Here is a 100,292-nt window from a genome sequence, read left to right on the forward strand (position 1 = left end):
CAGCGAAGACACGCCCAAGGCGCCGTTGACGCCTTACGCGTCGGACAAACTGGCGAGCGAGTACTACTTCGACTTCTACCGTCGCCAGCACGCTCTGGAGCCGGTGGTGTTCCGCTTCTTCAACATCTTCGGTCCACGCCAGGATCCGTCGTCGCCGTACTCCGGGGTGATCAGCATTTTCAGTGAGCGGGCACAGAAAGGCCTGCCGATCACCGTGTTCGGTGACGGTGAGCAAACCCGTGACTTCGTTTACGTTGAAGACCTGGTGGACGTGCTGATTCAGGCCATCGAAGCGCCGCAGGTCGAAGAGGGCGCAGTCAACGTCGGGCTGAATCAGGCGACCACACTCAAGCAGATGCTCGAGGCATTGGCTGAGGTAGTGGGGCAGTTGCCGCCGGTGAGCTACGGCCCGGCGCGCTCGGGCGATATCCGTCATTCCCGGGCGAATAATCAACGGCTGTTGCAGCGCTTCAAATTTCCTGAGCAGACGCCGATGAGCGTTGGTCTGGCGCGGTTGCTGGGGCGATAGTGTTTTATTGAATGAAAATGGCGCCTTTCGAGGCGCCTTTTTATTGTCGTCGGACTTCAGGTCCTGGGGGGCGGGCCGACGACTTCGTGGGCAAGCCTGTTCCTACAGATGGCGCGGTGCTCTTGTAGGAGCGAGGCTTGCCCGCGATAGAGGTTGAATCAGAACTTGTAACCAACACCCACCATGTACACCCACGGGGAGACATCCACGTCGACTTTGGTCTGGCCGACACCCAGTGCAGTCGGGCCATCGACGGTGGCTTGGGTGTCGATGTCGACGTACCAGACCGAGGCGTTGAACAGCATGTGGTCGGTGATCATGTAGTCAAAGCCCAGTTGCCCGGCGATACCCACCGAGTCCTTGAGTTTCAGGTTGCTGAAACCTTCGCTTTTACGCTGACTGGTCAGGTCTTCGCCAAAGAACATGGTGTAGTTGATACCGACACCGGCATATGGCTGGAACCTGGATGAAGCGTCCAGCGGGTAGTACTGCAGCGACAGGGTCGGTGGCAGTTGCTTGATGTCGGCGAGCTTGCCGTCCAGCGCCGGACCAAGACCTTTTACACCGACTTGGTGCTTGAACGGTGTGGCAGCCAGCAGTTCGAGGCCGATGTGGTCGGTGAACATGTAGGCGAACGCCAGACCCAGTTGCGTGTCGCTGTCCAGAGTCGCTTTGGTACCGGAGATTTTCCTACCGTCGAGTTTCAGCTCGCCGCTGTCTTCGTTGGGCGCGGTGCTGGCAGCACCGGCACGGACGATGAAATCACCGGCCTGGTGGGCGTGAGCGAGTGGGGCTGCAAGCGCGAGGGCGAACAGCGAAGCGCGAAGCAAAGACTTGTGCATGGAGGCTCCAAAGGACGATTCAAGTTGGCTATGTCCAATGTTAAGGAGCGTCAAGAACGAGCCTTTGACTCAGCTCAATGGAATGGTGACAGGGGATAAAAGCGCAGAGCCTTCAGGGGGGGCGGTGCCAATCCCTGTAGCAGCAGGCTACACCAGCTACAGGGAGAGTCGTTCCTACTCCGGCAATTCGTAAACGTAGATCTTCTCGGCATCCATTTGGTAACCCGCATCGGCCAGCTCGCTGGTGGACGCTTTGACCTGCATCGCGCCCTCGATCCAGTACGGCTGATACAGCTCATCGAGCTTCACCCCCGCCTCGCTTTTGACATGGACGATCTGATTCGACGGCGGTGGCGGTACGTGGATGCAGGCGCCGAAATACGGCACCAGCAAAAACTCGGTGGTGCGGCCTTCTTCGCTGACTTCCAGTGGCACGATATAACCCGGCAAGCGGATCCGCTGCCCGTCGAGGCTCTTGACTACCGGTGCGTTGGGCAGGTCTTGCGTGGCCGCCGGTGCCGCTTCGGCGGACAGGGCGTCGCCCATCTTCGACAGATCGTGCAGCGGCGTCATGTTCGGGACTTGCGGCGCGGCGTCCGGCGGGATCATTTCCAACCAGGTCAGGTCTTTCGGTTGGGCGGCCCACAACGGCATGGCGACCAGCAACAACAGCGCAAGCAGGGCGCGGGGCATGACGTGGCTCCTCATAAACGGGATGGTCATAAACAGATACTTCATAAACGAATGGACAGGCCATCGGCCAACGATTGTCGGTAGGCGCGCCAGGCCGGCACGCTGCCCATCAGCAATGCGGCAAGCAGGATACCGCCGAGCAGCGTCCACTCATACTCGCTTGGCCAGGCCAGCGGCAGGTACAAACCATAAGTCGACTGCACATAGCCTTGCGCCAGGGCGATGCTCAGGTACAACAGCCCCAACCCGGCAATCACTCCGGACAACGCCAGGGCGAAGGCTTCGAGCACCAGTAAGGTCGCGATATGCCAGGGCCGCGCGCCGACCGACCGCAGGATAGCCATCTCCCGACGGCGTTCGTTGAGGCTGGTGAGAATGGCGGTGAGCATGCCGATCAATCCGGTCAGCACCACGAATAACGAAATCACAAACAGGGCTTTTTCAGCCGTGCCCATCATGCTCCAGAGCTCCTGCAAGGCTACGCCCGGCAGAATCGCCAGCATCGGCTCGCCACGAAACTCGTTGATCTCGCGTTGCATGGCGAAGGTCGCGATCTTGCTGTTGAGGCCCAGCATGAAGGCGGTGATGGCTTGCGGAGTGAGGTCCATGTTGCGTGCCTGATCGGCGCTGATGCGGCCATTGCCCTGGGCCGGAGCACCGTTGTGCCAATCGATGTGGATCGCTTCCATGCCGCCGAGGCTGATGTGCAGCGTGCGGTCCACCGGGGTGCCGGTGCGCTGCAAAATGCCAACCACGGTGAACGGTTTGTCGTCGTGTTTGACCAGGCTGATTACCGCCACACCGTGGGCCAGTACCAGTTTGTCGCCGAGTTTGTAATGCAGGGCATCGGCGACTTCGGCACCGAGTACCACTTCAAACGGATCGGTGGCGAAGGCGCGGCCGCTGGCCAGTTGCAGGCTTTGTTGGCGACCGTATTGGTAGTGCTGGAAGTAGGCGTCAGTGGTGCCCATTACTCGATAACCGCGATGGGAATCACCGAGGGAAATCGGAATCGCCCACTTCACTTTCGGGCTGTTTGCGAAGTGCTCGAAGCTGTCCCAACGAATGTTGTTGGTGGCGTTGCCGATACGAAATACCGAGTACAGCAGCAGATTGACCGAGCCGGAACGGGCGCCGACGATCAGGTCGGTGCCGCTGATGGTGCTGGCGAAGCTGGCGCGGGCTTCGGTGCGCACGCGCTCAACGGCCAGCAACAGGCAAACCGACAGCGCGATGGCGAAGGCGGTGAGGATCGCGGTAAAGCGGCGGTTAGCCAGGCTGGCCATGGCTAGACGAAACAAATACATCTCAAACCTCTGCGGGCACTGCGGCGCGATTGAGTTCGGCCAGCGACAGGTTGCGATCAAACAGCGGCGCCAGGCTTTGGTCATGGCTGACAAACAGCAGGCTGGCCCCGGCCTCACGGCACTCGGCGAACAACAACCGGATAAACGCCTCGCGGGCGTCATAGTCCAGGGCCGAAGTCGGCTCGTCGGCGATCACCAGTTCGGGTTGGCCGATCAACGCCCGGGCGGCGGCGACCCGTTGTTGCTGGCCAATGGACAGTGAGTCGGCGCGACGGCTGAGCAGGCTCGGATCTTTCAAACCCAAGTGGGCCAGCAACGTCGCGGCCGCCTGATCGACACTGCCGTGACGCTGGATTGCCCGGTTGGCGCGCAATTTGGAAAAGTGACAGGGCAGTTCGACGTTCTCCCGCACCGAGAGAAACGGTAGCAAGTTGAACTGCTGGAAAATGTAGCCGGTGTGGTCGACCCGGAAGCGGTCACGGGCGCCAGCCGAGAGCTCGGTCAGTTCCTGGCCGAGCAGGCGAATGCTGCCGCGATTGGGCTTCTGCACCCCGCCGAGCAAGCCCAGCAGGGTGGTCTTGCCACTGCCGCTGGGACCTTTGAGGAACAGCGTTTCGCCGGGCTCGAGGCGGAACGCCGGGATGTCCAGCAACTGCGGATGACCGGGCCAACTGAAGCCCAGGTCGGACAGTTCGATAAGTGCTTGGGTCATTGAGCCGATTTCATGTGTGTTGAGTACTTGTAGGAGCGAGGCTTGCCCGCGATTCAGGCGCTGCAGTCAATCAGACAAGCCGCGTCATCGTTCATCGCGGGCAAGCCTCGCTCCTACGAGGTCGGTGTGAATTCAAAACTTCAGGATTGCAGCCTTCGCTGTTGCTTCAACACCTTGCTGGCCACTTGGGCTGATGAGTTGTACCTGAATTTTCTGGGTGGCGGGGAAGGTCTTGAAGATTTGTGTCAGCTCCAGACTCTTCAGCGCGGTCGGCGTGGCGCAGGTGAATTGGTAGTGGGCGTGGATCTCGCTGTGTTCATGGTGATGCTCATGACCGTCGGCGTCTTTGGCGTCTGCATCATGGTCTTCATCTTCATCGTGATCATCGGCATCCGGCTTGTCGCCGAACAGCGGGCTTTCCAGTTCCTGCTTGGCAACCACGCAGCCGGCGGCTTTTGGCAGGCTGAACAGTACCAATGGTTTCTCAAGCTGGGCACGCACAGCGGTGACTTTGGCTTTGTCCTCATCAGTGCTGGCGACGTGTTCGAAACCCACCAGGTTCATCGCCGGACTTTCCAGTTCCAGCTCCAGACTCTGACCGTCCAGCGCCGCGTTCAAGCGCCCGACGCCATGTTCGTGGGCGCCGAGGCTGCCGTGTTCATGCTCATGATCATGGACCTCGGCGGCATGAGCGATGGCCAGCGGCAGCAGGGTAAACGGCAAGGCGAGAAGCAGACGGCGCATAGCAAGTCTCCGGGAAAGAAGATGAATGTTTTGTTATGTGATCTTATAACAATAGTGGCGGGAGTTTGACCGTCTGCTTGGCGTTGCGCAAGACGCGTGGGAGCATGTTCGTCAGAAACTTGAGGGAAAACCTATGGTGCGGATACGTGGAAGCATCGGCGACTGGCCGGTGGACTTGACCCTGGAACTGGACGAGGGCGATTGGGCGCAGTTAGGGGCGCAGTTGCAGGTGACCAGGCCCGAGAGCAATACCCCGCAGGCCAAACCAGTGAATCAGGACGATGCACTGTGGCAGATCGCCAAGGATCTGCTGCGCAAGGCAGGGCAAATGAGCGGGCCGGATTTGCTGGAGCAACTGGAAGGACTGACAGGAAGCGCGGCGTCGGGCAAACGCCTGTTGGTGCGCTTGCGCCATTGCGCGGATGTGAAAGTGGTGAGCGGCGGGGATACGCCGCTCTATAGCTGGGTTGACCCCGCGTAGGAGCACAGCTTGCTCGCGATGGCGATCTCAAGAATGCCATCGCCGGCAGCCGTGCTCCTGCTTAATACAACGCAGCAAACATCTTGCGGCGGTACGTGGTCACCAGCGGGTGATCGTTGCCCAGCAATTCGAACACCTGCAGCAAAGTCTTGTGCGGCAGGCCTTCGCTGTAGCTGCGGTTGCGGATGAACAACTTCAGCAACGAATCCAGCGCCGCGTCGTATTGCTGGCGAGCCAGTTGCTGAATCGCCAGTTGATAGACCGCTTCATCGTCCTGCGGGTTTTTCGCCAGGCGCGCCTTCAGGTCTGCCGCATCCGGCAAATCCTTGGCCTGGCCCAGGAACTGGATCTGCGCCTTGGCGCCGGCCAGGGCGGCCTTGTGTTCATCGGTCTTGACCGCGTCGAGCACGGTTTGCGCTTCACCCAGCTCGCCACGTTCGGTGAGGCAGCGGGCATAGAGGATCAGCGCTTTCGCATTGGTGTTGTCTTCGCCCAGCAGCACTTTGAGGATGGCTTCGGCGTCGGCAAAACGGCCTTCATCGAACAACGCCTGAGCCTGCTCGAACGGATCGGCAGCGGCCGGTGGTGGCATCTGTACATGGGGCTCAAGCAACGCGCGGACCGCAGATTCCGGTTGCGCACCGGCAAAACCGTCCACCGGTTGACCATCCTTGAACAGCACCACGGTCGGCAGGCTGCGGATACCGAAGCGCGAAACGATGTCCGGTTCGGCGTCGCAATTGACCTTGGCCAGCAACAGCTCGCCCTGATAGCTCTCGGTAATCTGCTGGAGCATCGGCATCAGCGCCTTGCACGGCGCACACCATTCGGCCCAGAAATCCACCAGCACCGGTTTGTGGAAAGAGTTCTCGATCACCGACTGGTCGAAATCGACAGTGCTGGCGTCGAAGATATACGGCGTGTCCTGACTCATGGGGCATCTCTTGAAAGCGTGAATGGGCTAACTATAAGGGCTTGAAGGCGCTTTGCGTAGCCGTTGCCTAAGGCTGCGTCCGGCAACGGCTACAGGTGGCTTCTACCGTCTTTGCGCGTGGTACAGGCTCACATGACGAAACTCTTCAGGCTCGGCCAGATCCGGCAAAGTGAAGGCTTCCAGCATTTCCAGCCGTTGATACGCCGGATGCTGGAAATTGCGCACTCTGGAGTCCGCCACCAGGGCTTCCCGGCCACGACTCAAAAACTCATCGAGCAGCGGCAGGTTGCCGCGGTCGTACAGCACATCGGCCACCAGGATCAGATCAAAGCGATCGGCTTCGGCGAAAAAGTCCGTCGAGTAGCTGAGCTGTACATCATTGAGTTCAGCATTCGCCCGGCAGGCCGCAATCGCCAGCGGATCAAGATCACAGGCCACCACTTCCAGCGCACCGGCCCTGGCCGCCGCAATACCGGCAACCCCGGAACCTGCTCCGAAATCCAGCACCCGTTTGCCTTCGACCCATTGCGGGCGTTCGGCGAGATAGCGCGCCAACGCCAGGCCGCTGGCCCAGCAGAAACTCCAGTAAGGCGGTTCATGCAGGATTCGTCGGGTTTCTTCCGGGGTGAAGGCGCGGTCCATGTTTTCGGCGTCGATCAACCAGAGCTTGAGCTCGGTCTCCGGCAATGTACAGGAGACAAGCTTTGCGTCACCGAGCAGCTCTCCCAGAGCCTCTTGCAAGTCGAGCGGTACGGTCATGGCGCTTTGAAAAACTGCAATTGACCCAGTGCCTGGGTGATCGGTTGATCAATGCGTCGCGAAGGCAAATGCAGAATCAGTTGTCCGGACTGGCTGGCGCGGCCGCGCAATTCGACGCGAGCCCCGACCGGAAAGGCTTCCGGATTGAAGCGCAGACGGAACGGCAGCACCTGGTTGTTGCCGATCAGGCTAGAGCTGGCCAGCAATTGTTGCGGCCGGCCGCGCTCGTCGATCACCAGCAGTGCCAGTTCGACTTCAGCGCCGGCCGGCACGCCTAGCAGACTACCGCTCAATTCGCGCTGAAAGGCCGGCAGCGGGCCGAGGTTGGCGGACTCCTGAGCTTTCTTCTGTGCCTGCTGTGGCGCAGGCCCTGGCGCCGGTGGCGCGGGTTTGGGCGCACTGCTGCACGCGACCAGCAAGCTGACGAGGCTGAGCAATACGAGCGGTCGTAGCGACATGTGAAGCTCCAGCAAGACTAAATTCGGTGTGTATAAATAGTAGCCGGTCTATATACCGTAAAGCCTATGGCTTGTCTTGCCAGTGGGATGCGCTACCATGGCCCTCCCTTTTTTTGTTGCCTGCCACCATGCACTGTCCCTTCTGCGGTGCCAACGACACCAAGGTCATCGACTCGCGTCTGGTCGCCGAGGGCGAGCAGGTGCGCCGCCGGCGTGAATGCCTGGCCTGCGGTGAGCGTTTCACCACCTTCGAAACCGCCGAACTGGTGTTGCCGCGCCTGATCAAAACCGACGGCAGCCGTCAGCCGTTCGACGAAGAAAAACTTCGTGCCGGTATGCAGCGCGCCCTGGAAAAACGTCCGGTGAGCGTCGAGCGCCTGGAAGCTGCGCTGGCGCACATCAAGCACAAACTGCGGGCGACCGGTGAACGAGAGGTCAAGTCACTGGTGGTCGGTGAGCTGGTGATGGCCGAGCTGCAAAAGCTCGATGAAGTCGCCTACATTCGTTTCGCCTCGGTGTATCGACGTTTTCAGGATCTCAACGAGTTCCGCGAAGAAATCGATCGCCTGGCCCGTGAGCCAGCCAAAGAATGACTACGTCCTCTGAACAAGCCGTCCTCGACGCCCACTACATGGCTCGGGCCCTGGAGCTGGCGCGCAAAGGCCTTTACACCACCCATCCCAATCCTCGAGTCGGTTGTGTGATTGTGCGTGACGGGCAGATTGTCGGTGAAGGCTGGCATGTGCGCGCCGGCGAGCCCCATGCCGAAGTCCATGCGTTGCGTGCCGCCGGTGAGAACGCCCGGGGCGCTACCGCCTACGTGACCCTCGAACCGTGCAGTCATCATGGGCGCACGCCGCCGTGCGCCGATGCGTTGGTGAGTGCCGGTGTGGCGCGGGTCGTCGCGGCGATGCAGGACCCGAATCCAGAGGTCGCTGGCCGTGGCATGCAGCGTCTGGCGCAGGCGGGCATCACAATCCACAGCGGCGTGCTTGAAGGTGAAGCGCGAGCCATCAATCAAGGCTTCCTCAAACGCATGGAACAGGGTCTGCCGTTCGTGCGGGTCAAACTGGCCATGAGTCTGGACGGTCGCACCGCCATGGCCAGTGGCGAAAGCCAATGGATCACCGGCCCGGACGCACGTTGCGCCGTGCAGCGCCTGCGCGCCCAGGCCAGCGTGGTGCTGACCGGCGCCGACACGGTATTGGCTGACGGCGCCCGGCTGACAGTGCGCGCTGACGAACTGGGGCTGGATGCCGAGCAGACTGCGCTGGCGCTTTCCCGACCACCCTTGCGCGTGCTGATCGATGGTCGTCTGCGGGTGCCTCTCGACGCACCGTTCTTCAAGGCCGGCCCGGCGCTGGTCGCCACCTGTGTCGCGGTGGAAGAACAGTATGCCAGTGGCCCGGAATGCCTGATCGTGCCCGGCTCCGATGGTCAGGTTGATCTGCGCAAGCTGCTGATCGAACTGGCTGCCCGTGGTGTCAACGAGGTGCTGGTGGAAGCCGGTCCGCGTCTGGCGGGGGCTTTCGCTCAGCAAGGCCTGGTGGACGAATATCAAATCTTCGTCGCGGGCAAGTTTCTCGGCTCATCGGCGCGGCCATTGCTGGACTGGCCGCTGGAGCTGATGAGTGAGGCGCCGTTGCTGAAAATCATTGAAATGCGCGCCGTGGGCGATGACTGGCGAGTCACTGCCATTCCTCTGCCACCAGCGAGCGTATAATTCTCGGCTTTCGCTAAGCGTCGGCCCTGTTCTCGAGGAGGACTCCATGTTTACCGGCATCATCGAATCCATCGGCAGTATCCGCGCGTTGACCCCAAAAGGCGGCGATGTGCGGGTTTATGTAGAGACTGGCAAGCTTGATCTGGCTGACGTCAAACTCGGCGACAGCATCGCGGTCAACGGCGTTTGCCTGACTGCGGTGGAGCTTTCGGGCGACGGTTTCTGGGCGGACGTCAGCCGCGAAACCCTCGACTGCACGGCGTTCAACGAGCTGAAAAGCGGCAGCCGGGTCAACCTGGAAAAGGCCCTGACTCCGACCACTCGTTTGGGCGGGCATCTGGTCAGCGGTCACGTCGACGGTGTCGGCGAAGTGATTGCCCGGGAAGAAAATGCCCGGGCCATCCAGTTCCGCATCCGTGCGCCAAAAGATCTGGCCAGGTACATCGCCCACAAAGGCTCGATCACCGTCGACGGCACCAGCCTGACGGTGAACGCGGTCAATGGTGCCGAATTCGAACTGACCATTGTCCCGCACACGCTGGCTGAAACCATCATGGCCGACTACCGGCCGGGTCGGCAGGTCAACCTTGAAGTCGACTTGCTGGCACGTTATCTGGAACGCCTGTTGCTCGGCGACAAGGCTGCAGAGCCTAGCGCTGGCAACATTACCGAAAGCTTTCTGGCCGCCAACGGCTATCTCAAATCCTGACTCAAGGGGGTGCCGCGTGGCGCTCAATAGCATCGAAGAACTGGTCGAAGACATCCGCCTAGGCAAGATGGTCATCCTGATGGATGACGAAGATCGCGAGAATGAAGGCGACCTGATCATGGCCGCCGAGTGCTGCCTGCCTGAGCACATCAACTTCATGGCCAAGCATGCCCGCGGCCTGATCTGCATGCCGATGAGCCGCGAGCGCTGCGAACTGCTCAAACTGCCGTTGATGGCGCCGCGCAACGGTTCCGGTTTTGGCACCAAGTTCACCGTCTCGATTGAAGCTGCTGAAGGCGTCACCACCGGTATTTCCGCTGCTGACCGTGCGCGCACCGTTCAAGCCGCCGCCGCCAAAGACGCCAAGGCCGAAGATATCGTCAGTCCGGGTCACATCTTCCCGCTGATGGCCCAGGCTGGCGGTACGCTGGCACGCGCCGGCCACACCGAAGCCGCCTGCGATCTGGCACGGATGGCCGGTTTTGAGCCGAGCGGAGTGATCTGCGAAGTGATGAACGACGACGGCACCATGTCCCGTCGTGCCGAGCTGGAAGCTTTTGCTGTCGAACACAACATCAAGATCGGTACCATCGCCGACCTGATTCACTACCGGATGATCCACGAACGTACCGTTCAGCGGATTGCCGAGCAGCCATTGGACAGCGAACTGGGCCAGTTCAATCTGGTGACCTATCGTGATTCGGTGGAGGGCGATGTGCACATGGCGCTGACCCTGGGCACCATTTGCGCAGAAGAACCGACCCTGGTTCGCGTCCATAACATGGACCCGCTGCGCGACCTGCTGATGGTCAAGCAACCTGGCCGCTGGAGCCTGCGCGCGGCCATGGCCGCGGTGGCCGAGGCGGGCAGCGGTGTGGTGCTGTTGCTCGGTCACCCGCTCGATGGTGATGTATTGCTGGCGCACATCCGCGAAACCGCCGACCACACTGCGGTGAAGAAACCGACCACCTACAGTATCGTCGGTGCCGGTTCGCAGATCCTGCGTGACCTCGGTGTGCGCAAAATGCGCCTGATGAGTGCGCCGATGAAATTTAATGCGATATCCGGTTTCGATCTGGAAGTTGTAGAATACGTGCCCTCCGAATAAAGACCGGCTGTTCCGGCCTTTGATTCGCGGTTCAAATATCACTAAAGAGCGCGTACCGAACGCGCTCTGGCTCTTTAAGAGATTTGTCGAATGACCCTGAAGACCATCGAAGGTACCTTCATCGCCCCCAAAGGCCGCTATGCCCTGGTGGTCGGCCGCTTCAACAGCTTCGTCGTCGAAAGCCTGGTGAGCGGTGCTGTTGATGCCCTGGTTCGCCATGGCGTGAGCGAAAGCGACATCACCATCATCCGTGCTCCTGGCGCATTCGAAATTCCGCTGGTTGCGCAGAAAGTCGCTCAACAAAGCGAGTACGCGGCGATCATCGCCCTGGGCGCGGTCATTCGTGGCGGCACTCCGCACTTCGAATACGTGGCTGGCGAATGCACCAAGGGCCTGGCCCAGGTGTCCATGGAGTTCGGCGTGCCGGTTGCCTTTGGCGTGCTGACCGTCGACTCGATCGAGCAAGCCATTGAGCGTTCCGGCACCAAAGCCGGCAACAAAGGTGCCGAAGCTGCCTTGTCCGCTCTGGAAATGGTCAGCCTGCTGGCGCAGTTGGAGGCCAAGTGATTAGCGACGAAAGCGATCGTTTCAACCCGCGCGATCCGAAACCTGCGGACGCTGGCAAGCCATCCAAGAGCGTCAAGCGTCGCGAAGCCCGTCAGCTCGCGACTCAGGCGCTGTACCAATGGCACATGGCCAAAACTTCGCTGAACGAGATCGAAGCGCAGTTCCGGGTCGATAACGATTTCAGTGATGTCGATGCCGCCTACTTCCACGACATCCTGCATGGCGTGCCGGCGCACAAGACCGAGATCGATTCTGCCCTCGCTCCGTGCCTGGACATCACTATCGATGAGCTCGATCCGGTTGAACTGGCGGTCCTGCGCCTGTCCACCTGGGAGCTGCTCAAGCGCGTCGACGTTCCGTACCGCGTTGTGATCAACGAAGGGATCGAACTGGCCAAGGTCTACGGTTCCACCGACGGTCACAAGTTCGTCAACGGCGTACTCGACAAGCTGGCCCCGCGTCTGCGTGAAGCTGAAGTGAAGGCGTTCAAGCGCTGATTCGCGCTTGCAGTGTCCTGTCTTGCCAATACGTTCCTTTTTGGCGCGAGGCTGTTGTTGCCAGACAAGGCGCCGCGACAAGTCATAGCCCGCTATGGCGAGGAGCGACAACGCAGTATGGCGACAGCAGACGCCGCCCAAAAGGAACAGTATTGGTGAGACAGGACACAACGCCATGGGCGAGTTTGAGCTGATCCGTCATTACTTCGCTGCCGCGCCTTGTGCGCAGGGCGGCGTTGGCGTTGCTTTGGGGATCGGCGATGATTGCGCCTTGCTGACTGTTCCCGCTGGGGAACAGTTGGCTATCTCCACCGACACCCTGGTTGCCGGTGTCCATTTCGCAGACCCCTGCGACCCTTTTCTGCTCGGTCAGCGTTCGCTGGCGGTGGCGGTCAGTGACCTGGCAGCCATGGGCGCAACACCCCTCGCATTTACCCTTGCCCTGACCTTGCCGACGGATGCTGCCGATTGGCTGCAAGCCTTTGCCCGTGGTTTGAACGCCATGGCGCAAAGCTGCGGTGTGCGTCTGGTGGGCGGCGACACAACGCGCGGTCCGCTGTGCCTGACCATGACCGTGTTCGGCCGTGTGCCAACGGGTTTGGCCCTGACCCGCAGTGGTGCGCAACCGGGTGATCTGCTGTGTGTTGGCGGCGAACTGGGTAACGCGGCGGGCGCTTTACCGCTGGTGCTGGGCCAGCGCACTGCGGAACCTGCGATCGCCGAGCCGTTGCTGGCGCACTACTGGTCGCCACAACCGCAGTTGGCGTTGGGTCAGGCATTGCGTGGCAAGGCGACCTCGGCGCTGGATATCTCGGACGGTCTGTTGGCCGATTGCGGGCATATTGCCGCTGCTTCAGCTGTCAGTTTGCTGATCGAAAGCGAAAAGCTGCCGCTGTCCAAGGCGCTGCTGGCGTTTCTCGGCGAGAATGACGCCCGGGCGGCAGCCCTCAGCGGTGGTGACGATTACGTGCTGGCCTTTACCTTGCCGCCCGCCGAGCTGTCGCAGTTGTTGGCGGACGGCTGGCCGGTGCATGTGGTCGGTCGCGTCGTGGTCGGGCAGGGCGTCACGCTTTTGGCTGCAGACGGACAAGACATCACCCCGGACACCCGGGGTTATCAACATTTTCGGGAGACCCCGTGACAGATCATCCCAAGCAGGTCCCGGCAGAGTCTGTGCCGCCTTCGGTCTGGCGTAATCCCTGGCATTTCCTGGCGTTCGGCTTCGGTTCGGGCACCCTGCCAAAAGCGCCCGGCACCTGGGGCTCGTTGGTTGCGCTACCCTTTATCCCGCTGTGGCAGATGTTGCCCGGCTGGGGTTACTGGCTGATGCTCGGCATCACCACGCTGTTTGGCTTTTGGCTGTGCGGCAAGGTGGCGGACGATCTGCGGGTACACGACCACGAAGGCATCGTCTGGGACGAAATGGTCGGGATGTGGATAACCCTGTGGCTGGTGCCGCAAGGTTGGTACTGGTTATTGGCGGGCTTCCTGATATTCCGCTTCTTCGACATTCTCAAGCCATGGCCGATCAGCTGGATCGACCGGCATGTGCACGGGGGCGTCGGGATCATGCTCGACGACGTTCTGGCGGGTGTGTTTGCCTGGTTGGCCATGCGAGGGCTGGTATGGTATTTCGCCTGAGGGACCAAGGATGAGTGGTCGCTGGCTGTTGATACTGCTTTGCGTATTGTCGTGCGCTGCGGTACGGGCGAGTGAATTGCCCACGATTCCCGCCCAGATTCGTCTGGCCAGTGAAGAATGGAGCGACTACACCGCCGCCGACGGCCATGGTCTGGCCTGGGATGTGCTGCGGGCAGTCTTCGAGCCGGCTGCCGTTACGCTGCAGATCCGCACGGTGCCTTACACACGCTCGGTCGGACTGGTGCAGCGCGGTGAGGTGGATGCCTGGGTCGGCTCTTACCGAGATGAAGTCGGTGGCGTGCTCTATCCCCGTTGGCACTACGACTATGACCATATTTACGCACTGGGTCTGGCCAGCAGCCCGGCGCCAACCGTGGCCACGCTGGGGAGCTCTCGCCTGCTCTGGGTACGGGGTTACCAGTATCAAAAATACTTTCCCAACATCCATAACTTCAATGAGGTCCAGCGTCGTAACGGGGTTTTGCCGATGCTGTTGCACGACCGTGCCGATTACTACATCGATGCGTTGACCGAGGTTGATTTCGTGCTCGGTGGGGCGCAGAACCCAGCGCAGTTCCGGCGAACGCATCTGGCCGAACTACCGGTTTTTCTGGGATTCGCCAACAACCCTCGGGGGCGGGCGCTGCTGGCGCTGTTCGATCAGCGCATGGGGTCGTTGGTGAAAAGTGGTCAGTTGCGACCGATCTTCGAACGCTGGAAACAACCTTACCCGTTCGAAAAAATGTAGCAGCTGGTGTTTGCTTGGCTTTACGGGGTAGAGATCAAACTTCTTGATCTTTATGGCCGATAATTCAGCCTAAGCGTCGGCAGGAACCTGCTGTTACAATGCCGCCTCTGCGAATCTCCAGTCCTCATACAGATCAGGAGCACACGGTGCCCGTCGTTTTCGTCGCTGCTTCCAAGCTGCCAACCCCTTTTGCGCAATTCACCATGCATGGCTTTCTCGATGAGGCCACTGGTCGCGAGCACGTTGTGCTCAGTCTGGGTGAGGTCGCCGATGGCTCACCGGTACTCGGCCGGTTGCACTCCGAATGCCTGACCGGCGATGCCTTGTTCAGCCAGCGTTGCGACTGCGGCTCGCAACTCGAGGCCGCCTTGCAGGCGATCGCCCGTGAAGGCCGCGGTGTGTTGCTGTATTTGCGTCAGGAAGGTCGTGGCATTGGCTTGCTGAACAAGATCCGCGCTTATGAGTTGCAGGACGGCGGCGCCGACACTGTTGAAGCCAACGAGCGTCTGGGCTTTGCTGCAGACCAGCGCGACTATGCCATCTGCCTGCCAATGCTTGAGCATCTGGGTGTGAAATCCTTGCGCCTGATGACCAACAACCCGCGCAAGGTCAAAGCACTGACCGAGATGGGCATCGTGGTCGCCGAGCGCGTCCCGCTGCACACTGGCCACAACCCGCACAACAAACTCTACCTGGCCACCAAAGCCAGCAAGCTCGACCACATGATGGGCAACGAGCACCAGGGCGAGGCTGATCGGGCGTGACCCGCGGTCAAGTACGGCGGCGATTGGCCGTCAACTGGTGGCAGTACCTGGCGCTGGCCTTGCTGCCGCTGTTGGTGATCAATGCGGTGTTCGGTCAGACCGAGGCTGTGTTACCGGTTCTGGCAATGCCGTTCTTTATCGCGGGCATGGCGTCGATGTTCGTCAGTCTGCGTTTCTTCGGTGGCTATAAACACGCCTTGATCGCCACCCAGAAAGCCCTCGATACGCCTGAAGAGCCTGCTGCCTGGATTGCTTTGGCTGCCAAACGCCGTGCAGCGTTCCTGGCCGCCGGGCTACCGGCCTGGGTCGGTGCGCTGGCGGTGTTTGTCGGCCTCGAAGCCGTGCCGTTGATTCTGCTGGCGCTGTCCACGACGGTACTGTTCTACCTCTACCGTATTCCGCGCCAGCTCGGTTGATGCGTAGGTGGCTGGCGGTTCTGCTGCTGGCCATCGGTGGCTCGGCGGCTGCCGTGGAGCGGGTGGTCAGCCTCGCACCGTCTCTCTCTGAAATTGTCGTTGAGCTGGGTTCTGCCGATCTGCTGGTCGGCGTGCTCGATGCCGGTGAGCGTCCGTCTGAGTTGAGCGCCGTGCCCTCGGTCGGGCGTTATGGTCAATTGGACATGGAGCGTCTGCTCAGTCTCAAGCCTGATTTGCTGTTGCTCTGGCCCGGCAGTGTCGGCCCGACGCAGCGTGAGCAACTCAAGCGCTTGAATATCCCCACCTACGTTGCCGATCCCCACAACCTTGAACAGCTCATCACGCAGATAGACGCGATTGCCGGGCAACTCGGTCGGCCAGAGAGTGGCCGAACGCTGGCCGCAGACTTGCGCAGACAACTGGCGAATCTGCGCCAGCGCTATCGACGGGACGAGCCGTTGCAGGTGTTCTATCAGGTCTGGGATCAGCCGCTGTACACCGTTGGTGGCGGGCAGATCATCAGCGATGCGCTGGGAGTCTGCGGTGCACACAATGTGTTTTCCAACCTGAATTTACCGGCGCCGCAGGTCAATCTGGAGTCAGTATTGCAGCGCAATCCCGAGGTTATCCTGGCCGGTAGCCAGGCGCAGCTCGATGCCTGGAAAGCCTGGCCGCAGGTGAGGGCGGTGGCGCATGGGCAATTGCTGCTGGTGACGGATAAAGGGCTGGAACGGCCGAGTGGGCAGATGATTGCGGCTACGGCCAGGTTGTGTGAATTGATAGCGCCAGATCGCTGAGACCGAGGTGTATTCATCGCGGGCAACAAAACTTTTGGCTAGATCTGCGGTGTCCAGGTCACGCCAAACATCCATGCCCGACCTTCTTCCCTATAACCATAGTTATTCCCGTCAAAGCTGTAGAGCGCACGGCTGTATGCCTTGTCCAGCAGGTTGTCGACCTTGAGCTCCAGCTGGATCTGGCGATTCAGAGCCCAACTGCTGCGCAAACCGAATAAGGCATAACCGCCTAACGGATCCTGGTTGTCCTCGTCGTCGTAGCTGCTGCTCACTGCTTGCCAGCTTGCTCCAAGGCTGAACCGATCGAATTGCCGATCCAGGTCCAGGCTCAAGGTGCGTCGGGCGCGGCGGCTCAGGGTGTGGCCGCTGTCGCGGTCTCGCGGGTCGATGATCGCCAGCCCGAGGTTGCTCAGCCAGCCGAGCAGCTCTTGTTTGAGCGCGGCTTCGAAGCCATTGATCCGTGCCGAAGCGACGTTTTCCGGGCGAGAGTTTTTGCCGAAGATGATCGCGTCTTCAAGATCGGTTCGGTAGAGCGAGGCTTCCAGGCGGCGGGTCTCGCTCAACTGGCTGCGCCATTGTAGCTCGTAGCTTTTCGAGGTCTCTGGTTTGAGGTTCGGGTTGCTGAAATCGGGGTAGTACAGGTCGTTGAGCGTCGGCGCGCGGAAGCCTTCGCTGTAGGTCAGCAGCACATCGTTGTCCGGGTTCAGCGGTAGGGTGAAGGTGCCGCTCCAGCTGTTCTGGCCGCCAAACTGCTGGTTCTGGTCGCGGCGCAGGCCCAGTTCAGTGGAGAAGCTTTCAGCCTGGAAACGGTGCTGAATAAAGGCTGCACGGTTCCAGCGGCTGTCTTCGTCGAATGCGGTGCTGCTGTTGATCCGGTCTTCGTACCAGTCTGCGCCGAGGATCAGGCTGTTGCTGTCGTCGAGCGTCAGGTCATTCTGCCAGTTGAGCGAATCGCGATAGGTGTTGAACACGCTGCGCTCGTCACTGAGTTTGTCAAAGGTCTTCTCGCGGTTTTCGCTGTGGCCCAGTTCCAGCCGAGATTCCCACAGATCATTGATGCGCGCATCAACATAACTGCTGACGCTGTTCACTGTGAAATCGCTGTAAGGCTGTTGGCTGACAGTCTGGAGTGTATTCGTGTCGAAGCGGCCAAACGGGCTGTCAAACTCGCTTTTGCCACGGTTATCCAGCAGGTTCAGGCCCACTTCGAAGTCATCGCTTAAGGAATGGCCAAGGCTCAAACTCAGGGAGTTGTTGCGATACTCGTCGTGGTCGCCGTCGCTGGGGAAGGACTCATGGGTGCGATTGATCCCGGCGGTTTCATCGAGGCTGGCACCGAGGTTGAAGCGGGTTTGTTCATCGCCGCCGGACAACCCCAGGCCGCGCTCCCAGGTCCGGTTGCTGCCAAATCCCAGGTGCAGACGCGGCTGCAGGCCCTGTTCGGCACCGCGCCGGGTGAAAATCTGAATCACCCCGCCAATGGCGTCGCTGCCGTAGATCACCGAGCGTGAACCGCGCAGGACTTCCACGCGCTCGATCTGATCGATATTCAGGTGTTGCAGATTGCTGTCACCGGAGGTCGAGCTGCCGATGCGCTGGCCGTCCACCAGCACCAGACTCTGCGCCGACTTGGTGCCGCGGATGTATATCCCCGGCAGGCTGCCACGTCCGCCTGCTTGCGCGACCTGCACGCCCGGCACACGGCTGAGCAGGTCAGTGACGCTGCTCGGTTGCAAACGGTCGATGTCTTCGCGGGTAAATACGGTATTGGCGGCGCTGCTGTCGTTGCGGGCTTCGACCTGGCGATTGGCGCTGATCAGCACGTCCGGCAGTTTCAGGGCTTGTTCACGTTCGAAGGTCTCAGCCAAAAGCTGTCCGGCAGGCCAAAGGGTCAACGTCAAGGCGAGGCGGGGGAGGTTCATGGGCAATCCATTGGCGTTTTGAAACGGATACAAATTCGAGGGGGGACGAAAAACCAATGTGGGAGCGAGCTTGCTCGCGATAGCGTTGTGTCAGTCGACGTTTATGTCGACTGTCAGTCCGCTATCGCGAGCAAGCTCGCTCCCACAGGGTTCTGCATGATTCCAGAGGTTTAGAGGCCCAGCAGCTGCAAGCGCTGACGTACGGATTCTTCGATACCCGCTTCGTCCAGGCCACACTCGGCGAGCATTTGCGCAGGTTTTGCATGCTCGACGTAAGCGTCCGGCAAGCCCAGATGCAGCATGGACTTGAGGATATTCTCTTGGGCGAGAAATTCGCTGACCGCACCACCGGCGCCGCCCATGATCGCGTTTTCTTCGATGGTCACCAGCAGCTTGTGAGTGTTGGCAATTTCCCGAACCAAGGCTTCGTCCAATGGCTTGACGAAACGCATGTCGACTACCGTCGCATCGAGTTTTTCCGCGACTTTCAGTGCTGCGGCCAGTTGCACACCGAACACCAGCAGAGCGACGTTGCTGCCCTGACGGCGGATCACGCCTTTGCCAATCTCAATCGGTTCGAGGTTTTTCTCGATGGGCGCATTCGGGCCGGTGCCGCGCGGGTAACGCACAGCGGCCGGGCCGTTGTAGAGGTGTCCGGTGCTGAGCATTTTGCGCAGTTCGTTCTCGTCGCTCGGGGTCATCACCAGCATGCCGGGGATGCAGCGCAGGAACGACAGGTCGAAACTGCCGGCGTGGGTCGGACCGTCTTCGCCGACCAGGCCCGCGCGGTCGATGGCGAACAGTACGTCGAGGTTTTGTACCGCAACATCATGCACCAGCTGGTCGTAACCGCGTTGCAGGAAGGTCGAATAGATCGCCACCACTGGTTTTGCGCCTTCGCAGGCCATACCGGCAGCGAAGGTCACGGCGTGCTGCTCGGCAATCGCCACGTCGAAATAGCGCAGCGGGAAACGCTCGCTGAAGGCCACCAGGTCGGAGCCTTCCTTCATCGCCGGCGTGATCCCGACCAGGCGCGGATCGGCGGCGGCCATGTCACACAGCCACTCACCGAACACGCTGGAATACTTCGGCCCGCCGGCTTTCTTCGGCGCAGCGGCCGGGGCATCCAGGGGGTCGAGTTTGGTGATGGCGTGATAGCCGATCGGGTCGACTTCCGCCGGGGCGAAGCCTTTGCCTTTCTTGGTGACTACGTGCAGGAACTGCGGGCCCTTGAGGTCACGCATGTTGCGCAGGGTAGCGATCAGCGTCGGCAGGTCGTGTCCGTCGATCGGGCCGATGTAGTTCCAGCCCAGCTCTTCGAAGAGTGTGCCGGGAACCAACATGCCTTTTGCGTATTCTTCGGTACGACGGGCAATCTCCCAGGCGCCGGGCAGACGCGAGAGCACTTTCTTGCTGCCTTCACGCATGCTTGCGTAAGTACGGCTGGAAAGGATCTTCGCCAGATAATTCGACAGCCCGCCAACGTTGCGCGAGATCGACATGTCGTTGTCGTTGAGGATCACCAGCATGTTGGCGTCAACTTCCGGCGCGTGGTTCAGCGCCTCGAAAGCCATGCCCGCGGTCAATGCGCCGTCGCCGATGACTGCGATAGCCTTGCGTTCGCTGTTTTGCAAACGGGCGGCAATCGCCATGCCCAGCGCTGCACTGATCGAGGTGCTGGAGTGACCGACGCCAAAGGTGTCGTACTCGCTCTCGGAACGGCGCGGGAAGGCCGCGATGCCGTCCTTCTGGCGCAGGGTGCTCATGCGCTCGCGACGGCCGGTGAGGATCTTGTGCGGATAAGCCTGATGGCCCACGTCCCACACCAGCCGGTCGTCCGGGGTGTCGAAGACATAGTGCAGCGCAACGGTCAGCTCGATGACGCCAAGGCCGGCACCGAAATGTCCGCCCGTCTGGCCGACCGTATAGAGCAGCTCCTGGCGCAACTCATCGGCCAGGGTTTCGAGCTCGGCTTCACCTAACCGGCGCAGGCCGGCCGGCGTATCGGCACGGTCGAGCAGGGGCGTGGTTGGGCGTTTGCGGGGAATCTCATGAAACGTCGTGGGCATCAGGCGAATCGTTATAGGTATAGAAAGAGGCGGCAGTTTACCTTATGCATCGCAAGCTGCCCACGCAGAGCTTGGAAGTTGGCCAATATGCAGTCAAACAACGCGGCCGATTCAGCTGCGCCGCTCGACTATATAGCGCGCCAGGTCCCGCAACGGCTCGGCCGCCGCGTCAAACGGTCGCAGGGCGTGCAAGGCTTGATCGCGAAGTTCCAGGGCATAGGCTTTGGCCGCTTCAAGGCCGAGCAGGGCCGGATAAGTCGGTTTGTCCCGGGCGATATCGGCGCCCTGGCGTTTGCCAAGTGTCGCGGTATCGCTTTCGACGTCGAGGATGTCGTCCTGCACCTGAAACGCCAAACCGATGGCCTGTGCGTACGTCTGCAAGGATTTCAGTTCGGCTTTTTCGGCACGGCCACTGGCCAATGCGCCCAGCTTGACGCTGGCTTCGATCAGCGCACCGGTCTTGTGCCGATGCATGTATTCCAGCGCCGCTTGATCGAGCTTGAGTCCGACCGAACCGAGGTCGATGGCCTGGCCGCCGACCATGCCCGCCGGGCCTGCCGCCAATGCCAGGGTGCTGACCATGCTCAAACGGGTTTCGGCATCCGAGGCGCTCAGGCGCGGGTCGAGCAACGCACTGAACGCCAGGCTTTGCAGGCCGTCACCGGCAAGAATCGCACAGGCTTCATCGAATGCTTTGTGAGTAGTGGGCTGGCCGCGACGCAGATCGTCATCGTCCATTGCCGGTAAATCGTCATGTACCAGCGAATACGCGTGAATCAATTCCACCGCACAGGCCGCGCCGTTGGCTTGCTCGGGCGCACCGCCAAGGGCTTCGCAGGCTGCGTAAGCAAGCAGCGGGCGTACACGTTTGCCGCCGTTCATCACGCTGTAGCGCATGGCTGCGTAAAGACGCGACAGCTCGGGGCCTGGAGCGACGAACAGGATTTCCAGCGCAGCATTGACGCGGGCCTGGCTGCTGGCCTGATACGCGGCAATCATTCTGGCTGTTCCGCGTCGAAGGGTTCCTCGGTCAGCTCCCCGTCGCGTTCGAGCAACACCTGAACCTTCTGCTCAGCCTGGGCCAGAGCAGCCTGGCAATCGCGGGTCAGGCCGATGCCTTGTTCGAAGGCAGTCAACGAGTCTTCCAGCGACAGCTCGCCGTTCTCCAGACGCTCGACCAGTGTTTGCAGGTCAGCGAGGGATTGTTCGAAATCTAAGGCAGCTTTTTTGCGGGCCATGGCGGCTATCCCGGTTGACGTTAAACCGGCGCGACACTAGCAGACATAGGGGGTTGGGGCAAATCTGAGGGGTGACCCCGCCGGGTCAGGTTTCAGTGTCTCCCGAGTAATTGACCTGATATCGGGTGCTGCGACCACCGCCGGGCAGACGAACCAGGCAGCCTTTGTCCAAAAGATCGGTCAGATGACGGGTGGCAGTGGCTTTGGAGACCTTTGCTACCGCTTGGTACTGGGCCGCGCTGATGCCTTCCTCAAAACCGTTCTCATCACCATCGAGCAGGCGATTGAGTACTTTGACTTGTTCTGAAGACAGGATCTGCTGTCGATGCAGCTGCCAGAAACGAGCCTTGCCAAGCACCCGACCGATACGAGCCATCGCCTGTTGAAGGCTTTTCAATAGTGAGCCGAATAGAGGGCTTATTCGGCTCATTTTGTGAGCCGTTTGTGTTGGGGGTTTAGCTCAGGGTCTAGTGTTTTGCTGCAACGCTACTCATTGAATTCCGAGGGGCGCGAACCAAAGTGCCTCGTCGGCCAACTTGGGCAGCAGGCTGCGTAATCGATGGCATTGGAGAAATTGCCAGGCAACGGCTGTTCAGATGAGTTATTCACAAATAAATCCCCTTTTCCCCTGCTTGGCGATGCGGCGTTCCAGATCCCCTTGGGCTGGCTCTCGGACAAATCTGGCGTGCGGCGTACTTTCGCTGATCATCGGGGTGTGCCTGCCGTGGCTGATGAACTACCCACTTCTGCTCTGGCCTGGTGGTTCTCGGGGCGATCGCCGGTGGGGTCTATACCCTGGCGATCATCCTGATTGGACAGGGTTTCAAGGGCGCAGACCTGGTGACGGCCAATGCCAGCGCAGGTTTTTTGTGGGGCGTGGGCAGCTTGCTCGGGCCTTTGATCAGCGGCGCGGCGATGTCTACCAGTACTCATGGTCTGCCGTTGGCGCTATCGGCTGCGGCGGCGCTGTTCAGGAGGGAGGTTCAGGTCAAAGTGCTTGACTGACAGAATGCTGCTTTTGGAATTGGGGGGCACGCCTGGGTGGCGAAAAACGTAAGACATTAAAAAGCCGGCTTGTGGCCGGCTTCTCGGGGACTGGCTTGGCTTATTTTTGGTAAGCCGCGCCAGCCTTCAAAACGTACATCCAGATCTGGCGTCTGGCTGTGGGACTTGGCGAGAAAATTATCTGCCGCGTCGGGGCGATCTGGCCGTTGGAAACGGTCGATGCGCAAATGTGGGGCGCAGCATACTGATTTTTTTGAAGAATTCCCAGTCCAAAGGGCGATCCAGGGTGATCGCGTACTCGGTTACCGGGCCAGGAGCTATTTGAAAGGTACCGGTGGGCGGCGTTTGTGGAGTGTCGACCACCAGAATACCCAGCCCAGTATCTGAATGTTTTGCGCCTCAATCTGCTCGGCGCTGAATATTTCGTCAGGGTATTCGGCGCTGTTGTGGCTGCGCAGGCGCAAGGCCCCGGCGGGGAGGCGGTGGACGTATCTCAGCCGGAGCATGCCGTCGTGTTCGAGGGCGTAGATCTCGCCATCCACTATATGGGTCAGGCCTCGGTCGATGGCGAGGATGGAGCCGTCCTGGATCTTTTCCGCCATGCTGTTGCCGATCATCGGTGCGCAGATGGCTTGGGCGGGATCAACGTCCAGGATTTCCAGGTGACGTCGCGGCAAGCGCACGCTCTGCCCGGGTATTTCAATGACCTGTGTTTCGCTGGAACCTGGAGCGGTGGACGCTTCTTTATAAAACGGGATTTCTACGTCTGCCAACTGCGCATTCACACTATAGGTGCAGTGAGTTTCCGCTGATTCAAAAGTGTTGCTTGAGGTATCGGCAAGTTGCAGGCGATTGGGGTATTTCGGACCTTCGCCGGTTCGCAGCCATTTGCTGTTGACGGATAACAACGCCGCAATCTCATCCATTCGGTAAGACGGTACTCCGCGGTTGTACCAGTTGTTCACGTGCTGCGGCTCTACGTTGCAGAACGCAGCAAATTCCGAGGATTTGATGTTCACCTCTTTAAGGAGCGCTTTAAAGCGAGAGCCGCATGTCGTTTTCATGGGTACGGAGTTTACGGATGAGCGCCACGTGTTCAAATAAACAAGTAGTTCAATTTGTGAGGGTAAAAATTGCTGAATGCAGGATGTTTTTAGCGTTGTTTAAACCTTATTAAACAGGTCTGTCTATTTGTTAAGCCGTTCGCTTGATTTGTGTTTGTCCAGACATGAAAAACCCCGGATAACCGGGGTTTTTTGAAACCGTCAGTGGCGATCAGCCAATGCCGTCTCAGCCTTTATAGGCAGCAACCGACTTCATGATCGCGGCGCGGGCGGCGTCTGCGCCGTCCCAGCCTTCGATCTTCACCCATTTGCCTTTTTCGAGATCCTTGTAGTTCGCGAAGAAGTGCTCGATCTGCTGAATCAGCAGCGGTGGCAGGTCGGTGTATTCCTTCACGTCCACGTACAGCTGGGACAGCTTGTCGTGTGGAACGGCGATGACTTTGGCATCGCCGCCGCCGTCGTCGGTCATGTTCAGGATGCCGACTGGACGCGCACGGATCACCGAGCCTGGAGCAACCGGGTAAGGGGTTACCACCAGCACGTCGAGGGGATCACCGTCGTCCGCCAGGGTGTTCGGGATGTAACCGTAGTTGGCCGGGTAGAACATTGGGGTGGCCATGAAACGGTCAACGAACAGGCAATCGCTGTCTTTGTCGATTTCGTATTTGATCGGCGCGTGGTTGGCCGGAATCTCGATCGCGACGTAGATGTCGTTCGGCAGGTCTTTGCCAGCCGGAATCTTGCTGTAGCTCATTGGGCGGTGCCCCCGTAAGTGGCCAAATGACTTGGCCGGATTGACCAAAAAGTGGCGGCGATTATAGGCATATTCCGCAATCAACGCCACGTACCAGAGGTCGCGTAGACCTTAGTCGTATGTCTGGTAAGCCGGATGTGTGGCTTGCAGTTGCTTGAGCCTGGCCAACGGGTCCTGACGGTAAAACAGCTGCAGTTGCTGATAGACCTGTGGGTAAGCCTGGTGCAGCAAATCCGGGGCGCTGAAGAAGTATTCGCTGGTGACGGCGAAAAATTCGGCCGGATTTTCCGCTGCATATGGGTCGATGACGGAGTCGGCGTGCGGGTGGCGATCCAGTTGGCGATTGAGGTCGTCGTAGGCGTGTTGCATCACCTTCGCCCAGTCACTGACGCGCATGTCGCTGTGCAGCGGCGGCAGGCCGTTGGCGTCGCCGTTGAGCATGTCGAGTTTGTGCGCCAGTTCGTGGATCACCAGATTGTAGCCTTCCCAGCCACCACTGGCCATCACGCCCGGCCAGGCCAGAATGATCGGCCCCTGTTGCCAGGCTTCACCGCTGTGCTCGCCGTCCCACTCATGGACGACGCCACTGGCATCGCGATGACGCTGCGGGCTGAGGAAGTCGTCGGGGTAAAGCACGATTTCGTGAAAACCCTGATACCAATTCAGATCGCCCAGATGCAGCAGCGGTAATTGCGCCTGTGCGGCGAGCAGCAGGCGTTGCTCTTGGTGAAGTTCAACACCCGACAACGTGGTCAGGTGCTTGTCTTGCAGGAACAACACGCTGGACTCGCGCAGCCATTGGTCTTCGGCGTCGCTCAAACCATCGAGAAAGCTCAGGTGCTGACGCACCCGCTGCCACATTTCAGGGGCAACGGGATGTTTGGCCAATGTGCGCCGCCGGCGCCAGGCGCTGAGCGACCACATGGACGTTCAGCGTGATTCGGCTTTTGAGGTCGAACGGTTGAGGCGGTTGCGTACGACACTGATGATCATCGGCAGCAGTGACAGCAAGATAATTGCGACGACCAGCAGCGAAAGGTTCTTCTTGATGAATGGCACGTTGCCGAAGAAATAGCCCAGGGTGACCAGCCCGCCGACCCACAGAATGGTGCCGGCAACGCTGAAAGAGACGAACCGCGAGTAAGGCATTTTGGCGACGCCGGCGACGAACGGAGCGAAGGTCCGAATGATCGGAAGAAAGCGCGCCAGAGTCACGGTCTTGCCGCCGTGCTTATCGTAGAAGTCGTGGGTTTGCTGCAGATAGTCGCGGCGGAAGATTTTCGAGTTCGGGTTGCTGAACAAGCGTTCGCCGGCTGTTCGACCAATCACGTAATTGGTGCTGTCACCGAGGATCGCCGCCAGCATCAGCAGTCCGCCCAGCAGCACCGGGTCCATACCGCCACCAGCGGCTACGGCACCGGCGATGAACAGCAGCGAATCGCCCGGCAGAAACGGTGTGACCACCAGACCGGTTTCGCAGAAGATCACCATAAACAGGATGGCGTATATCCATGACCCGTAGTTGGTTACCAGCAAATCGAGATAGACATCGAGATGCAGAATCAGGTCGAGCGGGTTGAAATCCATGGATGGCACCTGTGGTGATGGCCCGACTCAGCAGGCCTGTGCGAGGCTTTGGGCAATGAGACTACAGGAAGGTGTAGTTTTTCTTACGGCCCGGGAAGGTCGGCATTATACGATTTCAGATGTGAATTGCGTGTTGAGTTTGTAGCGGGGAATGTCGAGGAGGCAACACGGACTTCCGTGCATTTGACTATTTACCGTGGCGAGGGGCCTGCCGCCGCCAGTCGGTCCGCGCTCGGGCAAAGCAGTCGTAAAACCGGAACACAGGTTCTGACCGAGCGAACTCATTGCCTGACTTCAGGACCGCTTCGCGGACGAGCGCGCCCCGGTCCAGCGGGAGCAAGCTCTCATCGCCACAGGGCTTGCGTTTCAATCTTCGCTGATGGGCAGTATGTAGCTCTTGAACTCGGTGTCTTCGCGAAAACCGATGGATTCGTAGGTTTTCTGCGCCACTTCGTTGTTGCTGCTGGTGGAGACCCGCATGCGTACGGCATGGGTTTCCTTGGCCATTTTTTTTGCGGTGCGGATCAGGTTATCGGCCACCAGTTGTCGGCGGGCGTCTTCGGCGACATAAATGTCGTTGAGGATCCACACACGTTTTAGCGAGAGGGAAGAGAAGCTCGGATACAACTGACAGAAACCCAGCAACTTGCTGTTGTCTTCATCGGACAGGGCCAGGTAGATCACCGATTCCTTGCGCCGCAGACGTTTTTCGAGAAAGGCACGGGAGGAGTCGGGAAACGGTAGCGAGCCATAGAACTCGCGATATTTGACGAACAGTGGGGTCAGCAGGTCCAGATGTTCCAGGGTCGCTTGAGTAATCCGCATGATAAGCCTCAACTTCAAGTGGGTAGACGGCAAACAGGGCATTACTCGGGCAGCCGTGGTTCGATGCTGCCTAAGGCCTGTAAAAAGCGTAGTCAGGATGCCGTCAATTACACCTGTTTTGGAAGTAGGAAGTTGCCATTTGAGTGTACGGCTGCGTCCGAATCCAATGTATGAACTTGTGCTTCGTCCTTTAAATTAACCCCCGACAGCTGCCGGCGACAGGCCTCACGCATCAAATACAGCAAGCGATGGGTGGCCATTCCATAACTTAACCCTTCCAGCCGGACATTGGAGATGCAATTTCGGTAGGCGTCAGTCAGGCCGATCTTGGGATTATAGGTGAAGTACAGACCGAGACTGTCCGGCGAGCTGAGGCCCGGGCGTTCACCGATCAGAATGACCACCATTTTTGCACCCAGCAGTTCACCGATTTCATCGGCCACCGCGACCCGCCCCTGTTCCACCAGCATCACGGGAGACAACGACCAACCCTCGGCCAGGGCCTGCTCCTCCAAGCGCGCCAGAAACGGCAGGGTATGCCGATGCACGGCCAGCGCCGAGAGGCCATCAGCCACTACCACGGCCAGATCCACGCCACCGGGGTGTTCCACCGCATAATCTTGCAGCTTTTGTGCCGACTCGTTGCTCAGTCGTCGGCCGAGGTCGGGACGTTGCAGATAGCTGTTGCGATCGGTGGCGGCACTGTGGAGCAACAAGCTGTCGCGCCCACGTTCGGCCAGTTGCGTGCTGAGCCCGGCATGATCGAAGGGCAGATGCACCGCATCGCGGGCCTGGGCGTGGGCGTACTGGAAGTCCAGTTGCGCACCGGTCGGCAGGCTGGTGCCGGTGCGGCCGAGGGCGATCCGTGCCGGGGTCAGGCGACGCAGTTCCAGCCACGGATTCTGGCTATCGGTAGGCGGTTTATCCATCACTCGATCACTCATCCCAGTTGCGCCATAGCCTGGCGGAAGGCTGGCGGCAGGCTGTTGCCGAAATGCACCTTGCCATCAGCCTGAGTAAAGATGCCCATGTGCGCCAGCCATCGCTCGAATTCCGGTGCCGGCTTCAGGCCCAGGGTCTGCCGGGCATAGAGCGCGTCGTGGAACGAGGTGGTCTGGTAGTTGAGCATGATGTCGTCGGAGCCGGGGATACCCATGATGAAGTTGATCCCGGCCACGCCGAGCAAGGTCAGCAGGGTGTCCATATCGTCCTGGTCGGCTTCGGCATGGTTGGTGTAGCAGATGTCGCAACCCATTGGCACGCCCAGCAGCTTGCCGCAGAAGTGATCTTCCAGCCCAGCGCGGATGATCTGCTTACCGTTATAGAGGTATTCCGGGCCGATGAAGCCGACCACGGTGTTCACCAGAAACGGTTTGAAATGCCGTGCCACGGCATAGGCGCGGGTTTCGCAGGTTTGCTGGTCGATACCATGGTGGGCGTTGGCTGATAGGGCGCTGCCCTGGCCGGTCTCGAAATACATCAGGTTCTGTCCCAGCGTCCCGCGGTTCAGGCTCAAACCGGCGTCGTAGCCTTCCTGCAAGACATTCAGATTGATCCCGAAACTGGCGTTGGCCGCTTCGGTGCCGGCAATCGACTGGAACACCAGATCCAGCGGCACGCCACGGTTGATCGCCTCGATGGAGGTGGTGACGTGGGTCAGCACGCAGGCCTGGGTGGGGATTTCGTAACGCTGAATGATCGCGTCGAGCATTTCCAGCATGGTGCAGATCGAGGCGATGCTGTCGGTGGCCGGGTTGATGCCGATCATTGCGTCACCGTTACCGTAGAGCAGGCCGTCGAGGATGCTTGCGGCGATCCCGGCCGGCGCGTCGGTCGGGTGGTTGGGTTGCAGGCGGGTGGACAGGCGCCCGCGCAGGCCCATGGTGCCGCGAAATTGGGTCACGACGCGGATCTTCTGCGCCACCAGCACCAGATCCTGCACGCGCATGATCTTCGATACGGCGGCGGCCATTTCCGGGGTCAGGCCCGGCGCCAGGGCGCGCAGGCTGTGTTCGTCGGCCGCGTCGCTGAGCAGCCAATCGCGAAAGCCGCCGACGGTGAGGTGGCTGACCACGGCAAAAGCTGCGCTATTGTGGCTGTCGATGATCAGTCGGGTGACTTCATCGCTTTCATAAGGGATCAGCACTTCTTCGAGAAAATGCTTGAGCGGGATGTCAGCAAGGGCCATCTGCGCAGCGACCCGTTCGCCATCGTTGAGGGCGGCGACGCCGGCCAGAAAGTCCCCGGAGCGCGCCGGGCTGGCCTTGGCCATGACTTCTTTGAGGCTGTCGAAGCGGTAGGTCTGGGCGCCGACGGTATGGGCAAATGCGGCCATGGGCGGTGTCCTCCTGATTTCTGTGAAGTGTTCTCTGTAGGAGCGAGCTTGCTCGCGATTGCGGCCTGTCAGTCAACATTGATGTTGAATGTGACGGCCTCATCGCGAGCAAGCTCGCTCCTACATAGGGCATGCGCCGGGGATCCGCCCGGCGCAGGTGCATCTTAGATTCCTGTCAGCATGGCGTCAGCCGGGGCGTCGGAACGTTGTTTGGCGGTCAGCTGGAAGTAAATGAAGCCTGCCGCCATGAAACCCAGGAAGATCAAACCGATCAGCGTGTTGAACCAGGCCATCGCCACCAGACACACCACCGCCAGGAACAGCGCGATCGCCGGGACCACCGGATAGCCCGGCGCACGGAAAGTACGCTCCAGCAGCGGCTCGGTTTTACGCAGTTTGAACAGGCTGAGCATACTGATGATGTACATCACGATGGCGCCGAACACCGACATGGTGATCATCGCCGCAGTCAGGGTCATGCCTTGCAGGTTGACCAGGCCATCACTGTAGATCGCCGCGATGCCGATCACGCCGCCAGCCAGAATCGCCCGGTGGGGGGTTTGGAAGCGGTTGAGCTTAGCCAGCCCTGCGGGCAAGTAACCGGCACGGGCCAGAGCGAAGAATTGCCGCGAGTAGCCGAGGATGATGCCATGGAAACTCGCCACCAGACCGAACAGACCGATCCACACCAACATGTGCATCCAGCTGGAGTTGTTGCCGACCACGGCTTTCATTGCTTGCGGCAGCGGGTCGTTGATGTTCGACAGTTGGCGCCAATCGCCCACGCCGCCGGCCATCACCATTACGCCAATCGCCAGGAACACCAGGGTCAGAATGCCGCTGACGTAGGCCCGTGGAATGGTGCGTTTCGGGTCCTTGGCTTCTTCGGCGGCCATGGCCGCGCCTTCGATGGCCAGGAAGAACCAGATGGCGAAGGGGATCGCGGCAAAGATGCCGGGGATCGAGGCAGCACTGAATTCGCTGGAACCGGACCAGCCATTAAGCACGAAGTTGCTGAAGCTGAAGCCCGGCGCGACTACGCCCATGAACACCAGTAACTCGGCCACCGCCAGAACGGTCACCACCAGTTCGAAGGTCGCGGCAATGCTGACGCCAAGGATGTTCAGGCCCATGAACACGAAGTAGGCGCCGACCGCGGCTACTTTCGGGTCCAGATCCGGGTATTGCACGTTCAAGTAGGCGCCGATGGCCATGGCGATAGCCGGTGGCGCAAAGACGAACTCGATCAGCGTGGCGATCCCGGCGATCAATCCGCCTTTTTCGCCAAACGCCCGACGGCTATAGGCAAACGGTCCGCCAGCATGGGGAATGGCGGTGGTCAATTCGGTGAAGCTGAAGATGAAGCAGGTGTACATCGTCGCCACCATTAACGCGGTGACGAGAAAGCCCAGTGTGCCGGCCGTACCCCAGCCGTAGCTCCAGCCGAAGTACTCGCCGGAAATCACCAGACCAACGGCAATGCCCCATAAATGCAGGGTGCCGAGTGTGGGTTTGAGCTGTGTGGTAGAAGTCATAAGTCCTCTCTGTATTTTTATTGTTGATCTGTTGGACTTTCAGTAGCGGTTGTTTGAGTCAGGGGACGCTGTTCACGCAGCGGTTTATCTGTAGAACAGGCACGCAATGCCCGTGCCAGAGCGGCAGGGCGATGTTCGTTGTGTCAATGGAGGCGCCATCGCTGGCAAGCCAGGCTCCTACTGATACGACCTGATCCTGTAGGAGCGAGGCTTGCCCGCGATAGCCGTTACGCGAAGTCGCGCCAGGTTAGAAGAAGCCCAGCGGATTGATGTCGTAGCTCACCAGCAGGTTTTTGGTCTGTTGGTAGTGGTCGAGCATCATTTTGTGGGTTTCACGACCGACACCGGATTTTTTGTAGCCGCCGAACGCGGCGTGAGCCGGGTACAGGTGGTAGCAGTTGGTCCAGACGCGACCGGCTTTGATCGCCCGGCCCATGCGGTACGCGCGGTTGATGTCGCGAGTCCAGAGGCCGGCGCCAAGGCCGAACTCGGTGTCATTGGCAATCGCCAGGGCTTCGGCTTCGTCCTTGAAGGTGGTGATGCTCACCACCGGGCCAAAGATTTCTTCCTGGAACACGCGCATTTTGTTGGTGCCCTTGAGCAGGGTCGGCTGGATGTAGTAACCGCTGGCCAGATTGCCTTCGAGTTTTTCCACCTTGCCGCCGGTCAGCAGCTGGGCGCCTTCGCCCTTGGCGATTTCCAGATAGGACAGGATCTTGTCGAATTGCTGTTCGGACGCTTGAGCGCCGACCATGGTGTCGGTGTCCAGTGGGTCGCCGCGCTTGATCTGTTCGACCTTTTTCATCACTACTTTCATGAAGTCGTCGTAGATCGACTCTTGCACCAGTGCCCGAGATGGGCAGGTGCAGACTTCGCCCTGGTTGAAGAACGCCAGCACCAGGCCTTCGGCCGCTTTCTCGATGAAGGTTGGTTCGGCTTGCATGATGTCGGCGAAGAAGATGTTCGGCGACTTGCCGCCCAGTTCAACAGTCGACGGAATGATGTTTTCGGCCGCGCATTTCATGATGTGCGAGCCGACCGGGGTGGAGCCTGTGAAGGCGATCTTGGCGATGCGTTTGCTGGTGGCCAGCGCTTCGCCCGCTTCTTTGCCGAAACCTTGCACCACGTTGAGCACGCCCGGTGGTAGCAAATCGCCGATCAGCTCCATCAGCACGGTAATGCCCAGCGGGGTTTGCTCGGCAGGTTTGAGCACCACGCAGTTACCGGCAGCCAGGGCCGGGGCGAGTTTCCAGGCGGCCATCAGGATCGGGAAGTTCCACGGGATGATCTGCCCGACCACGCCCAGTGGTTCATGAATGTGATATGCCACGGTGTTGCCATCGATCTCCGCGGCGCTGCCTTCCTGAGCCCGCAGGCAACCGGCGAAGTAACGGAAGTGGTCAGCGGCCAGCGGGATGTCGGCGTTCAGGGTTTCGCGCACGGCTTTGCCGTTGTCCCAGGTTTCGGTGACGGCCAGCAGTTCGAGGTTCTGTTCGATACGGTCGGCAATTTTCAGCAGGACCAGCGAACGGGCCTGAGCCGAAGTACTGCCCCAGGCCGCAGCGGCAGCGTGGGCGGCGTCCAGCGCTTTGTCGATATCTTCGGCGGTGGAGCGCGGGAATTCTGCGATAGGTTGGCCGTTTACCGGCGAGGTATTGGTGAAGTATTGACCTTTGACAGGCGCGACGAATTCGCCACCGATGTAATTACCGTATTTGCTTTTGAACGAAACGATAGCGCCTTCAGTACCGGGGTGAGCGTAACGCATGATGGGTATCTCCTTGGCTTTTGTGCTTATAAGGGAGGACGCGCTGTTGCGCTGCATAAGCGTAGAGCAAAGGTCGGGCCAGTGCTTTGCAGGCCAGGTAAATCAAGGGGGGACGGGTTTTTCAGGGGCTGGCGGAACAAAGCTTGTGACAGAGGCGGTACAGGTCTTGTGACAGTTTGTACCGCTTGTGGCACAACCTGAGACTTGCCCGTCAGGCCGGCATTGCAATACTCGCGGCGCTGGAGGATGCTCGGCCTCACGCGATTGCCTTGCTTCGCCTTTGTAGCCGCAGCCTACGGCAGCTACTACGGGAACGAACCAGGCCCTACGGGGAGAATAATAAGAAATGCAGAACAATCATCTGAGTCGGCACGCCCAACAGGTGCTGACCGTGACTCAGGGCAAAGCCCACTTGCAGGGGCCGGGTAGCGATCCGTCCATTGCCCGTTCATGGCTGCGTTGCCTTGAGGACTATCACCTCGATCCGGCCCTGAGTATTGCGCCGACGGTGCTTGAACATGGTCGCGTTCTGGAAAGCCGCGAGCGTTTGCAGCAAGTGCTGCAGATCGCCGGCAACGAAATGACCAGCCTCCATCAGCAACTCTCCGGTGCCGGTCATGCGGTGCTGCTCACCGATTCGCGTGGGGTGATCCTCAACTGCGTCACCGCGCCCGCCGAGCGCAAGATTTTCGAGCGCGCCGGCCTATGGCTCGGTGCGGACTGGAGCGAAGCCTGCGAAGGCACCAACGGCATCGGCACCTGCCTGGTGGAGCGCCAGTCGCTGACCATCCATCAGGACGAACATTTCCGCGGTCGCCACACAGGGCTTACCTGCTCGGCGAGCCCGGTGTTCGACCCCCATGGTGAGCTGCTGGCGGTGCTCGATGTGTCGTCGGCGCGCCATGACGTTTCGCGTCAGAGCCAGTTCCACACCATGGCGCTGGTCAATCTCTCGGCGAAGATGATCGAGAGCTGTTATTTCCTGCGTTACTTCGACAACCAGTGGTTGCTGCGCTTTCACTTGCAGGCCGAGTCCGTTGGCCTGTTCAGCGAAGGGCTGCTGGCATTCGATGGGGAAGGGCGGATCAGCGCGGTCAACCAAAGTGCCTTGAATCTGCTGGGGCATGTGCGCGGCGGGCTGCTTGGCAAGCCGGTAGAAGCCTTTTTCGATTGCTCTCTGGATGAACTGCTCGGTCGTGCCAGTGTGAACGCCAACGCCAGTTGGCCGCTGCGCACCCGTGACGGGCGCGGCTTGTTCGCGGTGTTGCGTGGCCAGCCGCGTAGTGTGCCGAGCCCGGTGATACAGACTCCGCCGGTGGCCGAGCGTGCGCGACTGTCTGGTATCTGCCTGGGCGATGCAGCGTTGCAAAACGATTTCCGCAAAGCCTTGCGGGTGTTCGAGCGCGATGTACCGCTGCTGATCAACGGCGAAACCGGTTCCGGTAAAGAAGCCTTCGCCAAGGCTGTGCATCACGCCAGTCAACGGGCGGATAAAGCCTTTGTCGCGCTCAATTGCGCGGCGATCCCTGAAAGTCTGATTGAGAGCGAACTGTTCGGCTATCGCGGCGGCAGTTTCACCGGAGCGCGCAAAGAAGGTATGCGCGGCAAGTTGCAACAGGCCGATGGCGGCACCTTATTCCTCGATGAAATCGGCGACATGCCACTGGCTTTGCAGACCCGTCTGTTAAGGGTGTTGGAGGACCGGCTGGTGGTGCCCATCGGCGGCGAGCCGCAGGCGGTGAACGTTCGGGTTATCAGCGCGACCCACCGTGACTTGCTCGAGCGGGTGCAGGACGGCAGTTTTCGCGAGGACTTGTATTACCGGCTCAACGGCCTGGAGATCGGCTTGCCGGCGTTGCGCGAGCGTAGCGACAAATCGCAGTTGCTGGACTTCCTGCTGGCCGAGGAGGCCGGCGAGCACAACGTATTGCTTGACGGGCCGGCGCGACAGGCGTTGCTGGACTTCGCCTGGCCGGGCAATGTGCGGCAATTGCGTAATGTGCTGCGCACCCTGGCGGCGCTGTGCGACGACGGGCGGATTGGTCTGCAGGATTTGCCGGTGATGATCAGGCAGAGTCGGCCAGTTCTGGCGCTAACGACCGTCGAAGAGTCCTCCGGGCATCCCCTTGATGACGCCGAGCGTCTGGCATTGCTCGACGTCCTGGAACAGCAGCGTTGGCACATGACCCATACTGCCGAACAGTTGGGGGTCAGCCGCAATACCCTTTATAGAAAGCTGCGCAAGCATGGAATAGCGCGCTAGCGAAAAGATGATCGTTCCCACGCTCTGCGTGGGAATGCAGCCCGTGACGCTGCGCGTCACATTCACGAGCGGACGCAGAGCGTCCATTGAGGCATTCCCACGCGGAGCGTGGGAACGATCAAGCTCCCTCGCCACAGGGGAACGATCACTCAAACACAAGGTGCGATTTGCGGTCCTCTACGCTAACCTGCCTCGATGTTTTACGAGGTCGACTATGCACATTCATATTCTTGGTATTTGCGGCACATTCATGGGCTCGTTGGCGGTACTGGCCAAAGAGCTGGGTCATCGCGTGACCGGCTCCGATGCCAACGTTTATCCGCCGATGAGCACTCAATTGCAGGCTCAGGGCATTGAGCTGACACAGGGCTACGATCCCGCCCAACTCGATCCGGCGCCGGATCTGGTGGTGATCGGCAACGCGCTCTCGCGTGGTAACCCTGCGGTTGAGTACGTGCTGAACAAAGGCCTGCCGTATGTTTCCGGTCCGCAATGGCTGGCCGATCATGTGCTGCAAGGTCGCTGGGTGCTGGCGGTTGCAGGAACTCACGGCAAAACCACCACCAGCAGCATGCTGGCCTGGGTGTTGGAGCACGCCGGAATGAGCCCGGGCTTCCTGATCGGTGGTGTACCGCAGAACTTTGCCGTGTCGGCACGCTTGGGCGGTACGCCGTTCTTCGTGGTCGAGGCGGATGAATATGACAGTGCGTTCTTCGACAAGCGCTCCAAGTTCGTTCACTACCGCCCGCGCACGGTGATCCTGAACAACCTCGAGTTCGATCACGCTGACATCTTTCCCGATCTGCCCGCCATCGAACGTCAGTTCCACCACTTGGTGCGGACCATCCCGAGCGAAGGTCTGGTGATCTATCCGACCACTGAACCTGCGTTGCAGCGAGTGATCGAAATGGGTTGCTGGACTCCGGTGCAAACCACCGGTGTTGGTGGCCAATGGCAGGTCAAGCTGCTCAGCGAAGATGGCTCGAAGTTCGAGGTCATGTTCGACGGTGTCGCCCAAGGTGTGGTCGACTGGGGCATGACCGGCCAGCATAACGTCGCCAACGCCTTGGCCACTTTGGCGGCTGCGCGACACGTCGGTGTAGTGCCATCCATGGGCATCGCCGCGTTGAGCGCATTCAAAAGCGTCAAGCGCCGAATGGAAAAAGTCGCTGAAGTCCATGGCGTCACCATCTACGACGACTTCGCCCACCACCCGACGGCGATTGCCACCACCCTCGATGGCTTGCGCAAACGCATCGGTGACGCGCCGTTGATTGCGATCATCGAGCCGCGCTCCAACTCCATGAAACTCGGCGCGCACCGTGATGGTTTGCCGGAAAGCGTGGTCGATGCCGATCAGGTGATCTGGTACTCGCCGGCCAACCTCGGTTGGGATCTGGGCGCTACCGCAGCGTTGTGCACAGTGCCGTCGATTGTCAGCCATTCATTGGAAGGCATCATCGAACGGGTGAAAAGTCAGGCCAAACCCGGTACCCACGTGGTGATCATGAGCAACGGCGGCTTCGGTGGCCTGCACGGCAAACTGGCCGAGGCGCTGCAATGAGCAACAGCCCTGAACGCATCACACTGGCGATGACCGGTGCCTCCGGCGCGCAGTACGGCTTGCGCCTGCTCGACTGCCTGGTGCGTGAAGATCGCGAGGTGCATTTCCTGATCTCAAAGGCCGCGCAACTGGTGATGGCCACCGAGACCGATGTTTCGCTGCCGTCGAAAACCCAGATGATGCAGGCCTTCCTTACCGAATACACCGGCGCTGCCGCCGGGCAAATTCGTGTGTATGGCAAGGAAGACTGGATGTCACCTGTGGCCTCCGGTTCCGGTTCGCCAAGTGCAATGGTGGTGGTGCCGTGTTCTACCGGAACCTTGTCGGCAATCGCCATGGGCGCGTGCAACAACCTGATCGAGCGCGCCGCGGACGTCACCTTGAAGGAGCGTCGTCAGCTGATTCTGGTGCCCCGTGAAGCGCCGTATTCCAGTATCCATCTGGAGAACATGCTCAAGCTGTCGAACATGGGCGTGACCATCCTGCCTGCATCACCGGGTTTCTATCACCAGCCACAGACCATTGATGACCTCATCGATTTCGTCGTGGCGCGGATTCTCAACCTGCTGAACATCCCACAAGACATGCTGCCGCGTTGGGGCGAACACCATTTGAGCAGCGATGAATAAGCTATTGAGCATTATCCTCGCCCTGCAATTGGGTGGCTGCGCCACGGCGCGAACCCTGGATGCTGCCAAGCCGGGCGCGCCAGTGGTGTATTCGGGAACACGCCTGGATGTGTATGCGATGCAGGGCGGTTGCTGCGCCATGGACCGTTTCGGCGCCGAGGCCCCGAGCTACCCGGGCGTCGATCTGCCGGCCAGCGCCTTGCTCGACACCTTGTTGTTGCCGCTGTCGGTGTTGACGGTGATGGGGGTAGGGTTTCAGGCGACAGGTGGGTTGTAGGGGGGAGCACCGAACCCGCTTTCGTAGCAGCTGCCGCCAGGCTGCGTTCGGCCGCGAAGCGGTCGCAATCCAGGCTATTGGATCTCTACCCAGAAATGCGATATGGCATTCACGACCGCTCCGCGGCCGAACGCAGGCTTCGCCAGCTGCTACGGGATCTGTGTTGTTACTTACCCAGTTTGCGCAACTCATCCGACTCGACGATTCGAACCCCATCCTGCTCTTCCAGCGCCAGGCGCCACATGGCTCGGGCCAGTTGGCAGGCTTCGATACCGTGGTATTTACCGGGGAGCAACTTGGAAAACGGTGCTGCCAGTTGTTCCACCAGGCGCGGTTCCAGGCGATCGCCGATCAACAGGGAAGGGCGCACGATGGTCAACTGCGGCCAGTTCTGGGCCTTCAAGGCATACTCCATTTCGCCTTTGACTCTGTTGTAGAGCACCGAGGACCTCCGATCGGCGCCGATGGCGCTGATCACGATCAGATGCCGCGCACCCATCTCCCGGGCGCGTTTGGCGAAGGCCACGACCAGATCGAAGTCCACCGCCCGAAAGGCTTGCTCGGAGCCGGCCTTTTTGATGGTGGTGCCCAGGCAGCAGTAAGCGATATCGACGCGCCCACTGAGCTGTGGAAGAAAGACTTCCGGGTCACCCACCGGATTTTCCAGGTGGGGATGCTCGGCCAACGGCCGGCGTGAGGGCGCTAATACACGGTTGACTGTCGGCTCGTTGAGCAGCCGGTCGAGTAGATGTTCACCGGTCAGGCCGGTGGCTCCGGCAAGCAAGACATGCTGAGGCGTCAAGTACATAGTGTTTCCCCCTTGATACTGTTTCAGCTTAGTTGCTCTTTGTTACCTTGTTGTTCAAGGAGGCGCTTTCGAGAGCCTTTCGTGCTTGCTGTTTACGCAACAACTGCCAGCGCGCGAGGACGCCCTTGGGCGCCCAGATTTGTGGCTCCGACGCTTCGAAGCTGTCTGCCTGCTCGCGTGCGGCGACAGTCGCCTTGGCCAGGGCGAAGGCTTGCTGCAGGTCGTCGGTCTGGTTCAATGCCTGGGCGAACAGTGCGTCGCCGAAGTAGGTGAAGTCAGCTTCTTCCGAGCAGCCAAAGGACACCCTGTCAGCCCGTGAGGCCGTCATGATCAAGGTTCTCTCATCTTTGAGCGCCGGGATAAAACCGCCGGAATAACAGGCCGAGATCACAATGATCTTGTCGCGATTCTTCAGCGGTGCGAGCACTGCGGCCAACTCGTCGGCCGGCAGGTCGGCCAGCTCCAGACGCGGCTGGTCCAGCACCAGCTCGTGTTCTTGGGTGCCGTGACTGGTCAGGTAAATGAACAGCAAATCTTCCGGACCGCTGCGCTCGGCCAGAGTCAGGACCGCACGCCGCAGACTCTCTCGGGTGGCCATGGGCCGATCACCAAGGTGGTCGCGGTGGTTGACCAGGCGGATCTGGCCATAGGCGCCAAAGCGGCTGGCGAGCATGTTGCTGACGTAGTCGGCCTCACGCAGGAACACACTTTGTTTGCCGTCACCGGCCAGCGTCAGGCTGTACAACTCGACCGCCGGGGTGGACGCGGGCACGTTGGCCAAGGCTTGTTCGAGCAGGCGACCTTGAGCCAGCAAGCCGAGTTCCAGCGTGTCCGGCAATAGTTTGCCGTCGGCATCACGCACCCGTTGGCCATTGACCCAATAACCGCTTTGCACGGTGCCATCGCGCAGCACCAGCGTGCCGTTGCCCTGATAGCTGTCGCTATCGAACTGGCCAATATAGAAACTGCCATCGCTGAGGTTCAAGCGGCCCAGGCCGGTGAAGCGCCAGTCACTGAACTGCCCGATGTAATGGCTGCCGTCGACGCCGATCAGCTCCCCTTTGCCATTGAGTGCACCTTCTTTGAACTGGCCGATCCAGACATCGCCATCGGCGTTTTCGTAGCGGCCCTTGCCGTGCAACTGGTTCTGCTTGAAGCCACCGATGTACATGTCACCTTCGGCGCTACTGAAGGTGCCGTTGCCTTCCAGTTGACCATCGACGAAATGGCCTGTGAACTGGTTGCCGCTTGCATCGCCGCGCTGGCCTTCGCCATTGGGTTTGCCATGGGCGAACTGGCCCTGGTATTGACTACCGTCTTCGAGCTCCAGACGACCGAGCCCTGAATACTGGTCGGCCTTGAACTCGCCGCGGTAGGTCATGCCGTCTTCTTTGAGCGTGCCTTCACCGTCGCGACGACCCAGCTTGAAACCGCCGGTGTAACTGCTGCCACTGGTGGTCAGGGTGCCCTGGCCATCGAACAGGCCTTGCTGGAACTGCCCGCTGTAAACCTCGCCATTGCTGCCGTGCCATTCACCCTTGCCATGCCACTGACCCTTGTCGAACTGACCGGCGTACCAGCTGCCATTCGGGTAATCGACGCGGCCCTGCCCCTGCAATAAGCCGTTGACCACATCGCCGTGATAGCGCCCGCCATCTGGCAAGCGGGCATCGGGCGGCAACAGCGATTCGCCGTCGCCGCACGCGGTGAGCAACAGGGTTAAAACGAGGGGTGCAAGTGAGCGCATAGCAGGATCCGGGCAATTAGGCGACCGAGTATGCCGCAGCTATGTGTCTGATATATAGAGACGCGGTGCGAAACAGCAGGAACTGCTTCGCATCCGGGAGGGGTTAAACGAACGCCAGCGACAGCGGTTCAGCAATGTACGCCGGTTTTTCCGATCCTTCTATTTCCAGGGTGGCTGTGGCCTTGAGCAGCCATTGGCCGGGTTTCTTTTCGATGACTTCCGTCAGGTCGACCTTGAGCCGGACTTTGGAGTTGACCTTGACTGGCTGGATGAAACGCACGCTGTCCAGTCCATAGTTGACGACCATTTTCAGACCTTCAGGCAATACCAGAAGGTCTTCCATCAATTTCGGGATCAGCGACAGCGACAAAAAGCCGTGGGCGATTGTGCTGCCAAACGGCGTTTGCGCCGCCTTCACCGGATCAACGTGGATGAACTGATAATCGCCAGTGGCTTCGGCGAACAGGTTGATGCGGTCTTGATCGATCGTGAGCCATTCGGAACGTCCGAGTTCCTTGCCGACATAATCTTTGAGCTCTGCAACGGGAACATAGGGCATTGAGACTCTCCTTGGGTTCATCGGTTTTATAGTTTTTTAAATGATGGGGTTGGCCCCCTGGCAACCACTTTAGATCATCATGGCCACTTGCTCCGGTCAACCATTTATGGTTTTTGCGAATGCCGGTTCATAGGACGCGGCATGCTTATAATGCCCGGCGCGTTTTTTGCGGGAGACGATGAATGTTGTTACGCGGCCTGACCTGGCTGGTGCTGTTTCAATTGCTCGGCACGGCCATCAATCACCTGTTTTTGCCGGTTCTACCTGGGCCGATTGTGGGTCTGCTGCTGTTGCTGGCGTTTCTGATTTCGCGTGGCGAGGTCGCTGAACCGTTGAGCCTGGCGGCCAGCAGTTTGTTACGTTATTTGCCATTGCTGCTGGTACCGCCTGCGGTAGGGGTGATGGTTTATGCCGCCGACATTGCCGCGGACTTCTGGGCGATCGTCGGCGCGCTGGTGTTGTCGCTGGTGATCTCCATGGCTTTCGTCGGAGTGCTGATGAACAAGTTGGTCAAGCGCCAGGCGCGTCGGGAGGATACCCAATGACCTTCAATTGGCAGGGTGCCCTGGCGGCGGTCATTCATCACCCGTTGTTTGGCATAGGCATTACCTTGGGCGCCTACCAACTGGTGTTGGCGGCGTTCGAGAAAACCCGATGGATATTTTTGCAACCGGTGCTGGTGTCGATGCTGTTGGTGATCGGCGTACTGGTCGGTTGCGGCCTGACCTACACCGAATACCGCAAAAGTACCGAGATCCTCAGCATTCTGCTGGGGCCGGCAACGGTTGCCCTGGCGGTACCGCTCTATCTCAATCTGCGGCGGATTCGGCAGCTGTTCTGGCCGATATTTACTACGCTGGTGATAGGTGGTGTGGTGGCGACAGGCCTCGGTGTGTTTCTGGGTTGGTGGTTTGGCACCGGACACATGGTCCTGATGACCATGGCACCCAAGTCGGTGACCTCGCCAATCGCCATGTTGGTGGCTGAACAGATTGGGGGTGTCGCGGCATTGGCGGCGGTATTCGTGTTGATCACCGGGGTGATCGGGGCGATTTTCGGTCCGGGTCTTTTGACTCGTTTAGGTGTCCATAGCCCTGAAGCCCGCGGTATGGCGCTGGGCATGACGGCGCATGCGGTCGGCACCTCGGTGGCGTTGCAGGAAGGTGAAGAATGTGGCGCTTTCGCCGCGTTGGCGATGAGTTTGATGGGTGTAGCCACGGCGGTGTTCCTGCCGTTGGCAGTGTCGATGGTGGTTTAAGGAAACCTTTATGAGTCTGGCGCTATTCCCTCTGAACACGGTGTTGTTTCCAGGGTGCATCCTCGACTTGCAGATCTTCGAGGCGCGTTATCTGGACATGATCGGTCGCTGCATGAAACAGGGCGGTGGCTTTGGCGTAGTGTGCATTGTCGAAGGCGATGAAGTCGGTGTCGCCCCCGAGGGCTATGCCCGGGTCGGGTGCGAGGCGGTGATCACCGACTTCAAGCAGCAGGACAACGGCCTGCTGGGGATTCGTGTGGAAGGCCGGCGTCGGTTTCGCGTGCTGAGCGCCGAGGTCCAGCGCGATCAGCTGACCGTGGCCGAGATCGAGTGGCTGGGCGAACTGCCCGAGAAGCCCTTGCAGAATGAAGATGCCGACTTGATCGCTTTGCTCAAGGCATTGGCCGAGCACCCGATGGTCGAAGCCTTGAACATGGGCACCGAGGCAACGGGCCAGCAATCATTGGCCAATCAGCTGGCTTATCTGTTGCCCTTTTCCGAACTGGACAAGATCGACCTGCTGCAACTGGACGATCCGCAACAACGCCTGGACGCGATCCAGGCGTTGCTTGATGAGTTGCAGGGGGAGTTGTTTGCCTAGCCTTTGACCCTTCGTTCCCACGCTCCTGCGTGGGAATGCCCTACTGGACGCTCGGCGTCCGCTCTTGAATGTGACGCAGAGCGTCACAGGCTGCATTCCCACGCAGAGCGTGGGAACGATCGAACTCCACAACCAAGCGTATGGCTTCCGCTTTTTCCTCAGAGGTAACAACCCGATATCCCATGACGCTTCCTTAGGTCGACACTCCTACATCATGGTCCAAAAACATTGAGCCACAACAGCCTCGCTCCTACGGGTATTGCGCGGTCCTTGTAGGAGCGAGGCTTGCCCGCGAAGACGTCCTCATGGCTCGCATGGATTTCGATTGGAGCCCAATCCGCAAGCTCGTCTCAATACGCATACCGCGCCATCGCATAAGGCAAATGCCACAGCGCGAAGAAACCAAACAACGCCACCAGCGCCGGCAGTACCAGCCACCAGACTTTGCGCGGCATTACGCCCAAGGGGCGCTGGCGTTGGCTCAGGGCCAGGCTGGCCGCGCAGAAGCAGGCGGCGAGCATGGCGCCTGCCAGGATATCTGTCGGCCAATGGGCTCCGAGATACACCCGCGACAGTGCGATCGACGCCGCAGGCAAACAACCCAGCAGCAGCCAGGTCAGGCGCATTCGCGGTGGCTGGCCGCGTCCGGCGAGTACCGCCAGAGTCAGGAACAGGGCGAACGAACCGGAGCTGTGGCCGCTGGGCATGCTGTAGCTGGTCAGCGGATCAGTCAGCACTTCCGGGCGCATGCGGGCGAAAAACCACTTGGTCGCGGTATTGGCCAGGGCGGTGCACAGTAGCGTGGCGCCGGCGAAGGTAGCGTGTCGCCATTGCCGGGTGGCCAGCAGCAGGATCGTCACCAGAGTGCTGGCCAGCAGCATCGTGCGAAATTCGCCGAGCTGCGTCAGGGCCACCATCACCTCATCCATCGACGGGCTGCGGTGTTCTTGTACCAGCGTCATCACGCCATGATCGAGCTGAGCCAAGTACGGATAGCCGATAAACAGTCCTGCCAGAATCATCAGGCTCAGGCCTGTTATCAGCAGCGTGACCTTGCGGTGGCGGCGCAGGGTACTGTTGATACTCAGACCCACCAGCACCGCGATGCTGCCCGCGACGATCCCGGCTTGTGGCCAGAACCCTTCGGGCAACGGCAGGCGAATCGCTGCGCCAGTGGCCCAGCCCGGCAGCAAATAGGCAACCGTCCAGCCTGCTGCAGCCAGCACGCTGACGGCAATAAAACGTGGAAATGGCATGTCGAACATCCCGGCAACCATCGGCAGCATCGGTCGCAACGGGCCAATAAAGCGCCCGACCAGCAGGCTGGCGATGCCATAGCGCTGGAAATACGCCTCGGCGCCGCTGATCCACTCGGGGTGATGGCGCAGCCCCGGCAGGCGACGAATGTTCTGGTGGAAGCGTCTGCCGAGCAAATAAGACGCCGCGTCGCCAAGCAAGCCACCGAGAAAACCCATTAGCAGGGTCTCGCCCAGGGACAGCGCACCACTGCCGGCCAGCACGGTGATGGCAAATAACAATACCGTGCCCGGCACGATCAGCCCGGCAATCGCCAGGCACTCCACGCACGTCACTATGAAGACCGCCGCGGCCAGCCATTGCGGGTTTGCCGTCAACCAGCCGGTCAGGCTATCGAGCCATGGGCCCATCGATTCAACTCCATTGGATTGGTGTCATTTTGGCACTGCCTACGGCTGCGATCTTTTGATCTGGCTTTTGTACGTGCCAGAGAGAAGATCGCAGGCGTCGCCAGCCCCTACAGGTTTCAGATCAGAAAATAGTCGCAACCTTCGACCTGGCCACGGCGTAGCGGGTTTCGGGTGCAATAAGGCGCGTAGGCGGCATCGACGAAGCGGTACATCAAGTGTTCGTCGCGCCCGTGCGGAATGCCTAGACGAGTGGTTTGAATGACGTGCGCCGGTGGCGTGCCGACATCTTCGACAAACAGCAACTCATGATCGAAGCGTTTGGCATCCCAGGCGGGTACTTTCAGGCCGAGTGCCTTGCATAGCAGAGTCTGGCCGGCGCAGAGCTTCTGCGACGGGCGCGGTCGACCATTGGCGTCGGGGTTGTTCAAGAGCATTTGTGCCAGGCTCGCGGGGCCGGACAACTCGTCGACCCACGGATAGGCCGATTTGATCAGGACGGCATTACCCGGCCCGTGCGCGCTGAAGTTCAGCGAATCGCCGCCACGGGCGTAGTACATATAGATGTGGCCGCCATCCAGAAACAAAGCCTTACGTTTTTCCGTGTAGCCAAGGGAGGCATGGCTGCCTTTCTCGGCACAGTAATAGGCTTCGGTCTCAATGATTCGCGCCGAAAGCCACAGATTACCGACCCGATGGCGGATGACTTTACCCAGTAAATCGCGAGCAAGTATCTGAGCGTCCCGGTTGAAAAACTGGTCAGGCAGGGCGTTGGGCGGGTTCTCGGTGATCAGATTGGACATGATGGCCAAGGGCAATTCGGCTAAATGTGACCGAATGATAACAACTTAAGCCTTAATCGAGGCTGAACAGTGGGTATTTGCACCCCATTTCGACCATCCGCCCGTCACCGCTGTTAGTAGGAGAGCGCGACAGCTATAATCTGCCGCTTTCCTCTTTGCCAAGACCATAGAGACCATGACTGAGTCCGTTCTTGACTACATGACCCGTTTGGGTCGCGCTGCCCGCGAAGCCTCCCGCGTGATCGGCCGTGCCAGCACCGCGCAGAAAAACCGCGCGCTGCACGCTGCCGCCGCGGCTTTGGATGCCGCTCGCGCCGAGTTGACCACCGCTAATGAACTGGACCTGGCCGCTGGTCGGGCCAACGGTCTTGAGCCGGCCATGCTTGAGCGTCTGGCGCTGACTCCGGCACGGATCGACAGCATGATTGTCGGTTTGCGTCAGGTGGCCAGCCTGCCGGACCCGATTGGCGCGATCCGCGACATGAGCTATCGGCCATCGGGTATTCAAGTCGGCAAGATGCGCGTGCCGCTGGGCGTCGTGGGAATTATCTATGAGTCGCGTCCGAACGTGACCATCGACGCCGCGAGCCTGTGCCTGAAGTCGGGCAACGCAACCATCTTGCGTGGTGGCTCGGAAGCCATTCATTCCAACCGCGCAATCGCCGCGTGCATTCAGCGTGGCCTGGCCGAAGCCGGGTTGCCGGCTGCCGTGGTGCAAGTGGTTGAAGTCACTGATCGCGCAGCCGTTGGCGCGCTGATCACCATGCCCGAATACGTCGACGTGATCGTGCCCCGTGGCGGCAAGGGTCTGATCGAGCGCGTCAGCCGTGACGCCCGCGTGCCGGTGATCAAGCACCTGGACGGCATCTGCCACATTTATGTCAGTGCCCACGCCGAATTGCCCAAGGCCCAGCGCATCGCGTTCAACGCCAAGACTTATCGTTATGGTATCTGCGGCGCCATGGAAACCTTGCTGGTCGATCAGGCGGTGGCCACCGATTTCTTGCCGGCGATGGCCGAACAGTTCCGCGCCAAGGGTGTCGAGCTTCGGGGTTGCGAGCGAACTCGCGCAGTCATCGACATGGTCGCGGCAACCGAAGAAGACTGGAACACCGAATACCTGGCACCGATCCTGTCGATCCGCGTGGTCGACGGGCTGGATGAGGCCATCGAACATATCAACCATTACGGCTCCCATCACACCGACTCGATCGTTACCGAGCATCAGGGCGAGGCCCGGCGTTTTGTTGCTGAGGTCGACTCCAGTTCCGTGATGATCAACACCCCGACCTGCTTCGCCGATGGCTTCGAGTATGGATTGGGTGCGGAGATTGGCATTTCTACTGATAAGCTGCACGCCCGCGGTCCGGTGGGGCTCGAAGGTTTGACGTGCGAGAAGTACATCGTGGTCGGTGATGGCCAGTTGCGCGGTCAGGAGTCGGTCTGACTTGGCCGATAAACGCCAGTCAGCTACCGTGACCCCAAGCGAACCCCTGCCTCGACGCATTGGCGTGCTGGGCGGGACCTTCGACCCGGTACACATCGGCCATTTGCGCGGTGCACTGGAGGTTGCCGAATCGCTGGCGCTCGATGAGCTGCGTCTGACACCCAGTGCCAGGCCGCCGCATCGGGATACGCCACAGGTTTCGGCCCCCGACCGTCTGGCGATGGTCGAATGTGCGGTAGCGGGCGTTGCACCGTTGGTGGTGGACGCTCGTGAGCTGCAACGGGACAAACCGTCCTACACTATCGACACCCTGGAACTGATGCGGGCCGAGTTGGCCGCTGATGACCAGTTATTTCTACTTTTGGGCTGGGACGCATTTTGCGGCCTGCCCACTTGGCATCGCTGGGAAGAGTTGCTCCAGTATTGCCACATCCTGGTGCTGCAACGCCCGGATGCCGACAGCGAACCGCCGGATGCCCTGCGCAACCTGCTGGCAGCGCGCTCGGTGAGCGACCCGCTGGCCCTCAAGGGGCCGAGCGGACACATTGCATTCGTCTGGCAGACGCCGCTCGCGGTATCCGCCACCCAGATCCGTCAACTGCTGGCCAGCGGTAAGTCGGTACGTTTCCTGGTGCCTGACGCGGTCCTGGCCTACATCGATGCGCACGGACTTTACCGTGCGTCGAACTGAAAAGGAGCGCTTCAAGGCACGAATAAACGTGTATTGAAGCGCCCGAACATACGAGCTGAACGAGTTTTATATGACGAACAAAGTACAAATTAGCGGCGAAGAAGTAGTCAAGCTGACAGTAGCGGCTCTGGAAGACGTCAAAGCGGTAGATATCCACGTAATCGATGTGCGCGAAAAGCACAGCATCACCGATTACATGATCATCGCGACCGGTACCTCTTCTCGCCAGATCAACGCGATGCTCGACAAGGTTCGCGAAGAAGTGAAAAAACATGGCCTCAAGCCGTTGGGCGAAGAAGGCAAAGGCAACAGCGACTGGGTTCTGCTGGACCTGGACATCGTCATCGTGCACATGATGACCGCCTCTGCACGTCAGTTCTATGACCTTGAGCGTCTGTGGTCTGGCGCTGAACAGAGTCGTGCTCTGAACGCTGCTCACCACAGCCCGGAAAACTCCCACGAGCACTTCATCAAGCTCAACCGCGACCAGGAATAAGGGGCCGCTGTGCGACTGCGTCTGATCGCCGTCGGTTCCCGCATGCCCAAATGGGTGGAAGAAGGCTGGCATGAGTATGCCAAGCGTCTGCCATCCGAGCTGGCGCTGGAGCTGGTGGAAATACCGCTCAACACCCGTGGCAAGAACGCTGACGTGGCGCGCTTCATTCGCCAGGAGGGCGAAGCCATGCTGGCCAAGGTCGGCCCGAACGAGCGCGTCGTTACCCTCGAAGTGCACGGCAAGCCCTGGAGCACCGAGCAACTGGCGGTCGAGCTCGATCGCTGGCGGCTGGATTCGCGTACGGTGAATTTCATGGTCGGCGGCCCCGAGGGGTTGGCGCCTGAAGTCTGCGCGCGGGCCGATCAGCGCTGGTCGCTGTCGCCGCTGACCTTGCCGCATCCGCTGGTGCGGATTCTGATCGGTGAACAGCTGTATCGCGCCTGGACAGTGCTGTCCGGGCACCCTTACCACAAGTAGTTCAGCGCCCTCATGTCTCAGCCGATCCGCATCAAGGACCACGAGAAAGACGCCCGTCTGGTGCGTGGCCGGGTCGTGTTCGGTGCAATTGCGGTGGTAACGCTGATCGGCGTGCTGATCGCGCGGCTGTATTTCCTTCAGGTGATCCAGTACGAGTATCACTCCACGCTGTCGGAGAACAATCGCGTTCATGTGCAGCCGATTCCGCCGTCCCGCGGGATGATCTTCGACCGCAATGGCGTTGTGGTGGCCGATAATCGGCCCAGCTTCAGCCTGAGCATGACCCGCGAGCGTTCGGGTGACTGGAAGCAAGTGCTCGATGTGATCGTTGAAGTGCTGCAACTGACGCCCGAAGACCGGGTGGTCTTCGAAAAACGCATGAAGCAGGGGCGCCGACCGTTTGAGCCGGTGCCGATCCTGTTCGAGCTGACGGAAGAGCAGATCGCCCGGATTGCGGTGAATCAGTTCCGCCTGCCGGGCGTTGAAGTGGTTGCGCAGCTGGTGCGCCACTATCCGCAGGGCGCGCATTTTGCACACTCGGTCGGGTACATGGGGCGGATCAACGAGAAAGAGCTCAAGACTCTGGATCCGGTGGGTTACAGCGGCACCCATCAAATTGGCAAAACCGGCATCGAGCGCTTTTACGAGCCCGAATTGCACGGTCAGGTCGGTTACGAAGAAGTCGAGACCAATGCCCGTGGTCGCGTGTTGCGGGTACTCAAGCGTACCGATCCGATTCCCGGCAAGGACATTGTCCTGAGCCTGGACATCAAATTGCAGGAGGCCGCCGAACTCGCCCTGGGCGGTCGACGTGGCGCGGTGGTGGCTCTGGACCCGAATACCGGCGAGGTTCTGGCGATGGTCAGCCAGCCGAGTTTCGATCCGAACCTGTTTGTCACCGGCATCAGCTTCAAGGCTTACGCCGAGTTGCGCGACTCCATCGATCGCCCACTGTTCAACCGGGTCCTGCGTGGTCTGTATCCGCCGGGGTCGACGATCAAACCGGCGGTGGCGATTGCCGGGCTGGACTCTGGCGTGGTCACCGCCTCGACCCGGGTCTTCGACCCGGGTTACTACATGTTGCCCAACTACGACCACAAGTACCGGAACTGGAACCGCACCGGTGACGGCTATGTGGATCTGGATACGGCGATCATGCGTTCCAACGACACCTACTTTTATGACCTGGCGCACAAGCTGGGGATCGATCGACTGTCCTCTTACCTGGGCAAATTCGGCATCGGTCAGAAAGTTTCCCTGGACATGTTCGAAGAGTCGCCAGGGCTGATGCCAACGCGTGAATGGAAGCGGATTACCCGTCGTCAGGCCTGGTTCCCGGGCGAGACGCTGATTCTGGGTATCGGTCAGGGCTACATGCAGTCGACGCCGTTGCAATTGGCTCAGGCCACGGCATTGGTGGCCAACAAGGGCAAGTGGAATCGCCCGCATCTGGCGAAAACCATCGAAGGAGAGAAACCGGTCGATGCGAACCCGATGGCGGACATCGTCCTGCGCGATCCGTCCGACTGGATGAAGGTCAATCACGGCATGCAGCAGGTGATGCACGGTGCCCGCGGTACCGCGCGCAAGGCTGCCATCGGCTCGCCATACCGGATTGCCGGCAAAAGCGGTACGGCCCAGGTGGTGGCGATCAAACAGGGCGAGAAGTACGACCGTTCCAAGGTTCAGGAGCGTCACCGCGACCACGCCTTGTTCGTCGGTTTTGCTCCGGCCGATAACCCGAAAATCACAGTGGCGGTCATGGTCGAGAACGGCGAGTCCGGCTCCGGCGTCGCCGCACCGGTAGTGCGTCAGGTGATGGATGCCTGGCTACTGGGCCAGAACGGCCAGCTCAAGCCTGAGTTTGCCAGCCCTACAAGCGCGGAGGCTACGGCCCGTGAAGAGTAATTTTGATCGCATCCTCTCCAGTGAGGATGTGATGCGTCGCCGCGCGACGCTATTGCAACGCATGCACATTGATGGCCCCTTGCTGATCCTGCTGCTGACGCTCGCGGCGGGCAGTCTGTTCGTGCTGTATTCGGCCAGTGGCAAGAGCTGGGATCTGCTGATCAAACAGGCAACCTCGTTTGGCATCGGTCTGGTGTCGATGGTCATCATTGCTCAGCTGGAGCCCAGGTTCATGGCGCGTTGGGTGCCACTGGCCTATGTGCTGGGTGTCGTGTTGTTGGTGGTGGTGGACGTCATGGGCCACAACGCCATGGGCGCCACACGCTGGATCAACATTCCCGGGGTGATCCGCTTCCAGCCCTCGGAATTCATGAAGATCATCATGCCGGCGACCATCGCCTGGTACCTGGCCAAGCGCACCTTGCCTCCGCAACTCAAGCATGTGGGCATCAGCCTGATGCTGATCGGGGTTCCGTTCATTCTGATCGTGCGCCAGCCCGACCTTGGCACCTCGTTGCTGATTCTGGCGGGCGGCGCGTTTGTGCTGTTCATGGGCGGCCTGCGCTGGCGCTGGATCCTCAGCGTGATCGCCGCAACCGTTCCCGTGGCGATCGCCATGTGGTTCTTCATCATGCATGACTACCAGAAGCAGCGGATCCTGACCTTCCTCGATCCGGAGAGTGACCCGCTCGGCACCGGCTGGAACATCATTCAGTCCAAAGCCGCCATCGGTTCAGGTGGCGTATTCGGTAAAGGCTGGCTGCTCGGTACCCAGTCCCATCTGGACTTTTTGCCGGAAAGCCACACCGACTTCATCATCGCGGTCATGGGCGAGGAGTTCGGTCTGGTGGGCATCTGTGCGTTGTTGCTGATCTATTTGCTGTTGATCGGTCGTGGGCTGGTGATTACCGCTCAGGCGCAGACATTGTTCGGCAAATTGCTCGCCGGCAGCCTGACCATGACGTTTTTTGTTTACGTTTTCGTCAACATCGGTATGGTCAGCGGCCTGTTGCCGGTAGTGGGGGTGCCATTGCCATTCATTAGCTATGGAGGAACTTCGCTGGTGACGCTGCTGTCAGCGTTTGGGGTTTTGATGTCGATCCATACCCATCGTAAGTGGATCGCGCAGGTTTGAATAAGGTGAAGATTTCAATGCAGGTAATGCGTCGCTGGGCTGCTCGATACGCTCCGTGGGTCGGCCTGGTAGGCATTCTTGGTGCGGCGCAGGAAGCGTTGGCCGGCGATTATGAAGGTTCGCCGCAAGTGGCCGAATTCGTCGGTGAAATGACCCGCGACTATGGTTTCGCCGGGGAACAGCTGATGGGCGTGTTCCGTGAAGCCGAGCGCAAACAATCGATTCTCGACGCGATTTCCCGGCCTGCCGAGCGGGTCAAGCAGTGGAAGGAATACCGCCCGATGTTCATCACCGACGCGCGCATCGCCCGCGGTGTGGATTTCTGGCGTCAACACGAAGCCGTCCTGGCCCGTGCCGAGCAGGAATATGGGGTTCCGGCTCAGGTGATCGTGTCGATCATCGGCGTTGAAACCTTCTTCGGCCGCAATACCGGCAACTATCGGGTGATCGACGCCTTGTCGACCCTGAGCTTTGACTACCCGCCACGCGCCGAATTCTTCCGCAAAGAGTTGCGTGAGTTCCTGCTGCTGGCCCGTGAAGAACAGCTCGACCCGTTGACCCTCAAGGGCTCTTACGCCGGTGCCATGGGCTTGCCGCAATTCATGCCGAGCAGCTTTCGCGCCTATGCTGTGGATTTCGACGGTGATGGCCACATTAATATCTGGACCAACCCTGACGATGCCATCGGCAGCGTTGCCAGCTACTTCAAGCGTCACGGCTGGGTCGCCGGCGAGACGGTGGTCAGCCAGGCCACAGTGCGTGGCGATCAGGTCGACGATGGGTTGAGCCCGGGAATCGAGCCGGTCAAAACGGTCGGGGAGTTGCGGGCGCTGGGCTGGTCAAGTCATGATGCGCTGCGCGATGATATGCCGGTCACGGCTTTTCGCCTGGAAGGCGACAATGGTCCAGAATACTGGATGGGTCTGAATAATTTTTACGCAATCACGCGCTATAACCGCAGCGTGATGTACGCCATGGCCGTGCATCAGCTGTCTGAACTGCTGGTCCAAGCACGGGGCGTCAAGTAATGCGGGCAATGCCGATTCGTAAACCCCTGAAGCTGATGGCTTTCGCCGCACTATCGTTGCTGGTGGTCAGTTGTTCGACCAGTCGCTCACCGCAGCAGAAATCATCGTCCGGCGTTCGCGCAATGCCCGGTCTGGATATCAATCGCGCCCATAAAGACGGCGCGCCGTGGTGGGATGTCGATATTTCGCGCATTCCGGATGCCACGCCTACCTTGCACCAAGGGCCCTACAAGGCCAACCCGTACACGGTGCTGGGCAAAAACTACTTTCCGATGAACGAGTCGAAGAACTATGTCGCCTCGGGCACGGCGTCCTGGTACGGCACCAAGTTTCACGGCCAGAACACCGCCAACGGCGAAGTCTATGACTTGTACGGCATGAGTGCCGCGCACAAGACCCTGCCGTTGCCGAGTTATGTCCGGGTGACCAACCTGGACAACAACAAGAGCGTGATTCTGCGAGTCAACGATCGTGGGCCGTTCTACTCGGACCGGATCATCGACTTGTCTTACGCTGCTGCCAAGAAGCTCGGCTATGCCGAAATCGGCACTGCGCGGGTCAAGGTCGAGGGCATTGACCCGCAAGAGTGGTGGGCCCAGCGCGGCCGGCCGGCACCGTTGATGCTGAACGAACCGCAAGTGGCGCAATCTGCCGCGCCCGTGCTGACGGCTTCGGCCGGCACGGTCGAGCAATGGACGCCGCCACCACAGCAACATGCCGCGGCCGTTGTGCCCGCGCAGCTGGATGCGAAAAAAAGCGCTTCTGCACAAGCCTCTGGCCAGTATCTTCAGGTGGGCGCCTTCGCCAACCCGGACGCTGCAGAACTGCTGAGGTCGAAGCTGAGCGGGATGGTGCAGGCCCCGGTCTTCATCAGCTCGATCGTACGCAATCAACAGACGCTACATCGGGTACGCCTGGGGCCAATCGGTACTCAGGGTGAAATCCAGCAAGTGCAAAACAGCGTTCGATTGGCCAATCTCGGCCAGCCTAGCGTCGTAACAGCAGAATAAGTGACATCGGATTGAGGGCCTGGCCTTTGCAGGGTCGGGTTCCGGTTGTTGGCTCGTCGAACAACAAAAGCTCGTGAAGGGCCATAGAGTGAGCAACTGAACACGCGACAACCGGGTAACGGTTGTCAGATTAGTTTTGCCCGTGCGGGCAAGTTTCCATTAGCAATTTCGAGAGACGGATGAACATCACCACCTTTGCCAAACGCCTGTGCCTGCTTGTCCCGCTGATCATCACACCTGCTGCGTGGGCGGCAGAGATGATGCCGTCGCCACCGCAACTGGCTGCCAAGGCCTATGTGCTCATGGACGCCAGCAGCGGTAACGTGCTGGTCGAGAACAATGGTGACCAGCGCCTGCCACCGGCCAGCCTGACCAAACTGATGACGGCCTACATCGCGACCCTGGAAATCCGTCGCGGCCAGATCGGCGAAAACGATCCGGTGACCGTCAGCGAGAACGCCTGGCGTACCGGTGGTTCGCGGATGTTCATCAAGGTCGGCTCTCAGGTAACGGTCAGCGACCTGCTGCACGGCATCATCATTCAGTCGGGTAACGACGCCAGTGTTGCGCTCTCCGAGCACATCGCCGGTAGCGAAGACGCGTTCGCCGACATGATGAACAAAACCGTCGCCGATCTGGGCATGAGCAACAGTCACTTCATGAACCCGACCGGCCTGCCGAACCCGGAGCACTACTCGTCGGCCCACGACATGGCGCTGCTGGCCCGCGCGATCATCCACGAAGATCCGGCTCACTACGCGATCTACTCGCAGAAAGAGTTCTTCTGGAACGGCATCAAGCAACCGAACCGCAACCTGCTGCTGTGGCGTGACAAGACCGTCGATGGTCTGAAAACCGGTCACACCGATGAAGCCGGCTACTGCATGGTGTCGTCGGCTGTACGTGAAGGCATGCGTTTGATCGCTGTGGTGTTCGGCACCAACAGCGAAACGGCTCGTGCTGCTGAAACCCAGAAGCTGCTGACTTACGGTTTCCGTTTCTTCGAAACCCAGACCTTCTACCAGAAGGGCGCCGAGCTGGCTCAGGCTCCAGTCTGGAAAGGCACCACCAATCAGGTTAAAGCCGGTTTGGCTGAAGACCTGACCATGACCATGCCTAAAGGTCAGTTGAAGAAACTGGCTGCGAGCATGAGCATGAACCCGCACCTGGTTGCGCCGATCGCCAAGGGTGACGTAATTGGTAAAGTCGAAGTGAAACTGGACGATAAAGTCGTGCACAGTGCCGACCTGATCGCACTGGACGCTGTTGACGAAGGTGGTATCTTCCGCCGCATGTGGGATAGCATCCGTCTATTCTTCTACGGCTTGTTCAACTGATTAGTGTGGACCTGCATGGCTGCGTTCCAATCTGGAGCGGGGCCATGTCCGTTGCCACGGCTTACGAGGCCGTTACGCCATGACAGACACCGAAGTAAAGGCGCCAAAGATCGAATTTCCCAACGTTGATTATCCGGTTAAGGTGATCAGCGATACGGGTGTAGGCAACAAAGACAAGATCATCGAGATCGTCAAGAAACACGCGACGATCAACCATGACCGTGTGGATGAGCGCCAAAGCACCAACGGCAAGTACACCACGATTCAGTTGCACATCGTCGCCACCGACCAGGACCAGCTGTACAACATCAACAGCGAGTTGCGTGCGACCGGTTTCGTGCACATGGTGTTGTGATGTCCGAACCGCTGGGCTTTCGCGAGCTCGGCCAGCTGGCTTACGAGCCGGTCTGGCATGCCATGCAACGGTTCACCAACGAGCGCGGCAGTGACCGCGCCGATGAAATCTGGCTGGTCGAGCACCCGCCGGTTTTCACCCAGGGCCAGGCCGGCAAGGCTGAGCATCTGCTGCTCCCCGGCGATATTCCGGTGGTGCAGGTTGACCGTGGTGGTCAAGTGACTTACCACGGCCCGGGTCAGTTGGTGGCTTATCTGCTGCTGGACGTGCGCAAGCTGGGTTTCGGCGTGCGCGACCTGGTCAGCCGGATGGAGCAGTGCCTGATCGAGCTGCTGGCCAGCTACGGCGTAACCGCTGTAGCCAAGGCCGATGCACCGGGCGTCTACGTCAACGGTGCAAAAATCGCTTCTCTGGGTCTGCGGATCCGCCACGGTTGCTCCTTTCATGGCCTGGCCCTGAACGTGGATATGGACCTGGAGCCGTTTCGACGGATTAACCCCTGTGGATACGCCGGGCTGGCCATGACCCAGCTGCGCGATCACACCGGGCCGATTGAATTTGCCGAGGTTAGTGCCCGGCTGCGTGCGCAGCTTGTCAAACACCTCGACTATGCTGAGCAGACGACCCTAACGGGCGGAATCGACTGATATGACTACTGCGCAAGACGCTGTGCAAACCATGATCCCGACGCTGGATGTTACCGAGCGCCCGGCCCCGCGTGCCAAAGTTGAAGCTGGCGTAAAGCTGCGCGGTGCCGAAAAGGTTGCGCGCATTCCGGTGAAGATCATTCCGACCACCGAGTTGCCGAAAAAGCCTGACTGGATTCGCGTACGCATCCCGGTTTCCCCGGAAGTCGACCGCATCAAGGCCCTGCTGCGTAAACACAAGCTGCACAGCGTCTGCGAAGAAGCATCCTGCCCGAACCTGGGTGAGTGTTTCTCCGGTGGCACCGCGACCTTCATGATCATGGGCGACATCTGTACCCGTCGTTGCCCGTTCTGCGATGTTGGCCACGGTCGTCCGAAGCCACTGGACGTCAACGAGCCGCAAAGCCTGGCCATCGCCATCGCCGACCTGCGTCTGAAGTACGTGGTGATCACCTCGGTAGACCGCGACGACCTGCGTGACGGCGGTGCCCAGCACTTCGCCGACTGCATCCGCGAAATCCGCAAGTTGTCGCCGGATGTACAGCTCGAAACCCTGGTCCCGGACTACCGTGGCCGGATGGACGTGGCGCTGGAAATCACCGCCGCTGAGCCGCCGGATGTGTTCAACCACAACCTGGAAACCGTACCGCGCCTGTACAAGGCTGCACGTCCGGGTTCCGATTACCAGTGGTCGCTGACGTTGCTGCAGAAGTTCAAGCAAATGATGCCCCATATTCCGACCAAGTCTGGCTTGATGCTGGGGCTGGGCGAAACCGATGAAGAAGTCATCGAAGTCATGAAGCGCATGCGCGAACACGACATCGACATGCTGACTCTCGGCCAGTACCTGCAACCCTCGCGCAACCACTTGCCGGTCCAGCGCTTCGTGCACCCGGATGTGTTCGCCTGGTTTGCCGAAGAAGGCTACAAAATGGGCTTCAAGAACGTTGCGTCGGGCCCGCTGGTGCGTTCCTCGTACCACGCCGACGAACAGGCGAAACTGGTTAAGGCCGAGTTGATGTCGTCCTGATCGACAATGCCCGCAAGGCTTACGCGTTGCGGGCATTTTTGTTCCCGGGCACTGACCACGGTGATACGTCACATTCAGTCATTTCCCGCCTCTTGCGGGGCGGCTGACCCTCTTCTGTTTGTTCCCGTTCCTGACTACTGTGTGTTGAAACATTCACGCAGGGAGAATCACGGATGACCACTCGCTCGACCCCTATTGTTTGTGAGCACGCTCCGGTCCCGGCATTGCCTGCCGAGGGGTTGATCGGCGTTATTGCACCGGCAGGGCCGGCGGCACTGGATACCGAGAAGGCCCTTCAATGGATGCATGCACGGGGGTATTCGCTACGGATTTTCCCGGGCGTCCTGGAGACAGACGGCTACCTGGCGGGCAGCGACGACGTTCGCCTGAAGGATCTGCATGATGCTTTTGCCGACACGGCCATCGATGCCATTCTCTGTCTGCGCGGTGGTTATGGCAGCCCCCGGTTGCTGGACCGAATCGATTTCGAGCTGCTGCGATGCAACGCAAAGCCGTTTGTCGGCTACAGCGACATCACTGCGCTGCACCTGGCCATCAGTCGCTACGCAGGTTTCGTGACCTTCCATGGGGCGATGCTCAATGCCGATCTGCTGGGGGATAAACAGCAGCCCACTGAGTCATCGCTGTTCAACCTGCTCAGCGGGCAGCTGAAGGCCGGAAGCCTGTTGGCACACCCGGTGGCCTACCCCTTGACGACGATCGAGCCAGGTGTCGCTCATGGACGTTTGCTGGGCGGCAACCTGTCGATGATCGCTGCGTCCATGGGCACGCCCTATGAGATTGATGCCGAAGGCGTGATTCTGTTCATCGAGGACGTCAACGAACCGCTGTACCGCATCGACCGGTTGCTGACCCAGCTGCGCCTGGCCGGAACCCTTGGCAAGTTGCGTGGGGTGCTGGTGGGCGATGTGGCGGGGGTGGATGGCGAGGCGTTGGCGCGGTTGCTCAAGCAAACCTTTGAACCGTTGCGTATTCCGGTGTTGGCTGGCTGGTGCAGCGGCCATTGCGATCCCAACCTGACGCTGCCCATGGGCGCACTGGTCCGGCTGGATGCGGGGCGCAGGGAGCTGGTGCTGGAGCAGGATGTGGTAATCAAACCTTAAATTTTCGCTGTCTGGCAGGCCGCTATCGCGAGCAGGCCCGCACTCTTCAGCGAACACAGCGTTTGTGTGCGACCTGAATCCCGTGTGGGGGCTTGCTCGCGATGCGGTTGTAGCCATAAGGCTGACTAGCGGTTACGCAAACTTTCCAACAGCTTATGCGTCGGATAGCCATCAGCCGGCAATCCAAAAGATTGCTGTGCGGTGCGAATCGCCTTGCGGGTATTGGCGCCGATGATGCCGTCGGCATTGCCTGCATCGTAGCTGTTGGCGCTCAGCAGGTTTTGCAGCTCGATCCGCTCGGAGCGGCTCAATGGCAGGTCATCTTTCGGCCATTCGCCGCTGATCAGGCCGGCACCGTTAAAACGCTCGGACAGCAGGCTTACAGCCAAGGCATAAGACGACGAATTGTTGTACTTGAGAACGGCGCGGAAGTTGTCGAGGATCAGGAACGCCGGACCGCGATAACCCGCTGGCAGCAACAGGGCCGCGGACAGCTGTTCGGAACCGAGCGGTACCTTCACACCGCTGGGGAGTTTAAGCCCCAATTGCAGCCACTCGGCGACTGTCTTGCGGACCGAGCCATCGGCCAGTGCATAGTCGAAACCGGTCGCCATTTGTACTTCGAACCCCCACGGCTGACCTTTCTGCCAGCCGGAGCTTTGCAGGTAGTGAGCGGTCGAGGCCAGGGCGTCGGTCGGGCTGCCCCAGATATCGCGTCGACCATCACCGTCGAAGTCCACCGCGTGGGTGTTGTAGGTGGTCGGCATGAACTGGGTTTGCCCCATGGCGCCGGCCCAGGAGCCGAGCATCTTCTCGGGCTCGATATCACCCTGCTGGAGAATCTGCAGAGCTGCCAGCAATTGGCTGTGGGCAAACTCTGGCCGCCGGCCTTCGTAGGCCAGGGTCGCCAGTGAACGGATCACCGACTTGTCACCCTGGAAGCTGCCGAAGTTACTTTCCATACCCCAGACCGCTACCAGTGCCTGGCGATCAACGCCATAACGTTGCTCGATGCTTTGCAGGATCCCGGCATATTGGTTGAGCAGTGCCTGGCCCTTACGTACTCGCGAGGCAGACAGTGCGCCGTCGAGGTATTCCCAGACCGGACGAGCGAATTCCGGTTGGCTGCGGTCGGCGCGGATTACGCTCATGTCCGGCGTGATACCCGCGAAGGCCCGGTCGAAAAGGTCGGGGTTGATGCCAGCGGCCAAGGCGTCTTTGCGAAAGGCTGCCAGCCATTCGGCGAAAGTCTGCGCTGGCTGAATGTCCAGGTCCTCGCCAGTCTGGGCGATTGGAGGAGTAACGGCGGGAGCGGGGGCAGCAGGAGCGGTCTGAAGCGGTTGGGCGTCGGCGGCGGTCGGTTTTTCCGCGCAGGCGACTAACAGAACAAGGCTGGAGGCAGCAATCAATTGGCGTAAGTGCCAACGACGGGAAATACAAAAGGGCATGCACAGGTCCAGAGAATACGAATCAGGTGTCGACCTTATCACGCCAAGGGATTCTCTGCCTTCAAGCGGCCAGAAAGTAAGAAGCCTCCCAGCTTTTAGACTGGAAGGCTTCGCGGCGGTAGCTGCCTTTGCCCTTGCCGGCTCGTTCCTGACGGCTGCGGAACAGTGGCTGGGCGATGATGGATTTGGCCTTGTTGGGGCCATGCTTTGATGGCTTGCTCATGGTGAGATCTCTACTGTGGATGGCTTTTGCGGTGCAGATCATCGGACAGAGTCGAGATTCTGTCCAGCCCCTACAATGTGTAGGACCATTCGTCCGTTTCCGAGCGCGGACCGGCCCGTCGGGAGCAAGCTCCCTCGCCACTATGTCCGATCACTCGGCCGGCAATGCCAACCGCTGGCCGGCCATCAACAATGACAACCGACTCAGGCTCATCCACGGTGAGCCCGCAGCCTGACCTTTGATCTGCGCATCGATACGCTGGGCATCGAGCAGAAGTTGTCCCCAACGCTGGGCTGAGTGACGTTGCAGGGCTTTGCTCATCAGGGGCTTGCGTTTGTCCCAGACCGGTGGACGCGCCAAGCCGAAGGCTTTGTCCAGCGGCACCCCTTGGCTGTATTGCAGCGACAGGTTGGCCAGCAGGCGCAGCTCTCGGGCCAGGGCCCAGAGAATCACCGGCGGTTCGACGCCTTCGCCGCGCAGGCCTTCGAGCATGCGCAAGGCGTGGGCGGCTTCACCGTTGAGAATCGCATCCACCAGCCCGAAGACATCGAAGCGTGCACTGTCGGCAACCGCGGCTTGCACCGTATCGACGGTGATCTGACCACCTTCGGCCATCAGTTTGAGCTTTTCAATTTCCTGCGCGGCGGCCAGCAGGTTGCCTTCCACTCGCGCGGCAATCAGTTCGACAGCGTCCTGGCTGGCGGAAAGACCGGCCTGAGACAAGCGTTGACGAATCCATTGTGGCAGCTGGCTGGCATCCACCGGCCAGATCTGCACGAACTGGGTTTGCTGACCTTCGATCAGCGCTTTGCCCCACTTGGTTTTCTGCGCACTGGCGTCGAGCTTGGGCAGACTGATCAGCAGCAGGGTGTCTTCGGCAGGGCGCGAGCAGTATTCAATGAACGCAGCAGCGCCTTTGTCACCGGGCTTGCCAGAAGGCAGACGCAGTTCCAATAAGCGCTTTTCGGCGAAGAGCGACATGCTGGCGCCCGCTTGCAGCAGCGTGCCCCAATCGAAGCTGGCATCGGCGCTGAACACCTGGCGCTCATCGAAGCCTTGCTGGCGGGCAGCAGAACGGATGGCATCGGCGGCTTCCTGGCACAGCAACGGGTCATCGCCACTGATAATGTACACAGGCGCAAGGTTGCCTTGCAGATGTTTGGCGAGCTGGGCGGGGGCAAGCTTCATAAGAAGAGGCGAACGGGGCGCTGGAGCGCCCCGTAAGGCTTATTGGTTCTGCAATTGCAGAGGCGATTGGCGAGGCGTTTCCGCTTCAGCCTTTTGTGCCGCTTTCAGTGCTTCGGCGTCAGCCTTGGCTCTGGCATCCGCGGTTTGCTGCAGTTTATCCAGTTGTTCCGGGCTCAGCTGTTGCAGACGCAGCACCATGCGCTGTACGAGGTCACGACGCATTTCCTGACGTGTTTCGGCCGCTTCCTGGTCGGAACCTACCAGGTTGTTACCGTCGTGGAGGAAGACTTTCTGCACTTGCAACTTATCACTGAGTAACGACAGATTATCGTGACCCTGAATATCGTAGTACAGCACGGAGGTCAGCTCGTATTCGGCCGAGCGGCCTGCACCGGCATAGCTGAGGGCGCGCTGGGATTCCTGTTCATCAGTCAGCGTCAGCTTGTACGGCGCGCCGGCGTAGACTTTGACGCCGCTGTTCTGAAGTACCTGACGCAGTTGCGTGACGGTCTCACCGTAGGCGTTGCGGGCATTCAAGTCGAGTTCTTTGATAGCGAGCTCGGTGGTGCCGGTGCCGCGCAGCTGGAAGCCGCAGGCGCTCAGCAGTACCGCGAGGCCCATAACCAGCAGATTGCGTTTGATCATCTTGGTGCTCCCCTTCAAACCATGTGGGTCGACTGTGCGGCCCTGGAGGATTTGTTCGGCGCCAGGTCAGCGACCTGGCGCCTGATCCAATTAGCTAGCGACGATATTGACCAGTTTGCCGGGCACTACGATCACTTTACGAATAGTCAGGCCTTCGGTGAAACGCAGCACGTTTTCATTGGTCCGCGCAGCGGCTTCAACTTCTTCGCGGCTGGCGCTGGCAGGCATTTCGATCTGACCGCGCAGCTTGCCGTTGACCTGAATCACCAGTTGCAGGCTGTCCTGCACCAGCGCGCTGTCATCCAGAACCGGCCAGCCGGCGTCGATCACTGGATCGGCGTGACCCAGTCGATGCCACAGTTCATGGCTGATGTGCGGCGTGATGGGCGCCAGCAACAGGGCAACGGTTTCCAGGCCTTCGTGAATCAGCGCGCGATCCTGATCGGTGCCTTGCGGGGCTTTTTCCAGCACGTTCATCAGCGTCATCACCTGAGCGATGGCGGTGTTGAATTTGTGGTACTGGCCGACGTCCTGGCTGGCCTGTTTGATTGCCAGGTGGATAGCCCGACGAATGACTTTTTGTTCGTCGTTCAGCGTACCGAGATCCAGTGCGCCCGGCAGGCCTTGGCCAACGTGGGTCTGCGCCAGGCGCCAGACACGCTTGAGGAAACGGTGCGAGCCCTCGACGCCGGAGTCGGACCACTCCAGGCTCATGTCGGGCGGCGAGGCGAACATCATGAACAGGCGGCAGGTGTCGGCGCCGTACTGGTCGATCATCGACTGCGGGTCAACGCCGTTGTTTTTCGACTTGGCCATCTTCTCGGTGCCGCCGATTTCGACGGGCAGGCCGTCGCTGATCAGCTTGGCACCAATGATCTTGGCCTTGCTGTCGCGCTCGAGTTCAACGTCCGCCGGGTTGTACCAGGTGAAGCTGCCATTGGCTTCGCGACGGTAGTAAGTCTCGGCGATCACCATGCCCTGGGTCAGCAGGTTCTTGAATGGCTCGTTGGAGCTGACCAGGCCTTCGTCGCGCATCAGTTTGTGGAAGAAGCGCGCGTAGAGCAGATGAAGAATGGCGTGTTCGATGCCGCCGATGTATTGATCGACCGGCAGCCAGTGGTTGGCAGCAGCCGGGTCGACCAAACCACCTTCGTAATGCGGCGAGGCGTAACGGGCGTAGTACCAGGACGACTCGACGAAGGTGTCCATGGTGTCGGTTTCACGCTTGGCCGGTTTGCCGCATTTCGGGCAGCTGCATTCATAGAACTCGGGCATGCGCGCCAAAGGCGAACCGGCGCCGTCGGGTACGACGTCTTCGGGCAGCACGACAGGCAGCTGGTCTTCCGGCACCGGCACGTCACCGCAGGTATCGCAGTGGATGATCGGGATCGGGCAGCCCCAGTAACGCTGACGGCTGATGCCCCAGTCGCGCAGACGGAACTGGGTGCGCGAGGCGCCGAGGTTTTTCTTGATCAGGGCAACTTCCATGGCGTCGAACGCGCCAGCGAAGTCCAGGCCGTCGAATTCACCGGAATTGATCAGCGTGCCGTATTCGCCGTAGGCGTCTTGCCATGGGGCCGGGTTCTCGTCGCCTGCGCTGGTGCGCACCACGGATTTGATCGGCAGACCGTACTTGGTGGCGAATTCGAAGTCACGCTCATCGTGAGCCGGCACAGCCATAACCGCGCCATCGCCGTAGTGCATCAGCACGTAGTTGGCGACCCAGACCGGCAGCTTTTCGCCGGTCAACGGGTGCTCGACGAACAGCGAGGTCGGCAGGCCTTTTTTCTCCTGGGTGGCAACGTCGGCTTCGGCCACGCTGCCGCCTTTGCATTCAGCAATGAACGCTTGCAGTTCAGGGTTGTTCTGCGCCGCCAGGGTCGCCAGGTGGTGCTCGGCTGCCACGGCAACGTAGGTCGCGCCCATCAGGGTGTCCGGACGGGTGGTGAAGACTTTCAGTGTGCCGGTTTCGCCGATCGAGTCGACGTTGTATGGGAACTGCACTTCCATGCCGCGGGATTTGCCGATCCAGTTGCGCTGCATGGTTTTGACTTGCTCAGGCCAGCCTGGCAAATCGTCGAGACTCTCCAGCAACTCATCCGCGTAGGCGGTGATCTTGAAGTAGTACATCGGGATTTCGCGCTTCTCGATCAGCGCGCCGGAACGCCAGCCGCGACCATCGATCACCTGTTCGTTGGCCAGAACGGTCTGGTCTACCGGGTCCCAGTTGACGGTGCCGTTCTTGCGATAGATCACGCCTTTTTCGAACAGGCGAGTGAACAGCCATTGTTCCCAGCGATAGTAATCAGGTTTGCAGGTGGTGACTTCGCGCGACCAGTCGACCGCCAGGCCCAGGCTTCGCAGCTGGGTCTTCATGTAGGCGATGTTTTCGTAAGTCCACTTGGCCGGTGCGACGTTGTTTTTCATCGCGGCGTTTTCTGCCGGCATGCCGAAGGCATCCCAACCCATGGGTTGCAGGACGTTTTTGCCTTGCATGCGCTGATAGCGGGAGATCACGTCGCCGATGGTGTAGTTGCGCACATGCCCCATGTGTAGCTTGCCGCTGGGGTAAGGGAACATCGACAGGCAGTAGAACGTCTCCTTGCCTGGCTGTTCACTGACTTCAAAGGACTTTTGCTCGTCCCAGAACGACTGGGCGGCGGCTTCGATTTCACGGGGCTGATATTGTTCGTGCATGGCTACTTTTGAACTGAATAGGGGTGGCCTAATCCTCTTCAATGCGACGCTGGGCGGTGACGACGCCAAATGTGGCGTTTTCGGTGCCCAGTCGAGCTGGAAGTGGAGTTACAGGAAGCGCCGTAGCATACATGACCGCGCTCTACCGAGGGAAACCCTGATTGCACCCGGCAGGGCCTCAGGGGCCGTTGGTCGCGGCAACAGGCCGGTTTTCTCAGTGGGACTAAGCTCTTAAAGGGGAGTGAGTCTTATGTTCAATGAGGTGAACGGATGGTTGAGTCGCAGCGAAAAGAAACAAAACCCGAGTTGTACGAACGGCTGATTGATCGTCTTGGTCTGGCCCTGGATGCGGCAAGAACGGCAGGCCAGTTGCGCGATGAACGTCCTGTCGAGTTGGAGCTGCGTGGTTTGAGTCGCGCTGAGTTTGAGTTGATCAAGGCCTATCTGGACCGCAGCATACGTGAGGCACATTCAAACGTGTTGGAAGCCGTAAAACATAAAGAAGTACCACATACGGCCAAAATCATCTGGTTGAGAGGCAAAGCACCTGTTGGGGACGCGGCAAAGCTCCGGTCCCAGCTGTTCAAATAAGAGTCTGCAGCCCCGCTCAAGTGCATTGCATGACGTCACACGTTCAGGCTTTTCGATTGAAATGCCTACAGAACCTGTTGTTGCTTTGCTTCAACCCACTTAGGCTTCGGGCATCTTTGGAGATGCTCGATGCCTTTTCGTTATTTCGTCAAACAACTTTTTTTGCCGCCCGGCATTTTTTTGCTGTTGCTTCTGGCTGCCTGGTGGTTCCGTCGCTCCCGACCCCGCTTGGCAGGCGCTTTTTTTGCGCTGGGGGTTGGTGGTTTCTGGTTGATGAGTTTGCCGGTTGTCGTGGAATGGAGTGCCCGGGCGCTTGAACGCGATCCGCCACTGGCCCGTAGCGAATGGGCGACGCTGGCCGAGCGCGCGGATGCGATTGTGGTCTTGGGCTCGGGCCGGGAACGGGGCGATCCGGCGTGGGGCTCTGACCAGCCTACCGGCGTGGGGCTGGAGCGCGAGCGTTATGCGGCCCGCCTGGCCAAGGCCTCGGGTTTGCCGGTGTTGACCAGTGGCGGCTTGCATTACGGAACACCGCCCACTGAGGCGGCAATGATGGCCGAGTCCATGCAGGATGATTTTGGTGTGGCGGTCAGTTGGCAGGAAGGGCGCAGTCGCACGACCTGGGAGAACGCTCAGTTCAGCGCTGAGGTGCTTGTGCCGCAGGGTATCAAACGGGTGGTTGTGGTGACCCAGGCCTGGCATATGCCGCGTTCAGTGTGGAGTTTCGAGCGGGCAGGTTTCACCGTCGTGGCTGCACCGGTGGGCTTTTTGGGTGTTGATAATGCCCAGCCGTTCGGAGGCTGGATGCCCGAGTTCAAGTCGATTTGGCAAAGTGGCCTGTTGCTGAATGAGGCCGTAGGGCAGATCGGTTATTCGTTGTTCTACCGCTGAAAGTCAAAAGATCGTCCGAAGGCGTTCGGACGATCTTTTTGCGGGCACCCGGATCCTGGGTGTTAAACCGTCTTGGCAATCCGGCTGGCCAGTAGCGCCCAACCGAACAGCAGCATGCACAGAATGATCAGCGGCCACGAACGCCATTGCAGGTAAGGTGTCAGGTTGTGCATTGGCACCACTTCGCCGTAGAGGATGCCGCGTTCGAATTGCGGGATCTGCACGGTGATCTTGCCAAATGGGTCGATCAAACCAGTGACGCCGTTGTTGGTGGCGCGAATCATCCAGCGTCCGGCTTCCAGGGCGCGCATCTGTGCCATCTGCAAGTGTTGCAGCGGGCCGATGGAGGTGCCGAACCAGGTGTCGTTGCTGATGGTCAGCAGCAGGTCGCTGCGGGCCGAAAGGCTGGCTGCGAATTCCGGGTAGACCACTTCGTAGCAGATGAATGGTGCAATCTGATAGCCCTTGGCTTGCAGCAACGGCTGATCAGCCGGACCACGGGCGAAATCCGACATTGGCAGGTCGAAGAACGCAATCAGGCCTCGCAGCACTTCTTGCAGTGGTACGTACTCACCAAACGGCACCAGTTTCTGCTTGAGGTAAGTACCGTCGCCTTCGCCTACCACGGTGATGCCATTGAAGTAGCGTTTTTCGTGGCGCACTTGCTGGCGGATCGGCACACCGGTAATCAGTGTCGAGTTACGTTCGGCGGCGAAGCTGCCCATCATGTTCAGGTAGCCCTCGGCAGACTCCTTGAGCACCGGGACCGCGGTTTCCGGCCAGATTAGCAGGTCGACGCGTTTGGAGCTCAAGCTCATGTCGCGGTACAGCGCCAGCTGCTTGTTGAGCTGCGCCGGGTCCCACTTCATGCTTTGTTCGATGTTGCCTTGAATCGCCGCGACGCTCAGCGGGTTGCCCGAAGGGCTGGTCCAGGCGTGGCCCTTGAGCGACAGGCTGATGACCCATGGTGCGGCCAGCAACAGCAGGCCTGCGACGATAAACCCTTTGCGTCCGGCCTTGATCAGGCGTGGCAGGTTGTACACAAGCGCGGCGGTCAGCGCCAGGCTGAAGGAAATCAGCCACATGCCTCCCAATGGTGCGAGCCCGGCCAGCGGGCCATTGAGTTGGCTGTAGCCGGAATAAAGCCACGGGAAACCGGTCAGAAACCAGCCACGGAACGCTTCCTGGGCCAGCCACAACGCGGCAAAGGCCAAGGCATCGGCCAGCGGCGCTTCGTTACGGCGCAGCCAGCGCGCCCAGAGCCAGGCGGGCAGGGCGAAGAACCAGGCAATCGCAGCGGTGAAAGCCAGCATCAGCAACCCGGCCAGCAGCACCGAAGCGCCGCCAAAGTTGTGAATGCTGTAGTAGATCCAACTGGTGCCGGCGCCAAACAGGCCAAAGCCGAAACACCAGCCACGCCCCAGCGCCTGACGGGGCGTCAGTTCACGCAAGCCGGCATAGAAAAAACCGGCAGCCAGTAATGCCAGTGGCCAGATATCGAACGGCGCCAACGCCAGGGTGGTGAGTGCACCGGCCGCCACGGCCAGCAGGTTACCGGGCCAGCCGGGGCGGGTGATCCAACGCATTTCAGTCCTTAACGGGCAATAGGAGTCAGGCGCAGCAGGTGAATCCGGCGGCTGTCGGCATTCAGAATGCGGAAGCGATAGGCGCCAATTTCGGTAATTTCATTGCGTTTAGGCAGATGCCCGAACGCGCTCATCACCAGGCCGCCGACGGTGTCGAATTCATCGTCGGAGAATTCACTGTCGAAGAACTCGTTGAAGTTCTCGATCGGGGTCAGCGCCTTGATCAGGAAGTCACCGCTGGGCAGCGGCTTGATGTAGCTGTCTTCCTCGACGTCGTGCTCGTCTTCGATATCGCCGACGATCTGTTCCAGCACGTCTTCAATGGTCACCAGGCCAGCCACGCCGCCGTATTCGTCGATGACGATGGCCATGTGATTATGATTGGCGCGGAATTCGCGCAGCAGCACGTTCAGGCGCTTGGACTCGGGGACGAAGGTCGCCGGACGCAGCAAATCCTTGACGTTGAAGCTGTCGCCGTTTTCCTGAAGGATCAGCGGCAGCAGATCCTTGGCCAGCAGGACGCCCATGACGTCGTCGTGGCTTTCACCAATCACCGGGTAGCGCGAGTGCGCGGAATCGATGACTGCCGGGAGGAATTCGCGGGGTGTATGGGCCGCCTTGATGCTGATCATCTGCGAGCGCGGAACCATGATGTCCCGTACTTGCAGGTCAGCGACCTGGATGGCACCTTCCACGATGGCCAGCGCTTCGCTGTCCAGCAACTTGTTCTGATGGGCTTCGCGCAACAGCTCCAGCAGCTCCTGACGGTTTTTCGGTTCGTGGGCAAAAGCCTGGGTCAGTTTGCCCAGCCAGGACTTTTGCCCGCTGCTCGATCGGTCTTCGCTCATAGCGATTACTCTAAATCCTTGGTTATTACAGTTGGAGGTTCGCAGGTTTCGTCATCTGCATACGGGTCAGGATGACCCAGTTCAGCAAGCAACGTTCGTTCCAGTGCTTCCATTTCTTCGGCTTCATCGTCATCGATGTGGTCGTAACCCAGCAGATGCAAGCAGCCGTGAATGACCAGGTGTGCCCAATGGGCGTTGAGTGCCTTGCCTTGTTCGGCTGCCTCGCGGACGACCACGGGCACGCAGATCACCAGATCGCCGAGCAGCGGGATGTCCAGCAGCTCGTCCGGCACATCGGCAGGGAAGGACAGTACGTTGGTGGCGTAATCCTTTTGCCGCCAGGTGTGGTTCAACTCACGGCCTTCTGGCTCGTCGACCAGGCGGATGGTCAGCTCGGAGTCGGCGGTGCGTTGTCGCAGGGCCAGCCCGCACCATTGGCGGAACTCGGCTTCGCTGGGGGCAGGGGCATCGGTTGCCAGTTGCAGATCAAGCTCAAGCATCGCGGCGACTGTCCTTCGCAGAGGAAAATTTGACCGGCTCGCCTTCAGCGCGATGCTCGAAACGCTCGTAGGCTTCGACGATGCGTTGCACCAGCGGATGGCGCACGACATCTTTGGAGGTGAAGTGGGTAAAGCTGATACCCGGCACATCCTTGAGCACATCGATCACGTGGGTCAGACCCGAGCGCGTGCCTTTGGGCAAGTCGATCTGGGTGATGTCGCCAGTGATGACCGCGGTGGAGCCGAAGCCGATCCGCGTCAGGAACATCTTCATCTGCTCGACGGTGGTGTTCTGGCTTTCGTCAAGAATGATGAAGCTGTTGTTCAGCGTTCGTCCGCGCATATAGGCCAGCGGCGCGATCTCGATCACTTGACGCTCGATCAGCTTGGCGACGTGTTCGAAACCCAGCATTTCGTACAGCGCGTCATACAGCGGACGCAGATACGGGTCGATTTTCTGTGCCAGATCGCCGGGCAGGAAGCCGAGTTTTTCGCCGGCCTCGACCGCTGGACGCACCAGCAGGATGCGGCGTACTTGCTCGCGCTCCAAAGCGTCGACCGCGCAGGCCACCGCCAGATAGGTCTTGCCGGTACCGGCCGGGCCGATGCCGAAGTTGATGTCGTTGCCGAGAATTTCCTTTACATAGCGCTGCTGATTCGGGCCGCGAGGGCGAATCATGCCTTTTTTGGTGCGCAATGCGACGGCGGGTTCGGCGGCCGGAAAGCTGTCCAGCTCTTCCACCGCAGATTCCTGCAGGAACAGGTGAACCATGTCCGGCGACAGCTCGGTACCCTTGGTTTCCCGGTACAGACGGCGCAGGAGGTTTTCCGCGGAGGTGGTGTGTTTGGGTTCGCCGATCAATTCGAACTGGTTTCCGCGGTTGCGGATCTCGATGGTCAGGCGCTGTTCGATCAGGCGCAAATGCTCGTCGAATTGCCCGCACAGATTGGCGAAGCGGCGAGCCTCAAAAGGCTCGAGGATGAAACGATGCGGTGCTATGGGTGCGTTCAAGGTCGTTTTTAGCCGCCCTAAGGCAATTGATATGGAATCAAGGATAACGCCAGTGGCCTGGGTGCGAAAGCTCTTAAATGGATGAGCGCGTCCTCAAGAACAACGCAGTTACAATGTGGGAGCGGGCTTGCTCGCGATAGCGGTGTATCAGGCAACATCAATGTTGAATGAAAGTCCATTATCGCGAGCAAGCCCGCTCCCACATTCGATCTCCAGTGTCTTGACGATTACCGCAGCAGCGAACCACGCAGCGAGTGCGGTTGCGCGGCATCGATACGCACGTCAGCGAACTGGCCGATCAACGTGGGATTGTCGCAGCGGAAGTTGACGATACGATTATTCTCGGTGCGCCCCTGCAGTTCGCCCGGGTCTTTCTTCGAATAATCGGTCACCAGAATGCGCTGGGTGGAGCCAACCATTTGTCGGCTGATCTCGAAGCCTTGCTGGTTGAGACGATGTTGCAGGGCGTTCAGGCGCTCTTTTTTCAGCTCTTCCGGAGTCTCGTCGGCCAGATCCGCGGCCGGGGTGCCCGGGCGTTGGCTGTAGACGAACGAGTAGGAAAAGTCGAAACCGACGTCTTCGATCAGCTTCATGGTCTGTTCGAAGTCTTTTTCGGTCTCGCCGGGGAAGCCGACGATGAAGTCCGAACTGATGCAGATACCCGGCACGGCGGCCCGCAGCTTGCGCAGTTTGGACTTGTATTCCAGTGCCGTGTGGTTGCGCTTCATCGCCGCCAAAATGCGATCCGAGCCTGATTGCACCGGCAAATGCAGATGTTTGACCAGCTCCGGGACTTCGGCATGGGCCTGGATCAGGCTGTCGGAGAACTCCAGCGGGTGCGAAGTGGTGTAGCGAATACGTTCGATACCATCGACGGCGGCGACCACGCGGATCAGTTCGGCCAGGTCCGCCAGACGACCGTCATGAGTCTGGCCGCGATAGCCGTTGACGTTTTGCCCAAGCAAGGTGACTTCACGTACGCCGTTTTCGGCCAGGTGAATGATTTCGGCAAGCACATCGTCGAATGGCCGGCTGACTTCTTCGCCGCGGGTATAAGGCACTACGCAGAACGTGCAGTACTTGCTGCAGCCTTCCATGACCGAGACGTAGGCGCTCGGGCCGTCGATACGCGGTTCTGGCAGATGATCGAATTTTTCAATTTCCGGGAATGAAACGTCAACTTGCGGCAGCTTGGTGATGCGCGCGGCGTCGATCATTTCCGGTAGGCGGTGCAGGGTCTGCGGGCCGAAGACCACGTCGACATAGGGTGCGCGGTCGCGGATTGCCGCGCCTTCCTGGCTGGCCACGCAACCGCCGACGGCGATGACCATGTCCGGGTTGGCCAGTTTCAACTCGCGCCAGCGGCCGAGCTGGGAATACACCCGGTCCTGGGCGCGTTCGCGGATCGAACAGGTGTTGAGCAGGATGACGTCCGCGTCTTCGGCGCGTGCGGTGACTTCCAGGGCCTGATGTTCACCCAGCAGATCGACCATGCGCGAGCTGTCGTACTCGTTCATTTGGCAACCGTGGGTTTCGATGTAAAGCTTCTTGGCCATGGGAGTTCATCAAGTGATTCAAAGAACCGCGCATTATAGTGGTCACGACCCGAGGTTCCTAGCGTTGTGCATCGGGTGGCTATGCTATAGTTTGCGCCCTCTTTTATATCCCCCGATTTGTTACCCGCCCACCATGACCAAACGTGAAGCTCCAATCTACAAGGTGATTTTCCTCAACCAGGGCCAAGTGTTCGAAATGTACGCCAAGCAGATCTATCAAAGTGATCTGTGGGGCTTCCTGGAAGTGGAAGAGTTCGTCTTTGGCGAGCGCACACAGCTGGTCGTCGACCCGGGCGAAGAGAAGCTCAAGGCGCAGTTCGAAGGCGTGGTGCGCAGTTTTGTGCCAATGCATTCGATCGTGCGCATCGACGAAGTCGAGCGTCTGGGCACGCCGAAGATCACTGAAGCGCGCGGTATGAGCAATGTCATGCCGTTTCCGATGCCGATGCCGGAGAAGTAACACCCGAGACCGAGTCGCAGCCAATCGCGGGCAAGCCTTGCTCCTACGGATCACATACAACCGTAGGAGCGAGGCTTGCCCGCGATAGCGTCAGAAAGGCGATGCAGAGCTTAAGGCAGTGGCGAAAACGGTGAGCGCCCATCGGCGCTTTGCAGTTCCAGCAGGTATTTGCGGAAAATCTGCCCGAGCACCTGCGTCGCGACTTCCAGCTCGTCACGCTGCATGTGTTGAGCGACTTCGTCGGCAGTGTCCAGAGCATCCTCGGCGCCATTGACCGCCGCCATCTTCAGTACGATATACGCCTGAATGTTATTGGCCGGAACGCCTTCTCCGTGGAAAAACATGGTGCCGAGTTTGAATTGCGCCTGGGCATGGCCTTGCAGAGAGGCTTTTTCGAAGTAGCTCAGGGCTTGATTGAGGTCACGCGGCGCATTTTTGCCCTCGTAATAGAATTCACCCAACTCGTATTGTGCTTGCGCATCCCCGGCATCCGACGCTTTCTTGCAGGCGGCAAGCGCCTCTGACTGGTCTTGTGGCTGAGTATTGAGGGTGCAGCGACCCATCGCTGGGATCAACAACGAGTTGCCGCCTGCTTGTGCTTGCGCGAGCAGGGGCTGAAGGAGCAACAGGCAGCCCAATGCAAGGGCGCGGCCGGTGCGGTTCATGGGAATCGACTTACCTCTGAGGGGCGCGCGGACCCATCGAGGGATCCAATAAGCGCGCATTATGAAATAAGCAGGGCCAACCTTACAAAGTCTTTACTCGTTTTTCTGCTGCGCGGCCCGATATCGTCCGGTTTGTAGGAAATTTCGTGCCTTGAAGGGCGGAAAAGAGACGTAAAGACCTGGGAAAAATCCGGACGCCGCGCAAGCAGCGTCAGATTGGTCATTGGTCGGCTTATTTCAAAGCAGCAAATGCACGCTCAGCAGCATCCAGAGTCAGTTTCAGCTCGGCATCGCCATGGGCTATCGAAGTGAAACCGGCCTCAAAGGCACTCGGTGCCAGGTAAACGCCGCCTTCGAGCATCAGGTGGAAGAAGCGTTTGAACAGGCCGGCGTCGCTGGACATGACGTCGTCGAAGGTCACGATGTCGTCAGCACCGCTGAAGTACAGCCCGAACATGCCGCCGGCCTGAGTGGTCACGAACGGAATACCGGCTGCGTCGGCGCGCTGTTGCAGGCCATCGAGCAGGCGAGTGGTGTAGTCGCTCAACTCTGCGTGGAAGCCTGGACGGCTGATCAGGCGCAGGGTGGTCAGGCCCGCAGCCATGGCCAGGGGGTTGCCGGACAGAGTACCGGCCTGGTAGACCGGACCCAACGGGGCAATGTGCGACATGATTTCGCGTTTGCCGCCGAAGCAGCCCACCGGCATGCCGCCGCCAATGATTTTTCCGAAAGTGCTCAGGTCCGGGGTCACACCATAGTGCGCCTGGGCGCCACCGAGGGCGACGCGGAAGCCGGTCATCACTTCGTCGAAAATCAGCACCACGCCATGTTTGTCGCAGAGCGTGCGCAGGCCTTCGAGGAAGCCCGGCGCCGGTGGTACGCAGTTCATGTTGCCAGCCACTGGCTCGACAATGATGCACGCCACTTCCTGACCGACTTCACTGAGCATTTGCTCGACTGCGCCGATGTCGTTGAACGGCAGGGTCAGGGTATGTTTGGCGAACGCGGCGGGTACGCCGGCAGAGCTTGGAACGCCTTGGGTCAGTGCGCCGGAACCGGCTTTGACCAGCAGACTGTCAGAGTGGCCGTGGTAGCAGCCTTCGAACTTGATGATGCTGTCGCGGCCAGTGAAACCACGGGCCAGACGGATCGCGCTCATGGTCGCTTCAGTGCCGGAGCTGACCATGCGGACCATCTCCATCGATGGCACGATGGAGCAGACCAGATCGGCCATCCGGGTTTCCATCTCCGTCGGGGCACCATAGGACAGGCCGTGTTCGAGCTGCTTGCGCACTGCATCGAGCACCTCCGGGTGGCTGTGGCCAAGGATCATCGGGCCCCAGGAACCCACGTAGTCGACATAGCGTTTGTCATCCTCGTCCGTCACATAGGCGCCTTCGGCGTGCTTGAAGAACAACGGCGTGCCGCCGACGCTCTTGAATGCACGAACGGGCGAGTTTACGCCGCCGGGAATGTGTTTCTGGGCATTGGCAAACAGGGTTTCGGAACGAGACATGATCGGGCTCTCTGAATCAGGATTCGGCTATTTAGATATGAAGCAGGGCTTTGAAGGCACGGGCGCGACGCGTCACTTCCTGGGTGTTCTCTGCGCCGAACAGGCCGTGGACCACGGCCAGCAGATCAGCGCCGTGGGCCACTAATGGGGCGGCGTTTTCCAGGGTGATGCCGCCAATCACGCAAATCGGCAGGTGCAATTTGGTCCGGGCCTGGTCAAGCAACTCAAGGGTTGCCGCCGGCGCGCCGGGCTTGGTGTTGGAGTTGAAGAAGCGACCGAAGGCGACATAGCTGGCGCCTTCTTTGGCGGCTTGTTCGGCGAGTTCGAGCTGACTGTGGCAGGTGGAACCGATGATCGCCGTGCGCCCGAGCAGTGCCCGGGCCGGTGTCAGCGGGCCGTCGGTCTGACCCAGGTGTACGCCGACGCCAAGGCGCGCAGCCAGTTCGGCATCGTCATTGATGATCAACTGGGCGTTGTATCGCTCGCACAAGGTGCGCAGGGTTTCGGCTTCGCGCAGCCGACGGGCTTCGTCGCTGCTCTTGTCGCGGTACTGCAGCAGCGTGACGCCGCCATCCAGCGCCGCTTCCACATAGGGCAGAAATTTGCCGGCCAGCAGTTGGCTGTCGGTAATGGCGTACAGGCCACGTAGTTTCATCGAGCAAGCCTCATGCGTTACGAGCAAAAGTCCAGCGGCAGACGGCGCGGGACGAACTGGCCTTTGCCAAGCTGTTCGGCATCACGCAGGGTGCGCCAAGTGTAATTCAGAGCGGATTGCACGGCACTGGCGAGGTTTTCGCCCAAGGCCAGGCGACCGGCCAAGGCGCTGGCCAAGGTGCAGCCCGAGCCGTGATAACTGCCCGGCAAGCGCTGACAGGTATAGGTTTGACGACTGCCATCGCGGCTGTAAAGGCGATTATGCACTTCATGTTCATCGCCATGGCCGCCGGTGATCAGCAGGTGTTCGCAGTAGGCCAGGAGTTTCTCTGCGCACTCGTCAGGAGAGCCTTGCGGCAGTTCAGCGAGGATGCGGGCTTCGGGAAGGTTAGGTGTCGCGATAGTCGCCAACGGCAACAGTCGTTCGCGCATGGCGTAGCCGACTTCATCTTTACCCAGACGACCGCCGCCACCGGCACGCAATACCGGGTCACAGACCAGCGGCAGATGCGGGTGCGCCTGGAGTAGTTCGACCACGGTGTCGACCATCTGCAGCGAGCCGAGCATGCCCAGCTTGACCGCTGCGACGGTCGAATCGTTGAGCACGGCATTGGCTTGAGCCAACACCCACTCGCGATCCAGGACGCGGAAATCGCTGACGTTGACCGTGTCTTGCACGGTCAGGGCGGTAACGGCGGGAGCCGCATGACAACCCTGAGCGAGCAGGGCTTCGATATCTGCCTGCAAGCCGGCGCCACCACTTGGGTCGTGGCCGGAGAGACAGAGGACAACGGGGCGAGAGCTATAGATATTCATGGTGCGCGAGCTTACCACCAAACGCTTTTTTCCGGGGCAGTGGCCGGCCCTATAAAGATGGCGGGCGAATGCAAAACCGTAGGAGCAGCCGGTCGACGCTCGATTGCTCGCGATGGACTTGAAGCTGACGCATTTCGTCAGGAAGCACGCGTAATCGTTAACGACCATCGCGAGCAATCGAGCGTCGACCGGCTGCTCCTGCAAAGGCATGTAGCGACAGTTGCTTACACGGGCCTTATCACAACCTGCTCAGACAAACAGCTCTAGATCAACTGATTTCACTGAGAGGCCCGTTCTAGAGCCTTTAAACTAAAGTTTTTAATGGTGTTCAATGGCCATCAACGGCTATGCTAGAGTGGATCCAAACCAATAACAGGTAATGCCGGTTTTACGTCTACTCAAAGGGAATGGGGGGCTTCCTGACACAACCGGACAGGCCACGCTGGGGCTTTATGCGCTATTTGCTGATGTTGCTGTTGAGCTTGCCGATGCTGGCTTGCGCGACCGAGTTTGATGAGTTCACTCAAAGCCTCCCTTTGGGCCGGGTGATGCAGGTGTTCGAAGACGTGGGCGGCGAGGCCAGTATTGACGATGTCAGTTCGCAGGCGCTGGCCGGCAGCTTCAAAACTCACGATAAAGCCACCCTCAATGCCGGTTACTCTCACTCGGCATTCTGGCTGAAAATTGATTTGCATTACCGCCCGAACAACCCTGCCGCTCAGCGCAACTGGTTGTTGGAATTGGCCTATCCGCCCCTTGATCACCTCGACTTGTACCTCCCCGATGCTGCAGGCCGCTATCAATTGGTCCAGCGTACGGGCGACGCCTTGCCGTTTTCCAGCCGGCAGATCCGCCAGAATAACTATCTGTTTGACCTGGATTTCGCGCCGGATCAGCACAAAATCGTGTATCTGCGCCTGCAAAGCCAAGGCTCGATCCAGGCTCCGCTGACCCTTTGGTCGAGTACCGCCTTTGTGGAAGAGCAACCGGTGCGTCTGTATGTACTGGGCCTGATCTATGGCGTACTGCTGGGCATGCTGGTCTACAACCTGTTCATCTACCTCGCTGTACGTGACACCAGCTATCTCTACTACATCCTCTATATCGCTTCGTTCGGTTTGTACCAACTGTCGGTGAATGGTGCCGCGGTCGAGTATTTCTGGCCGAACAACCCTTGGTGGGCCAACGCCTCGACACCTTTCTTCATCGGTGCTGCGGGTTTGTTCGGCAGTCAGTTTGCCCGCAGCTTTTTGCAGATGGCCCGCCACAGCCGCTGGCTCGATCGGCTGCTATTGCTGCTGATCGCGTGCAGCGCGGTGGTGATTGCACTGTCGTTGATGACCAGCTATGCCCTGGCCTTGCGTTTGGCGACGGCGTTGGCGTTGGCCTTTACCGTGACGATCTTCGCAGCAGGGATTTTTGCCTGGTGGCGCGGTCTGCGAGTGGCGCGGTATTTCATCATCGCCTGGTCGGCGTTTCTGTTTGGTGGCGTGATCAACACGCTGATGGTGTTGGGTTATCTGCCTAACGTGTTCTTGACCATGTATGCCAGTCAGATCGGTTCGGCAATTGAAGTGGCATTGCTGTCGCTGGCGCTGGCCGATCGTATCAATTCGATGCGCGAACAGCAGGCCCAGACTTTGTTCGATGCCGGTCAGAAACTCGAAGTGTTGAACCAGGCGTTGGCCCACAGCAACCGGCTCAAGGATGAGTTTCTTGCGACCCTGACCCATGAGTTGCGCACGCCAATGAACGGGGTGATCGGTTCATTGGAACTCATGCAGACCATGGATATGGAACCGGAGCTGGAGCAATACCAACAGACTGCCGCCAGCTCGGCGCGGGACATGATGCGCATGGTCAATGGCATCCTGACCCTGACGGAGTTGCAGGCCGGCAGGCTCAAGGTGCAAACGGAAGATTTCAGCCTGCGTGGCGTGCTCGACAGGCTGCGAATGCAGTTCGCCGCCAATGCCATGAGCAAGGCGCTGGATATTGAGTTCGAGGTGGCGACGGGTCTGCCAGACCGCCTGCAAGGTGACAACACAAAGCTGATTCAATGCCTGGAGTGCTTGTTGGACAACGCCATCAAGTTCACCCGCGTGGGTGGGGTGGTGTTGCGGGTGACCGGAAAGTCGGCGGACGAGGGGCGGATGGCGCTGTCCTTCGCAGTGATCGACACTGGTATCGGGTTCACCGATCTGGATGAAGCCACCCTGTATCAGCGATTCTTCCAGCTCGACGGTTCGATGACCCGCGAGTACGGCGGGTTGGGAGTCGGTCTGGCAATTTGCCGGCAGTTGATCGAACTGTTGGGCGGGCGTTTGACCCATCAATCGGAGCCTGGACGCGGCAGTCGTTTCCAGTTGGACGTCGAGTTCGATGTTCGCAGCGTGCAGCCGTCCCCGGCTGAGCAAACCTTCAAAGGGCGTGCGCCGATTGTTCGTCGTGTGCCTCAGGAGTGCACAGTGTTGTTGGTCGATGACAACAGCATCAATCAATTGGTGGTGCGCGGCATGCTGCTCAAGTTGGGTTATCGAGTGCGCACGGCGGACAGTGGTCGGGCGATGCTGGAGCTGTTGCGGCGAGAATCCTTTGATGCGGTGTTGCTCGATTGTCAGCTGCCGCAGCTTGATGGCATCTCGATCTGCGGCCAATTGCGCGCTCTGCCAGGTAGCGCAGAGCTGCCGGTGCTGGTGGTGGCCCAGAGTGCCGAACGTGAGCATTGCCAGGCGGCCGGGATGACGGATTATTTGAGCAAACCGGTGAAATTCGAGGAGCTACAGGCGGTTTTGTATCGCCGGGTGCTGTGTCCTGGGTATGGTGAAAGCGCCGATATTTAGGCGCATATGCCACTTTGTTCGGGCGGGGGGCGGTGATTAACTGGAGTTCTGGTCCACCCCCAAGGAGCCCCGTCATGAACCTGCATCAGTTCGCCGAAACCCACGAGGTCACCAATCAGCCGCCACCGCTGGATGGCACTAACCTCTATCGTATCGACCTGCCGCTACAGGAGTGGGCGCGGCGATTTGGCGCTGGCTGGGCCGAAGCACGGATTGATGGCTATGGCGCGCTGGCCGGTGGGCCGTTGATGGCGGCGGGTTTTCTGGCCAATCAGAACAAACCCGTGTTCTCGAGTCATGACCGTTATGGCCATCGCATCGACCTGGTGGAGTTTCACCCGGCCTACCATGAACTGATGCGTACGGCAGTCGAACATGGCCTGACTTCATTGCCCTGGACCGATCCGCAGTCCGGTGCACACGTGGCCCGAGCGGCCATGAGCTACCTGCACAGCCAGGCCGAGGCCGGCAGCGGTTGCCCGCTGACCATGACCTTCGCCTCTGTGCCGGCGCTGCGACTGCAACCGGACATCGCCGAGCAATGGTTACCGAAAATTCTTGCCACCGAATACGACCCACGCAACGTCGGTATCGCCCATAAGGCCGGCGCCACCATCGGCATGGCCATGACCGAAAAGCAGGGCGGCACCGATGTGCGGGCCAATACCACCAAGGCTTATCCGGTAGGGGCTGCAGGTCCGGGCCAAGCCTATGAGCTGGTCGGACACAAATGGTTCTGTTCCGCGCCGATGTGCGATGCGTTCCTGACCCTGGCCCAGACCGATAAGGGCTTGACCTGTTTCCTGCTGCCGCGCCACCGTCCGGATGACACCCGCAACCAGTTCTATATCCAGCGCCTGAAAAACAAACTCGGCAATTGCTCCAACGCCTCCAGCGAAGTGGAGTTTCGTGGTGCTCTGGCCTGGATGGTCGGTGAGGAAGGGCGCGGTGTGCCGACCATCATCGAGATGGTTGCCATGACCCGTTTCGATTGCATGGTCGGTTCCAGCGCGCTGATGCGTCAGGCGCTGACTCAGGCCGCTCATCATTGTGCGCATCGAATGGTCGGCGGCCGTTTGCTTAGCGAACAACCCTTGATGCAAAACGTACTGGCCGATCTGGCGCTGGAAAGTGAAGCCGCATTGGCCTTGAGCATGCGCATGGGCCGCGCTCTGGATCATCTCGACGACTCACAGGAAGCCAGGTTCGCCCGGCTGGTGACGGCGGTGGGCAAATACTGGATCTGCAAACGTGCACCGGCCATGATCAATGAAGCCGCTGAGTGCATGGGCGGTGCCGGTTACGTCGAAGACAGCATCCTGCCGCGTCTGTACCGTGAGGCGCCGGTGAACTCGACGTGGGAAGGCTCCGGTAACGTGCAATGCCTTGACGTGCTGCGGGCTTTGTCGAAAGAGTCGGGCGTGCTCGACGCACTCTTTGCCGAATTGGGCGATGGTCATGGCGACAAGCGCCTGGCCGGGCATATCGCCCATCTGAAAGCCGCATTTCAGGACTTCAGCGACATTCAATACCGCGCTCGGCAGCTGACAGAAGACATAGCGCTGGGCTTGCAAGCCAAGCTATTGCTGGAAGCGGGCAATGCCAGTGTCAGCGATGCTTTCATTGCCAGCCGCCTGGGTACCGCCGGTCGAGTCTATGGCACGTTGCCGCGAGGCCTGGATGTGCAAGCGATTGTCGCGCGTTCTACACCTCAGGGCTTCTGATCGCGCTGACTTGCAGGCAAGATGAAGGCCTGCAAGTCAGAACACAGGATGCTTATCGTGACCGAAGCCTTTATTGTCGTTCAAACCGCCGAGCAGGCCGTGGATCGGCTTGCCGCTCTGCACGAGCGTGCCACCACCGCACTGAGCCAGGCCCTCAAACGCTATCTGAAGGATCGGGTCGAGCCCGATGCCGAGCAGCGCGCCTTGTTTCGTTACCCCGAATTGCGCTTGACCTACCTCTGCCAGGGCGAAGTCCCGCAGACCACTCGGGCTTACGCCAAAGTCCAGTTGCCAGGCACCTACAGCGTGACCGTGACCCACCCGGCAGCTTTTCGTAACTATCTGCTGGAGCAACTGGTGCCGCTGATGCACGACTTCACCGTGACGGTGGAAGTGGGTGTCAGCGAGCAGAACATTCCTTATCCGTACGTGGTTGAGCAGGGCGATGAGCTCGGCGGTTCCGGTGTCACCGCTGCGGCGCTGGCGCGGGTGTTCCCGAGTACCGATTTGTCGGCCGCCAGCGACGGTATCGCCGATGGCCTGTACGATTGGGAAAACACCGATCCGCTGCCGTTGGCGTTGTTCGACGCGGCGCGGGTCGACTTCTCGCTTCGTCGTTTGGTGCACTACACCGGCAGTGACTGGCGGCATGTCCAGCCGTGGATCTTGCTGACCAACTACCACCGTTACGTCGACCAGTTCATTCTTCACGGCCTGGAGCAATTGCGCACTGATCCGCGCTTCGTGCGCATGGTGTTGCCGGGTAACGTCATCATCGAAAAAAGCATGGATCACGGCGAAGCCTCGGCGATTGCCGCTGGAGTGGTCTGGCATCGCTACCAAATGCCGGCCTATCACCTGCAAGCCAGTGACGGTCATGGCGTGACCCTGGTGAATATCGGTGTCGGCCCATCCAACGCGAAAAACATTACCGACCATTTGGCCGTGCTGCGTCCGCACTGCTGGCTGATGATTGGCCACTGCGGCGGCTTGCGTCAGTCGCAGACCATTGGCGACTACGTGCTGGCTCACGCCTATATGCGTCGCGACGGGATTCTTGACCGGGTCGTGCCGCCGAATATTCCAATCCCGGCCCTGGCCGAGGTGCAGTTGGCGCTTCAGCAAGCAGCAGCCAACATCACCGGCGAGAAGGGCGAGGATCTGAAAAAACGCCTGCGTACTGGCACTGTGTTGACCTATGACGACCGTAACTGGGAACTGCGTTGGGCTCAGGAGCGCCCGCTGATCAACCTGTCGCGAGCCGTGGCGGTGGACATGGAAAGCGGCACCATCGCTGCCCAGGGTTATCGCCTGCGAGTGCCTTACGGCACCTTGCTGTGTGTTTCGGACAAGCCGTTGCACAGCGAAATCAAACTGCCGGGTTCGGCCAACGCGTTCTACGAACGTGCGGTCAGCCAGCATTTGAAGATCGGCATTGCTGCGGTGGATCTGCTGCGCACCGAGCTCAATTCGCTGCACTCACGCAAGCTGCGTAGTTTCGACGAACCGCCGTTCCGCTGATCGTTGCGATGGTCATTTGACGGTCAGGGCACTAGCATTGCCAGTCCTGACCGTTAGATGTTCTTTTTGCCATGTCTCGTCCAACTCGTCCCGCTTCCCGCCGCCCTGGTGCGAATAACTTGCAATCCTCCCTGGCACCACGCCGTGTCGCCAAAGCGCCGCCGGCCGAGCCGAAGCTGATTGTGTTCAATAAACCGTTCGACGTGCTGACCCAGTTCAGCGACGGCGAAGGGCGGGCGACGCTCAAGGATTTTATCGACATTCCCGGTATTTACCCGGCGGGTCGACTCGACCGTGACAGCGAAGGCTTGCTGCTGCTGACCAACGACGGCCAGCTACAGGCACGGATATCTGACCCAAAACACAAGTTGGCCAAGACGTATTGGGTTCAGGTGGAGGGGGAGCCAAACGCTGAGCAATTGCAGCGTTTGCGCGACGGCGTCGAGTTGAATGACGGCATGACTTTGCCCGCCGAGGCGCGGCAACTTGAAGAGCCGCAGCTGTGGCCGCGCAATCCGCCGGTGCGGTTCCGCAAAAGCGTGCCAACCAGTTGGCTGGAACTGGTGATTCGCGAAGGGCGCAATCGACAGGTGCGACGCATGACGGCCGCGGTGGGTCTGCCGACGCTGCGTCTGGTGCGCGTGCGAATCGGCGACTGGACGATTGAAGGGCTTGATCAGGGTCAGTGGCGGGAAGTGCCTGCCAGCCTATGAGGAGCCATTCTCGATATAAGCGATGACAACGCTTTTGATGATGAACGCGAGAATGCCCAGGCCCAGTACAAAGAACAGAATAAAAGTACCGAACTTGCCTGCCTTGGATTTTTTCGCCAGATCCCAGACGATGAAGCCCATGAAAATGATCAGGATGGTCACCAGACCGGTCATCATCCACTCTTCGAATACTGCAGGATCCATCGAAACTCTCCAGCGCAGGCAGGGCAAAAAAGGCCAGGAGAGTATACGCCAAGGGTGATTGCCGGTGCATTGACCTGTGTCGGCTGTAGCAGCTGCCGGCAGGCTGCGTTCGGCTTCGCAGCAGTCGTGAAAGGCCATACCGCGTTATCCAGCAACGATCGAGTTGTCTGGATTGCGACTGCTTCGCAGCCGAACGTAGGCTACGCCAACTGCTACGGGTCTTCTTCTGCGTTCAGCTGCGAAGGTGAGTCAACGGCAACTCGGTGCTGTTGAGCACCTGATTCAGCACAAAACTCGACCTCACGCTGGTCACGCCTTCGATGCGGGTCAGGTGGCCGAGCAGCAGCTTCTGATAGTGATCCATGTCCGGCACCACCACTTTGAGCTGATAGTCGGCGTCCATTCCGGTCACCAGGCTGCATTCGAGCACTTGTGGCAGACTGCGAATCGCCGCTTCGAAGTTCTCGAAGCGCTCAGGCGTGTGGCGGTCCATGCCGATCAGTACGTAAGCAGTCAGGCTCAACCCAAGCATCTTGCGATCGAGCAAGGCGACCTGGCGCGAAATATAACCGTCGTCTTCCAGCTGCTTGACCCGTCGTGAGCAGGGCGACGGTGACAGGCCGATGCGTTCGGCGAGCTCCTGATTGGAGATGCGGGCGTCACGCTGCAATTCCGCCAAAATGCTCAGGTCGTATCGGTCTAGTTTGCTCATGGATCAGGCCTTTGTCGTAACTATTGCGGCTAATTATCTATCCTTAGTTAAAAATTGCGCAAGCCATGTTTATTTGAGCAATCTTCGCAATCCTCTGCCGGCGCCTTGAGCCTATTCTTATTACCAGAATCACTGCCCGGACAAACAGTCCAGTGCGGCTCGCCGAATCAGGCCAGCTGCGGTCGCCAATCCCACAGGGTTGAGTCGGCCCCCGGGCTACACACTGTCCAGAAGACGGAGTGAGGTGAGCCGGCGTCATAAGCGTCGAGCACGGACGAAGTTCTCAAGGGGAGGCCGACGGGTTTCCCTTTTTTATTGCCTGCGAAATAAGTCTCGTGACTGATAACCTGTTGCAGAACCGGCCTACGCTTTTTCAGTCTTATGAGTAGGTCCTGAACCGCAGTGAGGAATAGCATGAAGTCGCGCATCTGGCGTGTGGCAGGTGTTGGATTGCTTTGCATGAGTGTCAGCGCGCAATTGCTGGCAGAGGCGCGAGATGATCCGCTGCAACCTCGCCAACATAATGGTCAAAATGACGGGGGACAACATGAGCATGGCCCTGAAGGGCGTCCGGAAAATAATCAACCGCGCCCGGAAATGAATCAGCCGCGTCCACAAATCGTTCAACCGCGCCCGGAAATGAATCAGCCACGTCCACAAATCGTTCAACCGCGCCCGGAAATCAATCAGCCACGTCCACAAATCAATCAAGCGCGACCAGAAAACAATCAGCCTCGCCTGCAGAATGAGATTATTCGCGGCGACAACAGCCGTCAGTTCGAACACAACGGCCAGAATCAGGGGCAGGGCGGCCAGTGGCAAAACCGTCCGCAGCATGATCCGAACGGGCAGGGTTGGCCGGCGCCGCAGCCGAGCATCAACCTGCCGATTCAAAGCCGACCGGATACCGTCCGCCAGACCCAGGAGCCACAGCGTGGCTACTATCAGGACGTTCCTCGGCGTAACGATCGCGATCAGAACTGGCAGGTCGGTGGTGCCGGTATGCGTGGTGATTTCGACCGCCATAATGACCATCGTTGGCCGGGTCGTCCGGAGGGGCACGGCAACGGTTGGGGCCCAGGCCCGCAGTATCGGCCTGGCTTCGAGACCGATCGGTTCCCTGATCGTGAATTCCGCGTGCCATATCGCGGCGAGGATTACTTCTTCTCTGGCGGTTACTGGTATCGCCCACATGGGGTGCGTTATGTGGTGGTAAGGCCTCCTCATGGCATCCGCGTGAGTTACCTGCCCGACTTCGCGCAGGAAGTGTGGATCGGCGGCGCACTGTTCTTCCTCGCGGCCGGCGCGTATTACACGTATGAAGAGAGCACCCAGCAGTACGTAGTGGTCGATCCACCTCAACCACAACTCGCCAGTAACGGCTATGACGTGGTCGCTTACCCGGCCAATGGACAAACGCCTGAGCAGGTCGATCAGGATCGCTACGATTGCTATCGCTGGGCGGTTGAGCAAAGCGGCTTCGATCCCGCGGCCGTCACCTACCAACCGGCGCCTGCGGTGGTGCAAGCCTACCGTCAAGCGCAAGGCGACTGCTTGAGCAGTCGCGGTTATCAGGTTGCCTATTAGGTCGAAGCACTCAGGCCTTCGCGCCTGTCACCACTTCTTGCGGGTCGGCGTGCACCAGCACCTCGGCCCGTGGGTAAGCGGCGTTGATCGCCTCGGCAGCGCGATCGCTGATGCCGTGAGCGACGGATAACGTCAGCTCCCCCGGCAACTCCAGATGCAATTGCACGAACCAGTGGCTGCCGGAAATGCGTGTGCGCAGGTCATGGGCACCCAGTACGCCCGGTACGCTGCAGGCCAGCTCAAGCATGTGCTGGCTGACGTCTGGCGGCAGTTCTTCGTCCATCAGCACCGCCACACTCTCCCGAGCGATTTGCACCGCGCTCCAGAGGATGTACAGGGCGATTGCCAGACCAAACCAGGCATCCAGTTGTTCCCAGCCGAAACTGGCCAGTACCAGCGCTACCAGGATGCTGGCATTGAGCAGCAGATCGGAACGGTAATGCAGTGAGTCAGCGCGTACCGCAGTCGAGCCGGTTTCGCGGATCACCCGATGTTGCAGCATCAGCAGGGCGACCGTCAGTGCCAGCGACAAGAGCATCACGCCGATACCGATCCAGGGGGCTCCCAGTGGCTCGGGGTGTTTCAGGCGTTCGATCGCTTGCACGGCAATCAATACCGCACTCACCGCAATAAACAACGCCTGCGCCATACCCGACAGCGACTCGGCTTTGCCATGCCCGTAACGATGGTCATCATCCGCCGGGCGTAGCGCGTAATGCACGGCCAGGAGATTGAGGAACGATGCCGCGCCGTCGAGCAGCGAGTCGGTCAGGCCGGCCAGCAGGCTGACCGATCCACTCAACCACCAGGCAATGGCCTTGGTCACGATCAGAATGCTCGCCACCGCCAGCGAGGCGCGTGTCGCCAGACGCAACAGGCGAGCGTGTTCCGGGTTACTGGTCATAGGCGTTTGCGTTCCTTCGAATACACGCGATCAAGCGGCGGGTTGCGGACCGTACATGGCCAGTTGCTGGACGCTGCCTTTGTATTGAATCAGACGCGGATCATCCAGCGCAAAGCTGCGGCCCAGTTCACTTTCGAGAATAGCCTGCAACTTGCGGTTATCGACCTTGCCGTCAGCATCGATGGCTTGCCGGAGTTTTTCCGGGGCGATCTGGACGGTCTTGCCCGGTTCCAGGTAAATGGCGCCGGTGGCGAAGTCCACGCCGAAAGCGATCAGCCCCGGAATGATATAGAACAACAGGCCTACAGCGTCGAGGGCGGCTACCACCGGGTCGATTTTGCCTTCGATCTGGCCACGACGATCCGGGAAGAAGATCGAGCCGCAAGCGGTCATTTGGGTCAACAGGGTGGCGAGCAGAACGCCGCCAACAATACGGGAGGGAATACGCATGTGAATCTCCTGATCAAATTCGAAACGAAACGATGAAAGAGCGTCGCTGGTATCAGTTCAGACCGTGATTAACGCCAGGCAGTTCGCCGTTATACTCGTGCCTCTGTTTTGGAGCCAGCATGATTTCTTTGCCGATTGATGAAGTTTTACCTGCGCTGCGTGAAGCCTTGGCGACACGCCACGAAGCCGTGCTCGAAGCACCGCCCGGCGCTGGTAAAACCACCCGCGTGCCCTTGGCTTTATTGAATGAGCCATGGTTGGCCGGCCAAACCATCTTGATGCTTGAACCGCGTCGACTCGCTGCACGGGCCGCAGCCGAGAGGCTGGCCAGTGAGCTGGGGGAAAAGGTCGGTGAAACCGTGGGCTATCGCATTCGCCTCGACAGCAAAGTAGGGCCGAACACCCGCATCGAAGTGGTCACCGAGGGGATTCTCACCCGACGTTTGCAAGATGATCCGGCGCTGGATGGCGTCGGATTGCTGATCTTTGACGAATTCCACGTTTTGCCATTTACACCAAAAATTGATGGTTTTTTGTCAAAAATCCCAGCTTTGAGCTCCTTCACCTCTCCTACTTCAATGCAAGCGTTTTCAGCGCACACACATTTGCACACGGAGCGGGATCGCGAGGAGAGAAATGATGCATTGGCTGATAGATCTTGTTTGCTAAGGTGAGGCGCGGAGGGAACAGAGCATTAATTAGGCGTTGGCTTAGTCGTAGTGCAGCTCTCCAAATGCTTGCATCCACTTCAAGTTTCCGTCTGGATGGTATTTGAGCGCGCGAATAATCCATCGATCCACCTAGTACCAGCGAAACGGGAAGATAGCGATTGAGGATTGGTGCATCCCGGCATTTGCGTAAGTTGCATCTGTTTCGCCCTGGGGCCGCGGGAGTCACGTACGCAATCTAGCGGTTTTTAATTTTTTTAAGCTCATATCGAGCCACATCCCAGCTGGGTAATTCGTAAGGGGCCGGCAAACACACCCTCCGAACTCCAGCACTAAGAATGTAAGCGTCTGCCCAACTCACCTTGCGTAAGTCAGGAACTCCACAACCCCTTGTGGCCTGTTACGCTTTGCGTATTAGACACCTTCAGCGAATAAGGACAACGCATGCGTCTTGTTTTGACCTCGGGCCCTGCCACAGTCGTGCAGCCTCACAACATAAAACTGCTGGACAGCAAGCTATTTACCCCTCTGGGCGAAGGGGTGAAGGTGTGCCAGGTAGAAGACCAGCAGGTTATTCTGGAAGGTGACTTCACGGGGTTTCACGCCTACATGATCGTCACCCACACGCGCTTCATCGTATCGCAGAGCAACGTCGGCGCGACCACGCCAGGAAGCTTCCGTGCGCAGATCAGCATGAAACTGGAACCTGACGTGCACACGTCTCATACAGTAAATTTCCTCTCGCCTTTATGCCCGCTTGAATATGTACGCGCGGCAAAGCTGGGCAGGGACTTTGATGGATTCGAGCTGGGCCTGCCTGGAGCAAAGAGCGAAAGGCTCAGATGCGACCTCTCATTCATGATTGGCCGTAAGCTGACCATGCTTCCGCTCATCCCTCTGAATATCGAGTACATCGGTATTGCTGCTACCAGTACAAGAACCGCACAGAAACGATTGGGCGACGGTCACGAAAAACTGCAGGACCTGTTGGCTCGCTTGCATGCCAAGGACAGTGAGCTCGCTGTATCCCTGCTGTTATACCGACCGGGCAAACTGGACGACAGCAACTGGACCTTCGAGGAAACGGTCGAGATATTTGAGGCCTGCCTGATTCAGCACTTTCGGCCGACCCCCTTGAATGTGGAGCACCTCGACTTTCCCAAAAATAAGACCAAGCTCACCGACAAACTCAGGTCGTTGGATATTTCCGAGATCGAGATCGAGCTGAAAGCGCCGAAAGAGACAGCGGTCCACTCTCGCCATGCACTAGCGCCCAAGGCCACACACAGTTTCATCGTGCTGGTCCCGCCGGGTCCAAAACGTTCCAGCAAGACACAGTGAGTCTACTTCAATAGCGTTGTATGCGTCTGGGCATCACGCCTTGCGTGATTAGACCGGTTGCCTTATGCGGCAGCAACTGATCGATTTCACTCGCCTGCTGTGTCGGCAGGCGTGTGAGGACGTCTTTCAAATAGCATACGGATCATGCCCGTTGAGCCGTGCAGACTGGATTAAACTCATGATCGCCGACGCCCGCTTGCCGCTGCGTAACGACCCTGCGAAGAGCCAGTTCTTGCGTCCAAGAGCCCACGGTCGGATCTGGTTCTCGCACCAGTTGTTATCAATGGGTATGACCCCGTCGTCAAGGTAGCGCGACAGCGCTGCCCAGCGTTGAGGCTGTAATCCAACGCTCTGCTGATCGCCGAACCTTCGGGCACGAGGTCACGCTGGGCGATCATCCAGGCATGCAGCATGCCCATCACAGGTACAGCTTTTTCTTGCCGTATTTCGTCGGCCCCTTAGGATCAGGAGGCCATTTTTTTCATCACCTTCATAACACTTCAAAAAAACCTGCATGGGTACTCATCTCCTGCGCAACCTCTGAGACCATGAGAATGAATGCAAGCCCTAATCTGCCACCCTATGCGGGCAAGACAACCGTTTATATAGATCAAAACGTACTGACGATGGCTGTCAAAGGCCACGACCCTGCATTCTTCATATCGCTATTTGACCGATTTCAGGTCATCTACTCGGACGAGACGCTCCGTGAGATCAAACGCAGCGGCCGGCCTGATAGATTCCTGGCAGCCCTCGACTCCCTGAACGCCATGCACTTCAGGTACCAGGTCAACGATAGCTTCGAGCCTACCGGGGAGATGATCCTCCATGAGGTTCCTCCCGTCCAAGCCTATGGCAATTATCTCCAGGCGGAGCCGGTGTACGACATCATGTTGGCGGCAGCCCATCAAACCACGCTCAAGCTCTACGGGGGGCGCAGCGACTCGACTTTCACCGAAATAGCCTCTGAGCAGATCGACGCGTTTGATGGCCTCATCAAAAGTCTGTCTGCCCCTCTTGCCCCTCTTGCCCAACTCGACCATACCCATCCTCATCTGCGCGCGCCCATCGAGCAATACCTCCAAACCCTACAGTTCCAGTACGAACAAGCCTCTGCGATGGCCGCCGCCGAGATGACGAAACACATCAGCGATGAGACAGGTCAATCGGGAGTGAAAAATTACCGGGCATCGGTTGGAATGGGCCCGAAGGAACTCAACAACATAAAGCCTCCCCGCGTCATTGAGAAAATATGGCAGGCCTACCAGAACCTTGATGGCTACCGCGATCAGGGCTACTCGATCGAAAACTTCCTCGGCATCGCCGCCACCCCTCTGTACAGCCGAGACATGCACGTGCACGAAAAAGTTACGGCCATTTACAACCTGCTAAACGTCATTGGCTACAAGACCGACAGCAAGCTCAAGCGTGAGCCCAGACATGTCGCCGCTATCAGCGATGCTGCCCATGCGGCAATCGGATCCCGCGCTCACATCCTGCTCAGCGCAGACGAAGTTTTTGTGGGCAAGGTACGGGCGATTTACGAGTTTCTGGGGGTGACCACCGAGGTGGGGCTGGTGTCTTTGGTCGACGGTGGAGTCCTAGTAAAAAGCGAGTAGTAGGCCATCGACTACACACCAGCGATAAAGCCCGGTCAACAGGCCTTAACCAGTAAACGTCCGCCAATACATCTTGGGGTGTCAAACGATCGCCTGAATGCTCTTCCTTCAAACTTACGCCGGTTGATCACGCCAGTACGCAGCCCGCAGAGCAGCAACATAGCGAGGCGGTTCACGAAGACGACCAAGGGCGGCTATTCACTCCACGGAGCCATCAGGCATATTAACGCATGTTAATTTTGCTTCGCGACAAGCTGCCGTGGGGAGCGTGCGCGGCGAGTAAAGCCTCAACCAGCTGCCGTTGCGGCTCGTTGACCTTGGGCCCTAGCAATACTTCAATCTGACTTAAGCACGTTGGGTCTAGCGGCACATCAAGCCACTTTTCACGTACAGGGAACCTCACAACATCATAAATTGGGTGTGATAGGGGGCTGGGCTCTTCCAGCTGAACCTCGAACGGGGCCGCAATAATCTTGAATCGCCACTCATCTTCATAGGCCCAATAGGTATTTTTTACCATTCCCAAGTCATGTAACTGAACCGACCAAGCTCCCCGGTCGGATAGCAAACACGATCCATTTCGGTACGAATGATCATCTGTGTAATAGATTTTATTCGGGCCGAAGACCATCGATGAGCTAGTTTTCCAGCCGCCATCTTCTCGTGTGAGAGAAACCTGCCCCTCAAATGTCTGCATGGCTCCTCCCTTTTCGTACACGAGAGGCACATCACGCCCCCTAAACGGATTATTGGGGAGTGAGATCCGCACGCCTGCCAAGTCGGTGTACATACTCCACATCGGCAGCGACTCTCTGGATTGAGCCGTCCAGGATGATGTGAAAACCAGTTGAGAGGCAAAGGGTAAATCTTGTGACGTAGCCTCCTCGGGATCGTTCACGCCATCGAGCCGGCCGAAACGGAGGGTCTGATTAGCTAATATGAGCCCCAAGGTTTCTACCGAAGTGTAGTGATACAACGTGTTAGGGAGTTCCTCAAACCCCATCACGTCATACATAAAGTCGTCCGTGTAAAACATGGTGCCTCTTGGCTGTCAGATACCCCGAGGCTAAGCGTAAGCCAGACCAAAGGGGAATACCCACTCGACCATCGCGGAAGCTGCTCCGAGGTTATGTATTCATGGGTTGGGTAGGGATGTCATACCGCCAATTGTGCTAGAGCAGGGAGTTCGCTGCAATAAACCGTTGGGCAAATAGCAGGTACTGCATCAATGTGATCGAGCCAACTGTGCCCACCCGCTGCCAGTGCTTCCGATGGTCGTTGACGTTAGGAACGAGCGCAGGGAGCGCTGACGACTTATGCCGGTAAAGCGGCAGTCATTTGCAAAGGGCGGTTGCCCAAGGCCAGAGCCCTTACCGAACGCCCCCAGCAACATCGACGTGCCCAAGGCCTTAAGTAACGAATTGGTATTGAAGGCTCGCTGCCCTTTTCACTGGCAAGGCATTGCCAGTCGAACGTGAGTACTCGACCAGTCGCGTTCTGATGGGCAAGGTCGCTCCCACAGTTCGGCGTACGGATCCAGGCAGATTCCAAGGCCCATCTTGCGCGCCTTTCGTAGACAATCCAGCTACCAGCAATTTCTTGAAGCCGAGAGCGGCTACATCAAAAATCTCTCAAACATCCTACGTCGGAGGCTGATTCAGGACGGCTTCTAACACTGCGTGATGATCGACAATCAAATGGCTTACGATCTGGTTGTAACGTTATAGGAGGCCACCAACATGATGAGGCTGGAGCGAGACTGCTGCTTTTTTTGGACTATGTCCCAGGGATTCGCCTTATGAGCAAAATGAAGCAGCACTTCTTCGAGGTTGAGCAGGAGCGGTTTCTTGAATGGGCTCGGGGGCGCTTTGGAGGTGAAGAGCCTGATGAAGAGTCCGAGGCCTACGAGGCACTTGCCCAAGAATACTCGGACATGAACGATGCGTTCGAACAGGAAGCAGAGTACAGGTGGCTCCAGCGGCAGTCGTTCCACGAGCAATACATCGAGTTTAGTTCTGAACTTGATAGAGCTCATGTCCTGCTAAGGGCCAGTGTGAGTGGCCCTCATGTCCAGACGACCTGCAAGCTTGTGTATGCGCATACCGTCACATTGCTGGAGAGCATGATCAGTACTTCTGTGCAGGCATTGGTTCTGAGGGACAAAGCGTTCCTACTCAACATTGTCAGGCAGATAGAAAGCATTCTGAAAGGCAAGAAAATTCCGCTGGTGGAGATCGCTGAGCACCCCCGGGGCGTGGAAGGTGTGATTCTGAAAGCCCTTTCCGAAATTACATTTCACAACCCTGCCACCATCAAGACGGTACTGGTCGCTTTGATGGGTGACCGCATGAAAGATCTGGACGTATCGAGCATTGCCCCCATTTGCAAGGTGCGACATGACATTGTTCATCGAAATGGAAAGACGATTGATGATGAGCCGATAACGCTGAAGCCCGAGCAGGTGTATGAAGCGATGAACACCATCGACGCTTTGGCTTCGGACATTAGTCGCCGGATTTTCGACGCACTCAACAACACGAACGATGGGTTTTGAGCGTACCCATCCGGATGTGACAGCATGACATGCCCTGTCGTTCTCTTCGCCCGCGAGCTACAGGCGCTGACGAGTCGGCGTCTATCCTTTAAGTGAATCAGATTGATTGCCGGGTGCTCTAAGTGCCATGGCATTTCTTAAACTTCAGACTAGAACCACACGGGCAACGCTCATTTCGACCTACCACGTTCAGTGATACCTTGGCCGGCACGCGCCTGCCCCTGTCGATGATCTGAGCGATATGGTTGGTTTGGTGTAAGCCTCCACCCAACACACCTTTGATTAAGCGGGCGCCCACCCAAAGCGTCGTGGACATGACCGGCCGAAACCGACCGGTTCTGTGGCGGGCGCTGTCCGCGGGCCCAACCTTGATTTTCAGCGGCTCCGGATAGAGGAGATCAGTTAGATCCCTATTTCTGCTAACTCGATTCGAATCCTTTCAAACAACTGGTCCTTGTTGGCATCCTCGTTTGATGTGAGGTAGCCAGCGAAGATTATGCTCATGGGATGAACCCCGAGAATATCTGCCATCTGCTCGATTTTATCTATCGACGCACTGCCTTTTGCTGATTCGATGCTGCTTATGTATGGCTGGCTTGGACCTAAGCTTTCCTGAGGAATATCCCTCTTAAGTCGATATGACTTGATGGCGGTACCAATGGCCCGCTTGAGTTCCAATCGCATGAGTGCTTCTCGCAAAAGGAACGATAAGGCCGGTCAAAGCTGTTTTGTTCTATACTGTGAACAGTATAATTCGACATCTAATTCTGATTTTTTACTGAGCGGGTATGAAAACGAAGTCATCACGTTTGCCCATCTACATCGAATTGCCGGAGCGCATGTTGCTTGAAGACGGAACGTTTTTTGTCCGCTTGAGAACGCTCGATCAGTTGGATGAGTTTTGGCGTAAGCATCGGGATAAATTTGCCTTCGCCTGTGAGGGAAAAATCTCCAATAATCTGAGCTTTTTATACGAATATGAATGGGTGTTTGGCTCGGCGAAGGCTGCGGTGATACGCACGGTTTTGCGCTGGGGGCAGTCAGGCATCGGCTGCGAGTTTTATGATTGGGCGAAACATGATTCTCAAATGCACGAAATGTTTTTCCTGGATCGCGACGCAGAACGCTACTCCGAGATTGAAAAGGGTATCTGGTCAGAAAAGGACGAGATGGATTTTCGTGCCGATTGCGTTCGTCGATCTGTCGAGACATACCGCGGATGGTGGCGCTTTTGTAATCTGCCCAATGACTACAGTTCTAACGAATGGCTGAATGGCGGCCAGGGTCACGAGGAGTTGATTGATCCTCACATGGCCTATCAGGAGGTTGCAACCACACTCCAAGAGCAAGCGTTCGATGATTGGCGACAATCCGATTTTTGGGAACTCGAATCCCATGACAGTGAAAGCATCGACGAGCTTATCCAGTACTGGAAGAATGAGCGTGCGAAAGGAGAGGGCTATTATGGTGACGAAAACGAATTTCCTGAGAGCATTAGCTGAGTTCGACTGCGCGTGCTTTGATGCGTGCTCGGCTACCCGTTCCCCTTTCGGAGCTGTTTATTGCTCAATGTCAGTTCCTCGTTGAGAAAAAAAGCCATATTTCATTTGAGAGAAAAAATTCATTTGGAGGGAGTGTTGATGGACACTTCAAGTGAGGCTAGACGGCCGGTAAAAAAGAAAAAATCAACTCGGGAGGCTGAGATCGCTGCCTTTTGGCGATTCAGCGCCCATCGAGAGTCGCTGAAGGATTCGGAGAGGCTGCACCAAATAAAAGTGGGGTTTCCCGCTGAACTCATCCATGCGTTTCGATTGGCCTTCGACCTTCAAGACCACCACCTGGAAACGCTATTGAATGCATCAATTTCGACGCTTGAAAGACGGCGTCGAGAGCAAAAGAACCTAGATCCTGTCGCCTCTGAGCGTTTGGACAGAATTGCTACTGTCAGTCACTTGGCCGAGGAGATATTTGAGACACAAGTGACTGCCACACATTGGATGTCAACACCAAATAATGCGCTCGGTGGGACTGCACCGATTATGCTCTGCGAAACTGAGATTGGTGCGAAACAAGTTCGTCGCGTTCTTCAAGCCCTTGGGAGAGGAGGTCCAGCCTGATGAGGATATGGCACGGCTCCCAATCACATAGGTGAGCTTATGTCTTTCACAACTGACCGGAAAATGGCCGGTTCCTGCCGGTAAAAAACCTAAAAGGGCTACGTTTCGTGGCCACGGAGGCACGACTGCTTCGTTCTAACCCCCTTTAAATGCCGGCAGAAAGGAAAGAAACCTTTCCTCTAAGAGCTTAAAGCAGCGTTAAGGACAATAATTCTTTACTTAATACCTAGCTAGGCAGTAAGCGTAAGCAGCGCACCTAGGCGACGGCCTGCTCGGGTGCCACTGCACAGGCTTTTCGGCTCGGAAGAGCCTCAAGTCTCCACTTTGCCAGCCCGACATCGCAAGTCCGCTCTTCGCCTTGAGCTGTAGTCGATAGAGGTTCACGGGGTCAACGCGGTGGTGGTCGAAACGACGTCTTTGCCGGTAAGCGTGTACGTCCGGCGCCGGCTGGGGGGCCTGGCAAGATTTATTTAGTAGTGAGGATTTTTGAAAGCGCCTTGGGGCGTGTCGCGGTTTATACCGGTTATATCCATCTAGCTATAAATTATAGCTGTGAGGATATATTCGGATATTGCACCCGATGCTATCGGTCTATCGCTCTGCTTGAAGGCATGAGTCGATCTCGATAAGTGCAATAAAATGAACAAGACGCTGTCGCGGTTATTTCCGAATTGTTGCATTCGCTTCGACATCCTACAGCAGCAACAGTACGCCCGAGATAATCGAGCCGTTACAGATTGAAAGCTTGGTCCTCCAGGCATTACGACCCGTCGGTTTTCGCCAAAAGCAGACGGTCAGCGCGGTTCTGGTCTCGCCCGGTAAGGATCGCAACAAATTGCAGAATGGTCCCCCACGCAATCGCGTAATGAGCCATGTGCCACCCTTCAAATGCTCACAAGAGCCAACGCAGTTCTCATCCAGTCTGGCATTTGGCAAGCCCGGAGCGTTTTAAATTCGTCTTCGCTAAGCGCTTTTTGAATATGTGACGCTACCTTCAAAGACAAAGCTTCCTTGCCGATGTAGTGGAGAGCCGTAAGAGCTAGGCCTACCTTGGTTTCTGCGTGCTGAAAGCGATCCCTTGACGCGTGTTGTAAACGAAACATGGCATTACCAACGTGGATTTGGCGTGTAGTGCCGCTGGTGTAAAAAATGTGCAACGCCTGCATCTGTGTACTCAGCCCAAACAAGCGAACAGCTTCAGCGCCGTGTATCTGAACCGTCTCTCCGTTTGCCTTAGTCATCAATCTCATCACCGCCAGAGGACTAGCGCGCACCTTGCCTGAGTACTTGCTCGTCTTAGGCCGCATGTAGACACCACGAACTACACGCTCAAGGGCGCCGGCCTGAACAAGTCTGGAGAGCGCTTTATTTACAGATGTGCGACTGCCAGATTGCGCGAACAGACTACCGAGGAAAGGACGCCCCCTAGGCATGTTTTGGATTCGTTTGGCGATTGACTTAGCGACGGACATTAAGAGATCCAGAGCCATGAAGACGTTGGGTTTTCCCCGAAAAGGTGCGCACTATGCGAAATTGACCTGTCCATTCGGCTTCCTTGAAGCCAGATCGAACACCTTACGGCGTTCGTCTAATGGCTTTGACACGGCCGCGGCTTGCACTCAAGTTCAGATCAAGCGCGAGCAGCACACTGCTTTTTCCTATCTCGTTATCCCCAATCAAAACGGTGCCTGGATCAAAGTCTAGGGCAAGCGCATCGAATTTCTTAAAGTTCTGCAGGACCAATTTCTTGAAGGATGGCATCTCAGTTCCTTCTATGCCAATTGAACGTCAGTGTTGGTTTGGTGGTTCGTACTTTCTAGATCGGTCGAACTCTCTCCACCGTTATACTGCTCAGTCTGCCTAGGAGTCACCATGAAATCTTTGCCAATCGATGCCGCTCTGCCGGCACTTCTTCAAGCGTTGAAGGATCGCAACGAGGTCGTTTTGCAGGCACCGCCCGGTGCCGGTAAAACCACCCGCGTTCCATTGGCAATGCTCCGGGAACAATGGCTGGGTGATCAGACCATTCTGATGCTTGAACCTCGCAGACTGGCAGCTCGTGCCGCTGCGGAGAGGTTGGCCAGTGAGTTGGGGGAGAAAGTCGGAGAGACTGTCGGATATCGAATTCGCCTGGAAAACCGCGTTGGTCCACGTACTCGCATCGAGGTAGTGACCGAAGGCATTTTGGCTCGTCGACTTCAGGAAGACCCCGCTCTTGAAGGAGTAGGGTTGGTCATTTTTGACGAGTTCCACTCGCGAAATCTTGATGCGGATCTCGCTTTGGCGCTCACTCTCAATGGTCGTGAATTGCTGCGAGATGAGCCACCCCTGAAGGTGCTGGTGATGTCAGCAACACTGGAAGGTGAGCGCCTTTCTCGATTACTCGACGACGCCCCGGTGATCACTAGCGAAGGCCGGATGTATCCCGTATCCAATCTCTGGGGACGGCCATTTCAGGCGGGTGAGTTCATCGAACCGCGAGTCGTCCAGGCATGTCTGGATGCGATTGAAGAGCAAAGCGGCAGCATTCTCGTATTCCTGCCAGGGCAAGCGGAGATTCGAAGGATCAATCAGCAGCTGGCTGAGATGCTCGGCGAGCGGAGCGACATACTTCTCTGCCCATTACACGGCGAACTCGACCTCAGTGCTCAGCGTGCTGCAATTGATCCTGCGCCTGAAGGTAAGCGCAAGGTAGTGCTGGCCACCAACATCGCCGAAACCAGTCTGACCATCGAAGGGGTAAGAGTTGTAATTGATGCTGGGCTCGAACGCGTACCGCGTTTCGACCCGCGCAATGGGATGACTCGCCTGGACACTCAACGTATTTCCCGAGCAAGTGCCACGCAACGTGCTGGGCGTGCAGGGCGACTTGAACCTGGGGTCTGTTATCGATTGTGGTCAGAGGATCAGCATGATCAGCTTGCTGCTTATAGCAGCGCCGAGATTCTCCAGGCTGATCTCGCCGGGCTGGCATTGCAGCTGGCTCGCTGGGGTGTGACCCCCAGCCAGTTAAAGTGGCTCGACCAACCGCCTTCAGCGGCGTTCTCTCAAGCACGCGACTTGTTGCATCGGCTGGGCGCCCTGCATTCCGATGGACGTCTTAGTGCCCATGGTCAGGCAATGGCTGAAGTGCCCGCACATCCGCGCATTGCTCATCTATTGCTTCGTGGTCATTCGTTAGGTTTGAGTGACATGGCCTGCGATGTTGCCGGCTTGCTGGGTGAGCGAGATATTTTGCGCGGAGCGGGTGCGGACCTTCATAGTCGCCTGATGATGGTTTCGGGTGAGCAAAAAGCTCAGCGCGGAGTTCAGGGCGGCATGCAACGGGTACGCCAAATTGCGCGTCAGTATCGTACTTATCTGCGTGGTCAGCCCACTCAGTCAGTATCGGACGCGGGGCACTCGCGCTGGCTTGGTTGTTTGTTGGCCTTCGCCTACCCGGATCGAGTAGCGCAGCAGCGTCGTCCGGGCGGTGCAGAGTATCGACTGGCGAACGGGCGTGCTGCCTTGTTCAGTGAGGCTGACGCGCTCATGAAATATCCTTGGCTGGTCATCGCCGACCTCGGCAGCCGTCAAGGGCAACGAGAAGAGCGTATCTATCTGGCCAGTGACTTCGACCCGGCGTTGTTTGACTCCGTTCTGGCTGAGCAAGTGCGAGTTGTCGATCAGCTGGATTGGGATGAGCGCGAGGGCGTTTTACGCGCAGAGCGTCAGCGCAAAGTGGGCGAGCTGGTTCTCGCCACCGAGCCCTTGGCTGGACTCGATGAGGCCACGAGAACACAGGCTCTGGTCGGATTAGTACGCCGCAAGGGTCTTGAACTTTTGCCTTGGACACCAGAGATTCGCCAGTGGCAATCGCGTGTAGCGTTGTTACGTGAACTGGATCTGAAACAAGATGGACAAAGCATTTGGCCAGATTTGAATGACGTTGTTTTGCTCGGATCTTTAGAGGCCTGGTTGCAACCTTATCTGAGTAATGTGAGCCGTCTGAGCCATTTTGGGCAGCTCGATTTGACGTCCATTCTGCGCAACATTCTCCCCTGGCCTTTACAGCAGCAACTTCAAGAAATGGCGCCTACCCACATCACAGTGCCGTCGGGTACGTCGGTGAAGCTGGACTATAGCGAGGTACCACCGATTTTGGCTGTGCGGTTACAGGAGCTATTTGGGTTGGCTGACACTCCATGCATTGCCGGTGGCCGTCTGACGCTGAAGCTGCACTTGCTATCACCAGCACGCCGGCCGGTGCAGGTGACACAGGATCTGGCGAACTTCTGGCGCAGTACCTATGTGGAGGTAAAGAAAGATTTGAAGGGGCGTTATCCAAAGCATTACTGGCCAGATGACCCGTTGGTGGCAGAGGCTACTGCGCGTGTCAAACCGCGTAAGGTTTAGCGATCACGCGGTTCTGGTTCGCCTGCGAAATTGCACTCCACTTGACCACCCCTTTGCATTCGACTTGACCAGTCATTTGCATTCGTTCTGACCACCGTTTGCATCGGATTTGACCAGCACGCTTTGTGACCATGATCGGCAGAGAACGGCCAAAAGGAGCCAGTCGAAGGCGTCTAGGAAATTAGGGGCGATTCACATCTGCCCTGCAAAAAACCTATAAGGCCTCCCAAACTATCACTTGATGATCCACAATGGATCTGACTCCTAGAGCTTTGGTGAAGCATGGCCGCTATCTCGAATCGCCGTTTTATCCTACCTATCCTGATAGCGTGCTCGTTCGCGACTGGTTTATTTTTCGGACTAGTAGCAAAAGGTTTGTTAAATCCTTCAGGCTGGGCTGAGGCCCTTTCCGGAATCGCTACGGTAGTAGCTCTCATTCTTGCTGTCGTCACATATATAGGGTGGCACAAACAAAAGATTAGAGAAGACGCATACTCAACAAAGAAGCTATATATTTCAACACTTGTTCAGATCGAATCAACCACAGTGCAAATAGCAAACCTGCTGTTCAATCTTGTCCCGGAAGCTGGTATGTTGGTGCCTAGTGATTCTCAAGCAAAGTCTAACCTAGAGAAAGTAGTTGATAAGAACAACGAACTGAAACTCTATGCCCAATCTCTTACTTCCGTTAATAGCGAGCTTGGCTTTTGGGGGGCTTCATTGACTCAGGACTCAGCCGCCGAGCACGTCAAACTGATGGACTCAATAAACGAATACTTAACGTCTCTCCATTACCTTCATAACTGCCTGATAAACTTTTACGTCCACAAATCAAGCGACAATACCATTCAGCAATGGAAAACAAGATTTATTGAGGCTAACAAGACCATATTTGATTTATTCAACTCAAGAAAGAGAAAAAGCATGAGCACAGTTTTTCTAGACTAGGCTCTATTTCAGATGTTCTGCGGAGATGTAGGTCAAGGCATCAACGCTTTTACGTAGGCCTGACAGGCCCGTAGCGCGATCAACCCGCTATCCCCCGTCTCTGTGATTGCGACAATTCGTTGAGCATGCGCAGGGTCAAGTCAGACGCAAACGTCGCATGAGCCAGGCCGATGACTTAAACGATTGCTGTCGCTTATCGGCCAAAAGCAGTCGATAGTGCCTGGCTGCTAGCGACCCAGGCTGTGTGAAAACGTTTTAGAGCAAGTTTGACAGTCAGAGTCGGGACGAAAGTCGCGCTCCTACGCAAATTTCAGGTCTGCTGACTAACCAAGCGCTGGCAGATTTTACATAGCAACGCAGACTACAAAATGGTGCATGCGTTTTCACACAGCCTGGACCCGTTGCGGACAGTCAATGTCTACGGAAGACTGGGCAGTTCATTACAACCTCAGACCAAAATCCCAGGGGAACGTGCTAATTTCTGAAGTTGCCGACACCGCAGCCCAATTGATCTTCACTTGATCGGTGGGACTTATAAGCACGGCTTCGTCCTTGTCCCAGCGAAAATCACTTTCCAACAGAGGTCCCGGGATGTGCGGACTTAGCACTCCGAAAGCGATGTAGTGCCAAGCCCCTCGCGGACCCTCGCGGCCGCTGATGAGTAGCTCACTGTGTCGGGTCGATTCGTTGAATTCTAATGAAAGATGATCCATCTCAAGGTCAGACAGGACCATCTTCCCCAGTGGCGGGCAATCGAAATGAATTGCTGGAAACTCGAAGGTCGTTGTTTCATCTGTGAGTGCTACCGCGAGCGTTAATAGAGAATGGCTTGCGTTGAATGTAAGAGAAACCAGGGAGTCGGAAAATCGGTAGCCCCACCAATTTTCGGCGATCCTATTCGGAGGCCCTAGTTGCTCCTTGATCCATTCCGCAGGGGCTCCCAATTCGATGCCCGTAAAGATATTTTCGGGCGTTTTGCGGGCCTCTAACATAACGGTGGGTCGTGCGAATCTGGATCTCAAGGTTCTTATACCTTGCCTTCCCATTGCTAGCCACAGCAGTATAGCGCTGCCGAGGAACCCGCCGACGGCATTAATGGCAATATCAGTTAAGTGCAGAGATTTAGCTAATTCAATAAGTGTACTCATGGCAGTACTTTAGATCAGTTGAAGGCTTTAGTGGTAGCCGTCATTGCCTTGCCCCGTAGACCGCCGAAAGGCCGCTCTTGGCCGATTCTGTTGAAAAAGTAGCTCCCCTGTCTGGCCTGCGGCAAAATCTCTGCATTGGCCGGCGGGGGATCACACAGC

101 protein-coding genes and 4 pseudogenes (1 of these 105 running past the window's edge) are annotated in these 100,292 nt (G+C 58.7%); 51 read left to right on the forward strand and 54 right to left on the reverse strand.

The features are described from left to right. A protein-coding gene (locus AC07VR_RS21570; protein ID WP_495012472.1) for an NAD-dependent epimerase/dehydratase family protein crosses the window boundary here: on the forward strand, nucleotides 1-529 show its 3' portion. 401 nt of this gene lie to the left of the window's left edge; 529 of the gene's 930 nt are visible here — the last part of the coding sequence; its start codon lies beyond the left edge, outside the window; the stop codon is at nucleotides 527-529. 158 nt (nucleotides 530-687) lie between these two features. Here the strand turns inward: AC07VR_RS21570 and AC07VR_RS21575 are convergent, their stop codons facing one another. The 5 genes from AC07VR_RS21575 to AC07VR_RS21595 form a co-directional block, all read right to left on the reverse strand. Next, nucleotides 688-1,371 carry an OmpW/AlkL family protein gene (locus tag AC07VR_RS21575; RefSeq protein ID WP_495012473.1) on the reverse strand — a complete coding sequence of 228 codons (684 nt, stop codon included), beginning with the start codon at nucleotides 1,369-1,371 and terminating at the stop codon, nucleotides 688-690. Between the two features lie 174 nt (nucleotides 1,372-1,545). Continuing rightward, on the reverse strand, nucleotides 1,546-2,064 hold the full coding sequence (locus AC07VR_RS21580) for a DUF3299 domain-containing protein (protein WP_494994983.1): 519 nt from the start codon (nucleotides 2,062-2,064) through the stop codon (nucleotides 1,546-1,548). Nucleotides 2,065-2,105: 41 nt separating this feature from the next. Next, the gene (locus AC07VR_RS21585; protein WP_494994984.1) at nucleotides 2,106-3,371 is read right to left on the reverse strand and encodes an ABC transporter permease; all 1,266 of its coding nucleotides are present in this window, start codon (nucleotides 3,369-3,371) and stop codon (nucleotides 2,106-2,108) included. 1 nt (nucleotide 3,372) lies between these two features. Continuing rightward, a complete protein-coding gene (locus AC07VR_RS21590; RefSeq protein ID WP_494994985.1) occupies nucleotides 3,373-4,083 on the reverse strand; it encodes an ABC transporter ATP-binding protein in 711 nt (236 codons plus the stop codon). A 132-nt stretch (nucleotides 4,084-4,215) separates the two neighbouring features. After that, entirely contained in the window at nucleotides 4,216-4,827 is a 612-nt protein-coding gene (locus AC07VR_RS21595) for a DUF2796 domain-containing protein (protein WP_494994986.1), read from the reverse strand. A gap of 133 nt (nucleotides 4,828-4,960) precedes the next feature. Here AC07VR_RS21595 and AC07VR_RS21600 point away from each other — a divergent pair, with 133 nt between their 5' ends. Then, nucleotides 4,961-5,308: a hypothetical protein gene (locus AC07VR_RS21600; protein ID WP_495012474.1), complete on the forward strand. Its 348-nt coding sequence runs from the start codon at nucleotides 4,961-4,963 to the stop codon at nucleotides 5,306-5,308. Between the two features lie 61 nt (nucleotides 5,309-5,369). Here AC07VR_RS21600 and trxA read toward each other — a convergent pair whose 3' ends face one another. The 3 genes from trxA to AC07VR_RS21615 all read right to left on the reverse strand — a co-directional run bounded on the left by trxA (nucleotide 5,370) and on the right by AC07VR_RS21615 (nucleotide 7,459). Next, a complete protein-coding gene (gene trxA, locus AC07VR_RS21605; protein ID WP_495012475.1) occupies nucleotides 5,370-6,242 on the reverse strand; it encodes a thioredoxin in 873 nt (290 codons plus the stop codon). A gap of 102 nt (nucleotides 6,243-6,344) precedes the next feature. Next, nucleotides 6,345-7,001 carry a class I SAM-dependent methyltransferase gene (locus tag AC07VR_RS21610; RefSeq protein ID WP_494994989.1) on the reverse strand — a complete coding sequence of 219 codons (657 nt, stop codon included), beginning with the start codon at nucleotides 6,999-7,001 and terminating at the stop codon, nucleotides 6,345-6,347. After that, nucleotides 6,998-7,459 carry a hypothetical protein gene (locus AC07VR_RS21615; protein ID WP_495012476.1) on the reverse strand — a complete coding sequence of 154 codons (462 nt, stop codon included), beginning with the start codon at nucleotides 7,457-7,459 and terminating at the stop codon, nucleotides 6,998-7,000. Before AC07VR_RS21615 ends, AC07VR_RS21610 begins: the two co-directional genes overlap by 4 nt. A 128-nt stretch (nucleotides 7,460-7,587) precedes the next feature. On the opposite strand from AC07VR_RS21615, the gene nrdR reads away from it, so the two are divergent. From nrdR to AC07VR_RS21675, 12 genes are all read left to right on the forward strand, one after another. Continuing rightward, nucleotides 7,588-8,052 carry a transcriptional regulator NrdR gene (gene nrdR, locus AC07VR_RS21620; RefSeq protein ID WP_489375050.1) on the forward strand — a complete coding sequence of 155 codons (465 nt, stop codon included), beginning with the start codon at nucleotides 7,588-7,590 and terminating at the stop codon, nucleotides 8,050-8,052. Then, on the forward strand, nucleotides 8,049-9,182 hold the full coding sequence (gene ribD / locus AC07VR_RS21625) for a bifunctional diaminohydroxyphosphoribosylaminopyrimidine deaminase/5-amino-6-(5-phosphoribosylamino)uracil reductase RibD (protein WP_495012477.1): 1,134 nt from the start codon (nucleotides 8,049-8,051) through the stop codon (nucleotides 9,180-9,182). Before nrdR ends, ribD begins: the two co-directional genes overlap by 4 nt. A 46-nt stretch (nucleotides 9,183-9,228) precedes the next feature. Continuing rightward, complete coding sequence (locus tag AC07VR_RS21630) at nucleotides 9,229-9,891, forward strand: riboflavin synthase (RefSeq protein WP_495012478.1); 663 nt, start codon at nucleotides 9,229-9,231, stop codon at nucleotides 9,889-9,891. A gap of 16 nt (nucleotides 9,892-9,907) precedes the next feature. Then, complete coding sequence (ribBA, locus tag AC07VR_RS21635) at nucleotides 9,908-10,999, forward strand: bifunctional 3,4-dihydroxy-2-butanone-4-phosphate synthase/GTP cyclohydrolase II (protein WP_494994993.1); 1,092 nt, start codon at nucleotides 9,908-9,910, stop codon at nucleotides 10,997-10,999. A 90-nt stretch (nucleotides 11,000-11,089) separates the two neighbouring features. Continuing rightward, nucleotides 11,090-11,566 carry a 6,7-dimethyl-8-ribityllumazine synthase gene (gene ribH, locus AC07VR_RS21640; protein WP_028944446.1) on the forward strand — a complete coding sequence of 159 codons (477 nt, stop codon included), beginning with the start codon at nucleotides 11,090-11,092 and terminating at the stop codon, nucleotides 11,564-11,566. Beyond that, nucleotides 11,563-12,063 carry a transcription antitermination factor NusB gene (gene nusB, locus AC07VR_RS21645; RefSeq protein WP_489073749.1) on the forward strand — a complete coding sequence of 167 codons (501 nt, stop codon included), beginning with the start codon at nucleotides 11,563-11,565 and terminating at the stop codon, nucleotides 12,061-12,063. The genes ribH and nusB overlap by 4 nt, the downstream gene beginning before the upstream one ends. 175 nt (nucleotides 12,064-12,238) lie before the next feature. After that, nucleotides 12,239-13,204: a thiamine-phosphate kinase gene (gene thiL / locus AC07VR_RS21650; RefSeq protein WP_494994994.1), complete on the forward strand. Its 966-nt coding sequence runs from the start codon at nucleotides 12,239-12,241 to the stop codon at nucleotides 13,202-13,204. After that, nucleotides 13,201-13,704 carry a phosphatidylglycerophosphatase A family protein gene (locus tag AC07VR_RS21655; protein ID WP_494994995.1) on the forward strand — a complete coding sequence of 168 codons (504 nt, stop codon included), beginning with the start codon at nucleotides 13,201-13,203 and terminating at the stop codon, nucleotides 13,702-13,704. Before thiL ends, AC07VR_RS21655 begins: the two co-directional genes overlap by 4 nt. 10 nt (nucleotides 13,705-13,714) lie before the next feature. Further along, entirely contained in the window at nucleotides 13,715-14,452 is a 738-nt protein-coding gene (locus AC07VR_RS21660) for a substrate-binding periplasmic protein (RefSeq protein ID WP_495012479.1), read from the forward strand. Nucleotides 14,453-14,598: 146 nt separating this feature from the next. After that, a complete protein-coding gene (gene ribA, locus AC07VR_RS21665) occupies nucleotides 14,599-15,216 on the forward strand; it encodes a GTP cyclohydrolase II (RefSeq protein WP_494994997.1) in 618 nt (205 codons plus the stop codon). Further along, nucleotides 15,213-15,632, forward strand: coding sequence for an MFS transporter (locus tag AC07VR_RS21670; protein WP_494994998.1), 420 nt, complete (start codon nucleotides 15,213-15,215; stop codon nucleotides 15,630-15,632). Before ribA ends, AC07VR_RS21670 begins: the two co-directional genes overlap by 4 nt. Next, nucleotides 15,632-16,429 (forward strand): cobalamin-binding protein, encoded by a 798-nt coding sequence (locus AC07VR_RS21675; protein WP_494994999.1) that lies wholly within the window; start codon nucleotides 15,632-15,634, stop codon nucleotides 16,427-16,429. The genes AC07VR_RS21670 and AC07VR_RS21675 overlap by 1 nt, the downstream gene beginning before the upstream one ends. Before the next feature lie 38 nt (nucleotides 16,430-16,467). Here AC07VR_RS21675 and AC07VR_RS21680 read toward each other — a convergent pair whose 3' ends face one another. From AC07VR_RS21680 to AC07VR_RS21700, 5 genes and pseudogenes are all read right to left on the reverse strand, one after another. Continuing rightward, nucleotides 16,468-18,351 (reverse strand): TonB-dependent receptor domain-containing protein, encoded by a 1,884-nt coding sequence (locus AC07VR_RS21680; RefSeq protein ID WP_495012480.1) that lies wholly within the window; start codon nucleotides 18,349-18,351, stop codon nucleotides 16,468-16,470. Nucleotides 18,352-18,521: 170 nt separating this feature from the next. Then, entirely contained in the window at nucleotides 18,522-20,420 is a 1,899-nt protein-coding gene (gene dxs, locus AC07VR_RS21685; RefSeq protein WP_495012481.1) for a 1-deoxy-D-xylulose-5-phosphate synthase, read from the reverse strand. A 111-nt stretch (nucleotides 20,421-20,531) separates the two neighbouring features. Further along, entirely contained in the window at nucleotides 20,532-21,419 is an 888-nt protein-coding gene (gene ispA, locus AC07VR_RS21690) for a (2E,6E)-farnesyl diphosphate synthase (protein WP_494995002.1), read from the reverse strand. Next, nucleotides 21,416-21,658: an exodeoxyribonuclease VII small subunit gene (locus AC07VR_RS21695; RefSeq protein WP_419116615.1), complete on the reverse strand. Its 243-nt coding sequence runs from the start codon at nucleotides 21,656-21,658 to the stop codon at nucleotides 21,416-21,418. The genes ispA and AC07VR_RS21695 overlap by 4 nt, the downstream gene beginning before the upstream one ends. An 85-nt stretch (nucleotides 21,659-21,743) precedes the next feature. Next, nucleotides 21,744-22,061, reverse strand: a pseudogene (locus AC07VR_RS21700) (DUF4172 domain-containing protein); the annotation flags it as partial. Nucleotides 22,062-22,292: 231 nt separating this feature from the next. Between AC07VR_RS21700 and AC07VR_RS21705 the strand changes: the two are divergent. Further along, nucleotides 22,293-22,663, forward strand: a pseudogene (locus AC07VR_RS21705) (MFS transporter); the annotation flags it as partial. 317 nt (nucleotides 22,664-22,980) lie between these two features. On the opposite strand, the gene AC07VR_RS21710 reads toward AC07VR_RS21705, so the two are convergent. The 9 genes from AC07VR_RS21710 to exaC all read right to left on the reverse strand — a co-directional run bounded on the left by AC07VR_RS21710 (nucleotide 22,981) and on the right by exaC (nucleotide 32,531). After that, a complete protein-coding gene (locus tag AC07VR_RS21710; protein WP_495012482.1) occupies nucleotides 22,981-23,727 on the reverse strand; it encodes a S24 family peptidase in 747 nt (248 codons plus the stop codon). Nucleotides 23,728-23,953: 226 nt separating this feature from the next. Beyond that, a complete protein-coding gene (ppa, locus tag AC07VR_RS21715) occupies nucleotides 23,954-24,481 on the reverse strand; it encodes an inorganic diphosphatase (RefSeq protein ID WP_123423475.1) in 528 nt (175 codons plus the stop codon). 111 nt (nucleotides 24,482-24,592) lie between these two features. Then, nucleotides 24,593-25,405, reverse strand: a complete 813-nt coding sequence (locus AC07VR_RS21720; protein ID WP_494995004.1) for a M90 family metallopeptidase — start codon at nucleotides 25,403-25,405, stop codon at nucleotides 24,593-24,595. Nucleotides 25,406-25,411: 6 nt separating this feature from the next. Then, complete coding sequence (locus AC07VR_RS21725; protein WP_494995005.1) at nucleotides 25,412-26,068, reverse strand: DedA family protein; 657 nt, start codon at nucleotides 26,066-26,068, stop codon at nucleotides 25,412-25,414. Nucleotides 26,069-26,434: 366 nt separating this feature from the next. Beyond that, nucleotides 26,435-26,893: a GNAT family N-acetyltransferase gene (locus AC07VR_RS21730; RefSeq protein WP_495012483.1), complete on the reverse strand. Its 459-nt coding sequence runs from the start codon at nucleotides 26,891-26,893 to the stop codon at nucleotides 26,435-26,437. A gap of 107 nt (nucleotides 26,894-27,000) precedes the next feature. After that, nucleotides 27,001-27,822: an ethanolamine ammonia-lyase subunit EutC gene (gene eutC, locus AC07VR_RS21735; RefSeq protein ID WP_494995083.1), complete on the reverse strand. Its 822-nt coding sequence runs from the start codon at nucleotides 27,820-27,822 to the stop codon at nucleotides 27,001-27,003. An 11-nt stretch (nucleotides 27,823-27,833) separates the two neighbouring features. Next, complete coding sequence (locus AC07VR_RS21740) at nucleotides 27,834-29,228, reverse strand: ethanolamine ammonia-lyase subunit EutB (protein WP_494995007.1); 1,395 nt, start codon at nucleotides 29,226-29,228, stop codon at nucleotides 27,834-27,836. Nucleotides 29,229-29,392: 164 nt separating this feature from the next. Beyond that, entirely contained in the window at nucleotides 29,393-30,763 is a 1,371-nt protein-coding gene (eat, locus tag AC07VR_RS21745; RefSeq protein WP_494995008.1) for an ethanolamine permease, read from the reverse strand. Between the two features lie 247 nt (nucleotides 30,764-31,010). Continuing rightward, nucleotides 31,011-32,531, reverse strand: coding sequence for an acetaldehyde dehydrogenase ExaC (gene exaC / locus AC07VR_RS21750; protein WP_494995009.1), 1,521 nt, complete (start codon nucleotides 32,529-32,531; stop codon nucleotides 31,011-31,013). A gap of 346 nt (nucleotides 32,532-32,877) precedes the next feature. Between exaC and AC07VR_RS21755 the strand changes: the two genes are divergently transcribed. The 4 genes from AC07VR_RS21755 to AC07VR_RS21770 all read left to right on the forward strand — a co-directional run bounded on the left by AC07VR_RS21755 (nucleotide 32,878) and on the right by AC07VR_RS21770 (nucleotide 37,264). Next, nucleotides 32,878-34,794, forward strand: coding sequence for a sigma-54-dependent Fis family transcriptional regulator (locus AC07VR_RS21755; RefSeq protein WP_495012484.1), 1,917 nt, complete (start codon nucleotides 32,878-32,880; stop codon nucleotides 34,792-34,794). Between the two features lie 214 nt (nucleotides 34,795-35,008). Continuing rightward, entirely contained in the window at nucleotides 35,009-36,358 is a 1,350-nt protein-coding gene (mpl, locus tag AC07VR_RS21760) for a UDP-N-acetylmuramate:L-alanyl-gamma-D-glutamyl-meso-diaminopimelate ligase (protein ID WP_494995011.1), read from the forward strand. Next, nucleotides 36,355-36,987 carry a flavin prenyltransferase UbiX gene (ubiX, locus tag AC07VR_RS21765; protein ID WP_495012485.1) on the forward strand — a complete coding sequence of 211 codons (633 nt, stop codon included), beginning with the start codon at nucleotides 36,355-36,357 and terminating at the stop codon, nucleotides 36,985-36,987. The genes mpl and ubiX overlap by 4 nt, the downstream gene beginning before the upstream one ends. Then, a complete protein-coding gene (locus AC07VR_RS21770) occupies nucleotides 36,980-37,264 on the forward strand; it encodes a YceK/YidQ family lipoprotein (RefSeq protein WP_494995013.1) in 285 nt (94 codons plus the stop codon). The genes ubiX and AC07VR_RS21770 overlap by 8 nt, the downstream gene beginning before the upstream one ends. A gap of 166 nt (nucleotides 37,265-37,430) precedes the next feature. On the opposite strand, the gene AC07VR_RS21775 is transcribed toward AC07VR_RS21770, so the two are convergent. From AC07VR_RS21775 to AC07VR_RS21785, 3 genes are all read right to left on the reverse strand, one after another. Then, nucleotides 37,431-38,072 carry an oxidoreductase gene (locus AC07VR_RS21775; RefSeq protein ID WP_494995014.1) on the reverse strand — a complete coding sequence of 214 codons (642 nt, stop codon included), beginning with the start codon at nucleotides 38,070-38,072 and terminating at the stop codon, nucleotides 37,431-37,433. 28 nt (nucleotides 38,073-38,100) lie between these two features. After that, nucleotides 38,101-39,819 carry a C13 family peptidase gene (locus AC07VR_RS21780; protein WP_495012486.1) on the reverse strand — a complete coding sequence of 573 codons (1,719 nt, stop codon included), beginning with the start codon at nucleotides 39,817-39,819 and terminating at the stop codon, nucleotides 38,101-38,103. 103 nt (nucleotides 39,820-39,922) lie between these two features. Further along, entirely contained in the window at nucleotides 39,923-40,378 is a 456-nt protein-coding gene (locus tag AC07VR_RS21785; RefSeq protein ID WP_495012487.1) for a MaoC family dehydratase, read from the reverse strand. Between the two features lie 182 nt (nucleotides 40,379-40,560). Here AC07VR_RS21785 and AC07VR_RS21790 point away from each other — a divergent pair, with 182 nt between their 5' ends. Genes AC07VR_RS21790 through AC07VR_RS21800 form a run of 3 tightly spaced genes read left to right on the forward strand, consistent with a single transcriptional unit; the run spans nucleotide 40,561 to nucleotide 42,237 of the window. Next, nucleotides 40,561-40,923 carry a CidA/LrgA family protein gene (locus AC07VR_RS21790; RefSeq protein ID WP_494995017.1) on the forward strand — a complete coding sequence of 121 codons (363 nt, stop codon included), beginning with the start codon at nucleotides 40,561-40,563 and terminating at the stop codon, nucleotides 40,921-40,923. Further along, nucleotides 40,920-41,636: an LrgB family protein gene (locus tag AC07VR_RS21795; protein WP_495012488.1), complete on the forward strand. Its 717-nt coding sequence runs from the start codon at nucleotides 40,920-40,922 to the stop codon at nucleotides 41,634-41,636. The genes AC07VR_RS21790 and AC07VR_RS21795 overlap by 4 nt, the downstream gene beginning before the upstream one ends. Before the next feature lie 10 nt (nucleotides 41,637-41,646). Further along, entirely contained in the window at nucleotides 41,647-42,237 is a 591-nt protein-coding gene (locus AC07VR_RS21800; RefSeq protein WP_494995019.1) for an LON peptidase substrate-binding domain-containing protein, read from the forward strand. Between the two features lie 350 nt (nucleotides 42,238-42,587). On the opposite strand, the gene AC07VR_RS21805 is transcribed toward AC07VR_RS21800, so the two are convergent. Then, nucleotides 42,588-43,904, reverse strand: a complete 1,317-nt coding sequence (locus AC07VR_RS21805) for a bifunctional DedA family/phosphatase PAP2 family protein (RefSeq protein ID WP_495012489.1) — start codon at nucleotides 43,902-43,904, stop codon at nucleotides 42,588-42,590. 116 nt (nucleotides 43,905-44,020) lie between these two features. Further along, nucleotides 44,021-44,704 (reverse strand): DNA-3-methyladenine glycosylase, encoded by a 684-nt coding sequence (locus tag AC07VR_RS21810; RefSeq protein ID WP_494995021.1) that lies wholly within the window; start codon nucleotides 44,702-44,704, stop codon nucleotides 44,021-44,023. A gap of 175 nt (nucleotides 44,705-44,879) precedes the next feature. Between AC07VR_RS21810 and AC07VR_RS21815 the strand changes: the two genes are divergently transcribed. From AC07VR_RS21815 to AC07VR_RS21875, 13 genes are all read left to right on the forward strand, one after another. Then, entirely contained in the window at nucleotides 44,880-46,151 is a 1,272-nt protein-coding gene (locus AC07VR_RS21815) for a glutamate-5-semialdehyde dehydrogenase (RefSeq protein ID WP_495012490.1), read from the forward strand. A gap of 46 nt (nucleotides 46,152-46,197) precedes the next feature. Next, nucleotides 46,198-46,842: a nicotinate-nucleotide adenylyltransferase gene (gene nadD, locus AC07VR_RS21820; RefSeq protein WP_494995084.1), complete on the forward strand. Its 645-nt coding sequence runs from the start codon at nucleotides 46,198-46,200 to the stop codon at nucleotides 46,840-46,842. A gap of 70 nt (nucleotides 46,843-46,912) precedes the next feature. Next, nucleotides 46,913-47,338, forward strand: a complete 426-nt coding sequence (gene rsfS / locus AC07VR_RS21825) for a ribosome silencing factor (RefSeq protein WP_494995023.1) — start codon at nucleotides 46,913-46,915, stop codon at nucleotides 47,336-47,338. A 9-nt stretch (nucleotides 47,339-47,347) separates the two neighbouring features. Further along, complete coding sequence (gene rlmH, locus AC07VR_RS21830) at nucleotides 47,348-47,815, forward strand: 23S rRNA (pseudouridine(1915)-N(3))-methyltransferase RlmH (protein ID WP_007937439.1); 468 nt, start codon at nucleotides 47,348-47,350, stop codon at nucleotides 47,813-47,815. A 12-nt stretch (nucleotides 47,816-47,827) separates the two neighbouring features. Continuing rightward, entirely contained in the window at nucleotides 47,828-49,723 is a 1,896-nt protein-coding gene (mrdA, locus tag AC07VR_RS21835; RefSeq protein ID WP_494995024.1) for a penicillin-binding protein 2, read from the forward strand. A gap of 31 nt (nucleotides 49,724-49,754) precedes the next feature. Beyond that, nucleotides 49,755-50,858, forward strand: a complete 1,104-nt coding sequence (rodA, locus tag AC07VR_RS21840; protein WP_494995085.1) for a rod shape-determining protein RodA — start codon at nucleotides 49,755-49,757, stop codon at nucleotides 50,856-50,858. A 17-nt stretch (nucleotides 50,859-50,875) separates the two neighbouring features. Continuing rightward, on the forward strand, nucleotides 50,876-51,886 hold the full coding sequence (gene mltB, locus AC07VR_RS21845; RefSeq protein ID WP_494995025.1) for a lytic murein transglycosylase B: 1,011 nt from the start codon (nucleotides 50,876-50,878) through the stop codon (nucleotides 51,884-51,886). Further along, a complete protein-coding gene (locus tag AC07VR_RS21850; RefSeq protein ID WP_495012491.1) occupies nucleotides 51,886-52,896 on the forward strand; it encodes a septal ring lytic transglycosylase RlpA family protein in 1,011 nt (336 codons plus the stop codon). Before mltB ends, AC07VR_RS21850 begins: the two co-directional genes overlap by 1 nt. Nucleotides 52,897-53,075: 179 nt before the next feature. After that, nucleotides 53,076-54,233 carry a D-alanyl-D-alanine carboxypeptidase family protein gene (locus tag AC07VR_RS21855; protein WP_495012492.1) on the forward strand — a complete coding sequence of 386 codons (1,158 nt, stop codon included), beginning with the start codon at nucleotides 53,076-53,078 and terminating at the stop codon, nucleotides 54,231-54,233. A gap of 79 nt (nucleotides 54,234-54,312) precedes the next feature. After that, on the forward strand, nucleotides 54,313-54,588 hold the full coding sequence (locus AC07VR_RS21860) for a DUF493 domain-containing protein (protein WP_003215438.1): 276 nt from the start codon (nucleotides 54,313-54,315) through the stop codon (nucleotides 54,586-54,588). Beyond that, nucleotides 54,588-55,235 (forward strand): lipoyl(octanoyl) transferase LipB, encoded by a 648-nt coding sequence (lipB, locus tag AC07VR_RS21865; RefSeq protein WP_054594204.1) that lies wholly within the window; start codon nucleotides 54,588-54,590, stop codon nucleotides 55,233-55,235. The genes AC07VR_RS21860 and lipB overlap by 1 nt, the downstream gene beginning before the upstream one ends. Nucleotides 55,236-55,266: 31 nt before the next feature. Beyond that, the gene (lipA, locus tag AC07VR_RS21870; protein WP_494995086.1) at nucleotides 55,267-56,265 is read left to right on the forward strand and encodes a lipoyl synthase; all 999 of its coding nucleotides are present in this window, start codon (nucleotides 55,267-55,269) and stop codon (nucleotides 56,263-56,265) included. Nucleotides 56,266-56,438: 173 nt separating this feature from the next. Further along, on the forward strand, nucleotides 56,439-57,389 hold the full coding sequence (locus AC07VR_RS21875) for a S66 peptidase family protein (protein WP_495012493.1): 951 nt from the start codon (nucleotides 56,439-56,441) through the stop codon (nucleotides 57,387-57,389). A 125-nt stretch (nucleotides 57,390-57,514) separates the two neighbouring features. Here the strand turns inward: AC07VR_RS21875 and AC07VR_RS21880 are convergent, their stop codons facing one another. The 5 genes from AC07VR_RS21880 to leuS form a co-directional block, all read right to left on the reverse strand. After that, complete coding sequence (locus AC07VR_RS21880; protein WP_495012494.1) at nucleotides 57,515-58,837, reverse strand: lytic murein transglycosylase; 1,323 nt, start codon at nucleotides 58,835-58,837, stop codon at nucleotides 57,515-57,517. A 61-nt stretch (nucleotides 58,838-58,898) separates the two neighbouring features. After that, complete coding sequence (arfA, locus tag AC07VR_RS21885) at nucleotides 58,899-59,060, reverse strand: alternative ribosome rescue factor ArfA (RefSeq protein WP_494995030.1); 162 nt, start codon at nucleotides 59,058-59,060, stop codon at nucleotides 58,899-58,901. 150 nt (nucleotides 59,061-59,210) lie between these two features. After that, nucleotides 59,211-60,248 (reverse strand): DNA polymerase III subunit delta, encoded by a 1,038-nt coding sequence (gene holA / locus AC07VR_RS21890; protein WP_494995031.1) that lies wholly within the window; start codon nucleotides 60,246-60,248, stop codon nucleotides 59,211-59,213. A gap of 39 nt (nucleotides 60,249-60,287) precedes the next feature. Beyond that, nucleotides 60,288-60,893 (reverse strand): LPS-assembly lipoprotein LptE, encoded by a 606-nt coding sequence (locus AC07VR_RS21895; RefSeq protein ID WP_494995032.1) that lies wholly within the window; start codon nucleotides 60,891-60,893, stop codon nucleotides 60,288-60,290. Between the two features lie 90 nt (nucleotides 60,894-60,983). Next, complete coding sequence (gene leuS / locus AC07VR_RS21900; RefSeq protein WP_495012495.1) at nucleotides 60,984-63,590, reverse strand: leucine--tRNA ligase; 2,607 nt, start codon at nucleotides 63,588-63,590, stop codon at nucleotides 60,984-60,986. Nucleotides 63,591-63,860: 270 nt separating this feature from the next. Here leuS and AC07VR_RS21905 point away from each other — a divergent pair, with 270 nt between their 5' ends. Together AC07VR_RS21905 and AC07VR_RS21910 are read left to right on the forward strand one after the other, a co-directional pair. Further along, the gene (locus AC07VR_RS21905) at nucleotides 63,861-64,181 is read left to right on the forward strand and encodes a hypothetical protein (RefSeq protein ID WP_494995034.1); all 321 of its coding nucleotides are present in this window, start codon (nucleotides 63,861-63,863) and stop codon (nucleotides 64,179-64,181) included. Nucleotides 64,182-64,310: 129 nt separating this feature from the next. Continuing rightward, nucleotides 64,311-65,072 carry a YdcF family protein gene (locus AC07VR_RS21910; protein ID WP_495012496.1) on the forward strand — a complete coding sequence of 254 codons (762 nt, stop codon included), beginning with the start codon at nucleotides 64,311-64,313 and terminating at the stop codon, nucleotides 65,070-65,072. A gap of 62 nt (nucleotides 65,073-65,134) precedes the next feature. Here the strand turns inward: AC07VR_RS21910 and lnt are convergent, their stop codons facing one another. The 5 genes from lnt to miaB all read right to left on the reverse strand — a co-directional run bounded on the left by lnt (nucleotide 65,135) and on the right by miaB (nucleotide 70,574). Next, complete coding sequence (lnt, locus tag AC07VR_RS21915; RefSeq protein WP_495012497.1) at nucleotides 65,135-66,658, reverse strand: apolipoprotein N-acyltransferase; 1,524 nt, start codon at nucleotides 66,656-66,658, stop codon at nucleotides 65,135-65,137. A gap of 8 nt (nucleotides 66,659-66,666) precedes the next feature. After that, complete coding sequence (locus AC07VR_RS21920; protein WP_494995037.1) at nucleotides 66,667-67,506, reverse strand: CorC family transporter; 840 nt, start codon at nucleotides 67,504-67,506, stop codon at nucleotides 66,667-66,669. Nucleotides 67,507-67,511: 5 nt separating this feature from the next. Further along, nucleotides 67,512-68,006, reverse strand: coding sequence for an rRNA maturation RNase YbeY (gene ybeY / locus AC07VR_RS21925; RefSeq protein WP_494995038.1), 495 nt, complete (start codon nucleotides 68,004-68,006; stop codon nucleotides 67,512-67,514). Continuing rightward, nucleotides 67,999-69,018: a PhoH family protein gene (locus AC07VR_RS21930; RefSeq protein WP_494995039.1), complete on the reverse strand. Its 1,020-nt coding sequence runs from the start codon at nucleotides 69,016-69,018 to the stop codon at nucleotides 67,999-68,001. Before AC07VR_RS21930 ends, ybeY begins: the two co-directional genes overlap by 8 nt. Before the next feature lie 227 nt (nucleotides 69,019-69,245). After that, nucleotides 69,246-70,574 (reverse strand): tRNA (N6-isopentenyl adenosine(37)-C2)-methylthiotransferase MiaB, encoded by a 1,329-nt coding sequence (gene miaB, locus AC07VR_RS21935; protein ID WP_494995040.1) that lies wholly within the window; start codon nucleotides 70,572-70,574, stop codon nucleotides 69,246-69,248. 133 nt (nucleotides 70,575-70,707) lie between these two features. On the opposite strand from miaB, the gene AC07VR_RS21940 reads away from it, so the two are divergent. Beyond that, nucleotides 70,708-71,034, forward strand: coding sequence for a DUF1820 family protein (locus AC07VR_RS21940; protein WP_419116665.1), 327 nt, complete (start codon nucleotides 70,708-70,710; stop codon nucleotides 71,032-71,034). 110 nt (nucleotides 71,035-71,144) lie between these two features. Here AC07VR_RS21940 and AC07VR_RS21945 read toward each other — a convergent pair whose 3' ends face one another. The 4 genes from AC07VR_RS21945 to AC07VR_RS21960 form a co-directional block, all read right to left on the reverse strand. Then, a complete protein-coding gene (locus AC07VR_RS21945; protein ID WP_494995041.1) occupies nucleotides 71,145-71,699 on the reverse strand; it encodes a tetratricopeptide repeat protein in 555 nt (184 codons plus the stop codon). A gap of 232 nt (nucleotides 71,700-71,931) precedes the next feature. Then, nucleotides 71,932-73,215 (reverse strand): glutamate-1-semialdehyde 2,1-aminomutase, encoded by a 1,284-nt coding sequence (gene hemL / locus AC07VR_RS21950; protein WP_495012498.1) that lies wholly within the window; start codon nucleotides 73,213-73,215, stop codon nucleotides 71,932-71,934. A gap of 31 nt (nucleotides 73,216-73,246) precedes the next feature. Continuing rightward, entirely contained in the window at nucleotides 73,247-73,870 is a 624-nt protein-coding gene (thiE, locus tag AC07VR_RS21955; RefSeq protein WP_495012499.1) for a thiamine phosphate synthase, read from the reverse strand. 17 nt (nucleotides 73,871-73,887) lie between these two features. Continuing rightward, nucleotides 73,888-74,685 (reverse strand): hydroxymethylpyrimidine/phosphomethylpyrimidine kinase, encoded by a 798-nt coding sequence (locus AC07VR_RS21960; RefSeq protein ID WP_494995044.1) that lies wholly within the window; start codon nucleotides 74,683-74,685, stop codon nucleotides 73,888-73,890. A 452-nt stretch (nucleotides 74,686-75,137) separates the two neighbouring features. On the opposite strand from AC07VR_RS21960, the gene AC07VR_RS21965 reads away from it, so the two are divergent. The 4 genes from AC07VR_RS21965 (at nucleotide 75,138) to AC07VR_RS21980 (ending at nucleotide 81,486) form a co-directional block, all read left to right on the forward strand. Next, nucleotides 75,138-77,528, forward strand: coding sequence for a hybrid sensor histidine kinase/response regulator (locus AC07VR_RS21965; protein WP_495012500.1), 2,391 nt, complete (start codon nucleotides 75,138-75,140; stop codon nucleotides 77,526-77,528). Nucleotides 77,529-77,602: 74 nt separating this feature from the next. Further along, complete coding sequence (locus AC07VR_RS21970) at nucleotides 77,603-79,252, forward strand: acyl-CoA dehydrogenase family protein (protein WP_494995046.1); 1,650 nt, start codon at nucleotides 77,603-77,605, stop codon at nucleotides 79,250-79,252. 21 nt (nucleotides 79,253-79,273) lie between these two features. After that, complete coding sequence (amn, locus tag AC07VR_RS21975; protein WP_494995047.1) at nucleotides 79,274-80,773, forward strand: AMP nucleosidase; 1,500 nt, start codon at nucleotides 79,274-79,276, stop codon at nucleotides 80,771-80,773. 71 nt (nucleotides 80,774-80,844) lie between these two features. Then, a complete protein-coding gene (locus tag AC07VR_RS21980; RefSeq protein ID WP_495012501.1) occupies nucleotides 80,845-81,486 on the forward strand; it encodes a pseudouridine synthase in 642 nt (213 codons plus the stop codon). Here AC07VR_RS21980 and AC07VR_RS21985 read toward each other — a convergent pair. Next, nucleotides 81,481-81,690 (reverse strand): DUF2788 domain-containing protein, encoded by a 210-nt coding sequence (locus tag AC07VR_RS21985; RefSeq protein ID WP_494995049.1) that lies wholly within the window; start codon nucleotides 81,688-81,690, stop codon nucleotides 81,481-81,483. The two genes, AC07VR_RS21980 and AC07VR_RS21985, sit on opposite strands and share 6 nt — an antisense overlap. A gap of 232 nt (nucleotides 81,691-81,922) precedes the next feature. Continuing rightward, on the reverse strand, nucleotides 81,923-82,402 hold the full coding sequence (locus tag AC07VR_RS21990) for an Lrp/AsnC family transcriptional regulator (protein ID WP_040071220.1): 480 nt from the start codon (nucleotides 82,400-82,402) through the stop codon (nucleotides 81,923-81,925). Nucleotides 82,403-82,816: 414 nt separating this feature from the next. Between AC07VR_RS21990 and AC07VR_RS21995 the strand changes: the two genes are divergently transcribed. Further along, complete coding sequence (locus tag AC07VR_RS21995; RefSeq protein WP_495012502.1) at nucleotides 82,817-83,989, forward strand: DUF6515 family protein; 1,173 nt, start codon at nucleotides 82,817-82,819, stop codon at nucleotides 83,987-83,989. Between the two features lie 10 nt (nucleotides 83,990-83,999). Here the strand turns inward: AC07VR_RS21995 and AC07VR_RS22000 are convergent, their stop codons facing one another. Together AC07VR_RS22000 and pmcY are read right to left on the reverse strand one after the other, a co-directional pair. Continuing rightward, on the reverse strand, nucleotides 84,000-84,893 hold the full coding sequence (locus AC07VR_RS22000) for a cation diffusion facilitator family transporter (protein ID WP_494995051.1): 894 nt from the start codon (nucleotides 84,891-84,893) through the stop codon (nucleotides 84,000-84,002). Nucleotides 84,894-84,923: 30 nt separating this feature from the next. Then, nucleotides 84,924-85,343, reverse strand: coding sequence for a periplasmic Zn2+ metallochaperone PmcY (gene pmcY / locus AC07VR_RS22005; RefSeq protein WP_495012503.1), 420 nt, complete (start codon nucleotides 85,341-85,343; stop codon nucleotides 84,924-84,926). 119 nt (nucleotides 85,344-85,462) lie between these two features. Between pmcY and AC07VR_RS22010 the strand changes: the two genes are divergently transcribed. Continuing rightward, entirely contained in the window at nucleotides 85,463-86,017 is a 555-nt protein-coding gene (locus tag AC07VR_RS22010; RefSeq protein WP_495012504.1) for a DEAD/DEAH box helicase, read from the forward strand. A 438-nt stretch (nucleotides 86,018-86,455) separates the two neighbouring features. Beyond that, nucleotides 86,456-87,352: a hypothetical protein gene (locus tag AC07VR_RS22015; RefSeq protein ID WP_495012505.1), complete on the forward strand. Its 897-nt coding sequence runs from the start codon at nucleotides 86,456-86,458 to the stop codon at nucleotides 87,350-87,352. Between the two features lie 7 nt (nucleotides 87,353-87,359). Here AC07VR_RS22015 and AC07VR_RS22020 read toward each other — a convergent pair whose 3' ends face one another. Next, nucleotides 87,360-87,482, reverse strand: coding sequence for a hypothetical protein (locus AC07VR_RS22020; protein ID WP_495012506.1), 123 nt, complete (start codon nucleotides 87,480-87,482; stop codon nucleotides 87,360-87,362). Further along, nucleotides 87,479-87,771 (reverse strand): annotated as a pseudogene (locus tag AC07VR_RS22025) (IS66 family transposase). The gene AC07VR_RS22020 and the pseudogene AC07VR_RS22025 overlap by 4 nt, the downstream one beginning before the upstream one ends. A gap of 135 nt (nucleotides 87,772-87,906) precedes the next feature. Here AC07VR_RS22025 and AC07VR_RS22030 point away from each other — a divergent pair. Beyond that, complete coding sequence (locus AC07VR_RS22030; RefSeq protein WP_495012507.1) at nucleotides 87,907-88,971, forward strand: hypothetical protein; 1,065 nt, start codon at nucleotides 87,907-87,909, stop codon at nucleotides 88,969-88,971. Nucleotides 88,972-89,194: 223 nt separating this feature from the next. Here the strand turns inward: AC07VR_RS22030 and AC07VR_RS22035 are convergent, their stop codons facing one another. Continuing rightward, nucleotides 89,195-90,007, reverse strand: a complete 813-nt coding sequence (locus tag AC07VR_RS22035) for a hypothetical protein (protein ID WP_495012508.1) — start codon at nucleotides 90,005-90,007, stop codon at nucleotides 89,195-89,197. A gap of 762 nt (nucleotides 90,008-90,769) precedes the next feature. Between AC07VR_RS22035 and AC07VR_RS22040 the strand changes: the two genes are divergently transcribed. Further along, complete coding sequence (locus AC07VR_RS22040; RefSeq protein ID WP_495012509.1) at nucleotides 90,770-91,525, forward strand: hypothetical protein; 756 nt, start codon at nucleotides 90,770-90,772, stop codon at nucleotides 91,523-91,525. A 118-nt stretch (nucleotides 91,526-91,643) separates the two neighbouring features. Here AC07VR_RS22040 and AC07VR_RS22045 read toward each other — a convergent pair whose 3' ends face one another. Further along, nucleotides 91,644-91,841, reverse strand: a complete 198-nt coding sequence (locus AC07VR_RS22045) for an SEC-C metal-binding domain-containing protein (protein ID WP_495012510.1) — start codon at nucleotides 91,839-91,841, stop codon at nucleotides 91,644-91,646. Nucleotides 91,842-91,927: 86 nt separating this feature from the next. Continuing rightward, nucleotides 91,928-92,209 (reverse strand): helix-turn-helix domain-containing protein, encoded by a 282-nt coding sequence (locus AC07VR_RS22050; protein WP_495012511.1) that lies wholly within the window; start codon nucleotides 92,207-92,209, stop codon nucleotides 91,928-91,930. Between the two features lie 104 nt (nucleotides 92,210-92,313). Here AC07VR_RS22050 and AC07VR_RS22055 point away from each other — a divergent pair, with 104 nt between their 5' ends. Both AC07VR_RS22055 and AC07VR_RS22060 read left to right on the forward strand, forming a co-directional pair. After that, nucleotides 92,314-93,027, forward strand: coding sequence for a hypothetical protein (locus AC07VR_RS22055; RefSeq protein WP_495012512.1), 714 nt, complete (start codon nucleotides 92,314-92,316; stop codon nucleotides 93,025-93,027). A gap of 138 nt (nucleotides 93,028-93,165) precedes the next feature. Beyond that, the gene (locus AC07VR_RS22060; protein WP_495012513.1) at nucleotides 93,166-93,642 is read left to right on the forward strand and encodes an Xre family toxin-antitoxin system antitoxin; all 477 of its coding nucleotides are present in this window, start codon (nucleotides 93,166-93,168) and stop codon (nucleotides 93,640-93,642) included. Nucleotides 93,643-94,526: 884 nt separating this feature from the next. Here the strand turns inward: AC07VR_RS22060 and AC07VR_RS22065 are convergent. Together AC07VR_RS22065 and AC07VR_RS22070 are read right to left on the reverse strand one after the other, a co-directional pair. Beyond that, the gene (locus tag AC07VR_RS22065) at nucleotides 94,527-95,114 is read right to left on the reverse strand and encodes a DUF6088 family protein (RefSeq protein ID WP_495012514.1); all 588 of its coding nucleotides are present in this window, start codon (nucleotides 95,112-95,114) and stop codon (nucleotides 94,527-94,529) included. A 103-nt stretch (nucleotides 95,115-95,217) separates the two neighbouring features. After that, nucleotides 95,218-95,403: an AAA family ATPase gene (locus AC07VR_RS22070; RefSeq protein ID WP_495012515.1), complete on the reverse strand. Its 186-nt coding sequence runs from the start codon at nucleotides 95,401-95,403 to the stop codon at nucleotides 95,218-95,220. Between the two features lie 111 nt (nucleotides 95,404-95,514). Here AC07VR_RS22070 and hrpB point away from each other — a divergent pair, with 111 nt between their 5' ends. Continuing rightward, nucleotides 95,515-98,037, forward strand: coding sequence for an ATP-dependent helicase HrpB (gene hrpB / locus AC07VR_RS22075; protein WP_495012518.1), 2,523 nt, complete (start codon nucleotides 95,515-95,517; stop codon nucleotides 98,035-98,037). A gap of 282 nt (nucleotides 98,038-98,319) precedes the next feature. Then, nucleotides 98,320-98,985, forward strand: a complete 666-nt coding sequence (locus tag AC07VR_RS22080) for a hypothetical protein (RefSeq protein ID WP_495012516.1) — start codon at nucleotides 98,320-98,322, stop codon at nucleotides 98,983-98,985. Nucleotides 98,986-99,017: 32 nt separating this feature from the next. Here the strand turns inward: AC07VR_RS22080 and AC07VR_RS22085 are convergent. Together AC07VR_RS22085 and AC07VR_RS22090 are read right to left on the reverse strand one after the other, a co-directional pair. Next, nucleotides 99,018-99,125 (reverse strand): annotated as a pseudogene (locus AC07VR_RS22085) (lysis protein); the annotation flags it as partial. Nucleotides 99,126-99,425: 300 nt separating this feature from the next. Continuing rightward, complete coding sequence (locus tag AC07VR_RS22090; RefSeq protein ID WP_495012517.1) at nucleotides 99,426-100,133, reverse strand: hypothetical protein; 708 nt, start codon at nucleotides 100,131-100,133, stop codon at nucleotides 99,426-99,428. Nucleotides 100,134-100,292 lie beyond the last annotated feature (159 nt).

This window comes from Pseudomonas sp. GW821-FHT02H09 (assembly GCF_059421425.1).

Coding starts and splice junctions, on each gene's coding strand:
- AC07VR_RS21965 (WP_495012500.1), top strand. CDS start 75,138: ATGCGCTATTTGCTGATGTTGCTGTTGAGCTTGCCGATGCTGGCTTGC.
- amn (WP_494995047.1), top strand. CDS start 79,274: ATGAAGGCCTGCAAGTCAGAACACAGGATGCTTATCGTGACCGAAGCC.
- AC07VR_RS21880 (WP_495012494.1), bottom strand. CDS start 58,837: ATGCCCTTTTGTATTTCCCGTCGTTGGCACTTACGCCAATTGATTGCT.
- AC07VR_RS21800 (WP_494995019.1), top strand. CDS start 41,647: ATGAGTCTGGCGCTATTCCCTCTGAACACGGTGTTGTTTCCAGGGTGC.
- AC07VR_RS21985 (WP_494995049.1), bottom strand. CDS start 81,690: ATGGATCCTGCAGTATTCGAAGAGTGGATGATGACCGGTCTGGTGACC.
- AC07VR_RS21970 (WP_494995046.1), top strand. CDS start 77,603: ATGAACCTGCATCAGTTCGCCGAAACCCACGAGGTCACCAATCAGCCG.
- hemL (WP_495012498.1), bottom strand. CDS start 73,215: ATGTCTCGTTCCGAAACCCTGTTTGCCAATGCCCAGAAACACATTCCC.
- AC07VR_RS21610 (WP_494994989.1), bottom strand. CDS start 7,001: ATGACCGTACCGCTCGACTTGCAAGAGGCTCTGGGAGAGCTGCTCGGT.
- AC07VR_RS21585 (WP_494994984.1), bottom strand. CDS start 3,371: ATGTATTTGTTTCGTCTAGCCATGGCCAGCCTGGCTAACCGCCGCTTT.
- mltB (WP_494995025.1), top strand. CDS start 50,876: ATGCAGGTAATGCGTCGCTGGGCTGCTCGATACGCTCCGTGGGTCGGC.
- AC07VR_RS21855 (WP_495012492.1), top strand. CDS start 53,076: ATGAACATCACCACCTTTGCCAAACGCCTGTGCCTGCTTGTCCCGCTG.
- AC07VR_RS21660 (WP_495012479.1), top strand. CDS start 13,715: ATGAGTGGTCGCTGGCTGTTGATACTGCTTTGCGTATTGTCGTGCGCT.
- AC07VR_RS21810 (WP_494995021.1), bottom strand. CDS start 44,704: ATGTCCAATCTGATCACCGAGAACCCGCCCAACGCCCTGCCTGACCAG.
- ispA (WP_494995002.1), bottom strand. CDS start 21,419: ATGATTGCCGCGTATCAGGCCAGCAGCCAGGCCCGCGTCAATGCTGCG.
- nrdR (WP_489375050.1), top strand. CDS start 7,588: ATGCACTGTCCCTTCTGCGGTGCCAACGACACCAAGGTCATCGACTCG.
- AC07VR_RS22090 (WP_495012517.1), bottom strand. CDS start 100,133: ATGAGTACACTTATTGAATTAGCTAAATCTCTGCACTTAACTGATATT.
- AC07VR_RS21580 (WP_494994983.1), bottom strand. CDS start 2,064: ATGCCCCGCGCCCTGCTTGCGCTGTTGTTGCTGGTCGCCATGCCGTTG.
- AC07VR_RS21785 (WP_495012487.1), bottom strand. CDS start 40,378: ATGCCCTATGTTCCCGTTGCAGAGCTCAAAGATTATGTCGGCAAGGAA.
- AC07VR_RS22045 (WP_495012510.1), bottom strand. CDS start 91,841: ATGTCCACGACGCTTTGGGTGGGCGCCCGCTTAATCAAAGGTGTGTTG.
- AC07VR_RS21575 (WP_495012473.1), bottom strand. CDS start 1,371: ATGCACAAGTCTTTGCTTCGCGCTTCGCTGTTCGCCCTCGCGCTTGCA.
- AC07VR_RS21630 (WP_495012478.1), top strand. CDS start 9,229: ATGTTTACCGGCATCATCGAATCCATCGGCAGTATCCGCGCGTTGACC.
- lipA (WP_494995086.1), top strand. CDS start 55,267: ATGATCCCGACGCTGGATGTTACCGAGCGCCCGGCCCCGCGTGCCAAA.
- AC07VR_RS21755 (WP_495012484.1), top strand. CDS start 32,878: ATGCAGAACAATCATCTGAGTCGGCACGCCCAACAGGTGCTGACCGTG.
- AC07VR_RS21725 (WP_494995005.1), bottom strand. CDS start 26,068: ATGGATTTCAACCCGCTCGACCTGATTCTGCATCTCGATGTCTATCTC.
- AC07VR_RS21920 (WP_494995037.1), bottom strand. CDS start 67,506: ATGAGCGAAGACCGATCGAGCAGCGGGCAAAAGTCCTGGCTGGGCAAA.
- ppa (WP_123423475.1), bottom strand. CDS start 24,481: ATGAGCTACAGCAAGATTCCGGCTGGCAAAGACCTGCCGAACGACATC.
- hrpB (WP_495012518.1), top strand. CDS start 95,515: ATGAAATCTTTGCCAATCGATGCCGCTCTGCCGGCACTTCTTCAAGCG.
- AC07VR_RS21595 (WP_494994986.1), bottom strand. CDS start 4,827: ATGCGCCGTCTGCTTCTCGCCTTGCCGTTTACCCTGCTGCCGCTGGCC.
- leuS (WP_495012495.1), bottom strand. CDS start 63,590: ATGCACGAACAATATCAGCCCCGTGAAATCGAAGCCGCCGCCCAGTCG.
- lnt (WP_495012497.1), bottom strand. CDS start 66,658: ATGCGTTGGATCACCCGCCCCGGCTGGCCCGGTAACCTGCTGGCCGTG.
- AC07VR_RS22070 (WP_495012515.1), bottom strand. CDS start 95,403: ATGCCATCCTTCAAGAAATTGGTCCTGCAGAACTTTAAGAAATTCGAT.
- AC07VR_RS21815 (WP_495012490.1), top strand. CDS start 44,880: ATGACTGAGTCCGTTCTTGACTACATGACCCGTTTGGGTCGCGCTGCC.
- ribH (WP_028944446.1), top strand. CDS start 11,090: ATGACCCTGAAGACCATCGAAGGTACCTTCATCGCCCCCAAAGGCCGC.
- ybeY (WP_494995038.1), bottom strand. CDS start 68,006: ATGCTTGAGCTTGATCTGCAACTGGCAACCGATGCCCCTGCCCCCAGC.
- trxA (WP_495012475.1), bottom strand. CDS start 6,242: ATGAGTCAGGACACGCCGTATATCTTCGACGCCAGCACTGTCGATTTC.
- AC07VR_RS22060 (WP_495012513.1), top strand. CDS start 93,166: ATGGACACTTCAAGTGAGGCTAGACGGCCGGTAAAAAAGAAAAAATCA.
- AC07VR_RS22035 (WP_495012508.1), bottom strand. CDS start 90,007: ATGTTTTACACGGACGACTTTATGTATGACGTGATGGGGTTTGAGGAA.
- AC07VR_RS21615 (WP_495012476.1), bottom strand. CDS start 7,459: ATGTCGCTACGACCGCTCGTATTGCTCAGCCTCGTCAGCTTGCTGGTC.
- AC07VR_RS21720 (WP_494995004.1), bottom strand. CDS start 25,405: ATGTGGTCGCTCAGCGCCTGGCGCCGGCGGCGCACATTGGCCAAACAT.
- rsfS (WP_494995023.1), top strand. CDS start 46,913: ATGACGAACAAAGTACAAATTAGCGGCGAAGAAGTAGTCAAGCTGACA.
- ubiX (WP_495012485.1), top strand. CDS start 36,355: ATGAGCAACAGCCCTGAACGCATCACACTGGCGATGACCGGTGCCTCC.
- AC07VR_RS22050 (WP_495012511.1), bottom strand. CDS start 92,209: ATGCGATTGGAACTCAAGCGGGCCATTGGTACCGCCATCAAGTCATAT.
- AC07VR_RS21875 (WP_495012493.1), top strand. CDS start 56,439: ATGACCACTCGCTCGACCCCTATTGTTTGTGAGCACGCTCCGGTCCCG.
- AC07VR_RS21675 (WP_494994999.1), top strand. CDS start 15,632: ATGCGTAGGTGGCTGGCGGTTCTGCTGCTGGCCATCGGTGGCTCGGCG.
- AC07VR_RS21710 (WP_495012482.1), bottom strand. CDS start 23,727: ATGAAAACGACATGCGGCTCTCGCTTTAAAGCGCTCCTTAAAGAGGTG.
- AC07VR_RS21790 (WP_494995017.1), top strand. CDS start 40,561: ATGTTGTTACGCGGCCTGACCTGGCTGGTGCTGTTTCAATTGCTCGGC.
- AC07VR_RS22030 (WP_495012507.1), top strand. CDS start 87,907: ATGAATGCAAGCCCTAATCTGCCACCCTATGCGGGCAAGACAACCGTT.
- AC07VR_RS21860 (WP_003215438.1), top strand. CDS start 54,313: ATGACAGACACCGAAGTAAAGGCGCCAAAGATCGAATTTCCCAACGTT.
- AC07VR_RS21740 (WP_494995007.1), bottom strand. CDS start 29,228: ATGGCCGCATTTGCCCATACCGTCGGCGCCCAGACCTACCGCTTCGAC.
- AC07VR_RS21905 (WP_494995034.1), top strand. CDS start 63,861: ATGGTTGAGTCGCAGCGAAAAGAAACAAAACCCGAGTTGTACGAACGG.
- AC07VR_RS21990 (WP_040071220.1), bottom strand. CDS start 82,402: ATGAGCAAACTAGACCGATACGACCTGAGCATTTTGGCGGAATTGCAG.
- AC07VR_RS21960 (WP_494995044.1), bottom strand. CDS start 74,685: ATGAATATCTATAGCTCTCGCCCCGTTGTCCTCTGTCTCTCCGGCCAC.
- AC07VR_RS21730 (WP_495012483.1), bottom strand. CDS start 26,893: ATGCGGATTACTCAAGCGACCCTGGAACATCTGGACCTGCTGACCCCA.
- AC07VR_RS21795 (WP_495012488.1), top strand. CDS start 40,920: ATGACCTTCAATTGGCAGGGTGCCCTGGCGGCGGTCATTCATCACCCG.
- holA (WP_494995031.1), bottom strand. CDS start 60,248: ATGAAGCTTGCCCCCGCCCAGCTCGCCAAACATCTGCAAGGCAACCTT.
- mpl (WP_494995011.1), top strand. CDS start 35,009: ATGCACATTCATATTCTTGGTATTTGCGGCACATTCATGGGCTCGTTG.
- AC07VR_RS21600 (WP_495012474.1), top strand. CDS start 4,961: ATGGTGCGGATACGTGGAAGCATCGGCGACTGGCCGGTGGACTTGACC.
- AC07VR_RS21695 (WP_419116615.1), bottom strand. CDS start 21,658: ATGGCCCGCAAAAAAGCTGCCTTAGATTTCGAACAATCCCTCGCTGAC.
- eat (WP_494995008.1), bottom strand. CDS start 30,763: ATGACTTCTACCACACAGCTCAAACCCACACTCGGCACCCTGCATTTA.
- AC07VR_RS21895 (WP_494995032.1), bottom strand. CDS start 60,893: ATGATCAAACGCAATCTGCTGGTTATGGGCCTCGCGGTACTGCTGAGC.
- miaB (WP_494995040.1), bottom strand. CDS start 70,574: ATGGCCAAGAAGCTTTACATCGAAACCCACGGTTGCCAAATGAACGAG.
- exaC (WP_494995009.1), bottom strand. CDS start 32,531: ATGCGTTACGCTCACCCCGGTACTGAAGGCGCTATCGTTTCGTTCAAA.
- AC07VR_RS22015 (WP_495012505.1), top strand. CDS start 86,456: ATGCGTCTTGTTTTGACCTCGGGCCCTGCCACAGTCGTGCAGCCTCAC.
- AC07VR_RS21775 (WP_494995014.1), bottom strand. CDS start 38,072: ATGTACTTGACGCCTCAGCATGTCTTGCTTGCCGGAGCCACCGGCCTG.
- AC07VR_RS21850 (WP_495012491.1), top strand. CDS start 51,886: ATGCGGGCAATGCCGATTCGTAAACCCCTGAAGCTGATGGCTTTCGCC.
- AC07VR_RS22080 (WP_495012516.1), top strand. CDS start 98,320: ATGGCCGCTATCTCGAATCGCCGTTTTATCCTACCTATCCTGATAGCG.
- eutC (WP_494995083.1), bottom strand. CDS start 27,822: ATGGATAAACCGCCTACCGATAGCCAGAATCCGTGGCTGGAACTGCGT.
- AC07VR_RS21680 (WP_495012480.1), bottom strand. CDS start 18,351: ATGAACCTCCCCCGCCTCGCCTTGACGTTGACCCTTTGGCCTGCCGGA.
- rodA (WP_494995085.1), top strand. CDS start 49,755: ATGCGTCGCCGCGCGACGCTATTGCAACGCATGCACATTGATGGCCCC.
- AC07VR_RS21590 (WP_494994985.1), bottom strand. CDS start 4,083: ATGACCCAAGCACTTATCGAACTGTCCGACCTGGGCTTCAGTTGGCCC.
- lipB (WP_054594204.1), top strand. CDS start 54,588: ATGTCCGAACCGCTGGGCTTTCGCGAGCTCGGCCAGCTGGCTTACGAG.
- AC07VR_RS21980 (WP_495012501.1), top strand. CDS start 80,845: ATGTCTCGTCCAACTCGTCCCGCTTCCCGCCGCCCTGGTGCGAATAAC.
- AC07VR_RS21910 (WP_495012496.1), top strand. CDS start 64,311: ATGCCTTTTCGTTATTTCGTCAAACAACTTTTTTTGCCGCCCGGCATT.
- AC07VR_RS22055 (WP_495012512.1), top strand. CDS start 92,314: ATGAAAACGAAGTCATCACGTTTGCCCATCTACATCGAATTGCCGGAG.
- arfA (WP_494995030.1), bottom strand. CDS start 59,060: ATGAGCAAGCCATCAAAGCATGGCCCCAACAAGGCCAAATCCATCATC.
- AC07VR_RS22040 (WP_495012509.1), top strand. CDS start 90,770: ATGAGCAAAATGAAGCAGCACTTCTTCGAGGTTGAGCAGGAGCGGTTT.
- AC07VR_RS21995 (WP_495012502.1), top strand. CDS start 82,817: ATGAAGTCGCGCATCTGGCGTGTGGCAGGTGTTGGATTGCTTTGCATG.
- ribD (WP_495012477.1), top strand. CDS start 8,049: ATGACTACGTCCTCTGAACAAGCCGTCCTCGACGCCCACTACATGGCT.
- AC07VR_RS22065 (WP_495012514.1), bottom strand. CDS start 95,114: ATGTCCGTCGCTAAGTCAATCGCCAAACGAATCCAAAACATGCCTAGG.
- pmcY (WP_495012503.1), bottom strand. CDS start 85,343: ATGCGTATTCCCTCCCGTATTGTTGGCGGCGTTCTGCTCGCCACCCTG.
- AC07VR_RS21770 (WP_494995013.1), top strand. CDS start 36,980: ATGAATAAGCTATTGAGCATTATCCTCGCCCTGCAATTGGGTGGCTGC.
- AC07VR_RS21940 (WP_419116665.1), top strand. CDS start 70,708: ATGACCAAACGTGAAGCTCCAATCTACAAGGTGATTTTCCTCAACCAG.
- thiE (WP_495012499.1), bottom strand. CDS start 73,870: ATGAAACTACGTGGCCTGTACGCCATTACCGACAGCCAACTGCTGGCC.
- AC07VR_RS22010 (WP_495012504.1), top strand. CDS start 85,463: ATGATTTCTTTGCCGATTGATGAAGTTTTACCTGCGCTGCGTGAAGCC.
- AC07VR_RS21780 (WP_495012486.1), bottom strand. CDS start 39,819: ATGCGCTCACTTGCACCCCTCGTTTTAACCCTGTTGCTCACCGCGTGC.
- thiL (WP_494994994.1), top strand. CDS start 12,239: ATGGGCGAGTTTGAGCTGATCCGTCATTACTTCGCTGCCGCGCCTTGT.
- dxs (WP_495012481.1), bottom strand. CDS start 20,420: ATGCCCACGACGTTTCATGAGATTCCCCGCAAACGCCCAACCACGCCC.
- AC07VR_RS21805 (WP_495012489.1), bottom strand. CDS start 43,904: ATGGGCCCATGGCTCGATAGCCTGACCGGCTGGTTGACGGCAAACCCG.
- AC07VR_RS22000 (WP_494995051.1), bottom strand. CDS start 84,893: ATGACCAGTAACCCGGAACACGCTCGCCTGTTGCGTCTGGCGACACGC.
- AC07VR_RS21945 (WP_494995041.1), bottom strand. CDS start 71,699: ATGAACCGCACCGGCCGCGCCCTTGCATTGGGCTGCCTGTTGCTCCTT.
- mrdA (WP_494995024.1), top strand. CDS start 47,828: ATGTCTCAGCCGATCCGCATCAAGGACCACGAGAAAGACGCCCGTCTG.